Source organism: Pedobacter alpinus (genome assembly GCF_042684645.1).
Taxonomy (GTDB): domain Bacteria; phylum Bacteroidota; class Bacteroidia; order Sphingobacteriales; family Sphingobacteriaceae; genus Pseudopedobacter; species Pseudopedobacter alpinus.
Map to the genome: position 1 here is coordinate 1 of NZ_JBHULV010000047.1, position 109,972 is coordinate 109,972.

The window sequence follows — 109,972 nt, forward strand, 5'->3', positions numbered from 1 at the left end:
ATAACTGTAAATCAATTAGTTAATAATTCCGTTTTACGAAATCGGAAATTGTTCGGACAGATATGAAGTAAGATTTGATTTTAAATTTCACTACTGTTTTCTTTATATCGATTTTATTTTGTGGCATTAAAGGCTCAACTGGTCTGATTGGTTTAGATTTAATTTTTATATTATAAAATTTCGCAAAATCGTCGACGCTATATTGATTAACGAATTTTTCTTGATAGTCAGGAATTAAGACAATAGGATAGCGATGCATTATGTCGTGTTTTTTAATTGAAATTTCGGCATATTTTGTAATATCACTACAAGATAAAAACAATTTGAATATTTTTATAGAATAAATAACTAAATCTTCCCGAATTATCAACTTGCTGGTGCGAGCTTGTAGCTCGTTCCAATTTCACTCCTAATTTTAAAGTACGAGCTGCAAGCTCGCACTAGCGATGGATTCATCAGTTAATAAATCAAATACAAATAAACACAGAGATTGCCACTCCGCCAACCAGCGAACCATGATGACGGTTGAGAACAACAGACATTCCAATTAAATCCTCACAAACCCCAAGTTAAATAAACTGGATTGCAGCGGCACCCCGGATTGTCTGCCAGTGGGCGGACAAACGGAGTACAGCGTAAAGCCAGACTATCCAAACTTAATTGTACTACAGCCCCAACTGTCCGGAGAGTTAAGCGAAGCGTCTCTTCGGATTACCAAATGAAATAGAGTCTCCAGACTCTTTAATTGTTGGTTCATCGTTTAATAAAGCATTGCAAATAAACACAGAAATCGCCAATCCGCTAACCAGCGGATCGCGATGACGGTTGAGAACAGCAGACATTGCAAATAAATCTCCACCAACCCCGCGTTAAATAAACTGGATTGCAGCGGCACCCCGGATTGTACGCCAATGGGCGGACAAACGGAGTACAGCGTAAAGCCAGACTGCACAAACTGATTTGCAATACAGCACCTTTTCATACTTCGACTCCGCACAGTATGACAAGGTCTCCGCTCTGTATGACAAAGACTATTCAATATAATATTATTCGAAGCTGATACTGACATCTAAAACCTCTCAACAATTAAAAGAAACCATTCCTATAACTACTTTAACATTAACTAAATAAAGATTTTACATAAGCCATCAAAAAAACAGATATAAAACCGTATTTTCGCAACGATAAAAAATAATATATGAGTTTAAATGTGTTTAAACAGTCGATTGATTTAGGCGATGGCCGTATCATTGAGATCGAAACTGGAAAATTAGCTAAACAAGCTGATGGCGCAGTGGTTGTGAAACAAGGTGATACTATGCTATTAGCTACTGTTGTTAGTAACAAAGATGCAAAAGAAGGTGTCGACTTCCTTCCATTATCCGTTGATTATCAGGAGAAATATGCGGCAGCTGGTCGTATTCCTGGAGGTTTCCTAAGAAGAGAAGCTAGATTATCTGATTACGAAGTTTTAATTTCGAGAATCGTAGATAGAGCTTTAAGACCTTTATTTCCAGAAGATTATCACTCTGATACGCAAGTGATGATTTCTTTAATTTCATCAGACAAAGACATTATGCCTGATGCATTAGCAGGTTTAGCAGCTTCGGCAGCTTTAGCTGTTTCGGATATTCCGTTTAACGGACCAATATCTGAAGTACGTGTAGCTAAGATTGATGGTAAGTTAGTCATAAACCCACTTCGTTCTGAATTAGAAAGAGCTACATTAGAATTTATTGTTGCTGGTTCTGCCAAAGACATTAATATGGTAGAAGGTGAAGCTGATGAAATTGCAGAAGCTGATTTAATTGAAGCAATTCAATTTGCTCACGAAGCCATTAAAAAACAAGTTGCTGCACAGATAGAGTTGGGTCGTTTAGTTGGTAAAACTGAAAAGAGAACTTATAGCCACGAAAACAGCGATTTAGAATTAAAAGCAAAAATTACTGCTGATACTTATGATAAAGTTTATGCAGTTGCTAAATCTAACTCTGGTAAAGACGATCGTTCTGCTCAATTTAAAGCTATTCAAAAAGAAGTTTTAGACGCATTGCCAGAAGGTGCTACAGAATCTGATAAGTTTTTAGCTAAAAAATATTTCCATGATGTACAATACGATGCCGTAAGAACATTGTTATTGGATGAAGGAATTAGATTAGATGGAAGAAAAACAACTGAAATTCGCCCTATTTGGAGCGAAGTAGGTTATTTACCATCTGCTCACGGTTCTGCAATTTTTACCCGTGGTGAAACACAATCATTAACTACAGTTACGTTAGGTGCAAAATCTGATGAGCAAATGATTGACGGCGCTTTTGTGAATGGCTACAATAAATTTATGTTGCATTACAATTTCCCTGCATTCTCAACTGGTGAGGCTCGTCCTAACCGTGGTGTTGGTCGTAGAGAAGTTGGTCATGGTAATTTAGCCATGAGAGCAATTAAAAAAGTATTGCCTTCTGATGCTGAAAACCCTTACACCATCCGTATTGTTTCTGATATTTTAGAATCTAATGGTTCTTCATCCATGGCTACCGTTTGTGCGGGCACATTGGCTTTGATGGATGCTGGTATTCAATTGAAAGCTCCAGTTTCTGGTATTGCAATGGGATTAATTTCTGATGAAGCAACTGGTAAATATGCTATTCTTTCGGATATTCTAGGTGATGAAGATCATTTAGGAGACATGGATTTTAAAGTAACTGGTACTAAAAACGGTATTACTGCTTGTCAAATGGACTTGAAAGTGAACGGTTTATCATACGAAGTTTTAAGTAATGCTTTAGACCAAGCTAGAGATGGTAGATTACACATTTTAGGTGAAATTGAAAAAACCATGACTGCGCCAAGAGAAGACTTTAAACCTCATGCTCCACGTATTGTTTCTTTAGTAATTGATAAAGAATTTATTGGTGCAATTATTGGTCCTGGTGGTAAAATTATCCAAGAAATGCAACGTGAAACTGGCGCTACTATCTCTATTGAAGAGAAAGATAACAAAGGTTACATCCAAATTTTTGCGGATAATAAAGCAGCGATTGACCAAGCAACTACTCGTATCAAAAACATTGTTGCTAAACCAGAAGTTGGCGAAACTTACGAAGGTAAAGTGAAATCTATTATGCCATTTGGTGCATTTGTAGAAATTATGCCAGGTAAAGATGGTTTATTACACATTTCTGAAATTGACTGGAAACGTTACGAATCTATGGATGGTATTTTCCAAGTTGGTGACGAAGTAACTGTTAAGTTATTAGAAGTTGATAAACAAGGTAAATTAAAACTTTCTCGTAAAGCTTTATTGCCTCGTCCACCAAAAGAAGAAGCTCCAAAAGCAGACGCTTAGTTTTTTAAGTCCGAAGACAGAGGACGGAAGTGAGAAGGTTGGATGGATAAATAAAAAGCCTTGATTCGTTTTGAATCAAGGCTTTTTTATGGGTTTTTGTATCAATTAATTTATAGTTGTTTCATCTTCATTTTGATGTGGCTGCTAGCTATTTTCGTTTCGGTGTTCAATTTTAAATTATGTTTATCTTCATCTTTCTATAATTTACTTCCTTAATCGTACAATGTATTGTTGATGTTTCATTAAATATATTTATAACAACAAAGGCCTGAAAAAATCAGGCCTTTGCTTTTAAAATTTTAATAATTGAATTATCTAATTGTAATTTCGTAAGGTAATTTAGCTTGCAAACCTTTCATGGTAGCAACTTCTTTAATTTGCTTGTAATAAGGGTAGGTGTTTCCTAACTCTTGCTTAACTATATATGTTTTAAGTTTTTCCTCAGAATCATCTAAAAGTCCCATTAAGCCATCTTTAATTTCTGGATAGTTTACAATTTTATATTCTTTTAATTTGGCTTTTTTAGCAGCAGCAGCAATGGCGTCATTTAAGTGCCCAAGCTTATCCACTAATTTAAGTTTAACAGCTTGTTCACCAGTCCAAACTCTACCTTGCCCAATGCTGTCCACATAGGATTGTGGAATTTTTCTACCGTCTGCAACTCTTTTGGTAAAATCAACATAAGTTCTATTAACTTCTCTTTGCAAAATCATTTTCTCTGCATCGTTTAATGGTCTGCTAACATCTCCTAAATCTGCAAACTGACCTGTTTTAACGCCGTCAAATGTAATTCCTAATTTATTGTTGAAAAAACCCTTCATATTAGGAATAATTGCAAACACACCAATAGACCCTGTAATTGTATTTGGCTCGGCATAAATTTCATCAGCAGCACAAGCAATGTAATAACCACCAGATGCAGCATAATCACCCATAGAAACAATTAATGGTTTAGCTTTTTTAGTTAATAAAACTTCTCTCCATATCACATCAGAAGCTAAAGCACTGCCACCTGGGCTATTTACTCTTAAAACCACGGCTTTTACTTTCTCGTCTAATCTTGCTTTTCTTAATGCTTTTGATATTCCTTCAGATCCAATCGTGTTTTCGTCACCTTCACCACTATTTATATCACCGTTTGCATATATTACAGCAATTCTTTCTGATGCTGTGCTGGTGTTTTTTATTGTTTTTGCATATTCTGTTATGCTAACAGTAGCTAAATTTTTTGCTTTTTCAACTCCAGTTTTAGTTTTTAATTCGTCAAGTATTTCGTCTTTATATTTTAAACCATCAACTAATTTATATCTTAGAGCATCTTCTGGGGATCTAGATTTTAATCCATCTGCTATAGCCTTTAATGAATCTTGAGGTATTTTTCTACTTTCAGAAATTTTAGTAGTGAAATGATTGTATAAAGAACCTAAAAGAGCAGTAGTTTGTAATTTGTTAGCCTCACTCATTTTATCTAAAATAAATGGTTCAACAGCACTTTTAAATGTCCCTACTTTTATAATTTGAGCCTCAATATCTAATTTATCTAAAGCACCTTTAAAAAACATAATTTCAGAACTAAAACCTTTTAATTCTAATATACCTTGCGGATTTAAGTAAACTTTATTTGCTACAGAGGCTAAATAGTAAGCGCCTTGTGTGTACACCTCGCTATAAGCAATTATAAATTTACCCGATTTTTTAAAATCAAGCAAAGCATTTCTTATTTCTTCGATACTTGCAAAACCAGTCATCATGTAGCTAACATCTAAGTAAATACCTTTAATGTTGTCATCATCTTTAGCACTTTTAATGCTTTTTAGTATATCATTTAAGCCTAACACCTTTTCGCCTTTAAATGGGCCAAAATCTAAATCATCAAGAGGACTTGATGCACTACGTTCAGTAATCGGAACATTTAAGTTTACATGAAGTATCGTGTTTTCTTTAATCTCTACATTCTCTTTAGAACTGCTAATAACAGCTGTTATTAAAGCTATGAATATTAAGAACAACACAATTGTAGATAATATAATACCTACCATAGAGGCAAAAACAAATTTGAAGAATTGTTTCATTTGATTTATTTGAATATTAAAATGCTATTTTGCAAATATAAATTTTAGATAAGCATTAATAGCAATTGTTACAATATTTATGAATAAGGTTTTTTTATTACTTGGCGGGAATTTAGGTAATAGGTTTGAAAATTTAAGTAATGCACTAAAAGCAATAAGATTAAATGTTGGTAAAATAGAGCTAGAATCTTCTATTTACGAAACAAAAGCTTGGGGAAAGTTAGAACAACCAGACTTTTTAAATATTGCAATTAAAGTGGATACTTTTTTATCTCCTCATGAGGTTTTAAATGAAATTCAAAAAATTGAAACTCAATTAGGCAGAATACGTAAAGATAAATGGAGCGAACGAACCATGGATATTGATATTATTTTTTATAATGATTTAATATTATCCGATTCTGATATTTTGATAATTCCTCATTTGATGTTAACAATGCGTAAATTTGTACTTTTACCATTAAATGAAATAGCACCAAATTATAAGCATCCAATTACAAAAAAAACAATTAGTGAGTTGCTTATAGATTGTGAAGACAAATTAGAAGTAATAAGGCTAAATAAAAATTTTCACATTAGTATAAATGAATAGAGATAATAATATAGTGATAGACCTTTCATATTTAAAAGAAGTGGCAAGTGATAATACAGAATTTATAGTGGAAATGATTGATATATTTTTGGAACAAACACCAGGATATGTTGAAGTATTAACTAATGCAGTTGAAACTAAAGATTGGAGTAAAATTGCTGAGATGGCGCATAAAATTAAACCAACTTTGGCTTTTATGGGTGTAAATGAAGCAAGAGATATAATGGCTTCTATTGAAACTAGAGCGAGAGATAATGATGATTATGAAGGTATAGCCGAGGATTACAAAAACTTAAAAGAAGATATGGATTTAATTTTTGTAAAATTGGTAGAAAAAAGAAAAGAGCTTTTAGCAGCAGAATAAAGTTCTTTAATTTGATATTGGTAAGTTCCATTGTTTAGTTACCATTAGTTTTCTGTAAGAAATTTTAATTTTAAACAGCAATTATTGAAAATCTAAATTTTCATGCTGCTTGCTACACTTTTACATATTTGGTTTAATGTTTTTTTAGAGACATAGCATTAATATCTGCTAATTTTTTTTAGTTGGTAGAGTATTTAAAATGTATTTGTGAAAAAAATATATATAAAATTAAAACAACAGGTATTGCGGCAAATTTTAGAAAAGCTAATAAAACGACAGATAGGATAACAAAAACGAATTTATATTTATTTGGCGCCCAACTTAAATTGCTTACTTTCATAGAGAAAAGTTTTATTTCGCTCACTAAAAGATAAGAAAGCGATAAAATAAGACCTAATAGAAAGTAAGTATTGCTAATCAAGTCTGTTTTATCTTGTAAGTAAGGTAAAGAAATAATCAGAAAAGTATTCATAGGCGTATTTAATCCTATAAAGTCTTCAGTTTGCCTAGTGTCTATGTTAAACTTAGCCAATCTTAATGCAGAAAAAATTGGAATAAGAAATCCAGCGTAGGCTAAATAACCAGCACCAGAATTTAATAGCAATTGGTACATTATTAAACCAGGCAGAAAACCAAAACTAATAACATCCGCCAAAGAATCTAATTCTTTCCCTATTTCAGATTTTACGTTAAGTAATCTAGCTACTAATCCGTCAAAAAAATCAAACACACCAGATAAAATCACAAAATAGGCAACTGTTTTTAGGTCGCCGTTAAATGCATAAATTGTACCTATACAACCAGAAAATAGGTTAGCACAGGTTATTGCGTTTGGGATGTGTTTTTTAATCATTCTTTGGAGATAAAAGAGTTAGGAGGCAAGAGCTAAGACAACTTGCTGAGTCTTGATTCTCGCCTCTAAAATTCTTAACTCTAATTCTAGCTGTTCATTGATACTAAAAACTCCTCGTTAGATTTTGTACCTCGCATTTGAGTTAATAAAAACTCCATTGCTTCTTGAGGGTTCATATCTGCTAAGTGATTTCTTAAAATCCAAAGTCTTTGTAAAGTTTCTTTATCTAATAATAAATCATCTCTTCTTGTACTTGAAGCAGTTAAATCTATAGCTGGGAAAATACGTTTGTTAGATAATTTTCTATCTAATTGTAGTTCCATATTACCAGTACCTTTAAATTCTTCAAAAATCACCTCATCCATTTTAGATCCAGTATCTGTTAAAGCAGTTGCAAGTATGGTTAAAGAGCCACCGTCTTCAATGTTACGGGCAGCACCAAAGAAACGTTTAGGCTTGTGCAATGCATTAGCATCAACACCACCAGAAAGTATTTTACCAGATGCTGGCGCAACAGTATTGTAAGCTCTAGCTAAACGCGTAATAGAATCTAATAAAATTACTACATCATGTCCACATTCTACCATACGTTTCGCTTTTTCCAAAACAATATTGGCAATCTTAACGTGGCGTTCTGCTGGCTCATCAAAAGTAGAAGAAACAACCTCAGCTCTTACGCTTCTGGCCATATCTGTAACCTCTTCTGGGCGTTCATCAATTAATAAAATAATTAAATAAACTTCTGGGTGGTTAGCAGCAATTGCATTAGCAACTTCTTTTAATAAATTGGTTTTACCAGTTTTTGGTTGCGCAACAATTAAACCACGTTGTCCTTTACCAATTGGTGTAAATAAATCCATAATACGAGTAGAATGATCACTCGATTTCATAAATAAATTTAATCTTTCTGTAGGGAATAGAGGAGTTAGATAATCAAATGGAACCCTATCTCTAACTTCCATTGGTATTCTACCATTGATAGATTCTACACGTACCAAAGGAAAATATTTTTCACCTTCTTTTGGTGGCCTTATACTACCTCTAACAGTGTCACCAGTTTTTAATCCAAATAGTTTTATTTGAGATTGAGAAACATAAATGTCATCAGGAGAAGTTAGGTAATTATAATCAGATGATCTTAAGAAACCGTAACCATCGGGCATAATTTCTAAAACTCCTTCGTTAATGATTACATTGTCAAAATCAAAAGCAGCATCTTGATTTCTTTGCTTACCATTGCTGTTTTTTTCTGGTCTAATAGCTCTTGGTTCGGTTTTGTTATCCGCCTCAGAGCTTTCATTAACTACAGTTTCTACTTTTGCTTTAGAGAGGCTTTTAGCAGGAGCTTGTTCCGCATTATTATCAAAAAGTGTGACGTCACTTTTAGGGCTATCGGCTTTTATTTTTTCAACAATTGCAGTTTTAACGGTTCTAGCTCTTTTTTTAGGCTTTTCATCATCTTCAACAACTGTTTCAATTTCTCCAGAATTTCTTGCGGCAGTTATTAAATCTTGTTGTTCTTTAATTTTAGCTATTAAGTCAGCTTTGCGCAAAACGTCGGTATCTTCAACACCAAAACTTTTTGCCATTTCACGAAGCTCAGAAACAAGCTTTTCGTTCAATTCGTTTGTATTAAACATTAATATGAATTATTATCAAGGGATTATTTATTGTGATTTATCCAATAAGATTAAGTATTACATTTATTCTCGATGTGATTTTTTTTGCTTTACTTATACCGTAGACAAAGGATAAATTGAGATTACATTGCAATAATATAGATTAATTTGTAATTCCTGAAATTTTTAAACGTTTTTTTTTCCACTTGCCTTTAAATTTTATCAATTTAGCAAAATAAATACATTTTAATGACCCGCAAAGAACTTATTCAGCAAATAAAAAATAAAAAATCTTTTTTAGCCATTGGTTTAGATACCGATATTAATAAAATACCAAAGCATCTTTTAAGTATGGAAGATCCTGTTTTTGAGTTTAATAAACAAATTATTGATGCTACCAAAGACTTATGTGTATCGTATAAAATTAATACTGCTTTTTACGAATCAAGAGGGATAGCTGGATGGAAATCATTAATTAAAACAGTTAACTACTTACCAAAAGATATTTTCTCGATTGCTGATGCCAAAAGAGGTGATATAGGTAATACTTCTGCAATGTACGCTGATGCTTTTTTTAATGAAGAAAGCTCTGACATGAGCTTTGACGCTGTTACTGTTGCACCATATATGGGAAAAGATTCTGTAACTCCATTTTTAAAGTATGATGATAAATGGGTAATTCTTTTAGCATTAACATCAAATGAAGGTGCTAAAGATTTTCAGTTTACAAAAAATGAAGAGGGCTTTTTATTTGAGAAAGTTTTAAAAACATCTCAATTATGGGCCAATGATCATAATATGATGTATGTTGTTGGTGCAACAAGGGGAGAGGCTTTTTTAGAAATCAGAAAACATGCACCAAATCATTTTTTATTAGTGCCAGGTGTTGGAGCGCAAGGAGGTTCTTTAGCTGATGTTTGTAAATATGGTATGAATAAAGATTGTGGTTTACTGGTTAATTCTTCTAGAGCAATTATTTATGCCTCATCTTCTGAAGATTTTGCAGCAGCTGCAAGGGTTGAAGCACAAAAAGTACAGGCAGAAATGAAAGAGGAGTTAAGGGCTATAGGATTTTAAAAAATGAAATCTTTAAGTTCCTTTAAATTACCAATGGCTTTATTTGGTGTTTCATTTTTTTGGGGGACTACTTATTTAGCAATAAGAATTGCAGTAGAAACTATACCCGCAGTTTATGTTGTAGGTTTTAGACATTTAATGGCTGGCATTATACTTTTTACCTATTTGTTTATTAGTAAAAAATTAGTTTTTCCTGGTTGGCAAAGGATTTTTCAAAATGTTGTTTTAGCTTTTTTAATGTTGATTTTAGCAAATGGTTTAACCACCTATGGCGAAAAATCAATTCCATCTGGCTTAACTGCTTTATTAACAACCCTTTCACCATTATTAGTTTTAATTATCAACTTAGCAAGCAAAAAAGAAAAGTTATCCGCTAAAATAGCTATTGGCGTATTATTAGGTTTAGCAGGTATGGTTGTCTTGTTTTTTAATAGTTTAGCTCAACTCACAAATCCTAATTATAAAATTGGAATAATTGCTATTATTTGCGCTATAATAGCATGGAGTATTGGTACCGTATATTCAAAATCAGTTAAAAAAGATAATCATAATATTTTAGTTGATTTGTGTACCCAAATGCTATTTGCAGGGATTAGCTTGTTAATTGCAGCATTTCTTTTGAAAATTCCATTAGTTATTATCGAGTGGAAAACCAGTAATATTTTGGCCGTATTTTACCTTACTTTATTTGGTTCATTGGCAGGTTTTTTATCCTACTTATATGCTTTAAGTAAAATGGCATCAACATCTGTTTCTGTTTTTACTTATTTTAATGTTGTAGTAGCTTTGTTTTTAGGTTGGTTAATATTAAATGAAGAAATAACCATAAGGCTTATTTTTGCTACTGGCTTAATTTTATTAGGAGTTTTGATAGCAAACTATCAAAGAAAAAATGCTAGGTCAGCTGTACAAGGTATGTTAATTGAGAAATAATTTAAATTAAATTCATTTTTGTTGTAGCACTTTTTAAAGTTTTAACGTTAGGGCTTTTAGTAACAAACGTTAAAAAATAATAAAATGAAAAATTTTAAATTTAATTTGTCCAATTGGGTTAAAAAATCAAGTGTAAAAGCATTAGTTTTTGGGTTTGGAGTTTTAACCTTAAGTTCATGCTTAAAAAATGATAATGATAATGTCGCTCCAAACTATTCTGCTTTAGCCATAATTAATGCTTCACCAGGTTTGCAACCATTTGATTTTGTTATAGATAATCAAATTGTAAATCAAGGTTCTTTTGATTTTACAGAAAGGCTGCCTTACGTAAATATTTTTTCTGGAAATAGGAGAATTGGAATATATAAAGACCAAACTGCTGATAGCATTAAAACTGGATCAATTTTAGCACAACCAGGAAAATATTATTCGCTTTATGTAGTTGGACAACCTGCTAATCTAGAGTTTTTAACCATAACAGACTCTGTAGCGGCAACAACAACTGGTAAAGCACAAATTAGGTTTTTAAATTTAAGTGTTAATTCTCCTTCACTTAAACTTAATTACGGTGTTGATTCATTGCTAATTAATAATTTGGCTTATAAAAACCATTCTAACTTTGTGGAAATACCTGGTGGAAAACGATACAATTTCACTGTTAAAAGCGATGATGTAAATGGTAAAACAGCCGAAAGTAATGTATTGATTGAAAGTGGTAGAATTTATACAGTTTGGGCAAGTGGTTTGTATAATAATACAGATAGTTTAAAGCTTGGAGTGAAAATTCAGAGAAATAACTAAAAACAAAAAAGCTCAGCAATTTTATAAAATTGCTGAGCTTTTTTGTTTCATAATAAAACTATTTCTTCCTGTTTTCAATATGATATTTCACCAAATCATCAATAGGTGAACGCATAATTTTACCCATCTTCATACCATATTCAGTCGCTACCTCTTCTAAAACATTTCTGAAATTATAAGCTACAGAACCTATACAGTTAAATTCATAACTTTGATAATCTGGATAGTGGCTAACTAAATTCTTGAAAAAATCGTCAAAAGAAGATTTTACAATGTTTCTTGAATATTCAATGTTTACTGTAATATCATAAACAAATTTGCTAAAGCTTGCACAAAATCTATTTGGTAATGGTTTAGTGTAAACAGCTTCTAAAATATCATCTGGCGTTAATTTAAAAGTTTCCCAAAAAGAATCTCTTACATTTTTAGGCATATAACCTCTCAAATAATCACTCAAAAGTTTTTTACCAATGTAACAACCACTTCCTTCGTCACCTAAAATATAAGCTAAAGAATCAATGTTCATTTCAATACCTTCACCATCATAAATACAAGTGTTTGTGCCTGTACCTAATATAGCAGCAAAACCTCTTTTATTGCCCAATAAAGCTCTCGCAGCTGCCATTAAATCATGACCAATATCAATTTTAGCATCAGGAAAAATAACTTCCATGGCTTTTTTTACGATTAAAGCTTTTTCTTCGTTATGTACACCTGCACCATAATAATTTACTTCTGTAATTTTGCTAGTGGGTAAATCTGATGGCATGTTTTTCTTCATAGAATCAATTATGTATTCAGTATCAGAAAAATAGGGGTTATATCCTTCTGTATGAAACATTATAATTTTACCATTATCATCAATCAAACTCCAACTTGTTTTTGTGGAGCCACCGTCTGCAATTAATATCATATTATTTATTTATGCTGTAAATTTAATTAAAATTTCTTATTGTATAAAGTACACTAAGTCAAGTTTTTTCTTTTTATAGTATTTATACTCTATGTTTTATATATACATTGATTTAATCCTTTTTCTAAAACTTCTCTTTTTAGTTGTTTGCCAATAAAAACAATTTTAGAACAACGTACTTCATCTTCCGCCCAATTATCGCCATCAGTAAATACAGGAGCCCCTTTTACAGACTGAATAATTAATTTTCTGTTTAAACCTTCAATATATATTATTCCTTTTATCCTATAAAACCAAGCACCTTGTATCATTAACATCACTGTAAAATAGTGTCTTATTTTTAATAAGTCGAAACTATTTTCGAATATAAAACTTTGGGATACAATTTGATGATGTTGGTTTTGTAGCGGGTTTACATTAAAAATATTTGATTGTTTACTGATGTTATACCCTAATTTGAATTGAGTTTTTTCTTTGGTGTAAGCTTTTAAATCAAGCAATTCTTTGCTATCAACTTTTGCAAAATCTGTAAAACAATAGTTAGCAAATGGGTTTATTTTTTTTATTGTATCCTCAACGTTTTTTAAGATGTCATCTTCAACGCCTTCACATTTATTAAAAATGATAAAATCTGCAAAAAGTACTTGTTTTGCTGCTTCCTCGTCAGTACCTAAAACATCTAAAATATTTTCTACATCAACCAAACAAATTGTACCGTCTAACTTAAAAGCAGTTTGAATGTTATAATCTGTTAAAAATGTACCAGCAACTGCAGATGGATCTGCAATTCCAGTTGTTTCAATAATCAAATGGTCATAATCAAATTTACCTGTTACTAATTTATTTAATACTTCAAATAAATCTCCATTTAAAGAACAACAAATACAACCATTAGAAAGCTCAAAAATATTTTCATCAGTTTTAATTACCAATTCACTATCTATATTAATTTCTCCATATTCGTTTTCAATAATAGCAAACTTTGTATTTGGATTTTCTTTAATGATGTGGTTTAGCAGTGTAGTTTTTCCAGCACCTAAAAAACCAGTTAAAATACTTACCGGAACAGATTTAAAAGACATATAATTCAAATATACAATTGCTAACGTTTTTTTAAGTAATTTTTTAATTGCAATAGCAGTATCTATAGATATAATTTTGTAATCATCAATATTTTCTTGATTTTGCGTAAAACCAAAGTTATGATTGATTATAGAAGTGATACAGTAACCAAGCCTACCAAAGGAATGTTAGATGCTATGTTTAGTGCCAAAGTAGGCGATGATGTTTTTGGAGAGGATGAAACTGTAAATACTTTAGAAAGAAAGTTGGCTGATATGTTTGGTATGGAGGATGCCATGTTTTGCCCTTCTGGTACCATGAGCAATCAAATTGCGATAAAATGTTTTACACAACCTTTAGACGAAGTAATTACTGATCAAACATCTCATGTTTATAAATATGAAGGTGGTGGCATCATGTTTAACTCTGGTGCTTCCGTAAAACTTTTAAATGGCGAACGAGGAATTATAACTACTTCTTTAATTGAAAGTGAAATTAACCCTACAGATTTTCATTATCCAAAATCTAGCTTGGTTGTTATTGAAAACACTGTAAATAGGGGTGGAGGGGCATGTTATAAGTTAGACGACATTGAACCCATATATCATTTATGTAAACTAAAAAATTTAAAACTTCATTTAGATGGTGCTAGAATTTTTAATGCTTTACAAACCACTAAAGATGAAGCTATAGATTACGGACAATATTTTGACGGCATTTCTGTTTGCTTATCAAAAGGTTTAGGTGCGCCTGTTGGATCTGTTTTTTTAGCAAGTAAGAAAACAATAAATTATGCCCGAAGAGTAAGAAAAGTTTTTGGGGGTGGTATGAGACAAGCTGGATTTTTAGCTGCGGCAGGAATTTATGCTTTGGAAAACAATATTGAAAGACTAAAACAAGATCATTTACATGCAGAAGTTATTGCTGAATCTTTACAAAAACTTTCTTTTGTAAAAAATATAATGCCTGTAGAAACTAATATTGTGATTATGGAGCTAAACGAACAAAAAAATATTGATGAATTTGTAAATGAACTTAAAGAACAAGGAATTTTATGTGGCACATTTGGCAAACAAATGGTTCGTTTTGTTACGCATTTAGATATTAATAGTAAGGATGTAGATTTTACTTTAAATGCTATAAACAAGTTTGAACATTAAACTTTCTCCTTTTGTATCATTGCTGGGAAGGTTTTTAAAATGATTTTAATATCTAACCATAAAGAATAGTTTTTAGCATAGTAATTATCTAATTCTTTTCTTTCATTATCAGACATGTTCTTTTTCCCTCTTTTGCTTATTTGCCAAAGTCCGGTTAAGCCAGATGGGCCTAAAAAACGCATAGACCATTCATTAGTTGTAAGCTGCTCGGCTTCATATAAAGGTAATGGTCTATTACCTACTAAAGACATATCGCCTTTTAAAACGTTTAAAAGCTGAGGCAATTCATCAATGCTACTGTTTCTTAAAAAAGCACCTAATTTGGTTACCCTAGGGTCATTCTCAACTTTAAAAAAAGAGGCATCACCATATTGATTTTTATGTGCTAAACTTGCCACTTCAGCATCGGCACCAATACGCATTGATCTGAATTTGTAAAAATCGAAAATTCTATAACCTGTTCCTACTCTTTTACTATTATAAAAAACTGGTCCAGGTGAATCAAGTTTAATAAGTAAAGCTATAATTGCAAAAAAAGGAGATAATAAAATTAAAGATATAGAGGATACAGTTAAATCTAAAATTCTTTTACTAATTGGCATGTTGTATTCTACCACTGGTACTTGAGAAAGTTGATTTACCTGAGACCTAAGTACTTTATAAAAGTTTAAAAATTTCAACCTTTCTTTTAAGTCCTCAAAAGGTATAGGGTTTGTGTAGCAATCGCTAATCCCCATCTCAATTGCCTTTTTTACAATTTCGGGGCTATTTTCTGTTAAAAGAAATACTGTGATTAAACTTTTTGTAATAAAGTTCTTTTTTAAAGCTTGTACCACTATAAGTACTTCATCAAACTTTAATGGGTTAACTTCAAGAAGTAAAATAGTATTGATATCACTAATAGACAGATTTTGAATGTAGTTCTTAAAATCTGATAAAGTATTAACTTTATTTACAGAAAACTCTGTATCGGAAAAAATTTGATGAATGCCATCTTCAAAAACAGAGGCATAATAGAGAACATTAACAGCTTGATTTGATTTGAAATGGTCTTCAACGTTAACATTCGTAAATTGCATTCGCTAATTTAATATAATTTTTATTTTATCTTTTAAAATTGAAGGATTAAATGGTTTAGACATTAAATCATTAATTGGGTAAGGTATTTTACTTTTAATATTTTCAAGAGACTCAGAGCCAGAAAGTACAATTACAGGCACATCTCTAAAATAACCGCTCACTTTCAAAGACCTTACAAAATCAGCTCCGTTAAAATATGGCATTTCCATGTCGGATATAATTAAATCAGGAATATTGCCACTATCTAACCAAGTTAAAGCATCAAAACCATTATTTTTAATTACCAAATCGTAGTCTTTCTTAAGAATAAATTCTAGTAATTTCAGAATCGCAATCTCATCATCAACTAAAAGAATCCTTTTCTTCACAACCTCCTTATTTTTTTCTAATGAAATCATAATCCTTTATCTTTTATTACAGTTACATAGACAGAAAAGATGCCGAAATATAGTTGCGCTTGATTTAATAAAATATTTGTATTGTAATTTACTAAACTATTTTAATTTCTAAATTAAAATTTGTTATTGTTAATTTTAATATTCTTAAAAATATAGCTATATCTTATTTAAACACCACTTTTTATTTATTCAATGTATCTTGTCTGTGTTATACTCTTTGTTATACGTTTGAAGTCCTAATTTGGATTTAGAAAAAATAATTTTTCAAGAATATTTTTTTAATAATGAATAAATAAAAGGTTGGGGAATTTAATCCCATTAAAGGGGGGATATTTACCCCATTTTATATTGGGAGAATGCTTGTTTATTTGCCAAAAAAAAAGTTCCGGTAAATTTTACCGGAACTTTAAATATCTATTTTTTATTTTGTTGTTTGATTTGCTGCTGCTGTCTCATCATATCTTCCATCTTTTTTTGGAAGCCACCTTTTTTCTTAGCGGATTCTGGCTTTTTCTTATTTTCTTGTATTTGAGCATGTATCTTATCGTCATCAACAAATTTTCTGATAAAATATTGTTGAGAGAAGGTTAGAACATTTGCACAGAAATAATAATAATTTAAACCAGCTGGGTAGCTATTTAAAACGCCAAAGAAAATGATAGGTGTAATGTAACCTATGTATTTCATTTGCCCAGTGGCACCAGAAACTTGGTTATTAAAGTAAGTGTAAACTAATGTAGAAATTGTCATTAATAAACACATTAAACTAATATGATTCCATCCTAATAATGGAATAGTAGGAAACGTAATTAATTCATCATAAGTTGATAAATCATGCATCCAAAAGAAACTTTCGTGTCTTAATTCAAACAAGTTTGGGAAAAAGTAAAAGAAAGCTAGTATAAATGGCATTTGAAAAACCATTGGCAAACAACCTCCAAGTGGGTTAACCCCGGCTTGTTTGTATAATTTCAAATACTCTTGTTGTACTAAAGCTTGGTTATCTTCACCAACTTTCTTCTTAATTTCATCCATTTCGGGTTTTAAAACCCTCATTTTAGCCATAGATAGGTATGACTTATAAGTGAATGGTAGTAAAACAGTTTTAAGAATAACGGTTAATAAAAGTATAATTAAACCATAACCTAAATTAAGGCTTTCAAAAAAGTTAAAAATAGGCAAAACTAAGAAACGATTAATCCACATAAGCGGACCCCAACCCATTTTAACTTGTTGCTCTAAATCATATCCTTGGTCTTTTAACTGACTAAATTTATTTGATCCAAAATAAAATTCAAGGTTATAATTATTATCCTGAGTGTTTTTATAAGGCAAATTTAATTGAGCTCCGTAAGCTTTAACAGCAGAACTATCAGCAAGCGTTGTGATTTTAACATTTGCTTTTGTAAAACCTTCTTTAGCTATTAAAGCAGCAGAAAAAAAGTGTTCTTTAAAAGATACCCAATTGGTTTTTTCTTCGTTAAGAAGTAATTCCTCGTCTTCGCTTTCGCTTAAATAATCTACTGTACCATCTGCTTTTTGATAATAGGTAGTTGAGCCCATACGTTCATTTTTTAGATCTTTCTCTTGTTGTAATAAACGAGTATTCCAATCTAAAATCAAACTGTTATTATCATTGATACCATCAATACCTTTAGCATTAATTTTAAATCCAACTTTGTTGGCATCAGCTGCTAATGTATATGTGTAAGTTAAAATTGTTCCCGCCGCACTTTGCATTTGCATAACAATGCTATTTGCACTTTCATTGACAATGTTAAACGGAAGGTTGGTAGTATTTACTTTTTGGTTTCCTACTTTAATATCAAAACCAAAATTTGTATCATCTTCATTAAAAAGTATTAATGGTTTGCCTTGGTAAGTAGTTTCATTTTTGATTTCAACACTTGTTATTTTACCACCTTTATTAGAAATACTAACTTTAATTAAGTTATTTTCTAAAACACTTATTTGCTCTTTAAAAGTTAAACTATCAGAAGCTGCATTGTTATTAACTAAAGCAGTTGTATCTGTTAAATTTTCAGCTTTCTTAGGCGCAATAGTTTTTCCTTTTGATGCTGCTATTGAATCTTGTGTGATTTGCTCTCTTTTAATTTCTTCTTCAGATGGCTTTAACAAAAATGTTGAACCAACTAAAATCACTAAAATCAGGAATAAACCTGTAAACGTATTTCTATCCATTGTATATATTTAATGCTTCTTAGCTGTTTTTTCTTTTTGAATGTTCTATAGAAGCGGCTACAAATTTAACAAAAAGTGGGTGAGGGTTTGCTACCGTTGATTTTAATTCGGGGTGAAACTGAGCAGCAACAAAATATGGGTGGTTTTTTAGTTCAACTATCTCCACCAAATTATTATCAGGATTAAGACCTGAAGCTATCATTCCTGCATTTTCGTATGCTTCTAAAAACTGATTGTTAAATTCGTAACGATGCCTATGACGCTCAGAAATCTTACTTTTGCCGTAAATAGCATGTGCTTTAGTTCCTTTTTTCAACTCGCAAGTGTAAGAACCTAAACGCATAGTGCCACCTTTAAGCGTAACTTTTTTCTGTTCTTCCATCATAGAAATTACAGCTTCAGTTGTATTCTCGTCCATTTCTGTACTATGGGCATTGGTTAAACCTAAAACGTTTCTTCCAAATTCTATTACCGCACATTGCATTCCCAAACAAATTCCGAAAAATGGAATATTGTTTTCTCTTATAAACTGAATTGCAGTTATTTTACCTTCAATTCCTCTGTTTCCAAAACCTGGAGCAACTAAAACGCCGTCTAAATTTGATAGTTTTGCTTTAACATTTTCTGGTGTAATTCCTTCAGAATGTATGCATTCTACTCTAACCTTACATTCGTTTTGAGCGCCTGCATGAATAAAAGATTCTGTTATAGATTTATAAGCATCAGGTAGTTCTACATATTTACCTACCAAGCCAATTTTAATTTCTGAAGTAGGATTTTTTAAACGACCTAAAAAGTCTTTCCAGCTTTCTAAATCTGGTTCTGTTTTAAGAGGAAGTTTTAATTTAGATAATACAGTACGGTCTAACTGTTCTTTTAACATTAATAAAGGAACATCATAAATCGTTTTTGCATCAATAGATTCTATTACTGCGTTAATATTAACATTACAGAAAAGCGCTATTTTTTTCCTAATATCCATAGAAATATGATGCTCAGTTCTACAAACCAAAATATCTGGCTGAATACCGTACTCTAACAACATTTTAACTGAGTGTTGTGTAGGTTTAGTTTTTAATTCTCCGGCAGCAGCTAAGAAAGGAATTAAAGTTAAATGGATAACAATTGCATTGTTAGAACCAACTTCCCATTTAAACTGACGAACAGCTTCAATGTAAGGTAAAGATTCAATATCACCAACGGTTCCACCAAGCTCAGTAATTACAATATCATGTTCTCCGTTTTCGCCTAACAAACGCATATTGCGTTTAATTTCATCCGTAATATGCGGAACAACTTGTACAGTTTTACCTAAATAAGCACCTTCTCTTTCTCTGCTAATTACGTTTTGGTAAATTCTACCTGTTGTAATATTATTAGCCTGTGTGGTAGGTACATTTAAAAAACGTTCGTAATGCCCTAAATCTAAATCTGTTTCGGCTCCATCCTCTGTAACGTAACACTCGCCATGCTCATAAGGATTTAATGTGCCTGGATCAATATTTATGTAAGGATCAAATTTTTGGATTGTTACGCGGTAACCTCTGGCCTGTAAAAGTTTAGCTAATGATGCGGAAATGATACCTTTTCCTAAAGACGATGTAACGCCCCCCGTAACAAAAATATACTTAGTCATGTTGGAATTTGTTGTTAATTGAATTATAAAAAGGGGAATAAATATTCACTTTTTAAATCTGTTTGTACGGGATGCAAAATTAGGTTTTTTTTTCGATTATGCGCTATTTTGATAAAATGAATTTACGTTTTAAAAGTTTAAGGTATGGCTGTTAAAATTTGCAATTAAATTGAGCTTGATAAAGAGCATATTGAGTTGTAAAAAGTGATTTTTAAAAGGAAGATTATATAAATCACGAATTGAAAAAAATTAAAAAATTTATTTTTAGCTTTTATATTAATTTTGTGGTTATGAATTCAGTTTACAAAGGCCTTTTAATGCGTTACCAAAATTATTTGATAGAATTTTATCAGTTAATTGAGGATAAAGAAATTACTAAACCACAAGAACTTGCAAAAGCAGGAATGGTTAAAGATTTTTTAGAGAATTTACCAGACTTTGAGTCGGAATTTGAAATTGAGTTTGGGATAAAAACCATAGTTGGCAGTGTTGAAACAAATTGGATTGCTCAATTTTCTGCTGATGGTTTCTCTGTAAGATCTTTTACTTTAGATGATTTGGATGAGATAGATGAATGGTATTTTCATTATCATGATGATAGCCGCGAATATGAAGGTAATTTATTTACTGATGGAGATTGGGATTTACTTTTAGAAGAAATTGCCGAGATAGATAATTTTGATGGAAAGAAAGTTTTAGCTCACTTTGAATATGATGTGAGTTAATTTTTGTATTTGATTTATTAACCACAAAAGAAACGGAGAAAATTACGATTACACGAGGTTTACCACGGAGGGCTCGGAGGTCACAGAGTTGTATGGTTATAAAATGTGTTTTTTTTTGAATCTGTGTTAATCTGAGAAACCTGCGAGAAAAATGTTTGCTGGACTAAACAAGCAAACATTTTTAAAAACCTCTGAGACCTATATATCTCTACATATAAAGTTATATATAGGGATTAAACCTTTTATACTCTACTAAACACATACCAAAGTTCTTCCCCAATTTCCAAACTTCTTTCGGCATATTTTGCATCCATCAAATCTGTATGGTCAAAAGCTTTTGGGTCTTCATATTTTACAGGAAACCTTCCATCTGCACCAGCCACAAACGGACAGCCTTGATCAGCATTATCACAAGTCATAATTGCGCCAAATTTTGATTTGGGGTTAATTTCGTTATCATACACTTTAGAAAAACAAATTACTGGTGCTTCGTTATCGTCGTACTTAACAGAATATATTGGGTTTTCAGTTGCTGCTAATTTTTGAATCAAAAACCCTTGTCTGGTAAGCGTTTCTGCGACTTTTGGAAACATGGCAGTTGCTTCTGTTCCGCCAGAGTAGCAAAAAACATTTTCTATACCGAAATTAAAAGCAGCAGTTTGCGCCCAAATTTGTGATAAATGACTTCTGCGAGAATTATGTGTGCAAATAAAGTTTAAACGTACACATTCGTTTTTAGCCACTTTTTCTTGAATGTAATCAATAAGTGGTTGTAAAACTTCTTTACGTTCATCACTAATGTTCTCTGATGAAAAGCGTGATATAATTTCTGCGATTTTTTGATTCATTATGAATAATATTTTTGTTTTAAAAATAAGCTTGCTTTTACTAATAAAATTAAAATTGGCACTTCTACCAGCGGCCCAATAACTCCAGCAAATGCCTGTGGCGAATTAATCCCGAAAACTGCAATAGAAACTGCAATAGCTAATTCGAAATTGTTTCCTGTTGCTGTAAATGATATTGCTGCGTTTTTATCGTAAGGAATTTTCATATAAAGATTTATAAAAAAGCTTACAAAAAACATCAGCAAAAAATAAATAATCAACGGTATGGCTATTCTAAAAACATCAAAGGGAAGTTCTAAAATGGCATCTCCTTTTAAACTAAACATTAACACAATTGTAAAAAGTAAAGCATATAAAGTAATAGGAGAGACGGCAGGGATGTATTTTCTGCTAAACCATTCTTTACCTTTTGTTTTTATTAATAAATAACGACTAACAAAGCCAGCAATAAACGGAATACCTAAATAAATGAAAACACTTTGGGTAACATCGCTCATAGGTACAGATACATTAAAATTACCTAAACCTAATTTCTGAGGAAGAACATTAATAAATAGCCAAGCATAAAAACTGTAAGTTAACACTTGAAAAATACTGTTTAAAGCAATTAAAAGGGCTCCATATTCACGGTTTCCTTTAGCTAAATCATTCCAAACAATTACCATTGCAATACATCTGGCTATTCCAATTAAAATTAAGCCAACCATATAATCTGGTTCATCTCGCAAAAAAATAATAGCTAACCCGAACATTAAAATTGGTCCAATAATCCAATTTAAAAGCAAAGAAATAGAGATTACTTTTTTGTCTTTAAATGCCATTGGCAATAACGTGTAATCAACTTTTGCCAAAGGTGGGTACATCATTAATATTAACCCAATTGCCAAAGGAATATTGGTTGTGCCAACTGTAAGGGCCTCGTTGACATCTTTTATTTTTGGGAAAAAGTAACCTAAAGCTACCCCAAAAAACATAGCAAGAAAAATCCATAACGTTAGGTAGCGATTTAAAAATTTTAATTTTGGTTGCATAAATTTTATTTATTTAGCAACACCCGCCACCTGGGGTGCAAGTTTGTGCTTTTGCAATAGGTAATTTATCTTGTGGTATTCCACAGGCGTCTTGTGCTAAACAATTGGTTGTTTTACTCTTTAACACAAATGATTTTCCATCAAAAGATAAATCATATTTTCCTATAGTTTCTGCTTGGTATTCAACTTCAATATCTAGGTTGGTGAGGTTCAATTTCTCTTCTCCTAAATCAATAATACTTAAAAATTTTTCTGGTTTTAAACGATGGTCTAAATCATTTGCGCTCCATAACTGAAGAGATATCACTTTTTCATCTCTCATTAAACCACCACAATCCATAAATTTTTTTGAGATAACTCCAATTTCTGTAAGGTGAAAATGTGGTGGAACTAATGTCCCATCTTCTAATTTAAATGTTAAATTTTTTAAGCTGTAAAGAGCTGTTTTTAAATCTGATAGTTTCATGTATAAATATTTATTGGTTAAATGCAATATTGCGATATAGTTAATGCAAAAAATTAGCAGCAAGTGCTTTTGTTAAGCATTTTTTTAATGTTTGAGAAATAAGTGTTTAACAAATCGATGGTGTTTTCATTAATACAGTAACATATAGCATTACCTTCAATGCTTCCTTTAATAATATTAGCATTTTTAAGTTCTTTTAGATGTTGCGAAACTGTAGGTTGTGCAAGTGGTAATTCATTCACAATATCGCCGCAAATACATTCATTAACACTCATTAAATACTCAATAATGGCAATTCTTGCTGGGTGACCTAATGCTTTAGCAATAGTTGCGATTTTATTTTGTTGTGTTGTAAAGTGTTCTGTTTTTGAAGCTCCCATATAAACTATATTATTATATTGCAATATTACAATATTAATTTTTATAAAAAAAGTTTATTTTTTTAGAGGCATACGCTATTTATGTATGCTTTTTTTATGTCATCTTAAATAAATATCCCTATTAATTTTTGGTATATACGTTAAACACTACTAAATTGGTAGTATTAAATTAAAACAAAATATTATGTTAAGATTAGGAGATATTGCACCAAACTTTAAAGTGAAAACTTCTGCTGGTGAATTAGATTTTTATGAATATTTGGGAGATAGTTGGGGCGTTTTATTCTCGCACCCTGCAGATTTTACTCCGGTTTGTACCACCGAGTTGGGTAAAACAGCTTCATTAAAGCCTGAGTTTGATAAAAGAAATGTTAAAGTAATTGCACTAAGTGTTGATTCAGTAGAGTCTCACCAAGGCTGGATTAAAGATATTAATGAAACTCAAAATGTTGAAGTTAATTTTCCAATAATTGCTGATGAAGATAAAAGTATTGCAGATGCTTATGGAATGATGCATCCAAATGCTTCAGCAACGTTTACAGTTAGATCTTTATTTATTATTGCACCTGATAAAACAATCAAATTAATTATTTCTTATCCAGCATCAACAGGAAGAAATTTCCAAGAAATTTTAAGAGTAATAGATTCTTTGCAATTAACTACATACCATAGTGTTGCTACACCAGCAGATTGGAAAGATGGAGAGGACGTGGTTGTAGTGCCAGCAATTAAAACGGAAGATATACCTGCAAAATTCCCAAAAGGATTTACAGAGATTAAACCTTATTTAAGAATGACACCACAACCAAATAAATAATTTTAAGATTGAGTTAAATTTAAAAAATATTTTATATTTGATTCAGAATAAGATAAGATTGCCATGCCTGTTTTTCAGAATTGATATTTTATTTTATATTTTTAAATAATTAATAATCAATTTTTATGAAAAACGGTACAGTAAAATGGTTTAATGCCCAAAAGGGATTTGGTTTTATTATTTACGATGGGAAAGACATCTTTGTTCATTTTAAAGATGTTGAAGGTGGCGTTAATGCCATTAAAGATAACGATGAGGTAGAATTTGAAGTTGCGGATGGTAAAAAAGGACCACAAGCAATTAATGTTAAAAAAGTATAATAAAATTAATTATCCAAAAAAAAATCCCAGCTAAAAAATTAGCTGGGATTTTTTTTATTTAAAATTCCGCGTTCTTAGGAAATCTTGGGAACGGAATTACGTCTCTAATATTTGTCATCCCGGTTACAAAAAGCACTAACCTTTCAAACCCTAAGCCAAAACCAGCGTGTGGTGCAGTACCAAATTTACGGGTATCTAAGTACCAATATAATTCATCTTGAGGGATATGCATTTCGTCCATACGTTTCTGTAGAAAGTCTAAGCGCTCTTCTCTTTGTGAGCCACCAACCATTTCACCAATACCAGGGAATAAAATATCCATAGCTCTAACGGTTTTACGTCCTTGCCCATCTGGCTCATTCATTCTCATATAAAAAGATTTTATATCAGCAGGATAATCTGTAAGTATAACAGGTTTTTTAAAATGTTTTTCTACCAAATATCTTTCATGTTCAGATTGTAAATCAGCTCCCCAATTTTCAATTAAGTATTTAAATTGTTTCTTTTGGTTAGGTTTAGAACGTTTTAAAATTTCTATTGCCTCGGTATAAGTTAAGCGCTCAAAATCGTTTTCTAAACAAAAGTTAAGCTTGGTCATTAAATCAAACTCACTTCTTTCTGCCTGTGGTTTATTTTTATCCTCTTCGGTTAACCTATTACTTAAAAAAGCTAGTTCATCTTCGCAGTTATCAATAGCATATTTTATCACATACTTTAATAAATCCTCTGCCAAATTCATATTGTCTTCTAAATCTGCAAAAGCAACTTCTGGCTCAATCATCCAAAATTCTGCAAGGTGGCGGGCTGTATTGGAGTTTTCGGCTCTAAAAGTTGGTCCAAAAGTATAAATTTCTCCTAGAGCCATTGCACCTAGCTCACCTTCTAATTGTCCGGAAACAGTTAAGTTTGCAGATCTTCCAAAAAAGTCTTCTTTAAAATCAATTTCACCAGTCTCTGTCTTAGGTGTGTTATCAAAAGGTAAAGTGGTTACTCTAAACATTTCGCCGGCACCTTCTGCATCTGAAGCAGTTATAATAGGGGTATGTAAGTAAACAAAACCTTTCTCATTAAAAAATTGATGTACTGCAAATGCTAATGCATGCCTCACTTTAAAAACGGCATTAAAAGTATTTGTTCTAAAACGTAAATGCGCAATTTCTCTTAAAAACTCTAAACTGTGTTTTTTTGGTTGTAAAGGAAATTTCTCTGCATCACTTTCCCCTAATATTTCAATGGTTTCGGCTTTAACTTCGCAAATTTGTCCTTTACCTAAAGACGCTACTAAATTTCCGCTTACGCTAATTGATGCGCCAGTTGTTATTTTCTTTAAAATTTCATCAGGTGTATTTGCAAAATCAACAACAATTTGAAGGTTACCCATACAAGAGCCATCGTTTAATGCAATAAACTGATTGTTTCTGAAAGTTTTAACCCAGCCCATAACGGTTACGTTACGGTTAAAGTTTGTTGATTTTATAATAGATGCTATTTTTTCTCTCTTTATCATGTGTCTTTTTTCTAAGCGGACGTAAAAATACAAACCTTTCTCAAATTCTATAATTAATTGAGGCTGTTATTTTTTGTATTAAGGATTTTATCGCTATATTTTTTAACATTTATTATGATTGTATGATATGATAAAAGCTGTTAGCTATCACAATTACACAGGGTTAAAAAGGTTAATGTTAATTATTGTTAAAACAAGGGCTTTGGAATAAACAGACTTAAACCTTTTGAAACGCAGTCCGTCATACCTCCAAATTAACATAAACAAAATAGACATGAAAAATTTAGTGAAAGGATTAACATTATCAACTGTATTAGTTTTAGGTTTAAGTTTAACTTCTGTAGCACAAAATAAACAGAAAAAAGATGGCGAAAGAGAACGCCCTGAATTGAACTTGACAGAAACCCAAAAAACGCAAATGAAAGAAATGCGTGATAAAGATAAAGTTAACCGCAATAAGTTTGAAGCTACTCTATCTGATGAACAAAAAGCAGTAATGAGTGATAAAACAATTTCACCGAAAGAGAAAAAAGATAAACTTGCAACTTTGTTAAGTGCTGATCAAAAGAAAACAATGGTGGCTAATAAAGCTGAAGCGGAAAAGAAACAAGCTGAATTTGCTAAAACACTAACGCCAGAGCAAAAAGTGGAGTTTAATAAAATGAGAGAAAAAAGAGAAGGAATGGGCGGACCGAAAAAAGGTGCTAAGAAACCGCAATAATAGAAACTCATTAATATAAAAAAAGCCTAAATAATTAATTATTTAGGCTTTTGTGTTTCTCGGAGTTTATATATTATCCGTTTTTCTTTGCAGTAACTTCGTTACGAATATCTTGTGCTAAAACTTTAGTTTGTTGCATAGCATTACGTAATCTTGTACCAGCTGCTTTGTTTCCTTTTTCAAAAAATGCAGAAGCGTCTGCCTCAGCTGCACCTAAAAGTGCTTTTAACTCGTTAAATTTGTCCATTTTTTAATTTATTTGATGATTAATTATTCGTTTAAAACGAAGATATTTAATTTTTATCGTATTATGCAAGTACTTTGAAAATAAAATATCGGTTGTTTTCAACACTAATCCTCTTTCATCTTCTTTTTAGGCTTGTCTTTAACAATAAATAGATCGGTTGGTAGCTCCATAGACTGCATTTTTTTACCTTGTTTTTGCTCTAATCTTCTAATTTGAGGCAGTTCTAAATCAGTACTAAAAGTAATTGCTAACTGGTCTTGTTGATGCTCTGACCTTATTAAAACCCGTTGAGTATAAGTAACTTCCTCTTCTGGAATATCAAAATGTAAGATGCAAGGGAAATCTGATACCGGAAGTTCATTTGGATTATCCTCGTTAGCGATAATTAATATTCTGCTTTTTGGAGAGAGCTTAAAATCAATTAGTTGAGTGAAATTGTTTTCAGAAATACTACCTGCATTAAAAACTGAAATTTCGTCTCCAAAATCTTTAGATAAGTTTTTAAATACTGTTTCTGCTGTGAATTTTGTATTCACAAAAATCAAAACCTTGTCAAAAACTTCCTTATCTGCCATTAGTAATTGTACTAAATATAGCTTGGTGCCAAAGTTAGGAACGTGGTAAAGTAATTGCTCAGCAGTATTCAATTGGTTTTCTCCTAAATCATCAACTTCAATTATGTTAGCCAATGGTATAAAAGTGTGGAAAAGTTTCTCTAATCTCTCGTGATAAACAGAAGAACACACTAAAAATTGAGACTTTTTGATTCCCCTAGCTAACTCAACCGTTGGTAATGTTAATCCTTTTTTTATAATTGTTTCGGCGTCATCAACCACAAAAAGCTGTATTTTATTTAGATTCAAACCTAATTTCAGGTAAGCGGCTCTTGCTCTATCTGGTGTAGCAACAATAATATCTACACCGTCTGTTAATTCTAAAACTTGCGCATCTAAACTTTTACCGTCTGCAAATAAACCTAAAAAACGTAAATCTCTGTTGCGGTTAAGTGTATGAAATTGGTCTAAAACTTCCTCACCAGTTTCAATATCTGGTACTAAATAAAGTATGCGAGGAGCTATTTCTTCTGTAAATTGAATCTTATTTAGTGATGCTAATATGCAAGTAGTAGTTTTGCCAGCGCCATCAGGTGCAATTGCTACAATATCTTGGCCGCCGTTTAACCTTGGGAATAAAATTGATTGTATTTCTGTCGCACTTAAATATCCGTTTGAGGTCATTGCGGTAAGCAATTGCTTACTTAATTTTAATTTTTCTAATGTTGCCATATATTTTGCAAAAGTACGTTTTTTGAACGGGATGATTTAATTAATAAAAAAAGCAAGAATCTCTCAATTCTTGCTTTCCATAACACAAGGTGTTATGTCATGTATATAAAATCTTATATCTTGGTTATTGCATCAAAAACTTAAAGTTCTGTATATTTTTTAATGAAATTCCTGTACCGCGTACAACTGCTCTTAAAGGGTCGTCTGCAACATGTACTGGTAATTTTGTTTTAGAACTCACTCTTTTATCTAAACCACGTAATAATGCACCACCGCCGGTTAAATAAATTCCAGTTTGATAAATATCGGCAGAAAGTTCTGGTGGGGTAATCTCTAAAGCTTTTAAAATTGCTTCTTCAATTTTAGAGATTGATTTATCTAAACAATGTGCTATCTCTGTATAAGAAACTGTAATTTGTTTTGGAACTCCCGTCATTAAATCACGGCCTTGAACCGCAAAATCTGCTGGAGCATCTTGTAATTCTGGTAAAGCAGAGCCAACTTCAATTTTAATTCTTTCTGCAGTACGCTCTCCAATCATAATATTATGTTGCCTGCGAATGTAATTTACAATGTCAGAATCGAAGTTGTCACCAGCAACGCGTATAGATTGATCGCAAACAATACCAGACAAAGCAATAACTGCAATTTCTGTAGTTCCACCGCCTATATCAATAATCATGTTGCCCATAGGTTCTTCTACATCAATACCAATACCCACGGCTGCTGCCATTGGTTCGTGAATTAAATAAACCTCTTTAGCCCCAGCAATTTCGGCCGAATCTCTAACGGCTCTTTTTTCTACTTCGGTAATACCAGAAGGAATACAAATAACCATACGTAAAGAAGGGAAAAACCATCCTTTACCGTTATTAATCATTTTAATCATCCCACGTATCATGTGCTCTGCAGCGTTAAAATCGGCTATAACACCGTCTTTTAGCGGACGAACAGTTTTAATGTTTTCGTGGGTTTTACCTTCCATTTGCATGGCTTGTCTGCCAATTGCAATCACTTTATTGGTGGTTCTATCAAAAGCTACAATAGATGGTTCATCTACTACAACTTTATCATTATGTATAATCAGGGTATTTGCAGTACCTAAATCAATAGCTATTTCTTGTGTAAACCAATTGAATAAACCCATTTATGTTTCTGTGGTTTTTAGTAATTGTGAATTTGTGTGTGTACAAAAATATTGAAATCAAGATTTTTGCGCTGCTAAGTTAGCAATATTAATGTTTAAAATGACGAACTCCAGTTGTAACCATTGCAATACCTTTTTGATTTGCCATTTCAATAGAATCTTGATCCTTAATTGATCCACCTGGTTGTAAAACTGAGGTAATACCAGCTTCGGCAGCTAACTCAACGCAATCTGGAAAAGGAAAAAACGCATCAGAAGCCATAACAGCTCCTTTTAAGTCGAACCCAAAGCTTTGTGCTTTAATAACAGCTTGTTTTAAAGAGTCAACTCTTGATGTTTGTCCAACGCCACTTGCTAGTAAAGTATTGTCTTTAGCAAAAATTATAGTGTTAGATTTTGTGTGTTTCACTAATTTATTAGCAAAATATAAATCAGATAATTCTTGTTTTGTTGGCTTAAGGTTAGTAACAACGGTCATTAATTCTGGCCCTTCAACTGTATTATCTTTATCTTGTTCTATTACTCCGTTTAGTAAAGTTTTAAATAATTTGCCAGGTAATGCAACGTCTTTTCTCTTTAAAATAATACGATTCTTTTTAGAAGTTATTACTTTTTCTGCTGCTGCCGAGTAGGAAGGAGCAATTAAAACCTCAAAAAATAATTTATTGATTTCTGTTGCCGTAGCTTCGTCAACTTCGCCATTGCAAATTAACACCCCACCAAAGGCCGAGATTGGGTCACAAGATAAAGCAACTGTCCAAGCGTCTAATAATTGTGGTCTGCTGGCAATACCACAAGCGTTTGTATGTTTTAGAATAGCGAAAGTTGGCTCAGTAAATTCATCAATTAAAGCAACTGCTGCATCAACATCAACTAAATTATTGTATGATAATTCTTTGCCATTTAACTTATCAAACATCGCTTCTAAATCGCCATAGAAATAACCTTTTTGGTGTGGGTTTTCTCCATAACGTAATACAGATGCTTTTTGCTCGCTTTGTTTAAAAACTGTTAAAGCGTCATCACCTTGGTTAAACCAGTTAAAAATTGCAGTATCGTAATGTGAAGAAACATTGAAAGCGTTACGAGCGAAAGTTTTACGTTGTGCTAAAGTAGTTTGGCCTTTTTGTGTTTCTAATAATGTACTAAGCGTATCATAATCATCTTTAGAAGCGATGATGATAACGTCGTTATGGTTTTTAGCAGCAGCTCTAATTAAAGAAATACCGCCAATGTCAATTTTTTCAATAATATCTTGTTCTGCAGCACCAGATTTTACAGTTTCTTCAAAAGGATATAAATCAACAATTACTAAATCTATTTCAGGAATTTCATATTCTGAAATTTGAGCTTGATCTCCTTCATGACCACGACGAGTTAAAATACCACCAAATACTTTTGGATGTAAAGTTTTTACTCGCCCACCTAAAATTGAAGGGTATGAAGTTAAATCTTCAACAGGTATAACAGGAACACCCAAATCAGTAATAAACTTTTCTGTACCTCCAGTAGAATAAATATTTACACCTAATTGGTTTAATTGATGAATGATTGGTTCTAAATTATCTTTGTAATAAACTGAAATTAAAGCGTTTTTAATCTTTACTGAGTGGTTCATGAAACTTTTTTTGTTTAAAGTTGCAAAGATAGGAAAATGTAATTTTTTTTGAGAATGAAAATTGATTAAAATTAAGAATATCAGAAAAATACTTCACGAATTTTATGAACTCAATAATTTATTACTCAGAAAGATTATTTTTTTTAGATAATAAACTCTTTTAATAATTCTAGTCATTTATAAATAGGAGTGAGGCTTATAAATAAAAACCTGCTCTTAAAGCAATCCTATTATAAGTGTCTCTGTTTAATTGTTGCACCTTCTTTTTAATCTGCTGATAATACTCTTGCTGCAATAACATGATAAGTTAAAATAGAAGCTAATGTGTTTAGAGCTGCTGCTTGAACGCTTGCAATTGTAGGGAAAGACAAAAAAAGTTGATTTTTTGAAATCAACTTTTCATCTTTTTTAATATACTTTCTATCACTTTTGGGAAGTGATGGTGTTCTAATTGCTGGACTTTAAATTTTATCATTTTTAAGTCGTCACCTTTGTCTATTTTAAATTTCGACTGATGAATTATTTCTCCTTCATCAAATTCGCTATTAACAAAATGTATGGTAATGCCAGATTCGGTTTCTCTATCAGCTAAAACGGCTAAATGAACTCTTTCTCCGTACATTCCTTTTCCGCCATATTTTGGAAGTAATGAAGGGTGTATGTTTATTATTTTATTAGGAAAAGCTTGTAGTAAGTTTTGAGGAACCAGCCATAGAAAACCTGCTAACACAATTAAATCAACATTTAGGTTTTTTATTAAATTAACAATCTTATCAGTTTGGTAAAATTCCTTTTTATCAAAAATGTGAGAAGGTATTTCAAAGTTGTCTGCCCTTTGCAATACATAAGAATCAGAATTGTTTGTTAAAATAAGAACAACCTCTGCATCATTACTACGTTTAAAATGCTCCATTATTTTTTGAGCGTTAGATCCCGATCCTGATGCAAAAATAGCGATACGTTTCTTCAAAATATTTTTAGTTATTTTTCAAAGATAAAATTTAGAATCTTTATTGAAAATGAAATCGTATATAATTATTTAAGCGCCTGTTTTACCTGCTCTGTTAATAACAAAATTGAACTGGTAAAGTAAATTAGTTTATGTTTTATTTAGAAACTTTAACTAAAAATATCAACAAATATCCTAATCAATAAGGTTTTCAGTTTTGAAAACAATATCTTTTATTACTTCATCTAACTCTTTTGCAGATTTTACCATAAAATTAAGTAATTCTTTACATTCTTGAGTTTCGGAGTTTAACTGTTCCAATAAATTCATAATTGTCATTATTCTGGCTAAAGGGGCTCTAACAATATGTGATTGTGTGTAGGCAATTTCTTGCAATTTTTTGTTTTGTTTTTCAATAGCATTTATATACTGTAAACGTTCTGTAACATCTGTAGCTAAAAATATTCGGGCAATTTTACCTTTAAAATTTATGGTATTTGTAACGGCATCCACATCAATTAATTCTCCATTTTTTGTTTTTAATTTACATAAACCCAACAAGCTTGTATTATCTACATTTTTTAAATAATTTAGCTCCTGATCCTCATTATTTTGTGTAAAACAAATATCTTCAATGGTCATATTTAACAGTTCTATTTCTGTATAGCCATAATTTTTTAAAGCTGCATTATTGGCACTTAAAATTTTTAAAGTTTCAAGGTCATAAACAATCATACTTTGCGGACTAAAATGAAAAAGATCACTATATCTTTTTTCAGATTCAATTATTTTAGCGTTTGTACGTTTACGCTCTATGCTGTAAACAATATCTTGGTAAAGCGATTTTGACGTGATTTCATCTTTTAAAAGATAATCTTCTATACCTAAGGCTAAAGATTTTACGCTAAAGTCTAAATTTTCGTAACCGGTAAGTACTATAATTGGGGTGTCGCCAGAAATGGCTACAATTTCTCTTGTTAATTCTTCGCCAGATAAATCCGGCAACGATAAATCCAGCAAAATAGCATCAAAACCATAGGAAGCTGTTTCTATAATTTCTTTTGCTGTTTTAAAACTATCAGCATGTTTAATATTATGGTTTAGAATTTGATTAATGAGATAAGCATTAATAATGTTAAAATCCCCTAAATTATCTTCTATTACTAAAATATTATAATTTTTTTTGTCGTTTTCTTTCATAAGTAGCTTTATGGTAATTGTACAATACTAATCCAAAAATCTTCTATTTTTTCTACCACTTGAATAAAGTCTTTAACATCAATTGGTTTTGTGATGTAGCAATTTGCATAATTTTTATAAGATTTTACAATATCTTGTTCAAAGGATGAGGTGGTTAACATAATCACAGGTATATGTTTTAATTCATTATTTGTTTTTATATATTTCAATACTTCAATACCGTTTAATTTAGGTAAATTCATATCCAATAAAATTAAATTTGGTTTTAAATTTACATTATTTGTGCATTTTTCTAGGAAATTTACAGCTGCTTGCCCATCTCGTTCAATTAATATTTCATTAATAATTTTACCCTCTTTTAGTGCAGATTTTGTTAAATAAATATCCCCTTCATTATCTTCAACTAAAAGGATTTTAATTGATTTGTTCATGCTTTATATCTTTTAATATGGTAAAATAAAATGTACTTCCTTGTCCTTCCTCAGATTGGACCCAAATATCACCTCCTAAGCTCTCAATTATTTTTTTCGTGATGGCTAAACCTATCCCAGTACCCGAGTAATTATCTTTATTGTGTAACCTTTGAAATATAATAAATATTTTTTCAAAATAAATAGGGTTAATGCCTATGCCATTATCTGCTATAGCAAATTGCCAATGTTTATCCAATTCTGTAGAAGAAATGGTAATTTCTGTTGCTTCGTATTTTAATGAATTGCCAATTAAATTACTAAAAATTTGTTGTATTGGAGTGCTGAAGTTTTTAATTATAGGTTGTTTATTATAAATTATTTTAACATCTTTTTCTTTAATCTTGTTGGCATATAATAAGCATATACTTTCTATAATTTTGTTTATATCTACTTTTTCAATGTTACTTTCTGTTTTACCAATTTTAGAAAATTCTAACAGGTCTAAAATAATTTTACGCATTCTTTGTGCGCCATCAACAGCAAAATAAATATATTTATTACCCTCTTCATCAAGTTGGTTTTGATATCTGTTTTTTATGAGGGTTAAAAAGCTACTTACCATTCTTAAAGGTTCTTGCAAGTCATGAGAAGCTACATAAGCAAACTGCTCTAGTTCTTTGTTTGTTGATGCTAGTTTAGTTGCTTTTGATTTTAGTTCTTTATTTAATTTTTGAAGTTTAGCTTCATCTAATTTTCTGGCTGTAATATCTAAAATTACACCATCTATAAATTTAATTTGGTTTTGGGTATTATAAGCGCCTCTTCCAATTTCCTCTACCCAAACTACAGTGCCGTCTTTGCGTATTATTCTATACTCTAAATGAAATACTTGCTTGTTTTTTAATTCTTTTTCAACTTTAAATGTATTATTTAAATCATCAGGATGTATAATTTTTGCAAAAGATATAAGGTTGTTACTAATTAAATCTTCGGCATCATAGCCTGTTATTTCTTTTATTCCATCGCTTAAAAATAACATAGTCCAACTGGCATCAACTTTACACCTATAAGTAATACCAGGCATATTTTGGGTTACTGCTATAAACTGTTGAGCTGTCCGTTTTTCTTGCGTTGTATTTTTAAAAAAAACGGACAACCCATTTTCTGTAGGGTAAACGCTTACATCAAAATATTTTTCTGTAGCTTCATGGTAATCTGTAAAGTTGATTTGAGTTTTTGATTTTAATGAAAACAGGTATTTTTGTGCTGATAATCCTTTTGCGCTTTGTTGGAATATATCAACAAATATTTTTTTTCCTAAAATAGTTTCTTTTGGAGTTTGCAGTTCTTTTTCGGCTATTTTATTCCAATAGGTAACTCTTAAGTTATTGTCTAGCGTAAAAAATCCATCACCAATACTTTCTAAAATAGTATCTTTTTCTTTGTAAGCATTTAATAAATCTAACTGTGCCTTTTTCTTTTCAGAGATATTTCTCGCTATTACAGAAACGCCAATAATAATTTTTTCATCATTAAAAATGGGCGAAACTGTTAAAGAGACATCTATAACTTCTCCATTACTTCTTTTTCTTATTGTCTCATAATTATGAACATGTTTACCGTTATAGATAGTGGTCATAATATCTGTTTTTTCAGATAATAATTCCTTTGGTATAATTACAGAAATGTGCCGATTGATTACTTCCTCTTCTGTATAACCAAACATCAACTCTGCACCTTTATTCCAACTGGTGATATAGCCATCTGTATTTTTACTGATAATTGCATCTTCGCTTGAAGTTACAATTGAAGTAAGTAATTGCTGTTTTTCTAATAATTTTTTTTGTTCTTTTTCAAGATTTCTAATTTCTGTAACATCTTGTAGGGTACCAAAAAGTTTGATGACAACACCTTCACTATTTTTCTTGCCATACCCATTTTCTAATAGTGTTTTTTTAGTTCCGTTTTTAGTGGTGATGGTAAACTCGTAAGAAAAAGCTTCTCCAGTGTTAATGCTGTTATAATAGATATTGGTTTTAACATCTTTAAATTCCTCATCAATCAATTTTAATAAAAAAGTTGGGTCAATAGATTTATCTGTTTTCTCTAACTCGAGAATGTTATAAAGCTCGTTAGATAAAAGAACTGTACCACTGGTTAAATCTATTTCCCAGCTTCCTAACTTTGTTAATTTTTGAGCTTCTGAAAGGTTTTCTTCGCTTCTTATTATTTTTTCTTCTATTATTTTTTTTTGTGTGATATTGGTAGATCTACAAGCAACACCAATGATGTTGTTATTTTGGTCTAAAATTGGGTTAAAACTAACCTCTATCCAATCGGTTACGTTATTAGGATTTATTTGAGAAATAACTTTTTTAAATGAAACACCTTTAATAGATGTGGTGTAAAGTTCTGTCCAAAACAAAGTATAATCTTTAGAGAATAATTTATCATCAATTAATTTATCTCCTCTTTTAAAATCTTTATTTGAATTTTCTTTTAACCTGCATAAAAAACTGGTATTTGCCGCTAATAAACAAAAATCTCTATCAACACTCCAAATTAAATCTTCTGTATTGTTAATTAGTGCCTCTTTTTCTCTTTGTTCAAACCTTTGTTCTTCTTCTAGCTTTATCCTTTCGGTTACGTTAACTAGGGTTACCAAAGAGCATTTAATACCTTTATAGGATATAATATGACCACTTACATCAATATATAGCGGTTCTTTATTTTTGTTTAAATTTAACCAAACCTTTTTGTGTATTCTACCAAAATTAGCATCGGTTTTAATGCTTTCATCTATTAATGGATGTACTTGTTGCGGCGTTAAATCTTTAAGGCTAAGTGTTAAAAATTCTTCTCTAGTATAACCAAATAGCATTAGCGTTTCTTCATTGCAGTCTAATATTTTTAAGGTTTCAACCTCCCAAATAAACATTGGTGAGGGGTTGTTTTCAAACAAATTTTTGTAGTTCTTTTCTGAATTTAAAATTTCTGCTTGGTGGGCTAATTTCTGGGTATTATCTTTAGCAATACAGTAATAAGTTTCATCTTCTTTTATCCATTTAACAGACCAACTTAATGGGGCTAGTTCTCCATTTTTTTTTATGTAAATGTTTTCAAAATTTTTAACTTCTATAGTTTCTTTTAAGTTTAAGGCCGATTCCATTGTTGCTTCTTTGTAAGATTCCTCAACAAAATCTAAATAACGTTTGCCTATTAATTCATGTGGATGATAACCTAATAAATTAAAAGAAGCATCACTTACTTCACAAAAAAAACCATTATTATCTAATGTTGATATCATATCAACAGAGTTTTGCATAATTCTGCTTAACCTATTTTTTGTTTGTTCTAGTTCTTTAAAATTTGCACTTGCTTTTGTGGTATCCCTTATGGTTGTAATAATTAAATCTTGGTTAATTATTGGTATGGTTCTTAATGTAACGGTTTTACATTTTTGGTTTTGAGTTATTATATTTGTGTTTTCCCAAACGTCAGCAACACTTGGCTCAGTTAATTTATTTTTATTTAACCAATTTGATATTTGATGTGCATGTAATTTATTTTCAATAGCTTTCTCAAATATATTTCCGTTTTCAACAACTTCCTTTTCCCATTCTAAAATATCTAAAAACTGATGGTTGACTATAGACAGATGATCATTTTTTAAATTAGTAACAGCTATACCAATTGGAATATTATTTAAAATACTTTCAATAAATTCATTCCTTTCAGCTAATTTTTTTGCTATTTCTTTTTTTTCTAATTCTAATATTTTTAAACTATTGATATCTAAAATTAAGCCTCTTAAAATAGAAGGTTCACCATCTTTACTTATAACTGACACCACATCTTTAACCCAAATTATTTCTCCATTTAGCTTATGAAACCTGTATTCGAAAGTATGATTAAGGTTTTGTAATGTTTGGTCATGACAGTAGAAAACAGCATCATTAACATCTTCTTTATAAATATGGTTTTTCCAAAAGTTTGGTTCACGCAACCATTCTTCTTGTGTATAACCTAAAATTCTTTCAACTTGCGGACTGATGTAAGTGAATTCAAATGTTGATGCATCAGCCTCCCAAAAAACACCATCAATAGTATCTACCAGATCCTTGAATTTAGTATTGAGTTTTTCTAAATTTATTTTTGTAAATTCTTCTTTAGTTACATCTTTTATAGTATGTAATATATATATAATTTGTTTGTTACTGTTTTGTATGGGAATGTTTTTAACACTAACATATTTTTCTATTGTGTTTTCCGGTTCATTTGGCGGGTAATAATAAACTTTAGTTTTAAAAGAATCTTCCTTATTGGTTAGTTTAATATCATCAAATGATTTGGTAAGTTCGTAAATGAACTTTTTGTAATTAATGTTTTTAGGAAGGCTAGAAGCTAAGTCTGCTAAATTTATTCCTTCAAAATTATTTGCGGCTATTCCTAAATATTTAAAATAAGCGGCATTAATTAAAACTGTTTTATACCCTGACTTATCAATTTTAAATAATATTGACGGGGATGGTAAAACGTTGAAAACACTATAGAATGATATATCTTCAATTATCATAAAAATATAGTTGAATGTATAATTTCGTTTTTTACTGGTAAATGAAACTTAAAAGCAATTTAGGGAAAATAAAGTTAAATTAATAAAAAGAACAGTGTTTTCTTTATCGTAATATGATAAAAATTTTTTTCATTAATTTTACAAAACAACATTACCCTAAAATCACCAAATAATATATTTAGTTCCGATAAGTTTAAAGCTTTTATTTTTAGATATGCTATACTAAAACAATAGAAACTATGCCTGTTAGCATACATACTGCTAAACGCAGAAGTTTAGAAAACCTAGTTAATTAATGATATATAAATCTAAAATACAGCTAATTAGGTTGTTAGTTTGGAACTAAAAATTGAGATTAAACAGAAATTAAAATTCCTATTTTAGTATAGGATAATAAAGAAAAACTTATGGAAAAGTTGTTAACGGCTCTTAGGAGCTTATTTAGAAACATCAACCGATTTTTATTTAATAAAAATCGATTGAATTGTTCGAGATGTATTTTGATTATCTATTCAAAATCTGGCGCTTTTTGCCAAAAAACTTAATATTTGAATAGTATGAGTTTGAGCAAGCTCTAATAAAGGCAAATTTTTTACAATGATAAAATTATTATAAAAACTATCTACCCATCATTTTAGCAACATACTTACCAATAATATCAAATTCAATATTCACTAAATCATTGGGTTTAATGTTTTTCAAGTTTGTATGCTCATAAGTATAAGGTATAATAGCAACAGAAAAAGTGTTTTGGCCAGAATTTACCACCGTTAAACTAATACCATTTACACAAACAGATCCTTTTTCTACTGTTACATTACCTTTAGTTTCGTCATATTCAAATGTAAAAAGCCAGCTTCCTGCATCTTCATTTAAAGAAATACATTTTGCCGTTTGATCTACATGACCTTGTACAATATGTCCGTCTAGCCTGCCATTCATTTGCATGCACCTTTCAAGGTTTATTAAATCTCCAACTTTAAAGCTCCCAATATTGGTTTTTTGCAAGGTTTCATTTATTGCTGTCACCGTATGTTTGTTATCTGCAAGCTCAACTACGGTTAAACAAACACCGTTATGTGCTACAGATTGATCTATTTTTAACTCATTAGAAATAGATGATTGAATGGTGATGTGCAAATTGCTTTGCTCTGTTTTTAAATGGGTAATTGTACCCAAAGTTTCTATAATACCTGTAAACACAAATTATTTGTTTAGTGTGATTTTCTGTTTTTATGCCAAGCAGATTTGTTTTGTTTAACCTGCAAAGTGGTTGATTTGTTTTCTTTTTTTTCCAATAAATGTGTTATCAAAGCTGCTGCCATTTTAGCTTCATCATTGCAATAAGAATTTAGCATTTCGGGCTTAAAATATTTTGCAACAAAATGTGTATCATAATAACCAGATATAAAAGCCTCATGTTGCATCACAAACTTACCAAAAGAGAGGGTAGTTTCAATACCTGTTATCTCATATTCATCAATAGCTCTAATTAATTTAGCTATTGCATCTGTTCTATTATCTCCAAAAGCAATTAATTTAGCTATCATAGGGTCATAAAAAATAGGTATATCCATACCTTGTTCAAAAGCATCATCTACTCTTACACCATTTCCTTTAGGGGTAATATAAGTTTGTAGTTTCCCAATATCGGGTAAAAAATTGTTCTTAGGGTCTTCAGCGTAAACTCGTAATTCAATAGCATGTCCGTTAATTTTTAAATCTTCTTGTTTAAATCTTAATTTTTCGCCGCGGGCAATATTAATTTGCTCTTTCACTAAATCAACCCCAGTTATTAATTCACTAATTGGGTGTTCTACTTGCAAACGAGTATTCATTTCTAAAAAGAAAAAATCTAAATTTTCGTCTAAAATAAATTCAACTGTACCAGCGCCAGTATAATTAACAGATTTTGCAACATCAACAGCACATTTACCCATTTTAGCCCTTATTTCTTCTGTTAAAACAGCTGAAGGTGCTTCTTCTACTACTTTTTGATGTCTTCGTTGTATGCTGCAATCTCTTTCAAAAAGATGAACTATGTTTCCGAAATTATCACCTAAAACCTGAATTTCGATATGCCTTGGAGAACTTACGTATCTTTCAATAAAAACTGCACCATCACCAAATGCAGATATAGCTTCAGAAACTGCTAACTGCATTTGCTCTTCAAACTCTGCGGCATTTTCTACTATTCGCATTCCCTTTCCTCCGCCACCAGCAGCTGCTTTAATTAAAATAGGGAAACCTATTTTAATGGCTGTATTTTTTGCATCAGCAATATCTGAAATAGCTTTATCTGTGCCAGGTACCATTGGTATATTATAGCTTAAAGCTGCTGCTTTGGCCGATAATTTATTACCCATAATTTCCATAGCTTCTGCACTTGGTCCTATCAAAATAATCCCGGCTTCTTGCACTTTACGAGCAAACACCGCGTTTTCTGATAAAAAACCATAACCAGGATGTATAGCATCAGCATTTGTTTGTTTACAAGCATCAATTATTTTATCAATAACCAAATACGATTTTGAAGAAGCCGATTCACCAATACAAACTGCTTCATCTGCATAACGTACATGTAAAGCGTTTCTATCCGCATCAGAAAATACGGCTACCGTTTTAATACCCATTTCTTTAGCAGTACGCATTACTCTAATCGCAATTTCGCCGCGGTTGGCTATCAATATTTTTTTCATAGAATGATTAAATAATGTTGTTTTTAAGTTTTTGGATATTGATGATAAACTAAAGTAAATATTAAACCATTACAATAATAATATTATTTAATATATTGCAGTGAAAATATACACCCATACATAAATTTATACATGGCACTTGTTTTTGAAGCTGAAAGACAAAGGATGGAGGAAATTTATAAACTCACATCAATTCTTTTAGAAAACAAAGAAAATTCTATAGAAGAACTATTAAAATTAGCTTGCAAAATCTTAGATTCTGACCTAGGTATAATTTGTTTAGTAAGAGAACAAGAATATCATATAAAATACATTTACAATGAATTACCTACCAAAATAGATGCAAATAAGATTTACGCTTTGGAGGATAGTTTTTGCAATGAAACATTAAAAGAAAATAAACTATTTACTATAAATGATGTTTCAAAATCTAAATTTAAAAATTCAATAAGCCACACACATTTTAATTTACAAAGTTACATTGGAATACCAATTAAGTTTGATAATACAGACTTAGGAACCATTAATTTTTCTTCGGCAAAACCAAGGTTAAACGGTTTTAGCAATAGCGATATAGATTTAATGATGTACTTAAACCAATGGATTAGTCATCATTTAAGTAGAAATTACTACAAAGAAAACATTAAACAACAAAATGCCGAGCTTGAAAAGAAAAACAAAAAGCTTGAAGCTATAATGGAAGAGAATAACCAATTGATGCAAATATTGGTTCACGATTTAAAATCGCCATTGAGTAACATTAAAATGCTTTCTTATCTTTTTCAGGATTTTGCCCAAAACCCTGAGAGTGAAGAATTACTGGCTATTTTTAATAAAAGTTTAGAATATGTTTTCCATTTAATTGAACAAATGGAAACACTAAATAGCGTTGAAAATTTCCCTTTAAATAATTATATAGAATCTTTTGATTTAAGCACATTTGTTAAAGAAAACGTTAAAGATTTTACGAGTTCAGGGGAATCTAAATCTATAAAAATTAACTATGATTTTATAGGTGAAAAATCAATAGTTAAAACTGATATGAATTTTTTAAAAAGGATATTACATAATTTAATATCTAATGCTATAAAATTCTCACCTTTCGAAAAAGAAATTTTTATTAGCCTAATAGCTCAAACAAATGAGTTTGAAATTAGAATTAAAGATGAAGGACCGGGTATTGGTATAGAAGAACAGTCTAAACTTTTCGGAAAATTTACTAAGCTTAAAAATAAACCTACCAATGCAGAAAGTTCATCTGGATTAGGTTTATTTATTGTAAAAGAGTTATTGAAAAGTTTAAAAGGGGAAGTGAGTTTTGAAAGCGAAGTAGGAAAAGGTTCTACTTTTATTATCCGCATTCCTCAAGAAATTTAAATATTTATTCTTTTTGTAAAATTCCACATTTCATCAAATTATCCACAATCTTAAACCAGCAAGTTTAATTTTTAACTTTGCATTTTAAAAAATTAAATTCATTGGCTAAAAGTAACGATAAAGAAACCCCTTTAATGACCCAATATAACCAAATAAAGGTTAAATATCCGGGTGCATTATTACTTTTTAGAGTTGGAGATTTTTACGAGACCTTTGGAGAAGATGCCATTAAAGCTTCGCAGATTTTAGGAATTGTGTTAACTAAAAGAGCAAATGGTGCTGCTTCGCATATAGAATTAGCTGGTTTTCCGCATCATTCTATTGAAACTTATTTACCAAAATTAGTTAGGGCGGGGCAAAGAGTTGCCATTTGTGATCAGTTAGAAGACCCAAAAACTGTTAAAGGTATTGTTAAACGTGGCGTTACAGAATTGGTAACTCCTGGTGTAGCTTATAGTGATAATATTGTTCAGCAAAAATCTAACAATTATTTAGCTTGTTTACATTTTGAAAAACAAACTATTGGGGCTTCTTTTTTAGATATTTCTACCGGCGAATTTTTAGTGGCACAGGGAAGTGCAGATTATATTGATAAACTTTTACAAGGTTTTAAACCCAGCGAAGTTATTTTCTCTAAAACAAAATCTAAAGATTTTACCGAACAATTTGGTAGTAGTTTTTATACTTATACCTTAGATGATTGGGCTTTCACTTCTGATTATGCTCAGGAAACTTTATTAAAACACTTTGAAGTAAAATCGCTAAAAGGTTTTGGTATTGAGCGTTTAAATTTAGGAATTGTAGCTGCTGGCGTTGCTTTACATTATTTGGGCGAAACGGAGCACCGCCAATTGCAACATATTAGCAATATTTCGAGAATTGAAGAAGACCGCTACATGTGGTTGGATAGGTTTACCATCAGAAATTTAGAATTAATTGGCTCTAATAACGAAAATGCGAAGACTTTAATTGATGTTTTAGACCATACAAGTTGCGCAATGGGAGCTAGGATGTTACGCAAATGGATGGTAATGCCATTGAAAAATGAAAAACCGATACAAGAAAGATTAGCTGTTGTTGAGTTTTTTTATGAAGATGTTGAGTTAAGACAGAAATTACAAGCTTATATTAGACAAATTGGAGATTTAGAAAGGTTAATTTCTAAAATTGGATTGCAAAAAACCAATCCACGAGAAATTATTCAGTTAAAAAAGGCTTTAACAGCTATTGCAGAGGTTAAAATAAATTGTGAAAGCATTAACCAAGACGCTGTTAAACGAATTGGAGAGCAAATTAATTTGTGTGTTTCTATCAGAGAAAAAATAGAAACCGAATTATATAACGACCCTCCGGTAGCATTAAACAAAGGCAAAGTAATGGCGGATGGTTTAAATGAAGATTTAGACCGTTTACGTAAAATTGCTTTTGGCGGAAAAGATTATTTATTAGAATTACAAAAACGTGAAGCCGCAATTACAGGTATTACTTCATTAAAAATAGCTTTCAATAATGTATTTGGTTATTATTTAGAAGTTTCTAACACCCATAAAGATAAAGTTCCGCAAGAGTGGATTCGTAAACAAACTTTGGTAAATGCCGAACGTTATATTACGCCAGAGCTTAAGGAATACGAAGACCAGATATTAGGTGCCGAAGAAAAAATATTAGCAATTGAAACCCGCTTGTTTGGCGATTTAGTAAATAGCATTGCCGAGTTTATTAAACCTATCCAATTAAACGCTTACTTAATTGCACAGCTTGATGTTTTACTTTGCTTTGCAGAAACTGCTCAAAAAAATCATTATGTAAAACCTAAAATCAATAGTGATAAACTATTAGATATTAAAGGTGGCAGACACCCTGTAATTGAACATCATTTACCTTTGGGTGAGGAGTATATTACAAACAGCGTTTACCTAGATAACGATACCCAGCAAATTATCATTATTACTGGCCCAAACATGGCGGGTAAATCTGCTTTGTTGCGTCAAACCGGATTGATAGTTTTAATGGCACAAATGGGTAGTTTTGTGCCTGCTAAAGAAGCAATTATTGGTATTGTAGATAAAATATTTACCAGAGTTGGTGCTTCTGATAACCTATCATCTGGCGAATCTACTTTTATGGTGGAGATGAATGAAACTGCCAGTATTTTGAATAATTTATCCGACAGGAGTTTGATATTATTAGATGAAATTGGGCGTGGAACATCCACTTATGATGGTATTTCTATCGCTTGGTCTATTGCCGAGTATTTGCATAATCATCCATCGGCGAAAGCCAAAACCTTATTTGCTACCCATTACCACGAGCTAAACGAGTTGAGTAATTCCTTTAACAGGATCAAAAACTTTAATGTTTCTGTTAAGGAAGTGGGTAATAAAGTAATATTTTTAAGAAAACTGGTTCCTGGCGGTAGTGAACATAGTTTCGGTATTCATGTGGCTAAGATGGCAGGTATGCCAGCTCAAATTTTAAAAAGAGCGAATGAAATTTTAATACGTTTAGAGAACGAACGTACTGGTGGAGAGCATGTGAAAGCCAGTTTAATGAAAATGCAAAAGCAACCTGTGCAATTGCAAATGTTTTCACTGGACGATCCTGTTTTGATAAAAATTAGAGATGTTTTAAATAATTTGGATGTAAATACGTTAACTCCTGTTGAAGCTTTAATGAAACTTGATGAAATTCAGAAGGTTTTAAAAAAATCTTGATATGGTATCTACAAAATATGCAAAATATAATCTAAAATTTACTTTGCGCACAGTATTTTATGCTGTGCTTTTTATTTCACTTTCTTTTACCTCTTGTAAATCCAATAAAAATATCACGAAATCAAAATCTGGTTTCGAAAAACCAAATAGTAAGATAGCCTCCAAATACGCCTCTGCGATGAATGTTTCAAAAAAAGCTATTAAAAACGGTGATTTGTACGAATTTATTGATGATTGGGAAGGCACCAAATACCAATTTGGTGGTTTAAGTAAACGTGGTATTGACTGCTCTGGCTTAACCTATTTAATTTACCAAGAAGTTTATGGAAAAGAAATTCCAAGAAATACAAGTAAACAGGTAGAAGTAATTAAAAGAAAATACGAAAGCCAGTTAAAAGAAGGTGATTTGGTGTTTTTTGATTTTGAAGGGAAAAAGTTTAGCCATGTGGGGGTTTATTTACAAAATGGTTATTATGTACATGCAAGTACAAGGAAAGGAGTGATGCTTGAGAAATTGAGAAATCCTTATACCTATAAATATTTTTCGAGAGGTGGAAGTGTGAAATAAGTTAATATTATAAAAAAATCTTTAAATTAATATTTCAGTTAGAACTTATGAAAATGAAGTTTTCTTTATTGTTATTTCTTTTTGCCATAAGTTTTAACAATGTTTTTTCGCAAGTTAATTTATTGACTTTAAATAAATTAGACCTTAGATTAGAACAAGGAAAAGACACTGTTTATGTGGTTAATTTTTGGGCAACTTGGTGTGCACCCTGTGTTAAAGAATTGCCAAACTTTGAAAAACTAAATGCTGATTATAAAAACCAACCCTTAAAGGTTATTCTATTGAGTCTCGATTTTAAATCTAAACTTGAAAAAGTAGTTGAGCCTTTTGTAGTAAAAAAAGGTTTAAAAAGCGAGGTGTTTTTATTGAATGAAAAATCTGAACAGGAATATATAAATAGGATAAGTAAGGAATGGTCTGGTGCATTGCCTGCAACTTTAATTATTAATCCTAAAAAGAAAACGCGTAAATTTTATGAGCAAGAATTTACCTTCGAAGAATTAGAGAAAACATATTTATTAAACAAATAATAACATGAAAAAGGTTTTGATTTTACTTTTTGTAGCAATTGCCAGTTTTGCAAATGCACAAACCGGCTATAAAGTTGGAGATATAGCCATTGATTTTAGTCTTAAAAATGTAGATGGAAAAATGGTATCGTTAAGTAGCTATACTGATGCAAAAGGTTTTTTCGTCATATTTACTTGTAACCATTGCCCATATTCTAAAGCTTACGAAAACAGAATTATCGATTTGGATAAAAAATATGCTGCTTTGGGTTATCCGGTTATTGCCATTAGTCCAAGCGACTCGGCTGCATATCCTCAAGATTCTTTTGAAAACATGCGAAAACTTGCCAATGAAGAAAAATACCCTTTTCCGTATTTATTAGATGAAACACAGGCCATTACAAAAGCTTATGGTGCAAAAGCAACCCCACAGGTTTTTTTGCTAAACAAAACTAAAAGCGGGTTAAAAGTAGCCTATATTGGAGCTATTGATAACGATATTGAAAACGTTAATTCTCAGAAAATTAACTATGTAGAAAATGCCGCAGATGCATTACTGACTGGTAAAAAACCAGAAATTACACAAACCAAAGCTATTGGTTGCACTATAAAATGGAAATAGCTTTAAACTGATAAAGCATTTTTTTATCTTATGATTTGAGTTTCAAAGACTAATTAAATAGTTTTAAAAATTAAACAGGTTCAAAAAAACGTTCAATTTTATTGGGTGTTAATTAATTTATCTAGTAGTTGTCTATTAGTTTTCTACTAGTTGTTGTATAGTTATTCTCTTTTATTAAAAAACAACTTTTTAAAGCGTGTTTTTAGAATACAGATGATCTTCATTAAAGAATTTAATACTATGATTTCTCCCTTTTTTGTTTTTCGTAGGAGCGTGGTGATTTGTACTTTTAAAATTTCTGCAATTTCAAATAAACGTTGTACTGTTAATACTACACTGCCACTTTCAATTTTAGAATAATTACTTTTAGATATGTTTAAAATAAAAGCTATACATTCTTGGCTGTACCCTTTGTTGACGCCTTCAATTCGCCTGAGATAAATAGATTGTTTTAAATTAATTAATTATTAACCTAAGTTTCATTAATTAAAAACCGAAGATTTGATTAGAATTAGCTATTTAATAGTTTATCGAAGGTTTTTTATGAAAAAAGAAGAAGCAATTATAGGTATAATTACAATTGATACTTGTTAATTTAGTTGCTTTGATGTTGATTAACATGGCATCTACAAAAAAACTCCGTTCTTCTGTAAAAAACTCCAATTTTAAAACAATAAGCTAGTTTAACATTAACTTAACCTGCACACATTATTTTAGTATCCTTAATAGGAACTCTTAAAATGTATGGTAAAATGAGATTTATATCATTTGGATTAAAAGCAAACTTTTTAATTAGAGTAACCATACTGCTTTTCAATTTTTCATGGATAGGAAGTTCATTGCTTTTAGCGAAAAGCAATGAATACAATAGATATGAGCATACCCATAACCTGATTAAAGAAAACCCAAATGCTGCTTTTTTACAGATTAAGCGTTTAATGAAAGAAGCTCAAAATAATGGAGATGTTTACACCACAGCCGTTTGTTATGAGCAATTGGGCGAACTGTTTTACATACAAGGTGCATACACCCAAGCTTTGGATAATTATTATAAAGCCAATAACTTGTTCAGAAAAAAAAACCATTTGGGTGAATTGGCCGAAAACCTGAATAAAATAGGGGAAACATACTATTACAATAGGCAATATGATGTAGCCTTAAAATCTTTCCAGGAAGCACTAGGTATTTACAAAAAGCTCAAACACAAAGCAGGAATAGCCTGTTCTTATGGTTTTATTGGTCAAACTTATGAAAAAAGTAACGACAGCCAACAAGCCTTTAAATTTCAGCAATTAGCCTTACAGCAATTCAATACCGTAAAAGACCAAACAGGAATCGCCAAAATCTACGAAAATTTAGGAAGCATTTATGAGGATAAACTACAGTTAGATTCTGCGCTTAAATATTTTAAATTAGCTTTAGCCATCAACGAGTCTAAAGGGAATAAAATGGCCCAAATAGAGATCATCAACAATATTGGAGACGTTTACCGTAAAAACGGACGGTACAAAGAATCTTTGACTTACACCAAAAAAGCCGTTCAACAAGCCTTAGCCTTAAATGACCATTACCAGCAAGCAAGTGCCTACAGAGATCTTTCAAAAGCATTTGATTTAATGGGAAAACATGATAGCGCTTACCATTACAGCGAATTGGGGAGAGATATTTTTATGGGTATCTTTTCTGAAGATAATAAAAAGCAATTGTTGCTGCTGCAAACACTTTTTGAAATAGAACAAAAAGACAATGCCATCGTTCAATTTGAAAATGACAGAAAAGCAAACCGTTTAATGGGTATTGGCGCAGGATTAATCTTTATATTATTGGTGTCTCTGGGCGCAAGTATCATTAGTAGGCAACGGTTGAAAATTAAAAACGAGCAGAAGCTAAATGAACAGAATAACAATTTATATGAAATTCAAAAGCAAGCATTAGAAGCCGATTTGTACAATAAGCAATTAAAAGAAGAGAAATTAAATGGCGAGTTAGAACTGAAAAGTAAAGAGCTAACGAGTCATACTTTACACCTTATCCAAAAAAATCAACTACTAGAAGAATTAAAAAGTAAGCTGAATGCGATGATCAAAGATGAGAAAAGAGACCAACGCAAAGAATTGAAGCAGCTCCTCAATCTTATTAGTTTCAACAACAATCAAGATAAAAATTGGGAAGATTTTAGAATTATTTTTGAAAGGGTGCATGAACATTTTTTTGATAGCCTAAAAAAGCATTGTAACAATTTAACCTCTTCAGATTTCCGCTTAGTGGCCTTGCTAAAAATGAACTTGAGCTCTACCGATATTGCCACACTTTTGGGCATATCTCAAGATAGCTTAAGAATTTCAAGGTACAGACTCCGCAAAAAACTCAATCTCGGAGAAGGGGAAAACCTCAGCACTTTTATTCAAAGTTTATAGTCTTAAAAGTACGCTAACAATAGCTTAACACAAGCTTAATGGCTTTTTTGTTTTTTGTAATAAATTGATAATCAATATGTTGTTTTGTTTAAAATTGAAATGTTGCCCTCCTGTTAATGCTGTTTTTGGGACTGTATATATTTTGTAACGCCATTAAATTGATTGCCAAATCATCAGGGTTAATCTTTGCTGCAATAAAAAAATAATTTTATGAATTTAAGATCACTACTTTTTTGCGTACCCCTTTTACTATTTGCAACGTTGGCTTTTGCACAACGCGGAATTATAAAAGGAAAAATTGTTGGACAGGAAAATAAGGAACCTTTGGCAGGAGCTACCATTCTACTTTCTGGTACCAATAACCAAACCTTTACTAACCTTAACGGCGAGTATCAGTTTTACGTAAACTCCGGAAATTTAAGTTTAACAGTGAGGTATCTGGGCTATCAGGATACCATTATCAAGGTCAGTTTAAAAGATAATGAACTGAAAGTGTTGAACATTACCTTAGCCAGTCGCCAGCAAACACTGAGCAGCGTAGTCATTACTGGCTATACACAAGGGCAGGCAAAAGCATTAAATCAGCAAAAGAATGCTGACAATATTAAAAACATTATTGCTGCCGATCAGATTGGACGCTTTCCCGATCCTAACGCTGCCGAAGCTTTGCAAAGAGTGCCAGGCGTAAATATTGAGCGAGATCAAGGAGAAGGTAGATACGTTTCTATACGTGGTTTGGCACCTCAATTTACCAATACTAGTGTAAACGGGGAGCAAATCCCATCTCCAGAGGCGGATGTACGTTTTGTGGCTTTAGATGCAATTCCATCAGATCAATTGGCATCTATAGAGGTGACCAAAGCATTAACACCAGATATGGATGGTGATGCGATTGGTGGATCAATCAATTTAATTACTAGAACTGCCCAAAGCAGTACGCCTGAGATTATAGGTTCTTTAGGCGGTGGTTACAATAATTTGATGGGGAAGCCAAATTTACAAGGGCAGTTACAGTACGGTCAGCGTTTTGGTAAAAACCAAAAGTTCGGTATGCTTTTAAATAGCAATTACTATCATAACGATTTAGGTTCTGATGGAGTAGAAAGAGCGGTGGAAGACAATGAACTGGAATTGAGGGATTATGAATTGACCAGAACTCGTTTGGGCTTAAGTTCATCTTTTGATTATAAATTTAATTCGCATCACGAGGTTTATCTAAAAGGTCTGTACTCTAAGTTTACCGATAGGGAATTTAGAAGAAGGTATATTTTTATTCCCGAAGATGACGAAATTGTAAAAGCAACTAAAGACCGTTTCGAATCACAAGCTGTAATCTCTATCAACGCTGGTGCAAAGCATACTTTTAAAAAGGTATTTTTAGATTATGAAGGACAGTACAGCTTTGGAGAACAGTATACGCCTTACGATAACGAAGGCGAGTTTATAGCAGGCATTCCCAGTACTTTAGATTTTAGCAATCCTAAATTCCCAGCTTTTGAAGCCGCAGATTATACCAACAATTCTTTGTATGATTTTGATGCCGTAGGCTTTGGTAAAACAGTAGCAAAAGACGAAAATCTAACTGCAAAATTTAATGTCGGTGTACCCTATAAAGTAAATGGTAACGATGGTTTAATCAAATTCGGAGCTAAAGTAAGGTCGAAAAATAAGAACTTTAACATTCAGCAAAATACGTTCGAAAACCTAGGTGGCGTACCTGATTTAAGTAATTTTGATAGGGATCCAGTTAAAGATGAGTTTATGTCTGGAAGATATGAACTGGGCAGACCTTTAGATTTAGGTAAACTGATTACGCATTACAATGCCAATCCGGGTCAGTTTGAATTACAGATAGAAGACAAAGCGATAGACGAAGCACTGGAAGCTTATACCGCCTCTGAAGATGTAATGGCGGCTTACTTAATGGCTCGTCAGCAATTTAAGAAATTGATGGTTTTAGGTGGTTTCCGTTACGAAAGCACAAAAGTGAGCTACAATTCTAAAGATGTTGTGATTAATGAAGCTGGCGATTTAGATGAAATTATCCCCGTAAGCGGAACCAGTAAATACGATTTCTTATTGCCACAATTACATTTCAAATACGAACTCAATAAATTCAGCAATATCAGAGCTGCTGTTACCTATTCTTATGCTCGTCCAAATTTTGCGGAAATTGTACCGGCACAAGAAATTAACCGAGAAGATGGTGTAGCTACAGCAGGAAATGCAGCTTTATTACCGGTAAGTGCCATCAATTATGATTTAATGTTCGAGCGTTATTTTGGCTCGGTAGGTATTGTTTCCGCAGGATTGTTCCACAAACAATTGGATGATTTTATTTACAACAGAATCTTGTTCAATTCTCCTTACCCATTAACCGGTACACCAAGCATTACTGGGATAGATGTGGTACAAGCACAAAACGGTAATGATGCGCAAGTAAGCGGATTAGAGTTTGCTTTCCAAAGAAGACTAACTTTTATCCCCGTTTTAAAAGATTTTAGTGTTTATTTAAATTATACCTATACCCATTCTAAAGCAAATATCCAAAGCCGAGGTGCTGATGAAGCCAACGCCAATACCACAGAGGAAATCAGGCTGCCTGGCCAATCTTCAAATGTAGGAAATGCTTCTTTGGCTTACGAGGGTAAAAAATTCTCTATCAGAACGTCTCTTAATTTCAATGGCGAATTCTTATCAGAAGTAGGTGGTACAAAAGAAGAAGATATTTATGTAAAAAGCCGCTTACAGTTTGATGCCAGTGCCAGTTATGCCATCAATAATCGCATCAGGTTATTTACTGAAGTCTTAAACATGACCAACCAGCCTTTAGAAGTTTATCAAGGCAATAAAAGTCAAACTATCCAAAGAGAATTCTATTCTTTCTGGACTCGTTTCGGTCTGAAATTTAATTTGTAGTATCCACAAACCCATATTAGAAAACACATGAAAAATTTGAGATATATATTTTTATCTGCGTTGATCATTACTTTATCAGCTTGCGATAAAAAGAACGATAACCTGGTAACACCATTGGTTGAAGCCGATTTTCCGCAAATTTTGCTTTTAGCCGATGAAGGCGATGGAGAATTGGAAGACGAAGATAAATTTAGTTTTAAAATAACATTAGCCGATAGGGTTGACCCAGAAGGAAATGAATTGGGCGGTAAAATAGTTCCGTTAGCGCAAGATGTGAAAGTAAATTTTGAAATTACCGATTTTGAAGGATTTAAAAGCATCTCCTCATTTATTTTAGATGCGAAAGCATTTTATGAAATAGACGATTGCACCACATCCGAAGATGAAAGCATCGACCTAAACTTAGTTTATGATGTAAATACAGGAAAAGGAAGTGTGACTTTCCCGAAAGGCGTAGAAGAAATAGAAATAGAATTTGAAACAGATGCAGATTTGTTTGATGACGATATTTTTAATAGCCAAGCCAGAAAACTAGAGATTAAATTAACCGGATTAGATGCCAACGGACAAAATGTAGTGGTTAATAAAGACAATGTATTTGAGTTTATGGTATTAGATGATGAAGGTATTTATGGCGAGTATGAATTGGATATCAATAATCAGGCAGAGTTTGAGAAGTACATTCAACTTTTTGGTTTAGTGAACGAAGATGTAAAGAATTTAACCGCTGCAGATGTAGAAGAAATTTTGGTGGAATTTCAATACGGTGAGTTTAAAGCAATTATTGTACTTAAAGAAACCGAAGAGATTGACGAATGCGGCGAGAAAGAAACCGTAAATAAAGAAATAGAAATAGAAGGTGAATTTGAGGAACTGGAAGATGATGCACAAGAAGGAGCGGTAGAATTTGTAGGTGAGGTGGAGCAAGAAGACGGCTCGGAAAAAGAATTTGTTTACAAAGGCACTTTTAAAATTGACGGCGAAAATTTGGTGCTTACCCTACAAGGAGAATTTGACGATACAGAAACGAACGATATTATCCTCAATCTAAAAAAATAACCATCCTATTCAACAAAATAACAAATCATGATTTCATATAAAATATTATTAAGCGCAGCATCTTTAGCACTTTTTGCATCCTGCGCAAACCAAAATATAGATAGCAACAGCGTTAAGCCCTTGTACATTACAGAGCCAGTTAAATTTGACACCGACGATCCTGCAATTTGGGTAAATCCAACAGATCCTGCACAATCTTTAATTGTAGGGACAGACAAAGATGAAAACGGGGGCTTGTATGTTTATGATTTAAAAGGAAAAATCATCCAAGAAAAAACAAGAGCTTTAAAAAGACCCAATAATGTGGACATTGCTTACGGGTTAAAACTAGGAGGAAAATCTTTTGATATTGCAGTGGCTGCCGAGAGACTCACACACAAGCTCAGGATATTTTCTTTACCCGATATGCAGGAATTAGACAATGGCGGTATTCCTATATTTGAAGGAGAAACTGGATTAGAATTTCGTGATTTAATGGGCATTGCACTTTACACCAGTCCTGTTGGAAAAATTTACGCCATTGCAGGTAGAAAATCAGGACCTACAGATGGAACTTACCTTTGGCAATATTTATTAGAAGATGATGGTAGCGGAAAAGTGAAAGCAACATTGGTAAGGAAATTTGGAAATTACAGTGGTAAAAAAGAGATAGAAGCTATTGCTGTTGATAATGAGATGGGTTTTGTTTATTATTCTGATGAACAAGTTGGGGTACGTAAATATTATGCAGATCCGGCAAAAGGAAATGAAGAATTGGCCTTATTTGCCACCGAAGGTTTCCAAGATGATAATGAAGGAATCAGTATTTATAAAACTTCGGCAAATGCAGGATATATTTTGGTATCAGATCAAAGCGCCAATCAGTTTAAAGTGTACAGCAGGGAAGGCGATGGCAGTCCACACAACCACCCATTCATCACTTCTGTAAAAACATCAACTAACCAAAGTGACGGTTCGGATATTGTTTCCATCCCCCTAAACAACGATTTTAAACATGGACTTTTTGTCGCCATGAGCGATGATAAAACTTACCATTTATACAGGTGGGAAGATATTGCAGGAAAAACCCTAAAAATTAATCCTTAATACACTAATCAATAAATTACAGCAAAAGAGTGGGTTGCTTAGCTCGCTCTTTTGTTGTTTTATTTACCATTGTCTATTACCCATTAACCAATTGCTACATCATAAAGGAAACATAAACTTAATATAGCCATAACAACTGCTAATGCGTGGCTACGTATAATTACTTGTGCGTTTATTTCAAATTAAACTTTTAAAATCTTTTAAGGCTAGGCTCCTTTTAAGTTTTTTTTCTTTTTTTTTAGTGATTCTTTTATGGGTAATAGTTTATAACTGCATAGACCAAAGGAAAAAACAATTGCAAGCCTTTACTGTAGGTCTCAGTCATATCCAAATCCAATATTTGCAAAGTATTGATGATTTACAGCAATTCATGCTTTCGGGCTTTCATGATCCTAATTTTTATAAAACAGGCAAGCAGAAAAACATTGATAAATTTTTGCTCATTCAAGATAGTATCCGTAAAGATCTTTATCAGCTTAAAGCTAAAGCCATCCAAAATAAGCTTCATGTTACACCATCATTAGACAGTTTAATAGATTTAAGTAAGCAAACTTTGGTATTGGGTAAATCACTCAAATTAATTTATTATCAGAAGGGCTTTGAGAACGATGGTTTAGAAGGTAAAATGAGGGGATATGCGCATTGGATAGAAAATTCAAAAATAGTATTAGGGACAGAGATTTTACAATTACGCCGTCATGAAAAAGATTATATGTTACGAGGTAAAGTTGAATATGCTCAACTTTTTTTTAAAGAAATTGATCTCCTTATTCAACGCCTATTAAATGCTGAGAGCAGAGCTGACGCACTACATCAATATAAAAAATATTTTACCGCCTTTTTTAATTATACAGAAAGGTTAGGCATTAATAAAGCAGAAGGTATAGTGCCGAAAACGCAAAACTATATTGAGAAATTTGGAAAAGTGTATGCCCAAACAGATAAACTTGCTATCCAAGAAATTCAATATTTACAGCATAGATTTACCAACCTTTTAATTGTTTTTTCGATTTCATTATTAATGCTTGGCTTTTTGCTAAGCTGGGTACTTTCTAAATACCTCACTCGAGATATCAGAGCCTTGAACAAAACAATGGAGGCATTTATCAGCTCAGATTTTAAAGATATCAAACACAAAGATTTTGAAAAAAGCATTATGCCTAATAGTATTGAAATTCAGAAACTTTATAATGATTTCAATCTATTAAAAACAACTTTAAGGAATTACATCAATAATTTGAATCATCGTACTGATGAATTACAAACACAATCTGGCGAATTGCAGGAACTTAATGAAGAATTGCAAGCACAATCAGAAGAATTGCAAAATCTAAATGAAGAGCTTTATCTACAAAAGCAACAAGAGCAAAGTATTCGTAAAGAAGCAGAGAAAGCCAATCAGGCTAAAAGCATTTTTTTAGCCACAATGAGTCACGAGATTCGTACCCCAATGAACGGAGTTTTAGGAATGGCTACATTGCTCTATGATACTCCTTTAAATCCTGAACAGTCCGAGTATGTAAAAACGATTAAAACAAGTGGAGAAATTTTGTTAAATGTAATTAATGACGTACTAGATTTTTCTAAAATAGAATCTGGTAAGCTTGAGCTAGATTTGCATGATTTTAACCTACGGGATTGCATAGAAGAGGTGATGGATATGTTTGCAGGCAAAGCAGCAGAAAAAGACCTCGACTTGATCTATCAGATTGCACATGAAATCCCTTTAAATTTGGTTGCGGATAGTTTACGGTTAAAGCAAATACTAATTAACCTTACAGGTAATGCCATTAAATTTACCGCTGAAGGAGAAGTGTTTATAGGAGTTAGTTTATTAAAACAAAATGAAGATAACCACATCGAACTTGCTTTTGAAGTAAGAGATAGTGGTGTTGGGATTCCTAAAGATAAATTACAAAGATTGTTTAAAGCATTTAGTCAGGTAGATTCTTCAACCAATCGCAAATATGGTGGCACCGGCTTAGGTTTGGTTATTTGCGAACGTTTGGTGCATTTAATGGACGGAACTATTATTGCAGATAGCGTGTTAGGCGTAGGATCGTCTTTTCATTTCACCATTGCTACTGCAATTAGTACACAACCTGTTCTTATAAAGGTGCCTTGTAGTATGACCAGCCAAAAAGGTAAACGAGTTTTGGTGCTTGACGATAATGAAACTAACCTTAAAATTCTACAAATACAGTTAGAACATTGGGAATTAATTCCTATAATGGCAAATTCAGCTAAGGAAGCTTTAGCCGAGTTAAGTAAACATACTTTTGACTTGGTATTAACCGATATGCAAATGCCAGATATAAATGGTGTAGAGTTTGCAAAATCAGTAAAGGGTAAAAACCCACAATTACCAATAGTTTTATTGAGTTCTGTTGGTGATGATTCAAAGAATGATTTTCCGGAGCTTTTCTCATCTATCCTGCTCAAGCCAGTTAAACAACAAGATCTTTGCAAAGCCTTGCAGAAAGGGTTTCAGTTCGCTCATGATACCATTGAACCAACAAAAAAACCTACATTATTGATTGAAGCATTTGGGGAGAAGCATCCGCTAAAGATTTTAGTAGCTGAAGATAATTACATCAATCAAAAGCTGATTGATAAAATTTTAAATAGATTAGGTTACCAACCCATTATGGCAGAAAATGGGATTGAAGTATTGTCTTTAATGGAATTACATGATTTTGATGTTATTTTAATGGATGTGCAAATGCCAGAAATGGATGGTTTAGAAGCTACGCAAACCATCAGAAGTTTACCCATTGTACAGCCTTACATAATTGCTTTAACAGCTAATGCAATGCAAGAAGATAAGGAAGAGTGTTTGAAAGTTGGCATGAACGATTTTTTATCTAAACCCATTAATATAGAGGAGTTATTGAAACAATTGACCCATGCTTTTAAATTTGTAAGCGACCGTAATACTTCAAAAATAAATAGGATGAAATAGCCAAGCTTAAATTATTGTGAAGCTTAGCTATTTATGATATTTATTAATTTAATTACAAATCTTTTGATTTTTCAGCTGTCTTAGGTTAGCAATTGTTTTTGCTTTAGTGCTAGTGGCCGGTTTTTTTGTTGGTACAGTTTCTTCTACCTTTTCTTCAGGAACTGATGTTATGGTCTTTTTCAAATATTCTGATACTAAGTGTTTATTTACATTTATGCGTTAACGATTGGAACAGCATCTTTTTTGTCATCCTGAACGGAGTGAAGGATAAAAAAAAGACGCCTTGCTACCGTCAGGCAGGTAGTGTAAAGCGTGTTTAAACGCCCATAAATAATTAATATCAAGGGAATTTACCAGTGATATTTTACCTAGCGTATTTTAAACTTTGCTTAAGTAATGCACATCAGCTAATTCTCTTAACTTTTTAGCGGCTTGCTCTGCCGTAATATCTCTTTGTGGGTTTGCCATCATTTCATAGCCTACCATAAACTTTTTTACCGTTGCCGAGCGTAACAATGGCGGATAAAAATGCATATGCCAATGCCATTCTGGGTGTTCACCATCATTTACAGGTGCTTGATGAATACCTGAAGAATAAGGGAATGAAGTTTCGAAAAGGTTATCGTACCTGATGGTTAAGGCTTTTACAATTTCAGCCAAAGCTTTGGTTTCTTGTGTTGTAAATTGATGCGTATATTGAACATGTCTTTTACTTATAATCATAGTTTCATAAGGCCAAACAGCCCAAAACGGAACTAAGGCTACAAAATGCTCGTTTTGTAAAACAACTCTTTCTTTTGTTTTATCTTCTTCTGCTAAATAAGCGCTCAACAAGCTTTGTTTGTTTTCTTTAAAGTATTTAGCTAATTGAACGGTTTCTTTAGCAGGTTCGTCAGGGGTACTGCTTTGCGCCCAAATTTGACCATGAGGGTGTGGATTGCTACAACCCATAATATCTCCTTTATTTTCAAAAATCTGAATGTATTTAATCCATTCGTTTTTGCTCAGCTCCTGAAATTCAGTTTTCCATAAATCAATCACTTGTACAATTTCATCAACCTCCATTTGTGGCAAGGTTAAATCATGACGAGGAGAAAAACAGATTACTCTGCAAATTCCTTTTTCACTTTTGGCTTGCAATAAACCATTTGCGTTAAGTCCGCCATCTGGTGTATCATTTAGTAAAGAAGAAAAATCATTTCTAAATGCAAAAGGTGCGGTATATTTTGGATTCACCGTTCCGTCTAAACGGGTATTTCCTGGGCATAAATAACATTTCTCATCATAGCTTGGGCTTAGGGTATTTGACCAAAGCTTCAACCTTGCCTTGCCAAGGTCTTTTTGTCCGGTGCGGAGAAACTAAAATCCAGTCACCTGTTAGTATATTTAATCTTTTATGTGGATGTTCTTCGAAATTAAAACTCATATAGTTCTGTTACCAGTCATTAAATGACTAAAATTTTTCTTTTTTAAAATTTGAATTAAATCCTAGTTTTTTTACCCACTACTTCTTACTCACTACTTACTACTTACTACTTAATCTATAATATGTGTACCGTTTTCAATTTGAGTAATGTAAACATTCATGCCTATGTTCATTTTATTGAAATAAGCTTCTTTTATTCTTTTTACAATACCCTCTAATTCGTCTTCTTTAACTAAGGCAATTACACAACCACCAAAACCACCACCCATCATTCTGGCTCCCAAAATTCCATCTTCTTTTTTTGTACAATCAACTATAAAATCTAATTCAGGGCAACTTACTTCGTAAAGTTCACTTAACCCTGTATGTGTTTCATACATTTTCTGCCCAAAATCAGCAATTTTGTTTTCCTTTAAATCTTCGCAAGCGGCTAATAGTCTGTGGTTTTCTTCAACTACATATTTACACCTATCATAAATATCCTTACTTTCATTAGCTAAACATTCTTCTACCATTTCAATAGTAGCATCTCTTAAAGTTTTAACTTCTGGGTATTTTTGTTGGATTATAGAAACACCTTCGCCACACTGGCTGGTACGTACATTATACTCTGATGAGGCCAAAGAATGCTTTACCATCGAATCAAAAAGCACTATCTTAATTCCTTCTAACTCAAACGGAACATATTCATATTCTAAAGATCGGCAATCTAATTTCACCACATGTCCTTGTTTACCAAAAACACTTGCAAACTGGTCCATAATACCACAATTAACACCCACAAACTCGTTTTCTGCTTTTTGAGCTAATTTTACCATTTGCATTTTTTCTAACTCCAAGTTAAAAACATGGTTAAGACCAAAAATAGTTGCACATTCTATAGCTGCTGATGATGACATTCCTGCGCCTAAAGGCACATCGCCAGATATTACTGCATTAAAACCACCTACTATTTTATTTATTTTTTGTAATTGTTCTACTATACATATTACATAGTTTGGCCAACCTTTATCAGAGTAAGTTAAATTATTTACACCTGTAGTGTAAGACTCATCTAAATCAGCAGCAACTACAAAAATTTTATCATCTTCTCTTTTTGTTAAAGCGATATAAGCAGCTTTATTTATCGCAGCTGGTAAAACAAAACCCATATTATAATCGGTATGTTCTCCAATTAAATTTACTCTTCCTGGTGAACGAACAATAACAGGTTCTTCATTAAATGTTTTTAGAAAAATACTTTTTACAAGATTTTGTGGGTCTCTCATTTATTATTTGCTTAAAGTTGGTTTATTAATAACAGCTTGAGTTCAAAATTTATAATTATATAAACTGTTAATATGATTGCAAGGTATTACAAGAAAAAGGGTAAAATATGTTATATATTATTGTAATCTTGGACTATATTACGCAATTATTTAAATAAAATATATTTTTATACAAACAGTTATTAAATGGCAAAGAAGAAACAAGGATTTGCAGGACAACGCTTAATAGAATTACCAAATTATATTTTAGAAAAATATGGTGAAATTAACACTACTTCAAAAATAGGGAATTTCACAAAAGTTGGTTTTTTTCCGGATGCTAAATATCAATTTATGGAAGAAAATGATGGGAGAGAGGAATATGTACTTATTTATTGTATAAACGGTTATGGGGTTGCAATTATTAATCATAAAATATTTCATATTTCGCCTGGAGATTTTTTTATTATACCAGCGCAAACACCGTTTTCTTATTATGCAGATAAAATTAAACCTTGGACAATTTTCTGGTTTTTTTATAAAGGAACTGCAATTGAGGAAATGTCTGATTTATTTATAAAATCAGCAAAATCTTATAAAGGTTATTTGCCATATAATGAGGAAAGAATAAAATTGTTTAATAGAATTTACCAATATTTAGAAAGAGGTTTTGGAGATGATAATCTAACTTTAATAAATATGTGTTTACTTAATTTAATTTCTTCTTTTGTATTAATTACAGATATTGATGTTCATAAAGAAAATAAAAATCAAAGTTTAATAAACACCTCAATTCAATTTATGAAAGAAAATTGTGCTGTACATATTACACTGTCTCAAATGGCAGAGAATGTGAACATTTCGGTTTCTCACTTTTCTTTTCTATTTAAAAAAGAAACTGGTTTTTCGCCTATTAACTATTATAATAATATTAAGATGCAGAAAGCTTGTGAGTATCTCAAATTTAGTGATTTTTTGATAAAAGAAATTTCTTTTAAACTTGGGATATTGGATATTCATTATTTTACCAGATTATTCTCAAAAACAATGGGCGTAACGCCAAAAAAATACCGAACTCAAAACAAATAATTTAGCTTAAACTTATTTTTTGTTTTAAAATAAGTTCATTAATTGCCTCGCTTGCATTACTGTTTGGTATCATTACTCTAATTTCTGTTAGATTATTTTTTGGATAAATATCAATTAAACCGTTAATTCTATCTAATGCAGTTTTTATAGAGTATAAGCCTAAGCGTATAGTGTCCATATCTCCTTGCTTATTTGCTCTTTTAAATAATTCAAAAGCATTATCTTTTTCTATTTCAGAAAAAGATTTTCCATTATTTATGACTGATAAACTTAAAATGCCGCTTTGGTCTATAAAAGAATTAATTTTAACTATCGGGTTGCCTGGCTTGCTAAACTTAAAGGCATTATCTAAAAGATTAATTACTATAGAATCAAATAGTTCTATATCACAATTAAAATTATTTAAACTTTGGCTTTGTGTTTTCACAATAACATCATGTTTATCTAGCTTATACTTATTATTAATTCCACTTAATATTTCATTTAGCCTATTATTAACATCAATGCTAACTATTTTTAAATCTTTTGTTCTTATGTTATTCACAAGTATCATTTTTTTTAGCATCTCGTCCATTTTCTGAGACTCTATTTCAATCATTTCAACAAGTTCTTGTTTATCAGTCTCAATTTTAGCCAAAGAAGAAAGGCCTAAAATTCTACAAAGTGGACCTCTAATATCATGCGAGGTGCTATAGAAAAAAGATTCGAGTTCTTTATTTACCTTATTTAATTTTTTATTTATTAAAGAGAGTTCTTTTGTTCTTAATTCAACTTCCTTAGCTAAAATATCTGTGTATTCATTTTGTGCTTTGTTATAGTTTTCTTCTTTTATTAAAAGTGATTTCAGAAATAAGTATAATAAAACACCAATAAAAGCATAAAAAACTATTACCAATAAAATATTATTAATTAAATCATGAAAAATATCATCTTTAAATTCTTCAAAATTTTTATCTATTTGCACAACAGCAACAACCTCATTATTACTGTTTTTTACAGGCGTAAAAGCAGATAGCCAAATTCCATTTTCATCATTATATTCATCTATTACACCGCCTTTTTTATAATTATCTATTAATTCTTTAGGCGGGGTATGGTATAAATGTTTGTAATAAGGCTTATCACTTGATGATATTCCAAAATAAAACTTTTTGATATCTTGAGTGGGTACAAGGGTATAAATATCTGTGTTAATACCCGAAGATTTTTTTATTGTAGCTAACTGTTTGTTAATCTCAGAATAATCTTTGTTTTGAGTGTTAGTATTTATATCATCAGTGTTTGGAAAAGAATTAATGATTTTCTCATGTTTATCTCCATCTAATTGAGAAGCAATTATTGAAGAAACTGTAGAAAGCTTTGTAAAAACTTCTTGCTTAGCGCTATTTATATCATTGTTATAATTATGGAAGCTGTTATATACCGCAAGGATGATTAAACAGACGTAAACAGAAATAATTATTTTAAGTTTAAGATATTTCATACATAAAAATACATTTAAAGATATGTTTAATTACGAATAATATTTACGTCTGGTTTTAAAATTTTAATTCTATTTTTTATGTTATAAGAATTTTAAAATAAGGAGTGCCAGCGATATAATTTTGATGAAAAATTGAGTTAAAGTAATTCAATTGATAATTAATTGTAAATTTTATGCTAAACAGCTAAAAACATTTAAATTTTTTGATTTTTTATTTTGTTTAAAGCGGAATAAGTGTTTATTTAGCTAAATGAGGGGATTTAGTTAATTTATAACCTTATTTACTCGCATAAATAATTAAATTTGTGCCAAAGCCAAAAAAAACTATATGTCAGAAACAGCAGAACTTAAATTAGACGGAAAATTGTACAACCTACCTATTATTGAAGGTACAGAAGAGGAAAAGGCTATTGATATAGCTAAATTAAGAGATCAAACTGGTTATGTGACATTAGATAGTGGCTTTAAAAATACTGGAGCTACAAAAAGTGCAATTACTTTTTTAGACGGAGAAAAAGGAATATTAAAATACAGAGGTTACGGTATTGAAGAATTAGCAGAAAAATCAACTTTTTTAGAGGTTGCTTATTTGTTGATTTATGGAGCTTTACCTACCCAAAAACAAATAGAAGATTTTCAACTTCAAATTAGTCGCCATACTTTGGTGCATGAAGATATGAAGAAGTTTTTTGATGGCTTTCCATCAAAATCTCATCCAATGGGGCAATTGTCTTCTTTGGTTTGTTCTTTGTCTTCTTTTTATCCAGAATCTTTAGACCCAAACCAAACTAAAGAAGAGTTTGAATTAACTATTATCAAACTATTGGCTAAAATGGCGACTATTGTTTCTTGGATTTATAAAAAATCTTTGGGGCATCCGGTAATTTATCCAAAAAACAAATATGATTATGTAAGCAACTTTATGTACATGACTTTTGGTCAACGTACAGAAGATGTCGTAATTGATGATGTAGTTATTGATGCGATGAATAAGTTGCTTATTTTACATGCAGACCATGAGCAAAATTGCTCAACATCTACAGTAAGAATTGTAGGTTCTTCTGATTGTAATTTATACGCATCAATTTCTGCAGGTATTTCTGCACTTTGGGGTCCGTTACATGGCGGTGCCAACCAAGCAGTAATTGAAATGCTTGAGAAAATTAAAAATGATGGTGGTGATGTGGATAAGTGGGTTAATAAAGCAAAAGATAAAAACGATTCTTTCCGTTTAATGGGTTTTGGGCATAGAGTTTATAAAAACTTTGATCCAAGAGCAAAAATTATTAAAAAGGCTTGTGACGAGATTTTAGCAAAACTAGGTATAAACGACCCAGTTTTAGATATTGCGAAAAAATTAGAAGAAGTTGCGCTAAATGATCCTTACTTTGTAGAAAGAAAATTATATCCAAACGTTGATTTTTACTCAGGAATAATTTACAGAGCTTTAGGTTTCCCTACAGAAATGTTTACTGTTTTATTTGCATTAGGGCGTTTACCAGGTTGGATTGCACAATGGAAAGAGATGAGAGAAAATAAAGAACCTATTGGTCGTCCTCGTCAGATTTACGTTGGAGAAAAAAATCAAGACTACGTTGACATATCTAAAAGATAATTAAAGACACAAAAACTCTTAACAAAAAAATCCCTTTTGAATATATTCAAAAGGGATTTTTTTTGAGCTCTAAAAAGTATTTTAAAAACTAATTTTTAACAAGTTGATGTTTTAAAGCGTAATAGTTTAATATGCCAAAACCTAAAAAAAGCATTAAGTGAAAAGGTAATAATCCATAATCGTTATAATAAAATGCAGCTACTATTCCTAAAAAGAAATAAACGAACAAGAACAGTTCAACATAAAACGATTTTGGAAGTTTTTTATTAATGTAAACATTGTCTTTAAAGCTTTGCTTAATATTTGACAAGTTAAATTTTGGCGTACGTATAAAATCAGACTTAAAGTTAAATAAGCCTTCTAAAACAGCAATAGAATTATGAAAACTTAATGCCATTGAAACTGATAAAAACATAGGAAAAAGCTTGGCAAAAGCTTTAAAAGAGTCTTTTTTAGAGAAATTCGCAATTAAATAAAATACGGTAACAATTATAAATCCAATCATAAATACCGATAATAATTGAAAGTAAATTACAGGTATATTAGAGTTGTTTTTAATTAATAAAACCGGAAGACTTAAAATACTGGTTAAAAAAACAAAAAGAAAAACATAAGAGTTTAGTAAATGTAAGCTTCCGAAAATTTTCTTTTTTAAACCAACATCCGCTTTCCAAATTTCTTTAATCATTTTTTTAGAAGTTTCAATTGCTCCTTTTGTCCAACGGTGTTGTTGAGATTTAAAAGCATTAAGTTCTATAGGTAATTCGGCAGGAGTAGTTAATTCTTCAACATATTTGAATTTCCACCCTTTTAATTGTGCTCTGTAACTTAAATCTAAATCTTCTGTTAGTGTATCATGCTGCCATCCGCCTGCATCAGAAATACATTGTTTACGCCAAATACCAGCAGTGCCATTAAAATTCATAAATAAGTTGGCTTTGTTTCTTCCAGTTTGTTCTATGGTAAAATGCCCGTCTAAACCAAAGCCTTGAATTTTAGTAAGTAAAGAATAGTTTTTGTTAATATGGCCCCATCTACTTTGCACCATACCAATATTAGGATTTTGAAAATGGGGGATAAGCTGGTGTAAGAAATCAGCTTCTGGCAAAAAATCAGCATCAAAAATTGCTATTAATTCTCCTTGCGCATTAGATAATCCATGTTGTAATGCCCCAGCTTTAAAACCAATATTTTTATCACGAGTGATGTGTTTAATATTAAATCCCTCGGCTATTTTTTGTTTTATAATATTAGCAGTAAGAATTAAAGAATCGTCATTAGAATCATCTAAAACTTGTATTTCTAGTTTTGAGATTGGATAATTTAAATTACAAACCGAGTTTATGAGTCTTTCTGTAACGTACAACTCATTAAAAAGAGGTAATTGTATAGTTACAATTGGCAATACAGAGGGTGTAATCACCTCTTCATTATGCTCATCTGACGTTTTTAGATAAAAATAAATTAGATAAGCTTGACCTATACTAAAAATAAATATTACACTTAAAGATAATGTGTAAAGTATAAGAATGGAAACTTGCCAAATCATAATATTAAAAATTACAAGTTTTTAAAAATTGTCCATATTATTTTATACCCAGCCAAAATAACCCCTTTAAGAGTTCCAGAAACTTTACTCACTCCAATTCGTTTTCTATATTTTACTGGTACTTCTACACATTTTAAATTAAGTTTTGCAGCCTTTACTTGCATCTCAACAGTCCATCCGTAGGTTTTGTCTTTCATGTTTATTAACATCAAATCTCCCCAAGATATTGCCCTAAATGGCCCTAAATCTGTAAATTTTACATTATAAAATATTCTAATTAAGTGAGTTGCTAGCCAATTGCCGAAAACCTGTGGCATTGTCATAGATCCTTTTTCTTTAATTCCTAAAGCTCTAGAACCTATTACTAAATTAGCGCTATTATTAATTATAGGTTCAACTATATTTACTAATTCTTCGGGGTAATCAGAGTAGTCGCCATCAATAAATACAACGATGTCTTTTGCTGTTGCTTTAGTTTTTAAATATTCAATTCCTTTTAAACAAGCATTACCATAACCTGCCAATGGTGCATCAACAACGGTTGCACCAGCGTTTTTTGCAGCTGCGGCCGTATTATCTTTAGAATTATTATTACAAACAATTATCTCTTTTACTAATGATTTTGGAACGTCATTAATAACTTTCGTAATAGATTCTTCTTCGTTATATGCAGGAATAATTACATAAATATTCCTGATTGTATTTTCTGTCATTATTTAATTATACTTTCTTCTGGTCTGATATAAGCATCAAACCTTCCTTCTTCTGCTAAATTCTCTAATTTCAAAACACCTCTTGGGCAAACAGCTGCACAAATACCACAACCTACACAAGATGCTCTAATAATATTTTCTCCTTTTTGAGCATAAGCTCTAACATCTATTCCCATTTCGCAGTAGGTAGAGCAGTTTCCACATGATATGCACTGGCCACCATTAGTAGTGATTCTAAATCTTGATTTGAAACGTTGCACTAACCCTAAATATGCTGCTAAAGGGCATCCAAACCTACACCAAACTCTATTTCCCATCAGCGGATAAAATCCTGTACCAATTGCTCCAGCAAATACAAATCCTATTGCAAATGCATAAACTTCTCTTATTAGATAAGTATCAATCCCTAATATTGTTGTAGTACCAGTAAAAAAAGTATAAAGTACAGCTATTGTCATAACAATTACAAAAACCAAAACGCTATGAACAATTACTCTTTCATATTTCCAAGCTTTTAAAGACTTATCAGAAAGTTGTCTAAAAGGATCTCCTAGTGTTTCGGCTAAACCACCACAACCACAAACCCAACTGCAATACCATCTTTTTCCAAAAAAATAAACCATTACTGGCACACCTACCACAAATAAAAATATGCCCCAACCTAACATCCAATAACCCAAAGTACCGGCAGCTGTTAATTCATCTAACCTGTAATCAAAAAAGAAAGAATAATCTAATGGCCACATATTTTTAAAATCCATAGAGGGCATTTGCAATTTGATAAGTATGTTTGGAATTATAAAAGCAAAGGCCAATTGAAAGAAGATAACAGATGTGGTTCTTAATAATTGGTAATTACTGTGGCGATATTTCACATACATTTTAATACCCATGGTTGTCATAATCAACGAATACAGAAAACCATATAAAAACCATTGAGAAGCTACACCGCCAGTAAGAACTAAACTTAAATCATCAACTAATAATATCCAATTACTTAAATAAGCTGGGGCTTTATAAAGAAATATATAAAATGAGATTAGAAAAGCCGCAAACAAAAAGGCTATAACACCTCTGCTGGTAATTCTTGTTTTATAAATATTGTTATTTTTTATTCCAGCAACAGGGCTTATAAACAATTCGGCAACTATATATATTAAGCCGCCCAAAGCACTTACAACAAAGCATATATAAAAAAATAAGGTTTTATTATCTTTCACTAAACCAATGGTGCTTTGTTTAACTATTTCTAAGGTATAATCTGTGTAAATTAATTTATCCCATTGTTGTTCAGATTTAAATTTTTCATTAATTCTATTAACACTGTTCTTAAAGTCTTTAATAAAGTCAATATTACTGGTGTATTCTTTATCTAAGATATTGCTTAATTCAGGTTTTAATAATTTTTGGTGGGTTTTGTCTGTAATTACATTATTAAAAACAGTATCCGTTAATTTGTATTTGCCAACAAACAATAATGAGAGGAATATGGCAAAAGAAATAAGAAATATTCCGAAACCAATTTTTTGGATAATTTTCATTGTTTATAGTTTCGGATTAAAAAATTAAGAATTTCTTTTTATAGGGCATTTTAGCTTTATGATTTGGAAAACTATTATTAAAGCTTTCTAAAATTGCTAAATGGTGATTTTTACTAAATTCAGAGTCAAAAAAACCTTTGTTCAAGTTAGCAATACAATTACTTATTGGTTCTTTTCTTCTTATCCAATCATCGGCAACTACTTGCCTAAAACGTATTCCAAAAAAATTAAAACCTCTTAAACTACCGTCAGTTTTAGCAAAATTAGCTCTAAAAGATATTTTACCATTTTGGTGTTCCCAATAAAAGGTTTCTTCATCCTCAAACGGAACTTTAAACATTAACCCATAAGTTTGGTATTCAATATCTAAAAACTTAGCCGAATTAAACCAAATACCTCTATCGTAAGCCGTTTTATTACCGCAAATTGTATTTGCTAAAGCTTTACCTTGCATTTTGCCGGTGTACCATAATTGTTCTACAGGAGGGTGGTTTTCTTTAGGATTTCTAAACTGTGCGCAATCGCCCAATGCATAAACATCTTTAATGTTAGTTTCTAAATAATCATTTACTAAAACACCTTTATCAGTGTCTAGTTCGGTATTTTTCAGAAACGCAATATTAGGTTTAACACCTGCTGTTAATCCAACAAACTGGCATTTTATTATTTTACCATCTTTGGTTTTAATGGAGTTTACTTTACCATTCTCATCGGCTAAAATTTCTTCTAATTCTGTTTGGGGCAATAAATTAATATGATGCTCTGCAATGTGGTTTCCTACTAAAACTGATTCTTCAAGAGGAAGAACGCTTGACCAATAACTTTTTTCTCTAATTAAAAAGTTTACTTTAATACCTCTACTATTAAGCATTTCGGCCATTTCAATACCAATTAAACCTCCACCAACAATTACAGCTTCCTGTATATCTTTGGTGTTTTCTTCCATCAACTCAACATCTTGTTTAGTGTACAAACCTTGCACACCTTTTAAATCTTGGCCCGGCCATCCAAATTTGTTTGGTACAGAACCAGTACAAATAACAAGTTTATCGTAATTGATAATTTCTTGACTTGAAGTTTTAAGTTCCTTAACATCGAAACTTATTGATTCTATATAAGCTTCCTTTAAATCTATTCTGTTTTTTTTCCAAAACCAATCTTCATAAGGTTTTGTGTGTTCGTACTTCATGTGCCCCATGTAAATATACATGAGCGCCGTTCTTGAAAAAAAATGCTCCGATTCTGATGATATGATGAGTATCTCATGGTCACTTTGTTTTCTGATGTGCCTTGCCGTGGTAATTCCAGAAATGCCGTTACCAATAATTACTATTTTCATCTTAATTTGTACGTTACTATTGGTGATGCTTATTTCCCGTTTAAATCCCAATTATACTCTAAATAATTAATTTTGGTGTTTTTAGTAACCTTGGTAGTTGAATATTTATTTACAAAATCAACAACGCTTCCTTCAGCTTTAATAAAATCTGCTTTATACCAATCAAATAACTTTGATAATGACGCACTGCTAGTGGTAATTTTATTGAATTTTGGGTCAGATAAAGCAGCTTTTGTGTTAGCCGTTAACATATCTTGAACGTTATTAGCAGAATAAGCAGTATTTGACAATGTTGGACAAGATACAGCCGCACAATTTACAGCAAAGTGAACTCTAGCATCAAACAACTCAGTTCCCAATAATATTTTCTTTTCAATATCATTTAAAGTAACACTTCTGTTGTCGAATTTATAAGCTAATGTTTGATCCCAAACTTTTCCGTTTGCAATTTTCAAGATTGAAGAAACAGGATAATTACGGATAATTTGATCAATTGTTGCTGCATTATATGCATTTATCCAAAATGCTAACTTTTCATTATTTGATAAATTAGAAACTTTAATAGCACTTAAAGATTTTAAATATCCCTGTAATGCGGTTTTGTTTTTCACAAAATTTGCATAATTAACATATCCTTTAGCACTAACATTAGCTTTCAATAATTTATCAAAAGCTGTATGATCAACACTTGCAACTGCTTCTGTTTTATTTTCAACAACGCTAGTTTTTTCTATGTTGTTATTTGAAACATTTGTTTCTTTAACTGTTGAACCGTTTACACAGCTCATAAAAAAAATGCTAGCTACTATATTTGTTATAATGATTGTTTTGATTTTCATAATTTCTAATTTTATACAAACACATACGCTTTGCCGTGTGATATAGTTTTATTTAAATTTAAATTTATACAGGCTTTAAGTAAATAGCAAATATCCTCGAAACAAAAAACTCTCCAATATTTGGAGAGTTTTTTGTTTAAATTCTTCTGATATCAGCACCTAACGCTTTAAGTCTGGTATCTATATCCTGATAACCTCGTTCTATTTGCTCGATATTATGTATAATACTTCTACCTGATGCTGATAGGGCCGCAATTAACAAAGAAACACCCGCTCTAATATCAGGCGAAGTCATTTCTATACCTTTCAAAGAATATCTTTTATCTAAACCAATAACTGTAGCTCTATGAGGGTCGCAAAGAATAATTTGGGCACCCATATCAATTAATTTATCAACAAAAAACAATCTGCTTTCAAACATTTTTTGATGAATTAATACCGAACCTTTAGCTTGTGTAGCTACTACTAATAATATAGATAGTAAATCAGGTGTAAAACCTGGCCATGGTGCATCAGCTACTGTTAAAATAGAACCATCAATAAAGGTATCTATCTCATAATTTTTTTGAGAAGGGATGTAAATATCATCTCCTCTTAATTCGAATTGAATACCTATACGTCTGAAAACATCTGGTATAATTCCCAATTCATTATAGCAAACATCTTTTATGGTAATTTCAGATTCTGTCATAGCAGCTAAGCCAATAAAAGAACCTATCTCAATCATATCCGGTAAAAGCCTATGTTCTGTACCGCCTAAAGCTTCAACACCGTTAATGGTTAATAAGTTAGAACCAATACCAGATATTTTTGCACCCATACGATTCAACATTTTGCAAAGTTGTTGCAAATAAGGTTCGCATGCTGCGTTATAAATAGTAGTAGTGCCTTTCGCTAAAACAGCAGCCATTACAATATTAGCCGTTCCGGTTACAGAAGCTTCGTCTAACAAAATAAATGTACCTTTTAATTGTGTTGCATCTATATTAAAAAAACCTGTTTCGTCATTATATATAAATTTAGCACCTAATTTCTCGAAACCTAAAAAATGGGTATCTAAGCGTCTTCTACCAATTTTATCGCCACCTGGTTTTGGGATTGCTGCCTTACCAAATCTTGCTAAAAGTGGCCCAACAATCATTATTGAACCTCGTAAACTGCCACCTTTAGCTTTGAAGGTTTGTGAGTGAAAAAAATCGAGATTAATATTTGCCGCTTGAAACTCGTAAGTATCTTTAGAAATTCTTTTGATATCAACTCCCAAATCTGCCAAAAGATCTATTAGTTTATTAACATCTTTAATATCAGGAATATTGCTAATGGTTACTTTTTCTGGGGTTAAAAGTACCGCAGCAAGTACTTGTAATGCTTCATTTTTAGCTCCTTGAGGTGTAATTTCACCTTTTAATGGTTTACCTCCACGAATCTCAAATGCGTTCATAAATTGTATTTATAATTTAGGGATTATTATTTTAAAATAAATCAAAAATTAATTTGATCTTCTGCTTCCGCTGTTGTTATTATTGTTGTTATTAGAGTAACTTCTTTGCTGACGACCACCCGATCCTTTATTATTATTGTTTTGGCGACCACCGTTGCTACTTCCCCCTCTGGTATTTGTTTTTTGAGTACGACCACCGCTGCTACTGCTAGTATTTGGAGGTTTTATTTCAACTTTGTTTAGCACAACATTTGAAACATCTAACTCTCCGTTAGATAAATCTTTTAAATCGCTAATAATTTGGTCATCAGAAACGTGGTCTTTATTCCAAACAACATAAGCCATTTTCATAAAATTAGCTATAGAATTTACCATGTGTTGTTTTTTGTCTTCTTCGGTAATTTCTTTGGCTCTTTTAATCATTAACTCTACAGTATGACCATAGTGTTTAACTTTAATACGTTTATGTGGGTAACCTAAAACTTCTGGACGAAAGTTAATTTCTTCTGTAGTAGGAGTAGGGTATGGAGAATCTACATCTATTTTAAATTTAGATATAATTTGTAAGTGATCCCATAATTTATGCTTAAAATCTGGTACATCTCTTAAATGAGGATTTAAAAAACCCATCATATCTATTACTACTTGCGCATACCTGTTACGCTCCTCTTTTGTAGGTAAGGCAACAATATATTCAACCATGTTTTGCACATTTCGGCCATATTCGGCTAAAATTAGTTTTTCTCTGGATGTATTGTAATCAAATGTTTGTTCTGTTGTGTTAATCATTTTTGAGTCTTTAAGCTTCTTTAAAGCCTTTTATCGTATTGTTCCAAGATAGATTTTGAAACAAATTTAATTAAAGCATTTGTGTTTTATTGCTATAACGATATTATGTTTTTTGGGGAATATTGTTACGTGATATTTATAAAGGTAATATATCTATAAACAAAATCAAATTATGTTAAACCAAATTATAAAAATTAAATGCCTAACTTATTTCTAAGTTCATTAGACATATCATCAGTTATATCTAAAACATTTCTGAGTTGATTGGTAGAATTATTTATGATTTTATCACATTTGCTGCGATAAGGTAACAAATACTCGTTATATGAAGGCATAACATGGTTTGACCATTTATACATCACATCTTCTTCAGAATAACCTCTCTCTATTAAATCTCTTTTCAACCTACGTTCTAAAGCTATTTCTGTAGCAGCATCTATAAAAATTCTATAATCAAAAATTGCATCAATTTTAGTGTAATGATAAATAAATAAACCTTCTAAAATTAAAATTGGGGCTGGTTTTATTTCTAATAACTTAGGGATTGCCAGCGGATTATTAAAAGTATATTCTTGTTTATACACCGTTTTATAGGCTAGCAAATCAAATACATCTTTTTCAAACTTATTAACTTCTATACAAGTTGGTAAATCGAAATTATGTAACCTATTTTCCTCAGCCGTCATTACACCTTGCGGAATGTAGTAATCATCCTGAGAAACCAAACAAACTTCTTCGCTTGAAAAATGGTTTAAAAAGCAATTTAAGAAAAAGGTTTTACCAGAGCCGCTACCACCTGCAACACCAATTACATAAGGTTTTTTATTGCTCATTTGGAATGCCAAAAGTTATATTTACTAAAAAACGCTTATCTAAAGCACCAACTGCATCTGCACAAGATTTTGTTAAAACAATAATTACATCTTTAGTGGTTTCATTTTCTGTGTATCTACCCACAACTTTAGCAAAAACACTTCTGTTAGACATAGGGTTGGTTATTTTTATAATTGTACCTACAGGCGCCGTACGGTGTAACGCGTAACTTTTAGTTGCATCCATGTTATTATCTTCTATCCAAACAGCTAAACCTTTATCGTTCATTTCGGTAATTCCGTAACGATTTTTCGGGATTTCAATACTTGCTTGCGAATCTGTAGAATCTAAATATTTGATTTTGTTGACAGGAGTGTTTGAACTAACGGGTTTTGAAACAGGTTTTTTATCTACCAAAACGGTATTACCAGCAGCATTTTTTTCTACGGTAGGTGTTAAACTTACTTCTTCACTACTAATAACTTTTAAAACTTGCCCAATACTTAGGTTGTTTGATTTTAAAGCATTCATCAGTTTTAAATCATCTACACGCATGTTATATTTGCTAGCAACAGCGTATAAGGTTTCTCCGGGAGCAACTTTATGTGTAGTTTCTTTTTTTGTTATTTTTTCATCTTTTTTTGGAGAAGAAAAACTGACTGGTTTATTACTAAAAATCTGATTAGTAGGTATTTTAACCACCTCACCGGGGTGTAACGACACATTTCCATTAAAATCCATAATTTTTGAAGGACTTAAATTATAAGTTCTACCTAAAGAGTAATAGGTTTCTTTTGCTTCAATTTTATGTAGAATAATTTTTTTGCCGTTTAAATTTTCTATGCCAATAGAATCTATTACGGGGTTTGCAAACACATTTACTGTGCCTAGCATCATCAATAAAAAAAGAAGGTTTTTATAATTCATGAAATGACTTTTATTCATTTTAAAAATTTTGCAATTATACGAAATAACTCACAATTTCAGTTTTGTTTTTGATATAAATCAACAAATTGTGCCACACAAAGAACGTATCAAAACCAACCTTTTGTATATCTTTATTTATTATATCTGTAAAAATAATCCCTTCATCTTTCTCTAACTTTATAAACTGGTTAATCTTTCCATCGGTCTGCTTAAAAAAAGAATTTATGGTCAATTCATTGAAATTCAACACGTAATTAACGTTTAATATTTCCTTTTCTTCGTATAGTTTTGGTAATAACAAATCGTTACCAATAGCAATATGATTACTTAACTCATCAACAGATATGTTTTTTATAAAACTGCCATTGGTGAAATTTAGGAGTTGAAATTTCCTTGGTAATATTTTTGAGTCATAAACCAATACGCCCTCTTTACTTATTAAGTGAATGGTTATACTAAAGTTTTGCCATAGTATTTTCTTCGCTTTTAAATCAAACGCTATTATCCCTTTTTGTACCGGAGATGATACTGACTCATAACTATTAAAATACGCAATACCACTTACAACTTGCGATAAACTCAGTAACCATTCTTCTTCAAAACTAAAATCTGTTAAAAGTTCTGTTTGGTTCTTAAAATCGTAAGCATAAAAAGAAACTTTTTTATCAATTGTTCTACATTCCCAAACAATAAGCTCTTGTTGCTCATCCAACGCTATTTTCCAAATAATACCATCACACTTTGCATTGTATGCTTCCTTTAATGTACCTTTATTTGTAATCATATTTCCAAAACTACTCAATTATGAAAAGTATTTATTGCTTGTTGGTAATTTTCGTATGTAGCCTTTTTAGCTTTACCGCATTAGGACAAACAAAAGTTTATCAATTAAATTTAAAAGAAGAAATTAACCCGGGCGCTTGGCGATCAACAAAAAAAGCCTTTGAAGAAGCCAAAGCAAATAAAGCAGAAGTTATCATTATTGATATGAATACCTATGGCGGGATGCTTGATTATGCAGATTCTATCCGAACAAAAATTTTAAATAGCCCTATAAAAACCATTGTTTATATTGATAATAATGCAGCATCTGCTGGCGCATTGATATCAATTGCTTGCGATAAAATTTACATGAGTAAAGGCGCCACTATTGGAGCGGCAAGTGTGGTAAATGGACAAGGCGAAGTATTGCCAGAAAAATATCAATCGTACATGAGGGGCTTAATGCGAACCACAGCCGAAACTAAGGGGCGTAACCCAAAAATAGCAGAAGGTTTTGTTGACCCCGATTTAGAAATTGCTGGTTTAAAGCCAAAAGGAAAAGTACTTACTTTAACAACAGCAGAAGCAATTACAAATGGCTATTGTGTTAATGAGGCTTCATCTATTGATGATGTTTTAAAACAAGAAGGCATTATTAATTATACTAAACAAAATTATATACCAACATTTACTGATAAAATTATAGGTTTATTAACACTACCAGCGGTAAGTAGCGTACTTATTTTACTAATGATTGGTGGAATTTATTTTGAGCTACAATCACCAGGGATTGGTTTTGCATTATTAGTAGCTATAGTTGCAGGCTTGTTGTTTTTTGCACCATTGTATTTAGAAGGCTTAGCCGAAAATTGGGAAATATTACTTTTTTTGGCGGGTATTGTTTTATTAATTTTAGAGATTTTTTTAATTCCTGGTTTTGGAGTGTTTGGTATAATGGGCATAATATGTATGGTAACTGGTTTGGCTTTAAGTTTAGTTTTAAACGATTTTTTTGATTTAAGTGTTAGCGGAAGTGAGCGCTTGGTACAATCTGTATTAATTGTTTTGGGTGCAATGGTAGGAGCTGTGTTTCTTTCTGTATTCTTTGGTGGTAACATTTTAAAATCTAGAGCTTTCCAAAGGTTGGTTTTAAAAGACGAACAACAATCTAAAGAAGGTTATCAGGTAACAAAACCTCAGTTTGATATGTTAGGTAAAAAAGGATTTGCCAAAACAGATTTAAGACCATCAGGTAAAATAGATATTAACGGAGAATGGTTTGATGCAGTTTCTAATGATGGGTTTATAGAAAATGGAACGGATATTGTTGTTTCTAAAATAGAAAATTACAACCTTATTGTTAGAAAGCAAACTAATGCTAACAGTTAGGTGTTTAAAAATACAAAACAACAAATATCATGACTGTAAACAAAATTGGATTAAAAGACAAAAACGTTATTGAATTAGCAGACCATTTAAACGTGTTATTAGCTAACTATCAAATACACTATCAAAAATTAAGAGGCTGCCATTGGAATATTAAAGGCCAAAACTTCTTTACTTTACATGTAAAGTTTGAAGAACTATACAACAATGCTCAATTCACTATTGATGAATTAGCTGAACGTATTTTAACATTAGCAAAATCGCCGTTAAGTACTTATAAAGACTATATTGAACATTCTGAAATTAAAGAAATTAAGACAGAAGGTTTATCTGAACAAAAAATGGTTGAAGAAATTTTAAGCGATTTTAAAAAATTAATTGAAATTGAGCGAGAAGTTATTGAAAACGCGTCTGAAAATGCAAATGATGAAGGTACTGCCGACATGATTACAGGCTTCTTGAAATTTCAAGAAAAAACCAGCTGGATGTTAAGAGCTTGGACAGGAAAAGCTTAAGTTTTAATTTAATTAAATACTTTAAAAAGTTCGATTTAAACCTCGGACTTTTTTTTGCTTATTATTTTATTACACAAAATTATTTTCTAAATAGTGAAAAATTATCAAAGAAAACATGACCGAAAAAGGTGAGAAAATTTTAAAACTTAGAAATTTAATTGATTATGTAAATGTTGCTATGTTAACATCTATGAAAGCTAACGGAAAGTTTTATAGCCGCCCAATGAATACGATGCAATTGGATGATGAAGGAAATGTTTTCTTTTTTTCTGATGAACATAGGCCAGATGTACACGATGTTTTGATTAATAATAACGTTTCTGTTACTTATACAAACCCAGAAAATAATACATACATCGCATTACAGGGCAAATTATTTTTAAATCACGATCAAGAAAAAATAAATAAGCTTTGGATACCTGCCATGAAAGCTTGGTTTCCGGAAGGGAAAGAAGACCCAGATTTAACATTAATTAGAGTTGAAATACTAAAAGCAGAGTATTGGGACAGTTCTGCAAGTGATATGATTGTGCTTTTTAATATGCTAAAAGCTATTTTTAAGGGCGAAACATTTTCACAAGGAGACCATCAGAAAATTGATTTTGATAAAATTTAAAGAAATTTTTAAATCATATCATCCATAAATTATAAAATTTAAGCCAGCTATTCACACAAAAAGTGTTTAAAATAATCAATAAACTTTAATCAAGTAGTTTATAATATGTCACATTATGAAAAAAGTAAAGACATTAGCAATTCTAAACTTAATTTTTTTCGGAATCGCATTCACCGTTTCAAATCTAAGTCAACTTAAAATATTTGGCGGCGTTACCAACAAAACAATATCAGACAAGTATGATACTATTTTTACACCAGCGGGAGTAACTTTTGCAATTTGGGGAGTAATATATTTAGCACTTTTCGGTTTTACAATATATAAATTAATTCAATCCGATAGGACTGACGCTCACGCATCAGTTAGTCAAGACATTTATAGAATTGGATACCTTTTTATCATCAATAATATAGCTACTACGCTTTGGGTCTTCGCTTTTACTTACGAGTATTTGTTTCTGTCTGTAGTGTTAATTTTTATTCAATTATTTAGTTTACTTAAAATATTTATTAACCTTAATTTGTTTGATAATAATAGATTGTTTACCAATAAATTATTTACTCAATTCCCCTTAACCATCTATTTCGCTTGGATTTGTGTGGCTTCAATTGCTAATACATCTCTTTATTTAATTTCTATAGGCTGGGATGGTTTTGGTATAGCTCCAAGTTTATGGGCTATCATTATGATTATTGTAACTATTGTGCTTTCTGTTTTTATAGTTAAGTTTAAAAGAAACCCTTTCTTTGGTTTAGTGGTTATTTGGGCATTATATGGAATAGTTTTAAAAAGAACAGCTGTTGATGAAATTGCTTATAGTAATGTGATTTTAACCGCATGGATTGGAATTGGTGTTTTAAGTATGTTAACATTATTTCAATTCTACAAAATAGCAACCTATAAGAAACATGAGTTAAATGCTTAAAATTGCTTACGATACCATTTATGCACACCCATTACCAGAAGGACATCGTTTCCCAATGTTAAAATATGAGTTAATTCCTTTACAATTAAAACATGAAGGTGTTATTACAGATGAGAACTTATTTACTCCAGAAATTTGTAACGAACAATGGGTTTTGCTTTCGCATGATGCAGCATATTGGACCAAACTAAAAAATCTAAATCTTAGTTATCAAGAAGAAAAGAGAACTGGTTTTCCTTTAAGTGCTCAGCTTGTTGAAAGAGAATTAAGAATAGCACAAGGCACAATTAACTGTTGCCATTATGCAATTAAATATGGTGTGGCTTTTAATGTTGCCGGTGGAACGCACCATGCTGGAAGTAATTGGGGCGAAGGTTTTTGTTTATTAAACGACCAAGCAATTGCAGCCAACTATTTATTAGCTAATAATTTAGCTTCCTCTATTTTAATTATTGATTTAGATGTACATCAAGGAAACGGAACAGCACAAATTTTTGAAAACAACCCAAAGGTTTTTACATTTTCTGTTCATGGAGAAAAGAATTTCCCTTTCCGTAAAGAAAAATCAGACTTAGATATTTCTTTGCCAGATGGTGTTAGGGATGATGAATACTTAAGCATTATCAATCAACATCTTCCACTATTATTTCAAAAGGTTAAGCCCGATTTTGTGTTTTTTCTTTCGGGTGTTGATGTGTTAGAAACAGATAAATTAGGTAAACTTGCACTTAGTTTAAAGGCTTGCCAACAAAGAGATCAATTAGTATTTCAGCAATGCTACCAGCGTAAAATACCTGTACAAGTAAGTATGGGAGGCGGTTACTCTGCCGATATTAAAGTGATAGTGGATGCGCATTGCAATACCTTTAAAACAGCAAACCAAATTTATTTTTAGAAAATGATTACATCTTTTGAAGCTTCCCTAAATCAATTATCTGTACATAAAGTAGGTAACAAAGCACAAGACGAATATATGGTTTTGTCTGATGCGCCATTGAGTGTTGAAGATGAAATGCTTAAAAACCTATTAATGACATACTTTTTGAAACCGTTTGAAAAGGTGAATGAGGTTTATAGGTTTACACATGCAACCAATGATTTGGCTTTAAATGAAATTTATCATTTTGCTAAAAAATGTTTTGAGAGTGGTAGCAATTTTCATGAAATTAGTCAACAAATAACTCGCCACTTATACGATGTTTCTAGTCATCCAAAAATAAAAGCAGGAGAGGTTTATGTGGTTTATTTTGATGCTGTACAAATTGAAGGTGAATTGCATAAAGCTTTAGGTATTTTTAAATCAGAAACTAAAGAAACTTATTTAAAGGTATATCCAGATGCCGGAGGTTTTTCTTTAAGTTACGAACAAGAAGCCATTAACATTCAGAAGCTTGATAAAGGTTGTTTAATTATAAATACCGAAGCAGAAGAAGGATATAAAGTTGTGGTGATTGACCAAACAAATAAAACGCAAGACGCAGCCGTTTACTGGAAAGATGATTTTTTAAAACTTAAAATCCGTAACGATAGTTTTAATCAAACACACAATGTTTTAGGCTTATATAAAAACTTTGTAACCGAGAAAATTGATGAAGAATTTGAAATTTCTAAACCTGATAAAATTGATTTGCTCAACAAATCAATGAAGTATTTTAAAGAAAAAGAAAAGTTTGATTTTGAAGAATTTTCTGATGAAGTTATAGGTAATGATGTTGCTGCAAAATCTTTTAAAAGCATGATGAACAATTATGAACAAGAGTTTGAAACACCTTTAAGTAATGGTTTTGATATATCTAACCAAGCCGTCAAAAAACAAGCTACTAACTATAAAACAGTTTTAAAATTAGATAAAAATTTCCATGTTTATATTCACGGCGACCGCCAATTGTTAGAGCAAGGTTTTGATGATGCTAAAGGTAAAAAATACATTACTTTATTTTACGATAAAGAATCTTAAATACTAAAATATTTAGTTTAATAACTAAATATTTTAGTATTTTTGTTTAATGAATTTTGATAGAATAAACGAAAAACTTTCCATTTTGGCTGATGCCGCAAAGTATGATGTTTCCTGTTCATCAAGCGGTAGCAATAGAAAAAATAAAAACAAAGGCTTAGGAGATTCTAGTGGAATGGGCATTTGCCATTCTTATACCGAAGACGGGCGTTGTGTTTCTTTACTAAAAATCTTACTCACAAACGTTTGTATTTATGATTGCGCTTACTGCGTCACTCGTAAAAGCAACGATATTAAAAGAGCCGCCTTTACTGTACAAGAAGTTGTTGATTTAACCATTAACTTTTACCGCCGTAATTATATTGAAGGTTTATTTTTAAGCTCGGGAATTTTTAAAGATGCTGATACCACTATGGAACGCTTAGTTTCTGTAGCTAAAAAACTGCGCTTAGAAGAAAATTTTAACGGTTATATTCATTTAAAAAGTATTCCTGGAGCTTCAGATGTTTTAATGAAAGAAGCTGGATTGTATGCTGATAGATTGAGTATTAATTTAGAATTACCAACAGCCGAAGGATTAAAATTATTAGCTCCAGATAAGAATAGACAGGATATGATTGATCCTATGACTTTTGTTAAAAATGAAATTGTAATTTATAAGGAGGAAAAAAAACTGTTTAAAAAAACACCAAAATTTGCACCTGGTGGGCAAAGCACCCAAATGATTATTGGTGCAACACCAGAAACAGATTTGCAAATTATACACACCGCAAATCATTTCTATAAAAATTTTAATCTAAAAAGAGTTTATTATTCGGGCTATGTGCCTATTTCTAACGATGAAAGGTTGCCTTCTTTACAATCACAAGTACCAATGCTTAGGGAAAACAGGTTATACCAAGCAGATTGGTTAATGCGTTTTTACGGTTTTAAAGCAACTGAAATTTTAGATGCAAATAAACCTTTTTTAGAACTAGATGTTGACCCAAAACTGGGTTGGGCATTGCGTAATCTTAATTTCTTTCCTTTAAATATTCAAGTTGCAGATTTTGAAGCTATACTAAGAATCCCAGGCGTAGGCGTAAAATCTGCTTGGAAAATTATTGAAGGGCGTAAATTTTGTAAATTAAATTTACAGCATTTGCAAAAAATGGGCGTTGCTGTAAATAGGGCTCAACATTTTATCAGTTTCACCTCTGCATTTATTAAAACTGATATTTTACAGCAAGAAAACTTAAAAAGTATTATTCTTAATAATGTAAAAAGTAAATACCAAAATCACTATACACCACAACTAAGTTTATTTTAATGGTAACGCTTTTAACTTACGACCATAGTTTAGATGGTTTTTTTACAGCCGTATTTGAAGTTTACGAGTATAAAATTGTTGAACCAGAAATTAGAAAAGAAGGTTTGCCTTTACCTGGTTTTTTTTATGGTTTACACCGAGTAATTACCAACAGCAATAAAGCAGATAGGGTTTATCAAAAACTGAAAATTTTATTGAAAGAAAAAGGAATTAGACAAATTATTTACAGCTTGCTAACAGAAGAAGAGCATTGTGAAAGACCAATTTTAGAAGTGATAAAATACGCGATAGCCAACCCAAATCGTTATGTTTTAAGCAATATGACCAATCAAGCTGTACTGAAACTGGAAAGATATACCAAACAAGTAAGCAGAGAAAAACATAGAATGGAAGCTTTTGTGAGGTTTAAATTAACTGCTGATAATATTTATTTTGCGGAAATAGAACCGGATTTTAATGTAATGCCTGTTATTGCCAAACATTTTAGAGATAGGTATCAAGACCAAAAATGGCTAATTTTTGATCAAAAAAGGCACTATGGGATGTATTACAATCTTATAAGCATAGAAACGGTTGAAATGAAATTTAACCACCAAACTAAAAAAAATGAAGGAATAGAAATGTTAGCCTCTGAGGAAGATTTATACCAAAGTCTTTGGCGCACTTATTTTGATAGAACTAACATAAAGGCTCGTAAAAACACCCGTTTACACGTTCAACATGTACCTAAGCGTTATTGGAAGTATTTAACAGAGAAGCAGTTTTAAATTTATGTATTTGTAAAAACATTATTTTCCGAAATTCAGTTTAAAACTTATTCCACCCGATCCAATTTTCAAATCCTGATAACCTAATCCATTTAATGGGTATTTCATAAATGGTTCTAATGAAATACTATTTGTTTTGCTAATTGGGTACAACACACCAAAAGAAAAATTGATTGTACGGGCAAATTGAAAATCGTTAAAAGAACTTTCGGGGTTATTTTGTACAGAAGTAATGGTGTTTTTATTGGCAAAGCCGTTTAAAGAATAACTTACTACAGAAAGTTGATTAACGTATTTTTCATTAAGTAAACTATAAGAGCTTAAACCTGTAGTAATAAATGTATTGGCTTTACCTACTTTAAAATCTAATTTAAGATTAATTGGAATATCAAAACCAACTAATCTTGCGCTTGTTTCTAAAGCACTTGGTAAAGCATTAAAAGAAGAATTACCAGTAAGTGGTGCTGACGCAGCCACATTCTTAAAGTTATTGCTGTTTTGATTACCATCAAAATTAGTAGTTTGCCTATTTATTGCAATTCCAGTGTTAATGCTTAGCTTTTTACTCAACCTAAATTCAGACAAAACACCAACACCAATATTTGGTTGGTTATTAACTTGGTTGGCTGTGAAATTATAATAAGTATTGGCATCAAAAGTAAGGTTGAAATTGCTTTTTTTAGATTTTGATTCCACAGCTTTATTTGGTGTAAGTTCCTTTAAACTAGGTTTGCTTATGTCTTCTAAATTAAGCTTAGCCAAAAAAGTATCGTTTTTAAACCTATTTTCAGGAGTGCTTTGTGCCAATTTTGGTGTTACAATATCAGCTTTATTATTTGATGAAAATGTTATTTGATAAATAGTATCTTTTTGAACAGAAACCGGTAAAATAGCTATTCTGCTATTTTCAATCTGATTATTTGATAACAAAGCTTCTTGGGGAATATAGACTTTGCCTTTTGTTTTTTCTCCGCTATTAGCTAAAGTATTTGAGCTTTGCGAAAGGGCAGTTTTGTCGTCTTTATTTAAATAAGATTTGCTAGAATACTCTTTATCTATATTTTCTAATTTACCATCGGTATTATTTTCTGAAATATTTTCTTTAATGGCTGTTTGGGTAATTTGAGATTTTTTATCTGTTATGCTATTATAATCAATACCGTTAAATAACCAAATCAATGCTAAAGCGGCAGCAACCCCAGTTGGTATGGTGTACCAAAAAACAAGGCCTCTTTTTTTTCTATTTTGCTGTTTATTAAATTGCTTCCACCCATCATCTGCCAATAAATCATCATAATGATCATAGGTGTCTTTAATGTGGTTTCTTAATTCTTTATCAAATAGCTCTTTCATAGTTCAAATAAAAATGAGCTTTAACTAATTTTCTTAATTTTTCTTTTGCCCGTGATAAGTAAACTCTTGAACTGCTAGAAGGCATTTCCAATATATCAGAAATCTCTTCGTGAGTATAGCCGTCAATCTCATAAAGGTTAAAAACCATGCGGTGCATTTCTGGTAATTCTTTTAATAAGCCTAAGATTTCCTCGGCACTTATTTTACTAATAATATTTGGGTCAACTACGTTTTCTTCTGCTTTCTCAATATCTAAAACAGCAGCATGTTTTAAATTTTTTCTTCTATTATCTATTGCTGAGTTCACTACAATTTGCCTAAACCAAGGTTTAATTAATCTGTTATCATCAAAGGTTTTAATGGTTTTAAATAGTTTTACAAAAGCGTCGTTTACAGCTTCTAAAGCATCATCTCTATTAATGCAATACCTTAAAGAAATTCCAATAGCGTAGCCATAAAAGTTTTTGTAAAGCATTTCTTGCGCTTTAACATCATCTTTACGGCATTTATCAATTATTTCTTGTTCGCTGTATTGGCTATACGGCTTTCGCATTAATTATAGTTAAAAATTAATTTTTAAAACTGTAATGGTTGCAGATTTAGTTACTGTGCTTTTAGTACTATTTGGATATGGGTCAACCTTAAGTAATATACCTTTATAAGATTGATTATTTAAACTGAAAGAAACAGTATCTGACTTAAAGTTTTTTGTTGGTGATAATTTGAGCGTAAAGTTTGTGGAATCTGATTTTTGGTATGCAGTAACATTTACCAAAGCTTCACCAGCCCAAACACATGCTATATCCTCATCCTCTGGGCATCTGATATCATTAATTGTATCAACATAAAATTTTAATCCTATTAATGTATCACTACCAAACCAAATACTTTCTGTTTTAGCTAATTCAACAACCTCCCCAAAACTCACAATCTTTTTAGTTTCATTGGTCTTTTCGCAAGCCATAAAACCAATGGCTACAAATACAAAAAAACCGTAAACAAATGATTGAAAATTATTTAAATACATTGTGTTAATTTTTATTTTGGCTTAAATACCTTAATTAAACATCAGTACGCATCAAAGTTGAATTACGATACAAAAAACTATATATTTTTTGCTTCGTTCCAAAAAACATCCATTTCGGCCAAAGTCATATCTTGCAAAGATTTATTTAGGTCTTTTGCTTTAGATTCTAAGTACTGAAATCTTTTTATAAACTTTCTATTGGTTTTTTCTAAAGCATTTTCTGGATTTATATTTATAAAACGAGCATAATTAATTAAAGAAAAAAGTAAGTCTCCAAATTCTCCTTCGGCTTTTTCTAAATCAATTTCGGAGTAATCAGCTACGTTAAATTCATCTTTAAACTCTTGCAATTCTTCTTCTACTTTTTCCCAAACTTGTTCTTTTTCTTCCCAATCAAAACCAACACCTCTAGCTTTTTCTTGTATCCGCGATGCTTTTACTAAAGCAGGCAAAGAGGAGGGAACACCACCTAAAACAGATTTATTACCTTCTTTCAGCTTTATTTGCTCCCAATTTTGCTTAACCTGTTCTTCGGTTTCTGCAATAACATCTCCGTATATGTGTGGATGTCTATTGATCAGTTTTTCGCAAATTCCGTTTAAAACATCAGTAATATTAAAATCATTTGTCTCTGAACCTATTTTAGCATAAAAGACTAAATGAAGCATTAAATCGCCCAATTCTTTTCTTATCTCTTGCATACCGCCCTCCAAAATGGCATCAGAAAGCTCATAAGTCTCTTCTATGGTTAAATGGCGCAAACTTTCCATGGTTTGCTTTTTGTCCCAAGGGCATTGCTTGCGCAAATCTTCCATAATAGCTAAAAGTCTTTCAAAAGCTGTTGCAGGTTGTAATTGTTGATCGAATACGTTCATAAAAAAGATTTTTACTCAAATATATTGGAAATAGTTTTACAGACGCTTACTTTGTTGTTTTTACAGTCTATAAAGAATCAGTATTTGAGTTTTTCTAAATAATTATCATTCTATTATTATGTTTCTTTTTAATGCTAAACAAGAATTATTAAGTACATTGATAAAAAACATGCTTAAATATAAATATGATTCATTTGGTCATATCTTAAAAATTAAAATCAATGATAAAAAATATTAAATGGCTCAACTGGTCAAACATATCTTCAGCAATCATATTCGTTTTTATTGGCATCATGTTAATTAGCCCAACTGTTAAAGGTGTGGTTATACAAGGTTTAATGAAAATAGGCCTATTTCAGCCAGATATACCAAGTAAAAAAACATCAATAGCGCTCAATAATAAGAACAGCAGTATTGAAGGAGTGCTATTTAGAAACGAAAAAGGTGAGGTTGTTAATTTAAGCGAATTAAGAGGTAAAGTAGTTTTTATTAATTTTTGGGCAACTTGGTGTCCGCCTTGCGTTGCAGAAATGCCGAGTATTAATAACCTAAAACAGAAATTTAAAAATAATGCTAATGTTGTAATTTTAATGGTTGATGCTGATAATAATCCAGAGAAATCACAAAAATTTATGAGAAGAAAGAATTATGATTTAGAGGTTTTTACGCCAGCAAGCCAAATACCAGAAGATTTATTTGGGACTGCATTACCAACTACTGTATTGCTTAATAAAAAAGGACAAATTGTTTTTAGGCATGAAGGAGGGGCAGATTATGCAAATAATGAATTTCAGGATTATATAGAAAAGCTATCGCAAGAATAGAATTAATTAAACCTTAACAGCTCTAAGCATTTCTCTTTTACCAGCAGCACCAGGTGCTTTTTCAATTTGCATTCCTAAAGATTTCATTATTCTTTTTAAATCTCCAGTAATGGCATAAGTTACAAATACACCACCTATTTTTAAGAAGCTAAGAATGTGAGTAATAAATTCTTTTGTCCATAACTCAGGTTGGTTATTTGATGCAAAAGCGTCAAAATATATCACGTCAAATTTTAAAGGGGACGTATAAATTTTAGCATCTGCATGTGCGATATGTAAATTGCAAAAATTATTTAGCATTACCGTTTCTTCAAGCGAAGTTTGATATTTTTTTATAAAAGCATCCCAAGTATTTGCTGATACCAATGCAGCATAATTAGTTTCTTGAATGAGCTCTAAATCCAAAGGAAAAGCTTCAATACCAACATAATTTAGTTGAATTTCTTTTGCGGTACAATAATCATTAGTTAGTAAAAAGTTTAAACCAGTACCAAAACCTACCTCCAAAACAGAAACACTTTCTAAATTCTTATCTGCTAAATAATAGCGCAAACCAGAGTTTAAAAAAACGTGGTTACTTTCTTGCACTGCACCATGTTTACTATGGTAATTTTCATTAATAATAGGATGAAATATAGTACTTGAACCGTCTGCAGTTGTTACTACTTTTAGTTGTTCTTTTGGAAGCATATAAAAAATGAAGATATAACTATTTGTGATTTTAATTAACTTTTGTGCCTTTTAACACCCATTTAGACCAGTTTTTATTATAGGTATGTATTTCTGTTGTTTGCACACCATTTGATTTATAAATAGGATTACCTTCATTTACCCATTCAAAAATACTTCCGTAAAGATTATAAACATTTTGATAACCGTTTTTAAGGAGTTTTTCGCCAATTTTCTCGCTTCTATAACCCACAGAACAATAAACTACAATGGTTGCATCTTTAGGGATGTCATATACTTTACGCATATCAAACCAAATATAACCAACATTGCGGGCATTTTTAAGATGGCTCACTTCAAATTCTTCCTTTTCTCTTGTATCTAAGAGGTAAACGTTTTTTAAATGTTTTAGAGAATCAACAGACATTAAAGGAACTGTATGATCGTACATATTGTCTAACATTTCTTTAAATTCTGGTGTTTTTATTTGAGCAAAAACAGCATAAGGTAACGAGAGTAATATATATAACCAAAGTTTTTTAAGCATGATTCATTAACGAATGATAAATTTATTTGTTGTTAAATTTACTAATATAAATTTTTTAGAAATTGTTTTAATTTATTATCAAATTCTAATAATAAATTATATAAATATAAAAATAATAGCTTATAAACTCATTTTTATTGACAAATAAAGCATTTAAAGACATAAAAAAAACCGGAGTTTAAGCTCCGGTTTTACAATAATTATGGTGTTACCAAATTTTTATTCTGCTTTCGGGTGCTTTGTATAATTTATCACCTTCTTTAACATTAAATGCTTTATACCAAGCATCCATATTTACTATTGCACCTATGGTTCTGTAAGGACCGGGTGAATGTGAATCAGTTATTAATAATTGTGCTGCAGTTTCTGGTAAAATATTTCCTTTCCACACTTGTGCCCATGATAAGAAGAAACGTTGATCTGGTGTAAATCCATCAATTTTATCTTCAGACTTACCTTGTTTAGTCATTTTAAATGCTTCATAAGCTACATTTAATCCACCTAAATCTCCAATGTTTTCTCCCATAGTTAATTTACCGTTAACATGTAAAGTATCTAACACAGTGTAAGCGTTAAACTGATCTGCAAGGGCTGCAGTTTTTGCTTTAAAATTTGCTAAATCTTCTGGTGTCCACCAATTGCGTAAAGTTCCATCTTTATCGTATTGACTGCCGCTATCATCAAAACCATGTGACATTTCATGTCCTATTACAGCACCAATACCACCGTAATTAACAGCATCATCTGCATTAGCATCAAAGAAAGGAAATTGTAATATACCTGCTGGAAAAACAATCTCATTCATAACCGGACTGTAATAAGCATTAACAGTAGGAGGGGTCATGCCCCATTTGGTTTTATCAACTGGTTTACAAAGTTGGTTAACCATTTTATTATAGCCCCAAACACCAGCATTTCTTAAGTTTTGAAAATAAGTTGCTTTGTTAATCTCCAAACCATCATAAGTTTCCCATTTATCTGGATAGCCAATTTTTGGTGTAAAAGCATGTAGTTTATCTAAAGCTTTCTGCTTCGTAACATCGCTCATCCAATCTAATTGTTTAATGCGTACTTCGTAAGCTTTAGATAAATTATTTACTAATTCGGTCATTCTAGCTTTAGCTTCTGGCTTAAAGTATGTTTTTACATAAATTTGCCCTAATAACTCACCAATAGTTCCATCAGTTAAAGAAGACATTCTTTGCCATCTTGGTGTTTGAACTTTTTGCCCCGTTAATACTTGAGAAAATGCAAAACCAGCGTTTACAAAAGAAGAGCTTAAATTATTGCTAGCACTTTTTAAAACATTCCATTTTAAATAAGTTTTCCATTGTTCTAATGGTATTGTTTTTAACAATTCATTGGTTTTGACAAAAAAAGCTGGGTTACCCACCAAAATAGAATCTTCGCCACTTACTTTCATTTTTAGCAATAAATTTTTCCAATCTAAATTTGGAGTAGTTTTGCTAAAATCAGCAATGCTAAATTTATTATAAGTTTTGTAGGGGTCTCTCATTTCAACCCGGCTCATTTGTGCCTCAGCAAAAGTTTTTTCGATGCTAAAAATTTGCTCAGCATTTTTTTGAGCTTCGGCAGCGGTTGTTCCTGTTAAAGTGAAAAGCTTAATAATAAAATCGTTATACGCTGCTCTTATTTTTTGAGAACGAGCATCGTCTTTTAAATAATAATCTCTGTCTGGCAAAGTTGTACCTCCTTGACTTAACTGAGCCATCATTAAAGCAGGATTTTTACGGTCTTGACCCACATAAAAACCAAACATTGGCGATCCAATACCTTTAGTTCTCATAGTAGCAACTTCGTTTATTACTCCGCTTAAGTCTTTAATAGCATTTATACGCTCTAAATCTGGTTTAATAGGAGTATAACTTAATTTTTCAATGGTTAAGCTATCCATACCTGCTGCATAAAAATCTCCAACTCTTTTTTCTATCGAACCAGCAGCTGCGCTTTTATTATTATAAGCATTAGTAAGAATAGTTTTAACCGCATTAATATTAAAATCTCTTAAAACATTAAAACTTCCCCAACGGGTTTCTTTTGCTGGTACCGGATTATTTTTAATCCAATTACCACTGGCATAAGTATAAAAATCGTCGCCTGGTTTAACAGTTAAATCCATGTTGTTAGCGTCTATAAATTTTATAGATGCTTTGTTTTGTGCTATTGAAGGTGTTTGGGATGTTAAAATCCCAAACGTTATTAAAAGGCTGTGACTTAATTTAATTTTCATAAAATATTTATTTTTTGATAATTGAAGGTAGGATAGGACTATCATTAAAACAAGAAACCAATAGGATTGTTACTTATTAATCAACAAGCTACAAATGATGTAAGATGAAAATGACAATTCTGTTAAATCAACCTTCCATTTTTTACCATCTATAAACATTTGACCTGTTATTTTGACTTAGTTTTGTATCCATGATGCAAGAAAAACCCAAATTGATTTACGTTTATGATGCTTTATGTGGCTGGTGCTACGGATTTAGTGCTGTAATGCATAGTCTTTTTGAAAAGTATCATCATCAATTTGATTTTGAAGTTATTAGTGGAGGTATGGTTTTAGGAGATAGGCAAGGACCAATTTCAGAATCCGCAGAATTAATAAAAAGTCATTACCCAAAAGTTCAGGAAACAAGCGGAGCTATTTTTGGTGATGCTTTTTTAGCAGTATTAAACGAAGGAAGTCAATTTCAAAGTTCAGAAAAACCAGCTATTGCATTATGTGTGTTTAAAAGTTTTGAACCTCATAAAGTTGTATTATTTGCTCATGATATTCAAATAGCAAAATTTATTGATGGGATTGATTTAAATATTGATGATAATTATTTGCCTTTAATATCAAACTACAATATCTCTGAAAAGGAGTTTTTAGAAAAATTAAAAAGCGAAGAGTATAAGCAAAATGCTTACTATGATTTTGCTTTAGCAAGGCAATTACAAGTTTCTGGCTATCCTGCTGCTTTTATTCAAACTTCTGAACGTAATTTTTACATGATTACCAAAGGATACAGTGATTTGGCCACTATGGAGCTTAGGGTTGAAAACGTATTAAAAGAAACAGCAAAGGCATGAATAAGATAGCAATTATTGGTGCAACCGGCTTAATTGGAAAACCCGTAACGCAAGAACTTATTGCTGCTGGGTTTGATATTACTATTATTGCAAGAGATGTAGGAAAAGCTAAACTTTATTTTCCAAATCAGAAAATTGTTTATGCAAATTTAGATGATAAAAAAAGCTTAATAGCTGCTTTAAAAGACCATCAATCCCTGTATTTGAGTATACACATTAACCAAAAAACAAATAAAAAAGAATTTATTTGTGAAACAGATGGCTTAATTAATTTATTAGAAGTAGCTAAAAATATCGGAATAAAAAGAATAGCTTATTTATCATCAACTATAAAAAATTTCCAAACAAGAAGTTGTTCAACTTGGTGGGTTTTTGCCGCTAAACAAAAAGCCGTACAGTTAATTAAAGGTTCTGGCATTCCTTATACCATTTTTTATCCATCATGTTTTATGGATTCCCTGGAAAGAAATAGGTTATTGACCGGAGGTAATAACATAAATATCTTTGGGAAATCTAATCAAAAGATATTTTGGATAAGCGCACAAGATTTTGGTAAACAAGTGGTTAAATCTTTTAAAGTTTTAACTGATGAGAACAGAGAATATCAAATTCAAGGTTTTGATGCCCATACTTATAAAGAAGCTGTTGAGGTTTTTAAAAGTTACTATATAAAAAAGCCTTTGATAATTATTAAAATGCCAATGGGCATTTTAAGGCTTTTAGGTAAAGGTTCAACTAAATTTAATTTTGTTTATCATATTGCAGAAGCTATAAATAAACACCCGCAAAAGTTTGATGCGCAATTTACTTGGGATGAATTAGGTAAACCTACCGAAACGTTGAAGGATTTTACGATAAGAATTCAGGAAAAAGCTTAGATAGTAAATAAATAAATTCTAAACAGTCTCTTAGAGCCTGTTTAGAATTTATATTGTGAAAATGTTTATAGCTTATTTTTGAGCGAAAAGAGGCAAATTTTGGAGAGATAGTAAAGCTCCTATCTCGAAAACTGCTTTAGCACTCTTGAGTTCCTTTTAAAAAATTAATGTATCGAAAAAATTTAACGAATTTGTAGCCGAAAAGAAGTATAAACAAATTATTAGATAAATTTTAAACAGGCTCTTATAAACTCTTATTATTTTTATTGCCATACCAAATGTAAATTTTAGTTTTACAAAATGGAAGATCAAACACCAAAAAGTACGCGTAGGGTTCGTTATAAGGGTACACACCCAAAATCTTTTAAAGAAAAATATAAAGAATTACAGCCTGATCAGTTTTCTGATGATGTTGAAAAAGTAATGCAACAGGGGCGTACACCTGCTGGTATGCACCGTTCTATATGTGTTGATGAAATTTTAGAGTTTTTACAAATTAAACCAGGCCAAATTGGTATGGATGCAACTTTAGGTTATGGTGGCCATAGCTTAGAAATGCTTAAACATTTAATGCCTAATGGGCATTTATATGCAACCGATGTTGATCCTTTTGAATTACCAAAAACAAGAGATAGGTTAGCTGCTTTAGGTTATGGGCCAGAGGTGTTAACCATTAAAAAAATGAATTTTGCTGGTATTGACTTAATTGTAGAAGAAGCAGGTTTACTCAATTTTATTTTGGCAGATTTAGGGGTTTCATCTATGCAGATAGACAATCCAGATAGGGGGTTTTCATTCAAAATTGAAGGGCCATTAGATTTAAGGCTTAACCCAAACAGCGGGAAATCTGCAGCAGCATTATTAAAAACAATTTCTTACGAAAAATTAGCAAGCTTATTTATTGAAAACTCTGATGAGCCTTATTATGAAGAAATTGCATCAGCAATAATTGCTACCATAAAACAAGGAATAAGTATAAATACAACCACTCAACTTAAAGAAATTATAAAAGAAGCATTATCATATTTACCTCCAAATACTAGAAATGAAGATATAAAAAAAGCTTGTCAGCGTTGTTTCCAAGCTTTAAGAATTGAAGTAAATAATGAATTTGGTGTATTAGATAAGTTTTTAGAAAAATTACCTGAAGCATTAGCTCCGGGTGGGAGAGTAGCAATTTTATCTTTTCACTCTGGTGAGGATAGAAGAGTAAAAAAAACATTTCAGGCGTTGTACAGAGCTGGTGTTTTTAGTGCCGTTGCGCCAGACCCTATAAGAGCAACACCAGAAGAATGCCATACTAACCCTAGAGCAAAATCGGCAAAATTACGGTGGGCAATTATGGCAGAGTAGTTTTTTATGGTTGCTAAATAAAGCGAATTAATGAGATTAGACTCATTCTATATTAAAAAGGTATAGTTTAAATTCACCATTTTACCATTATAAAATTTATACTTTTGAAATTAAACAACTAATAATATGTCTAAAACAAAATTAACAGTTAACAATAATGGCTCTTTAAAAGTACAAGGAGAGTTTGAAATTGTGGATAAGGATGGTACAGTATATAATTTACAAGGCAGAGATATAGTTTCTATTTGCAGGTGTGGCTTATCGCAAAACAAGCCGTTTTGTGATGGTTCTCACAAAGGTCATTTCGAACACGATGCAATAGCGTTTGATTTACCTCCAAAAAAAGTTTAAAACTTCAAAAGCCATTTAGATTAATTTCTAAATGGCTTTTTCATATTCGCTCACTTATTTTAGACAAATCTGCAGATACTTTAGTAATGAGTTCTAATTGTTCTGTTATTTCGCTTTCTGCCTTTTTATCTGATAAATGAATATGAAGTTTAGTTTTTGTGCTTCCTTCCAAATCGCTGTCAATTTTCTCAATTGCTTCTTCTAAATAAAATCTGCTTTTTCTTATTAGTTTAAGTTGTTCTGAATTAATAGTTGCAGAATTTTCTAAAAAACTTGCTGATAAATTAGCTAAATAAGAGGAAAGAATATGATTTAACACTACAAACTTATGAACCTCTTTAATTTTGTGTTGCTTTCTTTTTGGTTCATTCATCATCCTTTGAAAAGCTGCTGCTAAATTTGCAGTATTTACATAAACTTCTTTGCGGGCCAACCTATACTCAGTAACACTAATAGGCAATAAAGATTGTCTTAAAATAATGTGCTCTAAATAACTTAAATTGGCTTTTAACATTTTTGGTAAAAATTTTCTAAACTGTGCCGATTCCCAATCTGGAAATAAAATATAACTTGATATAAAGGCTAAAAATGAACCTATCAGCGTATCTAAAATTCTTTCACTAGCTATAACAGTCGCACTGTCATCAACATTAATAAAACTGAATAATATCAATATAAATGGAGTCATAAATATAACTCCAACAAAATATTTAATTCTAATAAAGCTGTAAGTAATTAACATAAAAACCAGCATAAAAATAAACCTTACGGTTTCATCTTTTATAAATACTAAAATTACTGCTCCAATTATCCCTCCTAAAATGGTGCCTATTACCCGCTCATAGTTTCTTTGTTTGGTGCTGCTAAAACCAGGTTTCATAATTACCAAAATGGTTAAAATTATCCAGTAACTATGTTGACCTAAAGAAAACGCCTGACCCACAAAAAAACCTATTAAGCAAACAATAGCCACACGCAAAGCGTATTTAAATACACTCGATTTAAAGTTTAGATTATTCTTGAAAATTTTCCAATCAAAGCTTTGATGATTTACAAACCTCGATAATTCGGCAGGAGTAGAGCTTGTTCTTAACTCGCTTGTTTCTTTAGAAAAGTAATTATAAACATCTGTAATTCTGTTAAATATATTTCTAAGATTAATCAAAATCTTTTTTAAAATAAGCACAGAAATGCCTTTTGCTTCTAAAGCATCTATTTTATGTTTTAAATCGTCTAAATCTTTTAAAGTTAAAGCATGTTTTTGTGGCTTTTCTTGATGAATTAAACAAAAACCTATGTATTCTATTTCATCAGCTATTTTGTCTATTGTTTCTGCAAATGCAATTAAAATATCCGAATCTTTAAACCTTTCTCTAATGGTGTTATAATCATTATTTGTAGCCATAGTTTGCTCAAATAAGTCAACCATATCCACAAATATCTGAATCATTAATCTACCAGCATTAGTAGATTCATTCATCAATTCCCTGGTTTTAAATAGTGCCTCCCTAGCATTATCCTGCAGTTCATTAACCTTAACTTGCTGGTTAACTAAATCTTTAAAATTTTCTTCAACAGTTACCTCATTCCCATAAAACCTTGCTCTTAAACGCATATAATCCGCAATCTCACTAATGCTTTCGCCTAAAGTTTGTTGTGCGTACCTGTATGGTCTTATGGTTGAGAAAAAAGTACTTAATAAGAAATACCAAATGCCACCACCTAAAATTAAAAACGAATGTTCAAATGGTTTTAAAGAGGTTTTACCGGGTATAATATTTAAAACCATTATTAACAATGCTGCTGTGCCAACAGATGCTGCCCTTGCACCATATACGTAAAACATTGAAAAAAGGAAGCAAAGCACAAATATTTCTATGGCTATTAAATAAATATTTGAGTTAATGAGTGCAGTAAGTAAAGCAGTAAGAAAAATAAAAAACAAGGTATAAGTCATCCCGTTTTTGCGATGCAACCATGGCCCCGGACTGTCAGCTATACTCACACACATAGCGCCCAAAGAAAGTGTTATCCCAATCTCTAAAAAATCAAGATGAAAGAATGTAAAGGCAGGCAAAAGTACGCCCAAGGTGATTTTAACACCATCAGAAAAGTACTGGGTGTACATGAAATTTTTAAAATCATCAATAGGGTTATGCTGTTTCATAAACTAGCTGTAAAATTAATTATTTTTATTTTAACAGGTCATTAAAGGTATTAATTCGTATTTTAATACTCCATAAATAAAAGCACCATTATTTTATTAATATCTTTGTGCTTTTAAAAATTAAAATATTGAACAATTTCCAAGAATTAGGCATTGAAAATCAGTTTATTCAAGCACTAACAGAAAATAACATTATAACTCCAACAGAAATCCAACAAAAGGCTATTCCTTTCTTATTAGCTACCGGAACTGATTTTATTGGGCAAGCGCAAACGGGTACTGGTAAAACTGCAGCTTATGGTTTGCCAATTTTACAACATGTTAATCCAGATTTAAAGCAAATACAAGCTTTGGTAATTAGCCCAACCAGAGAGTTAGCGCAACAAATTGCTAAACAACTTTTTAAGTTCACAAAATACGCTGATAAAAAGATTTTTACTGAAGCTGTTTATGGAGGAGAAAAAATTGACGTTCAAATAGGCAAGTTAAGAAGACCCACACATATTGTAGTTTCAACGCCAGGGCGTTTAATTGATTTATTAGAGCGCAATGCTATAAATTTAGAGAACGTTAAAACTGTAGTTTTAGATGAAGCCGACGAAATGTTAAGTATGGGCTTTAAAGCCGATGTAGATAAGATTTTAGGTTATACAAACAGCAAAAAATGCAATACTTGGCTATTTTCTGCAACTATGCCGGGTGCATTAAAAGAAATTATCGAACAATTTTTAGCGGAAGATGCTTTTAAAGTTGAAATTTCTAAAGAACATATTGTAAACCAAGCCATTGCTCACCAATATTTAATTGCTGATATCAAAGATAAAGTAAATGTTTTATCGAGATTTTTAACTCAGCAGGAGGATAGGAGAGGCATCATATTTTGTAGAACCAAAGCAGGTGCGCAAACTTTAGAAAAGCAATTAAAAGCTAAAAATATATCGGCAGAAGCTATACACGGAGATTTAGGTCAAAGAGATAGAGACAGAGTGATGCGTTTATTTAAATCAAAAAGATTGCAAATTTTGATTGCTACCGATATTTCTGCCAGAGGTATTGATGTTGATAATTTAGCTTACGTTTTACATTATCAACTGCCAGACCAGTTAGAATATTATACCCATAGGAGTGGACGTACAGCCAGAGCTGGAAAGCAAGGATTTTCAATTGCCTTTGTTGCGCCATCAGAATTGTCTAAAATCAATGATATTGAAAGAGAGCTTAAAATTTCTTTTGAAAAGGTTGACGCTATTTAATCTTTTACTGCTTGAGAAAACTTACCGAGCTTTTAAAGCAATATATTAATGATTACAAATTAGTACCACAATATAGCACTATACTTTTTGCTTTTATGGTAATGATTGTAAGCTTAATTTGTTTTTTTTCGATCACAGATTTAGTTACAGATAATGAATTAAAGCATTATGACGATGTTGTAATTGCACATATTATTGCAGAACGTACACCAAACCTTACAGCCTTTATGAAAAGTATGACTTTTATTGGCAACTCGGTTGGTTATTTCTTATTGGTTCCAATAGTTACAGTTTTCTTTATTATAAGAAAGAACTGGCGTATATCCTTAGAAATCACAATAGTTCTCATCCTGTCATCAGGCTTAAATGTAGTTTTAAAACGCATCATAAGTAGGCCAAGACCACCGGAAATTAACAGATTGGTATTTGCCGATTTCACAAGTTTCCCAAGCGGACACGCTATGAGTGCAATAACTTTTTACGGCTTTATTATTTATTTGAGCTATCTTTTGATTAAAAAATACTGGTTAAAATACAGCGTAATTATTATTTGCTGCTTAATGGTTTTGTTAATAGGCTTTAGTAGAGTTTATTTAGGTGTTCACTATCCATCAGATATATTAGCTGGTTATTTTGCTGGAATTGCTTGGTTAATGTTTTGCATTATTATTTTAAATTTGATTACACTTCGTAAATTAAAGATTGAAAATTCAAGTAAGTTAACCTAGCTACATTCTTGCATTAATTTTAAAATTGTTATATTTGTGAAATTCAAAAGCATTTCAAACTCTTCGGCAAATTTGTAATTAGTTTTTTATACAAGAAAAATATTATTTTTTCTCTGAGAACTGTTTAAAAATAGCCTTAAAAGCATTTAGCCTTTCAATTTCATTATTGATTATTCAATATCTAATTGACTTCAGAAGCTTAATCTTAATGCTTTGAATTAACAATATTCAGATTTAAAAAAGAAAAAATAACGAATGGCCAGATCACAAGAAACATTTAGTAAAAAAGAAAATGAAAAAAAACGCTTAAAGAAAAGACAAGAGAAGCAACAAAAAAAGGAAGAACGTAAAGAAAGTTCTACTGGTGGCGAATTAGAAAACATGATGGCGTATGTAGATGAGTACGGAAACATTACCGATACTCCACCAGATCCAATCCGTAAGAAAAAAGAAATTGATGCCAGTACAATAGAAATTGGCATACCTAAGCAAGAAGCAGAAGATTTAACAGCTACTAAAAAAGGTAAAATTGAATTTTTTAACGATGCTAAAGGTTTTGGTTTTATTAAAGAAGACAGTACGCAAGAAAAGTTTTTTGTACATGTTAACGGTTTAACCGAAGAAGTTAGAGAAGGCGATAAAGTGAGCTTCGAACTTGAGAAAGGCATGAAAGGCATGAATGCCGTTAACGTTAAAAGAATATAATTATCATCGGGCTAAAAGAAATTTTAGCCCGAATTTTTTATTGCTTCATTTCATACAATCTCGTTTCTGAGTTTTGTATAATTACAAATAATTATAATTATTGTGTATTATTTTTTGATACTGCTGATTCCTATCTCATCAGCTTAGTATAATTATGTTTGAAATACGGGTTATTTTGAAATTATAGTTATGTCTTATAATTAATATTATGTTAAGTAAAGTATTTCCAAATATTGCACTATTTTACTTAATTGCTGTTGTTTACAATTCTTTAATCAATCTATGAAACAATTTTAACGCTTCTCTTTTGCTCTCAGTTAAACGATAATCAATTTTATGCATTAGGTAATCAACCAAATCAAAGTCAGATCGCATTTCCATGTTTTCAAAAATCTTTAATCTATTGGCTAAACCAAATTTTAAAGCATCGTTAAGTTTGACGATAAAATCATCACTTAATTTTTTATTACTTACCCAAGCGGCAAATACAAATTCTAATCCAGTAAAATTTTTCCATTCGGCTGCTAAGTCGTAAACAAAAGAATGCTTATTAACTTGTCCAAAGGTACGATCGCCAATTTGTACAAATGCAGTTTTTGGATGTGTTGATCTTCCGTATTCTTTAGCTTTATAAACTAATTCTGGTTCTAACTTCCAATAGTTTTTTAATAAAACTAAAGCTAAATTATTTGATGATTTTGACTGCGGATCTAACTGAAGGTATTTAATATCTTTTAATGCGCAATTACTAAATATAAAAACAGAATTTACAGCTCCGTTTGCACCAATACAATAATCAGAAATAATATGGTATTCTGGCAAATCTAATATTGCGGCTACAGGAATTAAACCAATATCAACCATATTATTTATCAATTTTTCTGCACATACTGCCGGGTAATCCAAACTTAAATCAATATCTTTTTTAATTGGTGCATGCTGCAATCCATAAATAAACGGGACGGTATTGGTATAACTTACTGCAGAAATTTTAATCATATATTATTGCAAATGTGTTAAACTGTTAAAAGTTTTCATCGTAAAATTTTCTCCATCATAATCTAAAATATATAATGAAGTATTTTGGTGCGGATACTCATCCATGTGATTAAAAGAACGGTTCATTAATTGGCACATCAATAAACGCATTGCTCTGCCATGCATGCAAATTAAAACAGTTTCTTCATTTTCTTGCGCTAAAATATGTTGTATTGCAGCAATTTGGCGGGTATTTACTTCATTTGGGCTCTCCCCTCCTACAGTTTTCGAGTTATAATCGCCCAAAGCCCAATCTTTTATTAATTGTTCAAAAGCTATTCTTAACTCTGGAGTACTTTTTTTGCCTTCATATTCGCCCCAAGCTAATTCATCCAAGCCTTCCAATTGTTCCCAAGCTAAACCCTCCTTAATAAAATGAGCAACAGTTTGGTGGGTTCGTTTTAATTTTGATGTATAAACTTTATCAAAAGATATATTTTTGTACATTTTGTAAAAAGCCTCACCTTGAGCAATTCCTGTTTCATTCAAATCAGAATCAATTCCCCTACCTTGTACAATCCCGTTTTTATTCAAATCTGTTTCGCCATGGCGAATAATATATAATCTTTTACTTTTTTGCTTACTCATTAATTATTTATAACTGGAAGTGCATAGTATTTTGGTTTTACTTCATCAGCAAATTCCACATTTTCGTAATCCGTTACCACATTATATAAAGTATCTCTTTCAATTGGTTTACGCCCAACATCTTTTATCAACTTTACTAAATCTTTTGTGCTCATTGCTGGGTGTTGCTCTTCAGCACCAGCCATACTATATATTTTAGTGGTATCATCTAAAGTACCATCTATATCATCAACACCAAAGTTTAAAGATAATTGGGCGGTACTACGGCTTATCATAGCCCAATATGCTTTTATGTGATCAAAATTGTCAAGGTAAATTCTGGAAATGGCGTAATTTCTTAAATCTTCCACCACAGTAGATTCAGGCACATTAGACATTTGGTTATCCTGATTTCTAAATTTTAAAGGAATAAATGTTTGGAAGCCGCCAGTTTTATCTTGTAAATCTCTTAAACGCTGTAAGTGATCTATTCTATGTTCAAAAGTTTCTATATGTCCATAAAGCATGGTAGCGTTTGATCGCATTCCTAATTTATGCCATTCTTCATGTATTTGCAACCACTGGTCGGCATTGCATTTATCTTTAGCAATTTGATTCCTAATATCTGGATGAAAAATTTCTGCTCCGCCGCCAGGCATAGATTCTAAACCTGCTTCTTTCATCATTTTCATACCAGTAGCATAATCAACTTTAGCTTTTTTAAATATGTAATGATACTCTACCGGAGTTAAAGCTTTAACATGTAAATCTGGACGGTGTTTCTTTATCGCAGTGAACAAATTCATATAAAAATCCATATCGTACTGAGGTAAAACACCTCCTACTATATGTGCTTCGGTAACAGGTTGGTCATCATAAGATTTAACAATGTTAAGCATCTCATCCATAGTGTATTCCCATCCCTCACTTCTTTCTTTAATTAAAACAGAATAGGAGCAAAATTTGCAATCGTAAACACAAAGATTAGTGGGTTCTATATGGAAATTTCGATTAAAATAAGTGTTATTACCGTGACGTTTTTCTCTGATATAATTTGCCAAAACACCTAAGTATGATAAATCGGCAGTTTGGTATAAATGTACGCCTTCGTCAAAAGTAATCCGTTCGTTATTTTTTACCTTTTGGGCAATTTCACGATGTTGATTGCTTAAATTTTTATTGTTGAATAAAGTTTCTAGCTGATTTGCTGAATCCATAAATATTAGAATTTTGTCAAAAATAGCAAAAAGGCTATTTAATTGCGTTTAATAAATGTAAAACAACAATGATTATATTATGTTTGAATAAATAAAGATTATTAAGATGAAGATTGAGACCATAGCCATCCATGCCGGAAACCAAAGTGATAAAAGTACTAATGCTGTAATTCAGCCACTTACCTTATCAACTACGTTTGAAAGAGGTGAAAATGGAGATTATCCGGGTGGTTTTATTTATTCAAGAGCTGCTAATCCAAATCGTAAGGTTTTAGAAAATGTTTTAGCTAAACTTGAAGGTGGTATTGATGCCTGTGCTTTTTCGTCTGGTAATGCTGCTGGAATGTCTGTTTTTCAAGCTTTAGAACCGGGTAGTCATATTATTTGCCCAGATGATATGTATCACGGTTTAAGAAATCAATTGAAACTAATGTTTAATGGTATTTTAACTTTTGATTTTATTGATTTCACAGATATCGAATTGATATTTAACACCATTAAAAGAGAAACAAAATTGATTTGGGCAGAAACTCCATCAAATCCTTTATTGAAACTTTGTGATATTGCAACTGTAGCTCACATTGCAAAGGAGCACCAGCTTACATTTGTGGTTGATAATACATTTGCCTCTCCTATTTGCCAACAACCTTTAAGCTTAGGGGCTGATATAGTGATGCATTCAACAACTAAATTTTTAAATGGACATAGTGATGTATCTGGTGGTGCATTAATTACCAAAGAAGACACTGAGTTTTGGCAAAAAATAAAAATTGTACAAGGTTATGGTGGCGCAATCCCCTCTCCTTTTGATTGTTATTTAGTGACTAGAGGTATTAAAACTTTACCTTACCGTATGCGTGGGCATGTTGAAAATGCTACAAAATTAGCTAATTTCTTAGACAATCATCCAGCAGTTTCAGAAGTATATTACCCAGGATTAGTATCTCATCCTCAGCATGATTTAGCTAAACAGCAAATGCTTTCTTATGGCGGTATGCTTTCTTTTTTATTAAAAGATGGCGAAGAAAAAGCCCGACAAGTAGTTAATGGATTAAAAATATTTACCCAAGCTACTAGTTTAGGTGGAGTTGAAAGTTTGATAGAACACCGTTATTCTGTTGAAGGACCAGATACAAAAACTCCAAAAAATTTATTGAGAGTTTCTGTAGGTTTAGAACATATTGATGATTTAATAAATGATTTAAATGAGGTACTTTAAAATACTAAAAATTAAATTGTTGTAATATTTTAGGTAAAAAAATTATTAAGCCTATTACTATAGCCATTAAAGCACTTATTAATACTGCTAAGGCGGCTAAATCTTTAATTTTCTTAATTTTCGAGTTTTCCGTTGTGCAAATAAAATCAGCTATTTTCTCAATACTTGTGTTTAAAATTTCGGTGATAAAAACTATAGCAATTGCAAAAACAATAATTATCCACTCTGTTTTATTAAGCCCAAAATAGAAACCGGATAAAATAACCAAAAGCGTAAAAAATAAATGTAAGCGAGCATTATGCTCTGTTTTTATAAACTCTTTAAAACCATCAAAAGCATATTTAAAACTTTGCAATCTGGCTGTGATGGAGAATTTTTGAGGTTTCATGGTTTAAAGATAAAAGAATTAGATATTCCTAAAAAATGAATACAAAATGAATCTCAATTCATAATCACTATAAATAAAAAGAACGTCTTGATAATTTAATGCAAATCATTGTTTATGATTAGTTTTGTTACACAATAAAATCGTAATAAATGGATGACTTTTTAGCTGCTCGTTCGCAAATGGCCTTATCCTTAGGCTTTCATATCATATTTTCTTGTATTGGTATGGTTATGCCTTTTTTTATGGCTGTCTCACATTACCTGTATCTAAAAACAAATAAAATAGTTTATAGAAATATCACAAATGCTTGGAGCAAGGGCGTTGCTATATTTTTTGCTACTGGCGCAGTATCAGGTACAGTTTTATCTTTCGAATTAGGTTTATTATGGCCTAAGTTTATGCTACATGCTGGCCCAATTTTCGGGATGCCATTTTCTTTAGAAGGAACTGCCTTTTTTATTGAAGCAATTGCTTTAGGCTTCTTTCTTTACGGTTGGGATAGGTTTAACAAATGGTTTCATTGGTTTACAGGCGTTGTTGTTGGTGTTAGTGGATTGCTGTCAGGAATTTTAGTAGTGGCTGCAAATGCTTGGATGAACAGCCCAACAGGATTTGATTACATAGACGGCAAATATTTAAATATAGATCCAATTGCAGCAATGTTTAACGATGCGTGGTTTTCGCAAGCTTTACACATGTGCATTGCGGCATTTGCAGCAACAGGTTTTGCGGTTGCTGGCGTACATTCTTTAATGATTTTGAAAAAACAGAGTATAGATTTTCATACCAAGTCTTTTAAAATTGCGGCTATTTTTGGGACTATTGCTGCTGTGCTTCAACCTTTAAGTGGCGATATATCTGCAAAGTTTGTTGCAAAAAACCAGCCTGCAAAATTAGCGGCAATGGAAGCTCATTTTGAAACAGAAAAATCTGCATCATTAATAATTGGTGGTATTCCAAATATCGAAGAGAAAAAAGTAGATTATGCAATTAAAATCCCGGGGGTGCTAAGCTTTATGGCTCATGGCGATTTTAACGCTAAAGTAACAGGTTTAAATGATATCCCAAAAGAAAACCAACCTCCAGTAGCAATCACACATTATGCGTTTCAAATTATGGTTGGTATTGGCATGTTACTAATGGCAATTTCGTTAGCATATTTTATTGCGCTTTGGAAAAAGAAAAATTGGTTGCAGCAAAAATGGTTACTCCAATTGTTTGTATTAGCTACTCCATTAGGTTTTATAGCCGTTGAAGCAGGCTGGACAGTTACCGAAGTTGGTCGCCAACCATGGATTATTAAAGGCATTATGCGAACAGCAGATGCAGTAACGCCTATGCCCGGAATTGCTTATTCCTTTTACCTGTTTAGTGCAGTGTATGTTTCTCTTTCTATTATAGTTGCATTTATGCTTTATCGCCAAATAAAAATGGTTCCTAAACTATATGATTTACCTTAAACTCCTAAAAGAATGATGTTATATGTAGTGATGTTTTTTTTATGGACAGCCATTTTACTCTATTTAATTTTAGGTGGAGCAGATTTTGGTGCTGGTATTCTAGAACTTTTTACATCAGATAAGAATAAAAGTAAAACCAGAAAAACAATGTATAGAGCTATTGGTCCTATCTGGGAAGCCAACCACATGTGGTTAATTATTGCCATAGTTATACTTTTTGTGGGCTTTCCTAGCATTTATACCACCATGTCAACCTATATGCATATTCCTTTATTGCTGATGTTGTTAGGGATTATTGCCAGAGGTACTGCCTTTACATTTAGGCATTATGATGCAGTTAAGGATGAAATGCAGCATATCTACAATAAAATATTTGTGTACTCTAGTTTTATTACTCCGCTGTTTTTAGGGATAATAGCTGGTGGAACTGTTGCAAGAAGAATTGATACTGATGCAAACAACTTTGTAGATGCATATGTGATGAGCTGGTTTAATGTTTTTTCTTTTAGTGTTGGCTTATTTACTGTGGCCATCTGTGGTTTTTTAGCGGCAGTTTTTATTATTGGACAAACAACCGATGAAACAGAAAAACAACGTTTTATTAAGAAAGCTAAATTTTTTAATGTTGCAGCTGTAATTGCTGGTGGTTTGGTTTTTTTAGCTTCGGTTTACGAAAAAATCCCATTAATAAATTGGGTCTTTGATAATACGGTTGGTGTAGTCGCTTTTACATTAGCAACCATATCTGTAGTTATATTATGGATGATTTGGAACAGCAAATACACCAATATAATGCGAGTTTTGGCGGGTTTCCAAGTTACTATGATTTTATTGATCACCACTTGGAAACATTACCCAAACATTGTTTTATTGAAAAACGGCAATCATCTTTCTTTATTAGAAGAACAAGGAAATGCTAAAACTATTGAAGCCTTAGGTTGGGCTTTATTATTAGGGAGTATTTTTATTTTACCAACCTTAGTTTATTTAATTTACAGCTTTCAAAAGAAAAGCCCTAAAACAGCTTAGAATTTATTTAAAGCGGCTTTAATTTCATTGTAAATATAATCTAAATCATCATTTGATATACAGTACGGAGGCATTATGTAAATGATATTACCCAAAGGACGCAGAATAATTCCTTTACTTAAAAAGTGATTATAAAGGGTGTCTCTTATGTTGTTAAAGTAAGAAGTTCCTTCTACATTCCATTCTAACACCACAATTGTACCACATTGTCTTGATTTTTTAACTCTTGGATGCAATTTTATTTGCTCTAAAAATTGAGCGTGTTTTGCGGATATTCTATCTAAATTTTGCTGCGTTTCTGCTTGCATTAAAATATCGAAACTGGCATTTGCTGCTGCGCAAGCTACTGGGTTTGCTGTAAATGAATGCCCATGAAATAAGGTTTTTAGTTTATCATCTGATAAAAAAGCATCGTAAATTTCTTGTGTACAAGATGTAATACCTAAAGGCATTGTGCCGCCTGTTAATCCTTTAGAAAAACACATCAAATCTGCTTTATTAAGTAAGTGGTCTGATGCAAAAAGTTTTCCTGTACGCCCAAAGCCAGTCATTACCTCATCTGCAATGGTTAAAACATTTTCATTTCGGCAATGCTTAATTAATTCATCTAAATATTTAGCTTCATACATCAACATCCCACCAGCACCTTGAACTAAAGGTTCAAAAATAAAGCAAGCTAATTGAGATTTGTGTTTTGAGATTTGAGATTTGAGATATGAAATATTCTCTTCGTTAGGTAAATCAATAAATTCTACATCAAATAATAAAGTGTCAAAAGGAGCTGTAAAAGCACTTCTTCCGCTTACTGCCATTGCACCAAATGTATCGCCATGGTAAGCATTATTAAAGGCTAATATTTTAGTTCTTTTTTCTGCTTTATTATTCCAAAACTGTAAGCACATTTTAATAGCAACCTCAACAGCTGTTGACCCGTTGTCAGAGAAAAATATTTTAGCTTGATTTTTGGGAATAATACTCAATAAATTCTCGGCCAGGTTTACAGCTTGCGGATGCGTAAAGCCTGCGAAAATTACATGTTCTAATGTTTGCAGCTGTTCAAATACCTTTTGAGCAATGTATGGATGGCTATGTCCATGAATATTTACCCACCAAGATGAAACTGCATCAATAATTTTTTCACCAGTTTCTGTAAATAAATAAACACCTTCTCCCTTTACAATAGCAATTGGTTTGTCCGCCGTTTTCATTTGAGTGTATGGATGCCAAATGGTATTTAAATCTTTTTCAACTATATTACTCATAAAAACTTATTATTCAATAATTTAACTACATGTTTATCAACAGGAAATGTAAGTGAATTATCAGATAATTCATCAATAGCTACAAACCTAAAACATTGCTTACTTATTCCATCTTGACCATCAAAATCATACTGGCAATTGGAGATTTTAAAAAGCATTTCTCCAATCGGTTTAACCAAATAATAAACAGAAATTAACTGGCCGCCACCAAAAACAGATTCTACAAAAAAATCTGTGGTGTAAAAATGTTCTGTTACTTCAATTGCTAAATCGCATTCTTCAATAAATTCTCTTTTTAGCGCATCTTTTAAACCTTCGCCAAATTCTAAGCCTCCACCAGGGAATTTTATAAAACGAACTCCGTTAATTTCTTCATCGCTTAATAAAATCTGGTTATTATTATTAATTAATAAACCATAAACCCTAATGTTAAATTTATTATCACTCATTATTGTTCAAAATGTTTTTGATTTTTAGTTACATTATCTAAACGCCATGTTATGATTTTAGTTTGTGGTTCTTGCCTTACATTGCAATTTTCTAAACTACAATAATGGCAACATTTTGGTAAGCATGGGTCTGCATGAATAAAAAACTCTGTTTGGTCGTTTATATTTTTACTAATTAAATCATCAATATTTGAAACCTCTTGATGTACCCTGTTTAAATCGAAATAATACGGTAAAGTAACATGGCAATCTATATGAATATCAGCACCATAATGTTGCATTCTTAAATTATGAATATCAATCCAGCTTGGCTGCCTATTTTGATTTAGGTAACTTACTAAGCCAGTTAAGGCTTTTAAGTCAGACTCATCCATTAAGCCACCTACAGACTTGCGAGTTAAGCGATAACCATTGTAAATGATAAAAAATCCTAAAGCTATGGAGATAACAGAATCAAGATAATTTAAATTTGTAAAATAGATTAATATCAAACCTAAAACCAATCCAAAACTACTAATAGCATCAGTTATTAAGTGCTTACCATCTGCTTGTATAGTGATAGAATTTAATGTTTTGCTTTTTGCAATTAAGTACCAACCTAACAAGCCATTTACTAATCCTGTAAAGCCAATTATGAGTGTTCCGTCTAAAATTTGTACTATATTTTGAGGATAAATTAAATTAAAAACAGATTTAATAATAATTACTAAACCAGCAATAATGATGAGTGTACCCTCAACAAAAGCAGAAAAAAACTCAATTTTACCATGTCCGTATGGATGGTTTTTATCTTTTGGCATTGCCGCTAAATAAACGCTATAAAAAGCAAAACCACTAGCTAATACATTAACAATACTCTCTGCTGCATCTGTTAAAATTGCATTTGAATGTGTTATAAAGTAAGCAAGAAACTTTAATAGCATTAATACAATGCTTATTAAAAGAGAGGCAAGAATAATTTTTAGTTTTGGCTGCAAAGTAAATTTTGTAATTATTTTTAATTTACAAACTTATAGATTTTAGATTCCATTACCTCATAAAAACAATTTTTATATATTTGCGGTTCAACTTAAACCATGAGTATTTTATCAAATAGAATCAATAATCTGGCAGAGTCCCAGACTATTAAAATGGCCAAATTAGGCCGAGAACTTTCTGCAAAAGGAATCAATGTAATCAACTTGAGTTTTGGTGAGCCTGATTTCCATACTCCGCAATTTATTAAGGACGCTGCGGTTGAAGCTATGGAAAAAAATTTCACCTACTATACTCCAGTTTCTGGTTACCCAGATTTAAGAAAAGCAATTGCTGACAAGTTAAAAAGAGAAAACAATTTAGATTATAATTTTGATCAAATTGTTGTTTCTACAGGTGCAAAACAAGCTTTAGCTAATGCCTTAATGGTAATGCTTAATCCGGGTGATGAGGTTATTATACCTACTCCTTACTGGGTTTCTTACTCAGAAATGGTAAAATTAGCTGAAGGAGAATCTGTGTATATTAACGCCACTGCAGAAAATAACTTCAAAATTACTGCTGCAGAATTAGAAGCCGCAATTACTCCGAAAACTAAAATGTTTATGTTTTCTTCTCCTTGTAATCCTACAGGTAGTGTTTATAGCAGAGAAGAGCTAGCAGCATTAGTTGCAGTTTTTGAAAAACACCCAAACATTTACATTTTATCTGACGAGATTTATGAGCACATCAATTTTATTGGTGGTCATGTTTCTATAGCTGAGTTTGCATCTGTAAAAGACAGAACTATTTTAGTAAATGGTTTTTCTAAAGCTTACGCAATGACGGGTTGGAGAATTGGCTATTTAGCTGCTCCAAAAGAGATTTCTGACGCTGCTGACAAACTACAAGGCCAAATTACTTCTGGAACTTGTTCTATTACCCAAAAAGCTGGTGTTGCTGCTTTAAATGGTGGTTTAAAAGAAGTACATGAAATGCGTGATGCTTTTTTAAAAAGAAGAGGAATTGTTTACGATTTATTGAGCAAAATTGAAGGTGTAAAAGTTAATTTACCAGATGGTGCTTTTTACTTTTTCCCAGATGTTTCTTCTTTCTTTGGAAAATCTGTAAATGGTGCAACTTTAAACAATGCCGAAGATATTTCTTTATATCTTTTAAATACTGCACATGTATCTACAGTAACTGGTGAAGCATTTGGTAACGAAAAATGTATCAGAATTTCTTACGCTGCATCTGAAGATGAGTTAAAAGAAGCCTGCAAAAGAATTGCAGAAGCATTGAATAACTTAAAATAATTATAAAAAAAGGTTCGGTAAAATTAATTATCGAACCTTATTTTGTCTTATCTAGTAAGAAGCTATATCCATATTGTAAAAATCACATTTAGCTTTTGAAAGTAATTATGAATTTTGCTCCTTCATTTTTCTTGCTTTCAATGGTGATATCCCCACCCATATCAGTAATATGTTTTTTTACTAAAAACAAACCTACGCCTTTCGCATCTTTATTGCCATGAAATGTTTGGTTTAACCCAAATATTTTATTTTTAAAACGTTCTAAGTCTAGACCTATTCCTTTATCAGATACTTCTAATTGCTTTATATTACCATTACAAATGGTTTTGAAAGTAATTTGAGGATCAGATTTAGGTTTTTTATATTTGAGCGCATTGGTTAATAAATTTAACAAAACGCTTTCAAAATAACTTTTATTAAAATCTATTTTATCAAACGCTGTAAAATCTTGTTCTATTTTAGCATTATTTTGATTAATTAAACCACTAACAGATTGAATTACAATGTTTAAACATTCACTAATTCTTATTTCTTGAATATTTAATTGAGGATGGGTTTCTTTTTTAACCAACTCATTAATATATTCTTCCAAAGTAGCACTAACCTTTTGGGTTGATTTTTTTATTAGGTTAATGATGTTTAATGTGTCTTTATTTTCTATTTCAGAATAATCTATCAAATCAAATAATCCCAAAATATTTGCTACCGGCGATCTTAAATTATGAGAAGCCATACGAGCAAAATTTTCTAAATCTTGATTAATTTTTGATATTTCTGCAAATAGCTCCTCTTTTTGGTTTTCTAACTGTTTTCTTTGGGTTACATTTTTTGCTATAGCAAAACATAACTGTCCGAACAAATAATATACAAAAAAGGCCTGTATAATTCTAATTTTGAGTTGCGAAACC

At 31.5% G+C, this 109,972-nt stretch carries 98 protein-coding genes; 43 read left to right on the top strand and 55 right to left on the bottom strand.

What is annotated here, in order from left to right; all coding sequences use genetic code 11:
• Positions 1-1,198 precede the first annotated feature (1,198 nt).
• Positions 1,199-3,346, top strand: coding sequence for a polyribonucleotide nucleotidyltransferase (gene pnp / locus ACFSSE_RS13660; protein WP_379047074.1), 2,148 nt, complete (start codon positions 1,199-1,201; stop codon positions 3,344-3,346).
• A gap of 311 nt (positions 3,347-3,657) precedes the next feature.
• Here the strand turns inward: pnp and sppA are convergent, their stop codons facing one another.
• On the bottom strand, positions 3,658-5,418 hold the full coding sequence (gene sppA, locus ACFSSE_RS13665; protein ID WP_379047071.1) for a signal peptide peptidase SppA: 1,761 nt from the start codon (positions 5,416-5,418) through the stop codon (positions 3,658-3,660).
• A gap of 79 nt (positions 5,419-5,497) precedes the next feature.
• Between sppA and folK the strand changes: the two genes are divergently transcribed.
• Positions 5,498-6,010, top strand: coding sequence for a 2-amino-4-hydroxy-6-hydroxymethyldihydropteridine diphosphokinase (gene folK / locus ACFSSE_RS13670; RefSeq protein ID WP_379047068.1), 513 nt, complete (start codon positions 5,498-5,500; stop codon positions 6,008-6,010).
• Positions 6,003-6,374: an Hpt domain-containing protein gene (locus ACFSSE_RS13675; RefSeq protein WP_379047065.1), complete on the top strand. Its 372-nt coding sequence runs from the start codon at positions 6,003-6,005 to the stop codon at positions 6,372-6,374. Before folK ends, ACFSSE_RS13675 begins: the two co-directional genes overlap by 8 nt.
• Before the next feature lie 178 nt (positions 6,375-6,552).
• Here the strand turns inward: ACFSSE_RS13675 and pssA are convergent, their stop codons facing one another.
• Together pssA and rho are read right to left on the bottom strand one after the other, a co-directional pair.
• Positions 6,553-7,227, bottom strand: coding sequence for a CDP-diacylglycerol--serine O-phosphatidyltransferase (pssA, locus tag ACFSSE_RS13680; RefSeq protein ID WP_379047062.1), 675 nt, complete (start codon positions 7,225-7,227; stop codon positions 6,553-6,555).
• Between the two features lie 86 nt (positions 7,228-7,313).
• Positions 7,314-8,867: a transcription termination factor Rho gene (rho, locus tag ACFSSE_RS13685; RefSeq protein ID WP_379047059.1), complete on the bottom strand. Its 1,554-nt coding sequence runs from the start codon at positions 8,865-8,867 to the stop codon at positions 7,314-7,316.
• A 228-nt stretch (positions 8,868-9,095) separates the two neighbouring features.
• Between rho and pyrF the strand changes: the two genes are divergently transcribed.
• The 3 genes from pyrF (at position 9,096) to ACFSSE_RS13700 (ending at position 11,657) form a co-directional block, all read left to right on the top strand.
• The gene (pyrF, locus tag ACFSSE_RS13690) at positions 9,096-9,923 is read left to right on the top strand and encodes an orotidine-5'-phosphate decarboxylase (RefSeq protein ID WP_379047056.1); all 828 of its coding nucleotides are present in this window, start codon (positions 9,096-9,098) and stop codon (positions 9,921-9,923) included.
• A gap of 3 nt (positions 9,924-9,926) precedes the next feature.
• A complete protein-coding gene (locus tag ACFSSE_RS13695; RefSeq protein WP_379047053.1) occupies positions 9,927-10,856 on the top strand; it encodes a DMT family transporter in 930 nt (309 codons plus the stop codon).
• An 84-nt stretch (positions 10,857-10,940) separates the two neighbouring features.
• Positions 10,941-11,657 carry a DUF4397 domain-containing protein gene (locus ACFSSE_RS13700; RefSeq protein WP_379047050.1) on the top strand — a complete coding sequence of 239 codons (717 nt, stop codon included), beginning with the start codon at positions 10,941-10,943 and terminating at the stop codon, positions 11,655-11,657.
• Positions 11,658-11,715: 58 nt separating this feature from the next.
• Here the strand turns inward: ACFSSE_RS13700 and ACFSSE_RS13705 are convergent, their stop codons facing one another.
• Complete coding sequence (locus ACFSSE_RS13705) at positions 11,716-12,570, bottom strand: N-acetylglucosamine kinase (RefSeq protein WP_379047047.1); 855 nt, start codon at positions 12,568-12,570, stop codon at positions 11,716-11,718.
• Between the two features lie 89 nt (positions 12,571-12,659).
• Positions 12,660-13,652, bottom strand: coding sequence for a CobW family GTP-binding protein (locus ACFSSE_RS13710; RefSeq protein WP_379047044.1), 993 nt, complete (start codon positions 13,650-13,652; stop codon positions 12,660-12,662).
• A 120-nt stretch (positions 13,653-13,772) separates the two neighbouring features.
• On the opposite strand from ACFSSE_RS13710, the gene ACFSSE_RS13715 reads away from it, so the two are divergent.
• A complete protein-coding gene (locus ACFSSE_RS13715; protein WP_379047041.1) occupies positions 13,773-14,792 on the top strand; it encodes a threonine aldolase family protein in 1,020 nt (339 codons plus the stop codon).
• Here ACFSSE_RS13715 and ACFSSE_RS13720 read toward each other — a convergent pair.
• From ACFSSE_RS13720 to ACFSSE_RS13735, 4 genes are all read right to left on the bottom strand, one after another.
• Positions 14,789-15,871, bottom strand: coding sequence for a sugar transferase (locus ACFSSE_RS13720; RefSeq protein WP_379047038.1), 1,083 nt, complete (start codon positions 15,869-15,871; stop codon positions 14,789-14,791). The genes ACFSSE_RS13715 and ACFSSE_RS13720 overlap by 4 nt on opposite strands.
• Before the next feature lie 3 nt (positions 15,872-15,874).
• A complete protein-coding gene (locus tag ACFSSE_RS13725) occupies positions 15,875-16,270 on the bottom strand; it encodes a response regulator (RefSeq protein ID WP_379047035.1) in 396 nt (131 codons plus the stop codon).
• A gap of 414 nt (positions 16,271-16,684) precedes the next feature.
• Positions 16,685-18,472 (bottom strand): membrane protein insertase YidC, encoded by a 1,788-nt coding sequence (yidC, locus tag ACFSSE_RS13730; protein WP_379047032.1) that lies wholly within the window; start codon positions 18,470-18,472, stop codon positions 16,685-16,687.
• 19 nt (positions 18,473-18,491) lie between these two features.
• Complete coding sequence (locus ACFSSE_RS13735; RefSeq protein ID WP_379047029.1) at positions 18,492-20,108, bottom strand: CTP synthase; 1,617 nt, start codon at positions 20,106-20,108, stop codon at positions 18,492-18,494.
• A gap of 290 nt (positions 20,109-20,398) precedes the next feature.
• Between ACFSSE_RS13735 and ACFSSE_RS13740 the strand changes: the two genes are divergently transcribed.
• Positions 20,399-20,833, top strand: a complete 435-nt coding sequence (locus tag ACFSSE_RS13740; protein ID WP_379047026.1) for a hypothetical protein — start codon at positions 20,399-20,401, stop codon at positions 20,831-20,833.
• Between the two features lie 242 nt (positions 20,834-21,075).
• Here ACFSSE_RS13740 and ACFSSE_RS13745 read toward each other — a convergent pair whose 3' ends face one another.
• From ACFSSE_RS13745 to ACFSSE_RS13760, 4 genes are read right to left on the bottom strand one after another with little or no spacing between them, the layout of a single operon-like run.
• On the bottom strand, positions 21,076-21,681 hold the full coding sequence (locus ACFSSE_RS13745) for an arsenate-mycothiol transferase ArsC (protein ID WP_379047023.1): 606 nt from the start codon (positions 21,679-21,681) through the stop codon (positions 21,076-21,078).
• Positions 21,681-22,712 (bottom strand): ACR3 family arsenite efflux transporter, encoded by a 1,032-nt coding sequence (gene arsB, locus ACFSSE_RS13750; protein WP_379047020.1) that lies wholly within the window; start codon positions 22,710-22,712, stop codon positions 21,681-21,683. Before arsB ends, ACFSSE_RS13745 begins: the two co-directional genes overlap by 1 nt.
• 13 nt (positions 22,713-22,725) lie before the next feature.
• Positions 22,726-23,178, bottom strand: a complete 453-nt coding sequence (locus ACFSSE_RS13755) for a DUF6428 family protein (RefSeq protein WP_379047018.1) — start codon at positions 23,176-23,178, stop codon at positions 22,726-22,728.
• 53 nt (positions 23,179-23,231) lie between these two features.
• Entirely contained in the window at positions 23,232-23,558 is a 327-nt protein-coding gene (locus ACFSSE_RS13760; RefSeq protein WP_379047015.1) for an ArsR/SmtB family transcription factor, read from the bottom strand.
• 181 nt (positions 23,559-23,739) lie between these two features.
• Between ACFSSE_RS13760 and ACFSSE_RS13765 the strand changes: the two genes are divergently transcribed.
• Together ACFSSE_RS13765 and ACFSSE_RS13770 are read left to right on the top strand one after the other, a co-directional pair.
• Positions 23,740-24,375, top strand: coding sequence for a peroxiredoxin (locus ACFSSE_RS13765; protein WP_379047083.1), 636 nt, complete (start codon positions 23,740-23,742; stop codon positions 24,373-24,375).
• 125 nt (positions 24,376-24,500) lie between these two features.
• Entirely contained in the window at positions 24,501-24,695 is a 195-nt protein-coding gene (locus tag ACFSSE_RS13770; RefSeq protein ID WP_379047012.1) for a cold-shock protein, read from the top strand.
• A gap of 58 nt (positions 24,696-24,753) precedes the next feature.
• Here ACFSSE_RS13770 and asnS read toward each other — a convergent pair whose 3' ends face one another.
• A complete protein-coding gene (gene asnS, locus ACFSSE_RS13775; protein WP_379047009.1) occupies positions 24,754-26,202 on the bottom strand; it encodes an asparagine--tRNA ligase in 1,449 nt (482 codons plus the stop codon).
• Positions 26,203-26,476: 274 nt separating this feature from the next.
• On the opposite strand from asnS, the gene ACFSSE_RS13780 reads away from it, so the two are divergent.
• Positions 26,477-26,923, top strand: coding sequence for a Spy/CpxP family protein refolding chaperone (locus ACFSSE_RS13780; protein ID WP_379047006.1), 447 nt, complete (start codon positions 26,477-26,479; stop codon positions 26,921-26,923).
• A 73-nt stretch (positions 26,924-26,996) separates the two neighbouring features.
• Here ACFSSE_RS13780 and ACFSSE_RS13785 read toward each other — a convergent pair whose 3' ends face one another.
• From ACFSSE_RS13785 to accC, 10 genes are all read right to left on the bottom strand, one after another.
• Complete coding sequence (locus ACFSSE_RS13785) at positions 26,997-27,170, bottom strand: histone H1 (RefSeq protein ID WP_379047003.1); 174 nt, start codon at positions 27,168-27,170, stop codon at positions 26,997-26,999.
• Between the two features lie 104 nt (positions 27,171-27,274).
• Positions 27,275-28,456: a DEAD/DEAH box helicase gene (locus tag ACFSSE_RS13790; RefSeq protein ID WP_379047000.1), complete on the bottom strand. Its 1,182-nt coding sequence runs from the start codon at positions 28,454-28,456 to the stop codon at positions 27,275-27,277.
• A gap of 124 nt (positions 28,457-28,580) precedes the next feature.
• A complete protein-coding gene (locus ACFSSE_RS13795) occupies positions 28,581-29,603 on the bottom strand; it encodes a rod shape-determining protein (protein ID WP_294895826.1) in 1,023 nt (340 codons plus the stop codon).
• 88 nt (positions 29,604-29,691) lie between these two features.
• Entirely contained in the window at positions 29,692-31,221 is a 1,530-nt protein-coding gene (gene purH / locus ACFSSE_RS13800; RefSeq protein ID WP_379046997.1) for a bifunctional phosphoribosylaminoimidazolecarboxamide formyltransferase/IMP cyclohydrolase, read from the bottom strand.
• Between the two features lie 391 nt (positions 31,222-31,612).
• Positions 31,613-32,191, bottom strand: a complete 579-nt coding sequence (gene purN, locus ACFSSE_RS13805; RefSeq protein ID WP_379046994.1) for a phosphoribosylglycinamide formyltransferase — start codon at positions 32,189-32,191, stop codon at positions 31,613-31,615.
• 174 nt (positions 32,192-32,365) lie between these two features.
• Positions 32,366-33,370, bottom strand: coding sequence for a response regulator (locus ACFSSE_RS13810; RefSeq protein WP_379046991.1), 1,005 nt, complete (start codon positions 33,368-33,370; stop codon positions 32,366-32,368).
• 8 nt (positions 33,371-33,378) lie between these two features.
• Positions 33,379-33,801: a response regulator gene (locus tag ACFSSE_RS13815; protein ID WP_379046988.1), complete on the bottom strand. Its 423-nt coding sequence runs from the start codon at positions 33,799-33,801 to the stop codon at positions 33,379-33,381.
• Entirely contained in the window at positions 33,785-38,359 is a 4,575-nt protein-coding gene (locus tag ACFSSE_RS13820; protein ID WP_379046985.1) for a PAS domain S-box protein, read from the bottom strand. The genes ACFSSE_RS13815 and ACFSSE_RS13820 overlap by 17 nt, the downstream gene beginning before the upstream one ends.
• A gap of 618 nt (positions 38,360-38,977) precedes the next feature.
• On the bottom strand, positions 38,978-39,562 hold the full coding sequence (locus tag ACFSSE_RS13825; RefSeq protein WP_379046982.1) for a riboflavin synthase: 585 nt from the start codon (positions 39,560-39,562) through the stop codon (positions 38,978-38,980).
• Between the two features lie 11 nt (positions 39,563-39,573).
• Positions 39,574-41,058 carry an acetyl-CoA carboxylase biotin carboxylase subunit gene (gene accC / locus ACFSSE_RS13830; protein ID WP_379046979.1) on the bottom strand — a complete coding sequence of 495 codons (1,485 nt, stop codon included), beginning with the start codon at positions 41,056-41,058 and terminating at the stop codon, positions 39,574-39,576.
• Between the two features lie 132 nt (positions 41,059-41,190).
• On the opposite strand from accC, the gene ACFSSE_RS13835 reads away from it, so the two are divergent.
• The 5 genes from ACFSSE_RS13835 to ACFSSE_RS13855 all read left to right on the top strand — a co-directional run bounded on the left by ACFSSE_RS13835 (position 41,191) and on the right by ACFSSE_RS13855 (position 46,848).
• Entirely contained in the window at positions 41,191-42,435 is a 1,245-nt protein-coding gene (locus ACFSSE_RS13835; protein WP_379046976.1) for a GAF domain-containing sensor histidine kinase, read from the top strand.
• Positions 42,436-42,536: 101 nt separating this feature from the next.
• The gene (gene mutS, locus ACFSSE_RS13840; RefSeq protein WP_379046973.1) at positions 42,537-45,149 is read left to right on the top strand and encodes a DNA mismatch repair protein MutS; all 2,613 of its coding nucleotides are present in this window, start codon (positions 42,537-42,539) and stop codon (positions 45,147-45,149) included.
• 1 nt (position 45,150) lies between these two features.
• Positions 45,151-45,717, top strand: a complete 567-nt coding sequence (locus ACFSSE_RS13845) for a C40 family peptidase (protein ID WP_379046970.1) — start codon at positions 45,151-45,153, stop codon at positions 45,715-45,717.
• A gap of 53 nt (positions 45,718-45,770) precedes the next feature.
• Positions 45,771-46,247: a TlpA disulfide reductase family protein gene (locus ACFSSE_RS13850; RefSeq protein WP_379046967.1), complete on the top strand. Its 477-nt coding sequence runs from the start codon at positions 45,771-45,773 to the stop codon at positions 46,245-46,247.
• Between the two features lie 4 nt (positions 46,248-46,251).
• A complete protein-coding gene (locus ACFSSE_RS13855) occupies positions 46,252-46,848 on the top strand; it encodes a thioredoxin family protein (protein ID WP_379046964.1) in 597 nt (198 codons plus the stop codon).
• Positions 46,849-47,009: 161 nt separating this feature from the next.
• Here ACFSSE_RS13855 and ACFSSE_RS13860 read toward each other — a convergent pair whose 3' ends face one another.
• On the bottom strand, positions 47,010-47,309 hold the full coding sequence (locus tag ACFSSE_RS13860; protein ID WP_379100988.1) for a helix-turn-helix domain-containing protein: 300 nt from the start codon (positions 47,307-47,309) through the stop codon (positions 47,010-47,012).
• Positions 47,310-47,600: 291 nt separating this feature from the next.
• Between ACFSSE_RS13860 and ACFSSE_RS13865 the strand changes: the two genes are divergently transcribed.
• The 5 genes from ACFSSE_RS13865 (at position 47,601) to ACFSSE_RS13885 (ending at position 57,291) form a co-directional block, all read left to right on the top strand.
• On the top strand, positions 47,601-49,265 hold the full coding sequence (locus ACFSSE_RS13865) for a tetratricopeptide repeat protein (RefSeq protein ID WP_379046961.1): 1,665 nt from the start codon (positions 47,601-47,603) through the stop codon (positions 49,263-49,265).
• Positions 49,266-49,475: 210 nt separating this feature from the next.
• Positions 49,476-52,184, top strand: coding sequence for a TonB-dependent receptor (locus ACFSSE_RS13870; protein ID WP_379046958.1), 2,709 nt, complete (start codon positions 49,476-49,478; stop codon positions 52,182-52,184).
• 27 nt (positions 52,185-52,211) lie between these two features.
• Positions 52,212-53,243 carry a hypothetical protein gene (locus ACFSSE_RS13875; RefSeq protein WP_379046956.1) on the top strand — a complete coding sequence of 344 codons (1,032 nt, stop codon included), beginning with the start codon at positions 52,212-52,214 and terminating at the stop codon, positions 53,241-53,243.
• Positions 53,244-53,270: 27 nt separating this feature from the next.
• Complete coding sequence (locus ACFSSE_RS13880) at positions 53,271-54,329, top strand: phytase (protein ID WP_379046953.1); 1,059 nt, start codon at positions 53,271-53,273, stop codon at positions 54,327-54,329.
• A 295-nt stretch (positions 54,330-54,624) separates the two neighbouring features.
• Positions 54,625-57,291, top strand: coding sequence for a response regulator (locus tag ACFSSE_RS13885; RefSeq protein WP_379046950.1), 2,667 nt, complete (start codon positions 54,625-54,627; stop codon positions 57,289-57,291).
• Between the two features lie 378 nt (positions 57,292-57,669).
• Here the strand turns inward: ACFSSE_RS13885 and ACFSSE_RS13890 are convergent, their stop codons facing one another.
• The 3 genes from ACFSSE_RS13890 to galK all read right to left on the bottom strand — a co-directional run bounded on the left by ACFSSE_RS13890 (position 57,670) and on the right by galK (position 59,985).
• Positions 57,670-58,611: a UDP-glucose--hexose-1-phosphate uridylyltransferase gene (locus ACFSSE_RS13890; protein ID WP_379046947.1), complete on the bottom strand. Its 942-nt coding sequence runs from the start codon at positions 58,609-58,611 to the stop codon at positions 57,670-57,672.
• Positions 58,574-58,717 carry a hypothetical protein gene (locus ACFSSE_RS13895; RefSeq protein ID WP_379046944.1) on the bottom strand — a complete coding sequence of 48 codons (144 nt, stop codon included), beginning with the start codon at positions 58,715-58,717 and terminating at the stop codon, positions 58,574-58,576. Before ACFSSE_RS13895 ends, ACFSSE_RS13890 begins: the two co-directional genes overlap by 38 nt.
• Before the next feature lie 110 nt (positions 58,718-58,827).
• Positions 58,828-59,985, bottom strand: coding sequence for a galactokinase (gene galK, locus ACFSSE_RS13900; protein ID WP_379046941.1), 1,158 nt, complete (start codon positions 59,983-59,985; stop codon positions 58,828-58,830).
• A 186-nt stretch (positions 59,986-60,171) separates the two neighbouring features.
• Between galK and ACFSSE_RS13905 the strand changes: the two genes are divergently transcribed.
• Positions 60,172-61,053, top strand: coding sequence for an AraC family transcriptional regulator (locus ACFSSE_RS13905; RefSeq protein ID WP_379046938.1), 882 nt, complete (start codon positions 60,172-60,174; stop codon positions 61,051-61,053).
• Between the two features lies 1 nt (position 61,054).
• Here the strand turns inward: ACFSSE_RS13905 and ACFSSE_RS13910 are convergent, their stop codons facing one another.
• A complete protein-coding gene (locus ACFSSE_RS13910; protein ID WP_379046935.1) occupies positions 61,055-62,536 on the bottom strand; it encodes a sensor histidine kinase in 1,482 nt (493 codons plus the stop codon).
• A gap of 328 nt (positions 62,537-62,864) precedes the next feature.
• On the opposite strand from ACFSSE_RS13910, the gene ACFSSE_RS13915 reads away from it, so the two are divergent.
• Complete coding sequence (locus ACFSSE_RS13915; RefSeq protein ID WP_379046931.1) at positions 62,865-64,151, top strand: citrate synthase; 1,287 nt, start codon at positions 62,865-62,867, stop codon at positions 64,149-64,151.
• Positions 64,152-64,239: 88 nt separating this feature from the next.
• On the opposite strand, the gene ACFSSE_RS13920 is transcribed toward ACFSSE_RS13915, so the two are convergent.
• The 10 genes from ACFSSE_RS13920 to ACFSSE_RS13965 all read right to left on the bottom strand — a co-directional run bounded on the left by ACFSSE_RS13920 (position 64,240) and on the right by ACFSSE_RS13965 (position 74,886).
• Positions 64,240-65,700: a cellulose synthase family protein gene (locus ACFSSE_RS13920; protein WP_379046928.1), complete on the bottom strand. Its 1,461-nt coding sequence runs from the start codon at positions 65,698-65,700 to the stop codon at positions 64,240-64,242.
• A gap of 11 nt (positions 65,701-65,711) precedes the next feature.
• A complete protein-coding gene (locus ACFSSE_RS13925) occupies positions 65,712-66,413 on the bottom strand; it encodes a glycosyltransferase family 2 protein (protein ID WP_379046925.1) in 702 nt (233 codons plus the stop codon).
• Complete coding sequence (locus ACFSSE_RS13930; RefSeq protein WP_379046922.1) at positions 66,413-67,954, bottom strand: 4Fe-4S binding protein; 1,542 nt, start codon at positions 67,952-67,954, stop codon at positions 66,413-66,415. Before ACFSSE_RS13930 ends, ACFSSE_RS13925 begins: the two co-directional genes overlap by 1 nt.
• 16 nt (positions 67,955-67,970) lie before the next feature.
• Positions 67,971-69,293, bottom strand: coding sequence for an NAD(P)/FAD-dependent oxidoreductase (locus ACFSSE_RS13935; RefSeq protein WP_379046919.1), 1,323 nt, complete (start codon positions 69,291-69,293; stop codon positions 67,971-67,973).
• 29 nt (positions 69,294-69,322) lie between these two features.
• Positions 69,323-70,132 (bottom strand): DUF547 domain-containing protein, encoded by an 810-nt coding sequence (locus ACFSSE_RS13940; RefSeq protein ID WP_379046917.1) that lies wholly within the window; start codon positions 70,130-70,132, stop codon positions 69,323-69,325.
• Between the two features lie 136 nt (positions 70,133-70,268).
• Positions 70,269-71,573: a UDP-N-acetylglucosamine 1-carboxyvinyltransferase gene (gene murA / locus ACFSSE_RS13945; protein ID WP_379046914.1), complete on the bottom strand. Its 1,305-nt coding sequence runs from the start codon at positions 71,571-71,573 to the stop codon at positions 70,269-70,271.
• A 48-nt stretch (positions 71,574-71,621) separates the two neighbouring features.
• On the bottom strand, positions 71,622-72,362 hold the full coding sequence (locus tag ACFSSE_RS13950; RefSeq protein WP_379046911.1) for a DUF4290 domain-containing protein: 741 nt from the start codon (positions 72,360-72,362) through the stop codon (positions 71,622-71,624).
• Positions 72,363-72,556: 194 nt separating this feature from the next.
• Positions 72,557-73,195 carry a uridine kinase family protein gene (locus ACFSSE_RS13955; RefSeq protein ID WP_379046908.1) on the bottom strand — a complete coding sequence of 213 codons (639 nt, stop codon included), beginning with the start codon at positions 73,193-73,195 and terminating at the stop codon, positions 72,557-72,559.
• Positions 73,185-74,102, bottom strand: coding sequence for a LysM peptidoglycan-binding domain-containing protein (locus ACFSSE_RS13960; protein WP_379046905.1), 918 nt, complete (start codon positions 74,100-74,102; stop codon positions 73,185-73,187). Before ACFSSE_RS13960 ends, ACFSSE_RS13955 begins: the two co-directional genes overlap by 11 nt.
• A 34-nt stretch (positions 74,103-74,136) precedes the next feature.
• Positions 74,137-74,886 (bottom strand): DUF4905 domain-containing protein, encoded by a 750-nt coding sequence (locus ACFSSE_RS13965; RefSeq protein WP_379046902.1) that lies wholly within the window; start codon positions 74,884-74,886, stop codon positions 74,137-74,139.
• A 20-nt stretch (positions 74,887-74,906) separates the two neighbouring features.
• Between ACFSSE_RS13965 and ACFSSE_RS13970 the strand changes: the two genes are divergently transcribed.
• The 8 genes from ACFSSE_RS13970 (at position 74,907) to ACFSSE_RS14005 (ending at position 82,339) form a co-directional block, all read left to right on the top strand.
• Entirely contained in the window at positions 74,907-76,253 is a 1,347-nt protein-coding gene (locus ACFSSE_RS13970; RefSeq protein ID WP_379046899.1) for an NfeD family protein, read from the top strand.
• Positions 76,254-76,282: 29 nt separating this feature from the next.
• On the top strand, positions 76,283-76,765 hold the full coding sequence (locus ACFSSE_RS13975; protein ID WP_379046896.1) for a Dps family protein: 483 nt from the start codon (positions 76,283-76,285) through the stop codon (positions 76,763-76,765).
• 115 nt (positions 76,766-76,880) lie between these two features.
• Positions 76,881-77,381 (top strand): pyridoxamine 5'-phosphate oxidase family protein, encoded by a 501-nt coding sequence (locus ACFSSE_RS13980; RefSeq protein WP_379046893.1) that lies wholly within the window; start codon positions 76,881-76,883, stop codon positions 77,379-77,381.
• Between the two features lie 115 nt (positions 77,382-77,496).
• Positions 77,497-78,306: a hypothetical protein gene (locus ACFSSE_RS13985; RefSeq protein ID WP_379046890.1), complete on the top strand. Its 810-nt coding sequence runs from the start codon at positions 77,497-77,499 to the stop codon at positions 78,304-78,306.
• On the top strand, positions 78,299-79,201 hold the full coding sequence (locus ACFSSE_RS13990; protein ID WP_379046887.1) for a histone deacetylase family protein: 903 nt from the start codon (positions 78,299-78,301) through the stop codon (positions 79,199-79,201). Before ACFSSE_RS13985 ends, ACFSSE_RS13990 begins: the two co-directional genes overlap by 8 nt.
• Before the next feature lie 3 nt (positions 79,202-79,204).
• Positions 79,205-80,263 carry a nucleoid-associated protein gene (locus tag ACFSSE_RS13995; protein WP_379046884.1) on the top strand — a complete coding sequence of 353 codons (1,059 nt, stop codon included), beginning with the start codon at positions 79,205-79,207 and terminating at the stop codon, positions 80,261-80,263.
• A 49-nt stretch (positions 80,264-80,312) separates the two neighbouring features.
• A complete protein-coding gene (locus ACFSSE_RS14000; RefSeq protein ID WP_379046881.1) occupies positions 80,313-81,572 on the top strand; it encodes a putative DNA modification/repair radical SAM protein in 1,260 nt (419 codons plus the stop codon).
• The gene (locus ACFSSE_RS14005; RefSeq protein ID WP_379046878.1) at positions 81,572-82,339 is read left to right on the top strand and encodes a TIGR03915 family putative DNA repair protein; all 768 of its coding nucleotides are present in this window, start codon (positions 81,572-81,574) and stop codon (positions 82,337-82,339) included. Before ACFSSE_RS14000 ends, ACFSSE_RS14005 begins: the two co-directional genes overlap by 1 nt.
• 21 nt (positions 82,340-82,360) lie before the next feature.
• Here the strand turns inward: ACFSSE_RS14005 and ACFSSE_RS14010 are convergent, their stop codons facing one another.
• From ACFSSE_RS14010 to mazG, 4 genes are all read right to left on the bottom strand, one after another.
• A complete protein-coding gene (locus ACFSSE_RS14010; RefSeq protein WP_379046875.1) occupies positions 82,361-83,692 on the bottom strand; it encodes an outer membrane beta-barrel protein in 1,332 nt (443 codons plus the stop codon).
• Positions 83,676-84,245, bottom strand: a complete 570-nt coding sequence (locus tag ACFSSE_RS14015; RefSeq protein WP_379046872.1) for an RNA polymerase sigma factor — start codon at positions 84,243-84,245, stop codon at positions 83,676-83,678. The genes ACFSSE_RS14010 and ACFSSE_RS14015 overlap by 17 nt, the downstream gene beginning before the upstream one ends.
• 9 nt (positions 84,246-84,254) lie before the next feature.
• Positions 84,255-84,719, bottom strand: coding sequence for a hypothetical protein (locus tag ACFSSE_RS14020; protein WP_379046869.1), 465 nt, complete (start codon positions 84,717-84,719; stop codon positions 84,255-84,257).
• A gap of 77 nt (positions 84,720-84,796) precedes the next feature.
• Positions 84,797-85,594 (bottom strand): nucleoside triphosphate pyrophosphohydrolase, encoded by a 798-nt coding sequence (gene mazG, locus ACFSSE_RS14025; RefSeq protein ID WP_379046866.1) that lies wholly within the window; start codon positions 85,592-85,594, stop codon positions 84,797-84,799.
• Positions 85,595-85,815: 221 nt separating this feature from the next.
• Here mazG and ACFSSE_RS14030 point away from each other — a divergent pair, with 221 nt between their 5' ends.
• On the top strand, positions 85,816-86,418 hold the full coding sequence (locus ACFSSE_RS14030; protein WP_379046863.1) for a TlpA family protein disulfide reductase: 603 nt from the start codon (positions 85,816-85,818) through the stop codon (positions 86,416-86,418).
• 6 nt (positions 86,419-86,424) lie between these two features.
• On the opposite strand, the gene mnmD is transcribed toward ACFSSE_RS14030, so the two are convergent.
• From mnmD to ACFSSE_RS14045, 3 genes are all read right to left on the bottom strand, one after another.
• Complete coding sequence (mnmD, locus tag ACFSSE_RS14035) at positions 86,425-87,108, bottom strand: tRNA (5-methylaminomethyl-2-thiouridine)(34)-methyltransferase MnmD (RefSeq protein ID WP_379046860.1); 684 nt, start codon at positions 87,106-87,108, stop codon at positions 86,425-86,427.
• 31 nt (positions 87,109-87,139) lie between these two features.
• On the bottom strand, positions 87,140-87,634 hold the full coding sequence (locus tag ACFSSE_RS14040) for a rhodanese-like domain-containing protein (RefSeq protein ID WP_379046857.1): 495 nt from the start codon (positions 87,632-87,634) through the stop codon (positions 87,140-87,142).
• Positions 87,635-87,842: 208 nt separating this feature from the next.
• Positions 87,843-89,885: a M13 family metallopeptidase gene (locus tag ACFSSE_RS14045; protein ID WP_379046854.1), complete on the bottom strand. Its 2,043-nt coding sequence runs from the start codon at positions 89,883-89,885 to the stop codon at positions 87,843-87,845.
• A 191-nt stretch (positions 89,886-90,076) separates the two neighbouring features.
• On the opposite strand from ACFSSE_RS14045, the gene ACFSSE_RS14050 reads away from it, so the two are divergent.
• The 4 genes from ACFSSE_RS14050 (at position 90,077) to ACFSSE_RS14065 (ending at position 93,312) form a co-directional block, all read left to right on the top strand.
• Complete coding sequence (locus ACFSSE_RS14050; protein WP_379046851.1) at positions 90,077-90,730, top strand: DsbA family protein; 654 nt, start codon at positions 90,077-90,079, stop codon at positions 90,728-90,730.
• On the top strand, positions 90,727-91,608 hold the full coding sequence (locus ACFSSE_RS14055) for an SDR family oxidoreductase (protein WP_379046848.1): 882 nt from the start codon (positions 90,727-90,729) through the stop codon (positions 91,606-91,608). Before ACFSSE_RS14050 ends, ACFSSE_RS14055 begins: the two co-directional genes overlap by 4 nt.
• Before the next feature lie 300 nt (positions 91,609-91,908).
• Complete coding sequence (gene rsmH / locus ACFSSE_RS14060; protein WP_379046845.1) at positions 91,909-92,961, top strand: 16S rRNA (cytosine(1402)-N(4))-methyltransferase RsmH; 1,053 nt, start codon at positions 91,909-91,911, stop codon at positions 92,959-92,961.
• A 126-nt stretch (positions 92,962-93,087) separates the two neighbouring features.
• Positions 93,088-93,312, top strand: coding sequence for a CDGSH iron-sulfur domain-containing protein (locus ACFSSE_RS14065; protein WP_379046842.1), 225 nt, complete (start codon positions 93,088-93,090; stop codon positions 93,310-93,312).
• Positions 93,313-93,352: 40 nt separating this feature from the next.
• Here the strand turns inward: ACFSSE_RS14065 and ACFSSE_RS14070 are convergent, their stop codons facing one another.
• On the bottom strand, positions 93,353-95,479 hold the full coding sequence (locus tag ACFSSE_RS14070) for an FUSC family protein (protein WP_379046839.1): 2,127 nt from the start codon (positions 95,477-95,479) through the stop codon (positions 93,353-93,355).
• Positions 95,480-95,607: 128 nt separating this feature from the next.
• Between ACFSSE_RS14070 and ACFSSE_RS14075 the strand changes: the two genes are divergently transcribed.
• The 3 genes from ACFSSE_RS14075 to ACFSSE_RS14085 all read left to right on the top strand — a co-directional run bounded on the left by ACFSSE_RS14075 (position 95,608) and on the right by ACFSSE_RS14085 (position 98,165).
• Positions 95,608-96,732, top strand: coding sequence for a DEAD/DEAH box helicase (locus tag ACFSSE_RS14075; protein ID WP_379046836.1), 1,125 nt, complete (start codon positions 95,608-95,610; stop codon positions 96,730-96,732).
• An 11-nt stretch (positions 96,733-96,743) separates the two neighbouring features.
• Complete coding sequence (locus ACFSSE_RS14080; RefSeq protein ID WP_379046833.1) at positions 96,744-97,460, top strand: phosphatase PAP2 family protein; 717 nt, start codon at positions 96,744-96,746, stop codon at positions 97,458-97,460.
• 255 nt (positions 97,461-97,715) lie between these two features.
• A complete protein-coding gene (locus ACFSSE_RS14085; RefSeq protein WP_379046830.1) occupies positions 97,716-98,165 on the top strand; it encodes a cold-shock protein in 450 nt (149 codons plus the stop codon).
• Between the two features lie 261 nt (positions 98,166-98,426).
• Here the strand turns inward: ACFSSE_RS14085 and ACFSSE_RS14090 are convergent, their stop codons facing one another.
• The 3 genes from ACFSSE_RS14090 to mqnE are packed head-to-tail and all read right to left on the bottom strand — an operon-like array spanning position 98,427 to position 100,987.
• The gene (locus ACFSSE_RS14090; RefSeq protein WP_379046827.1) at positions 98,427-99,164 is read right to left on the bottom strand and encodes a menaquinone biosynthetic enzyme MqnA/MqnD family protein; all 738 of its coding nucleotides are present in this window, start codon (positions 99,162-99,164) and stop codon (positions 98,427-98,429) included.
• Between the two features lie 3 nt (positions 99,165-99,167).
• The gene (locus tag ACFSSE_RS14095; RefSeq protein ID WP_379046824.1) at positions 99,168-99,791 is read right to left on the bottom strand and encodes a histidine phosphatase family protein; all 624 of its coding nucleotides are present in this window, start codon (positions 99,789-99,791) and stop codon (positions 99,168-99,170) included.
• The gene (gene mqnE, locus ACFSSE_RS14100) at positions 99,791-100,987 is read right to left on the bottom strand and encodes an aminofutalosine synthase MqnE (protein WP_379046821.1); all 1,197 of its coding nucleotides are present in this window, start codon (positions 100,985-100,987) and stop codon (positions 99,791-99,793) included. Before mqnE ends, ACFSSE_RS14095 begins: the two co-directional genes overlap by 1 nt.
• 106 nt (positions 100,988-101,093) lie before the next feature.
• On the opposite strand from mqnE, the gene ACFSSE_RS14105 reads away from it, so the two are divergent.
• Complete coding sequence (locus tag ACFSSE_RS14105) at positions 101,094-102,206, top strand: trans-sulfuration enzyme family protein (protein WP_379046818.1); 1,113 nt, start codon at positions 101,094-101,096, stop codon at positions 102,204-102,206.
• 4 nt (positions 102,207-102,210) lie between these two features.
• On the opposite strand, the gene ACFSSE_RS14110 is transcribed toward ACFSSE_RS14105, so the two are convergent.
• Positions 102,211-102,594, bottom strand: coding sequence for a diacylglycerol kinase family protein (locus ACFSSE_RS14110; RefSeq protein WP_379046815.1), 384 nt, complete (start codon positions 102,592-102,594; stop codon positions 102,211-102,213).
• Positions 102,595-102,743: 149 nt separating this feature from the next.
• On the opposite strand from ACFSSE_RS14110, the gene ACFSSE_RS14115 reads away from it, so the two are divergent.
• On the top strand, positions 102,744-104,054 hold the full coding sequence (locus ACFSSE_RS14115) for a cytochrome ubiquinol oxidase subunit I (RefSeq protein ID WP_379046812.1): 1,311 nt from the start codon (positions 102,744-102,746) through the stop codon (positions 104,052-104,054).
• Between the two features lie 15 nt (positions 104,055-104,069).
• Positions 104,070-105,083 (top strand): cytochrome d ubiquinol oxidase subunit II, encoded by a 1,014-nt coding sequence (locus ACFSSE_RS14120; RefSeq protein WP_379047077.1) that lies wholly within the window; start codon positions 104,070-104,072, stop codon positions 105,081-105,083.
• On the opposite strand, the gene bioA is transcribed toward ACFSSE_RS14120, so the two are convergent.
• The 3 genes from bioA to ACFSSE_RS14135 are packed head-to-tail and all read right to left on the bottom strand — an operon-like array spanning position 105,080 to position 107,771.
• Positions 105,080-106,345 carry an adenosylmethionine--8-amino-7-oxononanoate transaminase gene (bioA, locus tag ACFSSE_RS14125; protein WP_379046809.1) on the bottom strand — a complete coding sequence of 422 codons (1,266 nt, stop codon included), beginning with the start codon at positions 106,343-106,345 and terminating at the stop codon, positions 105,080-105,082. The two genes, ACFSSE_RS14120 and bioA, sit on opposite strands and share 4 nt — an antisense overlap.
• Positions 106,342-106,794, bottom strand: coding sequence for an NUDIX domain-containing protein (locus ACFSSE_RS14130; RefSeq protein ID WP_379046806.1), 453 nt, complete (start codon positions 106,792-106,794; stop codon positions 106,342-106,344). Before ACFSSE_RS14130 ends, bioA begins: the two co-directional genes overlap by 4 nt.
• On the bottom strand, positions 106,794-107,771 hold the full coding sequence (locus tag ACFSSE_RS14135) for a cation diffusion facilitator family transporter (protein ID WP_379046804.1): 978 nt from the start codon (positions 107,769-107,771) through the stop codon (positions 106,794-106,796). The genes ACFSSE_RS14130 and ACFSSE_RS14135 overlap by 1 nt, the downstream gene beginning before the upstream one ends.
• Before the next feature lie 99 nt (positions 107,772-107,870).
• On the opposite strand from ACFSSE_RS14135, the gene ACFSSE_RS14140 reads away from it, so the two are divergent.
• Positions 107,871-109,064, top strand: coding sequence for a pyridoxal phosphate-dependent aminotransferase (locus tag ACFSSE_RS14140; RefSeq protein WP_379046801.1), 1,194 nt, complete (start codon positions 107,871-107,873; stop codon positions 109,062-109,064).
• 88 nt (positions 109,065-109,152) lie between these two features.
• Here the strand turns inward: ACFSSE_RS14140 and ACFSSE_RS14145 are convergent.
• Positions 109,153-109,972: sensor histidine kinase (locus ACFSSE_RS14145; protein WP_379100985.1), on the bottom strand; the 820-nt coding region annotated here is incomplete at its 5' end.

Excerpts from the sequence above, each read along its gene's own strand:
- pnp (WP_379047074.1), top strand. The coding sequence starts at position 1,199 with ATGAGTTTAAATGTGTTTAAACAGTCGATTGATTTAGGCGATGGCCGT.
- sppA (WP_379047071.1), bottom strand. The coding sequence starts at position 5,418 with ATGAAACAATTCTTCAAATTTGTTTTTGCCTCTATGGTAGGTATTATA.
- folK (WP_379047068.1), top strand. The coding sequence starts at position 5,498 with ATGAATAAGGTTTTTTTATTACTTGGCGGGAATTTAGGTAATAGGTTT.
- ACFSSE_RS13675 (WP_379047065.1), top strand. The coding sequence starts at position 6,003 with ATGAATAGAGATAATAATATAGTGATAGACCTTTCATATTTAAAAGAA.
- pssA (WP_379047062.1), bottom strand. The coding sequence starts at position 7,227 with ATGATTAAAAAACACATCCCAAACGCAATAACCTGTGCTAACCTATTT.
- rho (WP_379047059.1), bottom strand. The coding sequence starts at position 8,867 with ATGTTTAATACAAACGAATTGAACGAAAAGCTTGTTTCTGAGCTTCGT.
- pyrF (WP_379047056.1), top strand. The coding sequence starts at position 9,096 with ATGACCCGCAAAGAACTTATTCAGCAAATAAAAAATAAAAAATCTTTT.
- ACFSSE_RS13695 (WP_379047053.1), top strand. The coding sequence starts at position 9,927 with ATGAAATCTTTAAGTTCCTTTAAATTACCAATGGCTTTATTTGGTGTT.
- ACFSSE_RS13700 (WP_379047050.1), top strand. The coding sequence starts at position 10,941 with ATGAAAAATTTTAAATTTAATTTGTCCAATTGGGTTAAAAAATCAAGT.
- ACFSSE_RS13705 (WP_379047047.1), bottom strand. The coding sequence starts at position 12,570 with ATGATATTAATTGCAGACGGTGGCTCCACAAAAACAAGTTGGAGTTTG.
- ACFSSE_RS13710 (WP_379047044.1), bottom strand. The coding sequence starts at position 13,652 with ATGTCTTTTAAATCTGTTCCGGTAAGTATTTTAACTGGTTTTTTAGGT.
- ACFSSE_RS13715 (WP_379047041.1), top strand. The coding sequence starts at position 13,773 with ATGATTGATTATAGAAGTGATACAGTAACCAAGCCTACCAAAGGAATG.
- ACFSSE_RS13720 (WP_379047038.1), bottom strand. The coding sequence starts at position 15,871 with ATGCAATTTACGAATGTTAACGTTGAAGACCATTTCAAATCAAATCAA.
- ACFSSE_RS13725 (WP_379047035.1), bottom strand. The coding sequence starts at position 16,270 with ATGATTTCATTAGAAAAAAATAAGGAGGTTGTGAAGAAAAGGATTCTT.
- yidC (WP_379047032.1), bottom strand. The coding sequence starts at position 18,472 with ATGGATAGAAATACGTTTACAGGTTTATTCCTGATTTTAGTGATTTTA.
- ACFSSE_RS13735 (WP_379047029.1), bottom strand. The coding sequence starts at position 20,108 with ATGACTAAGTATATTTTTGTTACGGGGGGCGTTACATCGTCTTTAGGA.
- ACFSSE_RS13740 (WP_379047026.1), top strand. The coding sequence starts at position 20,399 with ATGAATTCAGTTTACAAAGGCCTTTTAATGCGTTACCAAAATTATTTG.
- ACFSSE_RS13745 (WP_379047023.1), bottom strand. The coding sequence starts at position 21,681 with ATGAATCAAAAAATCGCAGAAATTATATCACGCTTTTCATCAGAGAAC.
- arsB (WP_379047020.1), bottom strand. The coding sequence starts at position 22,712 with ATGCAACCAAAATTAAAATTTTTAAATCGCTACCTAACGTTATGGATT.
- ACFSSE_RS13755 (WP_379047018.1), bottom strand. The coding sequence starts at position 23,178 with ATGAAACTATCAGATTTAAAAACAGCTCTTTACAGCTTAAAAAATTTA.
- ACFSSE_RS13760 (WP_379047015.1), bottom strand. The coding sequence starts at position 23,558 with ATGGGAGCTTCAAAAACAGAACACTTTACAACACAACAAAATAAAATC.
- ACFSSE_RS13770 (WP_379047012.1), top strand. The coding sequence starts at position 24,501 with ATGAAAAACGGTACAGTAAAATGGTTTAATGCCCAAAAGGGATTTGGT.
- asnS (WP_379047009.1), bottom strand. The coding sequence starts at position 26,202 with ATGATAAAGAGAGAAAAAATAGCATCTATTATAAAATCAACAAACTTT.
- ACFSSE_RS13780 (WP_379047006.1), top strand. The coding sequence starts at position 26,477 with ATGAAAAATTTAGTGAAAGGATTAACATTATCAACTGTATTAGTTTTA.
- ACFSSE_RS13785 (WP_379047003.1), bottom strand. The coding sequence starts at position 27,170 with ATGGACAAATTTAACGAGTTAAAAGCACTTTTAGGTGCAGCTGAGGCA.
- ACFSSE_RS13790 (WP_379047000.1), bottom strand. The coding sequence starts at position 28,456 with ATGGCAACATTAGAAAAATTAAAATTAAGTAAGCAATTGCTTACCGCA.
- ACFSSE_RS13795 (WP_294895826.1), bottom strand. The coding sequence starts at position 29,603 with ATGGGTTTATTCAATTGGTTTACACAAGAAATAGCTATTGATTTAGGT.
- purH (WP_379046997.1), bottom strand. The coding sequence starts at position 31,221 with ATGAACCACTCAGTAAAGATTAAAAACGCTTTAATTTCAGTTTATTAC.
- ACFSSE_RS13810 (WP_379046991.1), bottom strand. The coding sequence starts at position 33,370 with ATGAAAGAAAACGACAAAAAAAATTATAATATTTTAGTAATAGAAGAT.
- ACFSSE_RS13815 (WP_379046988.1), bottom strand. The coding sequence starts at position 33,801 with ATGAACAAATCAATTAAAATCCTTTTAGTTGAAGATAATGAAGGGGAT.
- ACFSSE_RS13820 (WP_379046985.1), bottom strand. The coding sequence starts at position 38,359 with ATGATAATTGAAGATATATCATTCTATAGTGTTTTCAACGTTTTACCA.
- accC (WP_379046979.1), bottom strand. The coding sequence starts at position 41,058 with ATGAAAAAAATATTGATAGCCAACCGCGGCGAAATTGCGATTAGAGTA.
- ACFSSE_RS13835 (WP_379046976.1), top strand. The coding sequence starts at position 41,191 with ATGGCACTTGTTTTTGAAGCTGAAAGACAAAGGATGGAGGAAATTTAT.
- ACFSSE_RS13845 (WP_379046970.1), top strand. The coding sequence starts at position 45,151 with ATGGTATCTACAAAATATGCAAAATATAATCTAAAATTTACTTTGCGC.
- ACFSSE_RS13850 (WP_379046967.1), top strand. The coding sequence starts at position 45,771 with ATGAAGTTTTCTTTATTGTTATTTCTTTTTGCCATAAGTTTTAACAAT.
- ACFSSE_RS13855 (WP_379046964.1), top strand. The coding sequence starts at position 46,252 with ATGAAAAAGGTTTTGATTTTACTTTTTGTAGCAATTGCCAGTTTTGCA.
- ACFSSE_RS13865 (WP_379046961.1), top strand. The coding sequence starts at position 47,601 with ATGAGATTTATATCATTTGGATTAAAAGCAAACTTTTTAATTAGAGTA.
- ACFSSE_RS13870 (WP_379046958.1), top strand. The coding sequence starts at position 49,476 with ATGAATTTAAGATCACTACTTTTTTGCGTACCCCTTTTACTATTTGCA.
- ACFSSE_RS13875 (WP_379046956.1), top strand. The coding sequence starts at position 52,212 with ATGAAAAATTTGAGATATATATTTTTATCTGCGTTGATCATTACTTTA.
- ACFSSE_RS13880 (WP_379046953.1), top strand. The coding sequence starts at position 53,271 with ATGATTTCATATAAAATATTATTAAGCGCAGCATCTTTAGCACTTTTT.
- ACFSSE_RS13895 (WP_379046944.1), bottom strand. The coding sequence starts at position 58,717 with ATGAGTTTTAATTTCGAAGAACATCCACATAAAAGATTAAATATACTA.
- galK (WP_379046941.1), bottom strand. The coding sequence starts at position 59,985 with ATGAGAGACCCACAAAATCTTGTAAAAAGTATTTTTCTAAAAACATTT.
- ACFSSE_RS13905 (WP_379046938.1), top strand. The coding sequence starts at position 60,172 with ATGGCAAAGAAGAAACAAGGATTTGCAGGACAACGCTTAATAGAATTA.
- ACFSSE_RS13910 (WP_379046935.1), bottom strand. The coding sequence starts at position 62,536 with ATGAAATATCTTAAACTTAAAATAATTATTTCTGTTTACGTCTGTTTA.
- ACFSSE_RS13915 (WP_379046931.1), top strand. The coding sequence starts at position 62,865 with ATGTCAGAAACAGCAGAACTTAAATTAGACGGAAAATTGTACAACCTA.
- ACFSSE_RS13920 (WP_379046928.1), bottom strand. The coding sequence starts at position 65,700 with ATGATTTGGCAAGTTTCCATTCTTATACTTTACACATTATCTTTAAGT.
- ACFSSE_RS13925 (WP_379046925.1), bottom strand. The coding sequence starts at position 66,413 with ATGACAGAAAATACAATCAGGAATATTTATGTAATTATTCCTGCATAT.
- ACFSSE_RS13930 (WP_379046922.1), bottom strand. The coding sequence starts at position 67,954 with ATGAAAATTATCCAAAAAATTGGTTTCGGAATATTTCTTATTTCTTTT.
- ACFSSE_RS13935 (WP_379046919.1), bottom strand. The coding sequence starts at position 69,293 with ATGAAAATAGTAATTATTGGTAACGGCATTTCTGGAATTACCACGGCA.
- ACFSSE_RS13940 (WP_379046917.1), bottom strand. The coding sequence starts at position 70,132 with ATGAAAATCAAAACAATCATTATAACAAATATAGTAGCTAGCATTTTT.
- murA (WP_379046914.1), bottom strand. The coding sequence starts at position 71,573 with ATGAACGCATTTGAGATTCGTGGAGGTAAACCATTAAAAGGTGAAATT.
- ACFSSE_RS13950 (WP_379046911.1), bottom strand. The coding sequence starts at position 72,362 with ATGATTAACACAACAGAACAAACATTTGATTACAATACATCCAGAGAA.
- ACFSSE_RS13955 (WP_379046908.1), bottom strand. The coding sequence starts at position 73,195 with ATGAGCAATAAAAAACCTTATGTAATTGGTGTTGCAGGTGGTAGCGGC.
- ACFSSE_RS13960 (WP_379046905.1), bottom strand. The coding sequence starts at position 74,102 with ATGAATTATAAAAACCTTCTTTTTTTATTGATGATGCTAGGCACAGTA.
- ACFSSE_RS13965 (WP_379046902.1), bottom strand. The coding sequence starts at position 74,886 with ATGATTACAAATAAAGGTACATTAAAGGAAGCATACAATGCAAAGTGT.
- ACFSSE_RS13970 (WP_379046899.1), top strand. The coding sequence starts at position 74,907 with ATGAAAAGTATTTATTGCTTGTTGGTAATTTTCGTATGTAGCCTTTTT.
- ACFSSE_RS13975 (WP_379046896.1), top strand. The coding sequence starts at position 76,283 with ATGACTGTAAACAAAATTGGATTAAAAGACAAAAACGTTATTGAATTA.
- ACFSSE_RS13980 (WP_379046893.1), top strand. The coding sequence starts at position 76,881 with ATGACCGAAAAAGGTGAGAAAATTTTAAAACTTAGAAATTTAATTGAT.
- ACFSSE_RS13985 (WP_379046890.1), top strand. The coding sequence starts at position 77,497 with ATGAAAAAAGTAAAGACATTAGCAATTCTAAACTTAATTTTTTTCGGA.
- ACFSSE_RS13990 (WP_379046887.1), top strand. The coding sequence starts at position 78,299 with ATGCTTAAAATTGCTTACGATACCATTTATGCACACCCATTACCAGAA.
- ACFSSE_RS13995 (WP_379046884.1), top strand. The coding sequence starts at position 79,205 with ATGATTACATCTTTTGAAGCTTCCCTAAATCAATTATCTGTACATAAA.
- ACFSSE_RS14000 (WP_379046881.1), top strand. The coding sequence starts at position 80,313 with ATGAATTTTGATAGAATAAACGAAAAACTTTCCATTTTGGCTGATGCC.
- ACFSSE_RS14005 (WP_379046878.1), top strand. The coding sequence starts at position 81,572 with ATGGTAACGCTTTTAACTTACGACCATAGTTTAGATGGTTTTTTTACA.
- ACFSSE_RS14010 (WP_379046875.1), bottom strand. The coding sequence starts at position 83,692 with ATGAAAGAGCTATTTGATAAAGAATTAAGAAACCACATTAAAGACACC.
- ACFSSE_RS14015 (WP_379046872.1), bottom strand. The coding sequence starts at position 84,245 with ATGCGAAAGCCGTATAGCCAATACAGCGAACAAGAAATAATTGATAAA.
- ACFSSE_RS14020 (WP_379046869.1), bottom strand. The coding sequence starts at position 84,719 with ATGTATTTAAATAATTTTCAATCATTTGTTTACGGTTTTTTTGTATTT.
- mazG (WP_379046866.1), bottom strand. The coding sequence starts at position 85,594 with ATGAACGTATTCGATCAACAATTACAACCTGCAACAGCTTTTGAAAGA.
- ACFSSE_RS14030 (WP_379046863.1), top strand. The coding sequence starts at position 85,816 with ATGATAAAAAATATTAAATGGCTCAACTGGTCAAACATATCTTCAGCA.
- mnmD (WP_379046860.1), bottom strand. The coding sequence starts at position 87,108 with ATGCTTCCAAAAGAACAACTAAAAGTAGTAACAACTGCAGACGGTTCA.
- ACFSSE_RS14040 (WP_379046857.1), bottom strand. The coding sequence starts at position 87,634 with ATGCTTAAAAAACTTTGGTTATATATATTACTCTCGTTACCTTATGCT.
- ACFSSE_RS14045 (WP_379046854.1), bottom strand. The coding sequence starts at position 89,885 with ATGAAAATTAAATTAAGTCACAGCCTTTTAATAACGTTTGGGATTTTA.
- ACFSSE_RS14050 (WP_379046851.1), top strand. The coding sequence starts at position 90,077 with ATGATGCAAGAAAAACCCAAATTGATTTACGTTTATGATGCTTTATGT.
- ACFSSE_RS14055 (WP_379046848.1), top strand. The coding sequence starts at position 90,727 with ATGAATAAGATAGCAATTATTGGTGCAACCGGCTTAATTGGAAAACCC.
- rsmH (WP_379046845.1), top strand. The coding sequence starts at position 91,909 with ATGGAAGATCAAACACCAAAAAGTACGCGTAGGGTTCGTTATAAGGGT.
- ACFSSE_RS14065 (WP_379046842.1), top strand. The coding sequence starts at position 93,088 with ATGTCTAAAACAAAATTAACAGTTAACAATAATGGCTCTTTAAAAGTA.
- ACFSSE_RS14070 (WP_379046839.1), bottom strand. The coding sequence starts at position 95,479 with ATGAAACAGCATAACCCTATTGATGATTTTAAAAATTTCATGTACACC.
- ACFSSE_RS14085 (WP_379046830.1), top strand. The coding sequence starts at position 97,716 with ATGGCCAGATCACAAGAAACATTTAGTAAAAAAGAAAATGAAAAAAAA.
- ACFSSE_RS14090 (WP_379046827.1), bottom strand. The coding sequence starts at position 99,164 with ATGATTAAAATTTCTGCAGTAAGTTATACCAATACCGTCCCGTTTATT.
- ACFSSE_RS14095 (WP_379046824.1), bottom strand. The coding sequence starts at position 99,791 with ATGAGTAAGCAAAAAAGTAAAAGATTATATATTATTCGCCATGGCGAA.
- mqnE (WP_379046821.1), bottom strand. The coding sequence starts at position 100,987 with ATGGATTCAGCAAATCAGCTAGAAACTTTATTCAACAATAAAAATTTA.
- ACFSSE_RS14105 (WP_379046818.1), top strand. The coding sequence starts at position 101,094 with ATGAAGATTGAGACCATAGCCATCCATGCCGGAAACCAAAGTGATAAA.
- ACFSSE_RS14110 (WP_379046815.1), bottom strand. The coding sequence starts at position 102,594 with ATGAAACCTCAAAAATTCTCCATCACAGCCAGATTGCAAAGTTTTAAA.
- ACFSSE_RS14115 (WP_379046812.1), top strand. The coding sequence starts at position 102,744 with ATGGATGACTTTTTAGCTGCTCGTTCGCAAATGGCCTTATCCTTAGGC.
- ACFSSE_RS14120 (WP_379047077.1), top strand. The coding sequence starts at position 104,070 with ATGTTATATGTAGTGATGTTTTTTTTATGGACAGCCATTTTACTCTAT.
- bioA (WP_379046809.1), bottom strand. The coding sequence starts at position 106,345 with ATGAGTAATATAGTTGAAAAAGATTTAAATACCATTTGGCATCCATAC.
- ACFSSE_RS14130 (WP_379046806.1), bottom strand. The coding sequence starts at position 106,794 with ATGAGTGATAATAAATTTAACATTAGGGTTTATGGTTTATTAATTAAT.
- ACFSSE_RS14140 (WP_379046801.1), top strand. The coding sequence starts at position 107,871 with ATGAGTATTTTATCAAATAGAATCAATAATCTGGCAGAGTCCCAGACT.